This is a genomic window from Pseudomonas sp. LA5 (genome assembly GCF_028640825.1).
In the GTDB taxonomy this organism is placed as follows: Bacteria; Pseudomonadota; Gammaproteobacteria; order Pseudomonadales; family Pseudomonadaceae; genus Chryseomonas; species Chryseomonas aestiva.
The window spans coordinates 110,409-223,852 of record NZ_JAQYZY010000019.1 but is presented as its reverse complement, the minus strand read 5'-3'; the positions used below and the strand labels follow the sequence as shown (position 1 = coordinate 223,852).

Sequence of the window (113,444 nt, the reverse complement as noted above, 5' to 3'; positions counted from 1 at the left end):
GTCCAGGCGCCCGCCGCCGGGCAGCCAGCCGAGGTGCCCGTAGAACAGCACGATCAGCCCCAGGCCCAGCCAGAAGGCCGGGGTGGAGATGCCGGCCACCGCCAGGGTACGGCTGATGTGATCGATCCAGCGGTTGTTGTAGACCGCCGAGAGCACGCCCAGGGGCACGCCAATGAGGATCGACAGCAGCAGCGCGGCCAGGGCCAGCTCCAGGGTGGCCGGGAAGAACAGCTGCAGGTCTTCCAGCACCGGGCGATGGGTGCGGATCGACTGGCCCAGATCGCCCTGCAGCAGGTCTCCCATGTAGCGGAAGTATTGCTGGTACAACGGCAGGTCCAGGCCCAGCTGCTGACGGATGCCGGCGACGATTTCATCGCTGGCACGCTCGCCGGCGATCAGCCGTGCCGGATCGCCGGGGATCAGGTGGGAGATGACGAAGGTGATCAGGGACACCCCGATCACCACGATGAGGATATCGGTCAGCTGCTTGCGCAGCAGATGGAAGAAGGCCATGGCATACCTCGCGAGGCGGGTGCCGGAGCGCGCCGGCACCCGTCGCCCTTACTTGGACATCGCAACGAAATCGAAGACCTGTTCGAGCATGGGGTTGAACACGTACCCCTTGACCGCGGCGCGCATCGGCACCGTGTAGGCCTTCTGGTAGAGGTAGGCGTAGGCAGCGTCGCCCACCACAATCTTCTGGGCCTCCTGGTACAGCGCCTTGCGCTGGGCCACGTCGCTGACGCTGGCGGCGTCGCGCAACAGCTGGTCCACCTTGGGATTGCCGTAGAAGGCACGGTTGCCCGCCAGTCCCGCATTGGTGCTGTCGAACCAGAAGTTCATGAACATGTAGGGATCGGCGAAGTCCGGACTCCAGTTGCCGATGGCGACGTCGAAGTCGCCCTTGCCCAGGCGCTCGCGGAAGGTGGCGTTGGCCAGCTTCTCCATCTTCAGGTTGACGCCCAGGGTGCCCAGGCCCGCCTGCAGGGTGAGGCCGATGGGCTCCCAGGCCGGGTCCTTGTCCGAGTAGAGGAATTGCAGCTCCCGCACCTTGGGCGCCTTGCCCAGGGCGGCCTGGGCCGCTTCCAGGTCCTGCCTGGGCATTGGCAGGCTCGGATCATGGCCCCACATGCCGTCCGGGATCGGGCCGTTCATGAGCTTGGCCTTGCCCATGGCGATGCCTTCGACGATGCCCTGGTAGTCGAGGGAGTCGACCACCGCCTTGCGCGCGTTGACATCGTTCAGGGGCGCGCGCCTGTTGTTGAGGTAGAGGTAGGTCACCCGCAGCGAGGGGTAGGCGGTGGTGACGAAGCCGGACTTCTGCGCCAGCGCCTTGACCTGGTCCTCGGGCAGGTCCTCGATGATGTCCAGATCACCCTGTTCCAGTTGCAGGCGCCGTACCGAAGGCTCGGCGATGATGCGGATCACCACCTGCTTGAGCGTGGGTGCCTGGCCGGCGTAGTGCGGGTTGGGTTCCAGGGTCAGCGACTGGCCCTTCTGCCAGGCGGCCAGGCGATAGGCGCCGGAGCCGGCGGTATGGCCGGCCAGCCAGGCGTCCACGTCCTTGCCGTGGGTGCTGGCCACCTTGGGGTTGATCACGCTGGCGCCGTCGTGGGCCAGGGCGAAGAGGAAGGGCGCGAAGGGCTTCTGCAGGGTGAATCTGATCGTCTGCGGATCCACCACGGTCACCGTCATGTCCGCCGGGAAGATGCTGGACGGGCCCTGCTTGAGCTTCATCAGGCGCTCGACCGAGAACTTGACCGCCTCGGCGGTGACCTCGCTGCCATCGTCGAACTTGTTGCCGGGCTTCAGGGTGAAGGTCCACAGCAGGTTGTCGGGGGATACGGTCCAGCCGCTGGCCAGGTCGCCCTCGACGTCGGTGCTGCCCTTGCCGTCTTCCACCTTGTAGCGCATCAGGCGCTGGTAGGCCGGGTAGGTCACGGTCCAGTCGTTGTTGTCGAAGGTCACGCCCGGATCGACGGTCTGCAGATCCGCAGGCTTGCCGATGACCAGGGTGTCGGTCGCGGTGGCGGCGCTGGCCGGTTGCCAGGCGCCGAGGCCCAGCAGGGAAACCAGGGCGAGCACGCGGGACGCCGATGAAACGTGGGTGCGCGAAGACGAGAACATGCCGGTACCTCGGATTGTTTGGGTTTATGGGTGTTTCGGCAGTGGGCAAGGCGGTCGAGCGAAGGGCTCGCGGCGCCGGATTCGAATGACCCGGTCGCCGGCAGGATCAGTTCAGCAGGGCGGCGAGCTCCTCCTGGCCGAGATGGTGGTAGTCGATCAGCGCATAACGACGGGCGTCGGGCAGTTCGAAGTGCCACCACTCGCTGGGGATGAAGGTGAAGCCGGCGCTCTGCATGATGCCCAGCAGCAGCAGGCGATTGCGCTGGGCGGCGGCGGGCAGCGCCGGATTGAACAGGTGCGACAGCTCGCGCATGTCGTCGAAGCCAGTACCCATGTCCAGCGGTTCACCGGCCTCGTCGAGCAGGGTCACGTCCACGGCCACGCCGCGGCTGTGGTGCGAACCCTGCGCCGGATCGCTCACGTACTGGGCGTCGGGCAGCACCCGCCACAGCAATTGCTGGGCATAGGGCGGGCGGTAGGCATCCAGCACCTGCAGGCGCAGACCGGCCTGTTGCGCCAGCGCGCTGGCGCGGTGCAGGCGAGCGGCGGCATCCCGGTGCAGCAGGCAGTGGGCGTCCTGGTAGAGCACCTTGCCGGCCAGGTTGTCGGCGGTCGCATAGACCAGGTGGATGGCTACGCCGTAGTGGTCGGCGTCGATCTCGACGAGTTCTGGATGGTTCACGGTGCGGAAGGCTTCCTTGGAGTGAAGAAGAGGGCCAGGGCTCATTCGAATTGCCCGAAGCGCTGCTGCAGGGCGCGGTTGCTGGCCAGCCGCTGTTCCAGGGCATCGCCCGAGCGATCCGCCACCGCCGACACCAGCAGGTTCAGCAGGCAGGCCAGCGGCGCCAGGGAGTCCCAGAACTGGTCGACTTCCAGACGCAGTTGCAGCAGGTCGGCGGGGTAATCCCGCGCCCAGGGGCAGTGGTAGTCGGTGATCAGCGCCATGGGCAGCCGGGCATCGCGAGCGCTCTCGCAGAGCTTGCGGGTCACGCTGGAATAGGCGCGAAAGTCGGCCACCACCAGGTAGGGCTGGGCGAAGCCGCTGTTGAAGATGTCGGCGTAGGTGCCCGACAGGCCGTCGACGTAGAAGGCCTTGGGCCGGATGTATTCCAGCAGGCTGTGAAAACTGCCGAGTACCCCGCGGGTGGTCTGGATACCGGCGATGAACACGGCATCGGCACCGGTCAGCTGCCGGACCACCTGTTCGAACACCGGTCCGCGGGCCAGCTGGTAGACGTCCTCGATGGCGGCGAGCTCGGCGGCCAGGGAGCGGTCCAGGGCGTCGCTGCGTCCGCTCTGCTGGCGAAAGGCACTGAAGCGATCGGTGATGCGCCAGGCTTCCAGACCTTCGTCTCTCAGGCTCTGTTTGACGTCGTCGAGGTTGCGATAGCCCAGCGAGCGCAGCAGCCGGCCCACGGAAATGCCGGTGGTGTTGGTGCGCTGGGCGATGCTGTCGGCGGTCTCGAAGGGCAGCTTCTCCGGATTGGCCAACAGGTAGCCCGCGACGCGTTTGCCGGTGGGCGTAAGGTCGGCGAAGGCGCCTTCGAGGGCCTGGAAGAACAGCGGCTTGGTCAAGGTGTAGATCCGCAATGTTATCGAGCTGTCATTAAAAGCTCTGTTGTTCGAAAGCTAACATTGGTTTTCCAGGCGTCGCAAGAGGCCGCACGCCGGTTGTCACCGAGGTGTCGCAAAGCGGGTTTGGGGGTCGTTAAGAGATAAGCCAATCGGGGCTGAATGGCCTGGAGGAAGGTAGCGGCGTCCCGGAAGAGACGCCGCGGTACAGCCGGAGGTCAGCCCAGCGGCGACTCCATGTGCGAGGTGCGCTCGACGGCGCCATAGTGATCGCCGACCGCATGGGCGCGTTCCAGCAGCACCTTCAGCTCGGCCAGGTCCTGGGCGATGCGGGTACCGGGGTCGCGACGCAGCAGGCGGGCGAACAGATGGCCGAGGCGCCCGGCTGGCGGCTCGTAGGCCATGACCGCGGTCACCTCGGTGCCGCCGGGCACGTCGGCGAAGCTGACCCAACCCAGGTTGTTCAGGCCGGCGTAACCGCAGGAGCGCCAGCCGATCAGCCGACCCGGCACGTCGTCGGTGACTTCGGCGTCCCATTCGAAGCGCCCCATGGGCGCCTTGACCACCCAGTGGGAATAGCGGTCGTTGAGCACGTCCACGCGTTCGATATGGCGCATGAAGATCGGCAGGTTGGAGAAGTCGCGCCAGAAGCGATAGAGCTCATCGCGGGGGCGGGCGATGACGATCCGGCGGGTCTGGGAGGCTGCCGAATGCCAGGCCAGCGAACGGCGGACGTCGCGCTCGAAACGCACCTTGGTCAGGGTGCTCTTGATCGAGCAGTGACCGCGCAGGCCGCGTTTCAGCAGCCAGGCGCCAGTGGCGCCGGTCAGCAGGCCGAGCAGACCGCCACGCGCCAGGCCGCGGCTGATCAGCAGGCCACCGCCGGCCACGGAGGCCAGGCGTTCGACGCCCTTGATGGCAGCGGCGTCGCGAGGCGGAGGAGCGAGAGTGGGAGTGGGGGCATCTAGGTGCATGGCAGATTCTCCTTTAGCTGTGGAAAAGACCTGCCCAGAGCCCCCGCCGTTCCCTAGCCGGTCAGGCCCAGTACCCGGAAGACGAAGGCGTATTCCAGGGCCACGTCGCGCAAGGCCTGGTAACGCCCGCTCATGCCGCCGTGGCCGGCGCCGAATTCGGTCTTGAGCAGGAGCAGGGGCGCCTGATCGGTCCGCCGCTCGCGCAGCCGCGCCACCCACTTGGCGGCTTCCCAGTACTGCACCCGGGTGTCGTGATAGCCGGCCACCGCCAGGATGGCCGGATAGGCCTGGGCCTTGACGTTTTCGTAGGGCGCGTAGCTGGCGATGCGCGCGCGCACCTCGGGCTCGTTCGGATCGCCCCACTCGTCGTACTCGGTCACGGTCAGCGGCAGGTCCGGCTTGAGCATGGTGTTGAGCACATCGACGAAGGGCACCTCGGCAATGGCGGCGGCATAGAGGTCCGGACGTTGGTTGAGCACCGCACCGATCAGCAGACCGCCGGCGCTGCCGCCGCTGATGACCACCTGTTGCGGTGTCGTCAGGCCCTGCTCCAGCAGATGCTCGGTGCAGGCGATGAAGTCGTCGAAGGTGTTCTGCTTGTGTTCCAGCTTGCCGCTGCGATACCAGGCTTCACCCAGCTCGCCGCCGCCGCGCACATGGGCGATGGCGAAGCGCACGCCACGATCCAGAAGGCTCAGGCGGGCATGGGAGAACCAGGGGTCGAGGCTGTGGCCATAGGCGCCGTAGCCATACAGATAGAGCGGGGCGCTTTGCGGCAGGTCGCGCCGACCGACCAGGCTGATGGGGATACGGGTGCCATCGGCGGCGGTGGCCCACAGGCGGCGGCTCTCGTAGGCATCGGCGTCAAACGGGCCTTCCACCGGGACCTGCTTGAGCACCCGCTGGGTACCGCTGGCCAGGTCCAGTTCGCGGATCTCGGCGGGGCGATTGAGCGCTTCGTAGCGCAGGCGCATGACCGGACTGTTGAATTCCAGCACGTCCATGGCATCGAGGCTGTAGACCTCGTCCGGCAGGTCGACCCGATAGGGCGCCTGGCCGTAGGGCCGCACCTCCAGAATCGGCAGGCCGGCGGTGCGCAGGCTCAACACCAGCGCCTGGGCGCCGAGACTGGCATCCTCCAGCATCACCTGCGGGTCATGGGGCACCACCGGCTGCCAGTGCGCGCGCGTGGGGCTGTCCTCGGGGGCCTGGTAGAGCGCGAAGTTGATGCCGTCCTGATTGCTGCGGATGTACCAGCCATCGACGCCATGATCGGGGAAGTACTCGTGACCTTCCTCGCGGGGCGCCAGGCAGACAAAGGCCTCGTCCGGCCGATCCGCGTCCAGCACCCAGGCTTCGCTGGTGGTCTTGCTGTGCGACAGCAGCAGCAGCTTGCGCTCGGAGCTCGAACGATAGCAGCCGAGGAAGAAGCGCCCGTCGGTCTCGTGGAAGACCAGTTGCGGCTCGGCATCGCCCAGGTGGTAGCGATAGAGCTTGTGCGGACGATGGGATTCGTCGCGCTCGCCAAAGAACAGGGTGCGGCTGTCGTTGGCCCAGGTCAGGCTGCCGTCGCACTCCTCGAAGGGCAGTTCGGTCACCAGGCCGGTGGCCAGCTCCTTCACATAGAGCCGGTAGGTCTCGTCGCCGACCTGGTCGAGGCTGTAGGCGAGGCGGGTCTGGTCCGGACTGATGGTGAACCGGCCGACCGAAAGAAAGCCGCCGTCGGCGATGGCATTGCCGTCGAACAGCAGCTCCTCGGTCGCCGGATCGGGCGTCAGGTCGCCATTGGCGGGGCGACGGCAGCGATAGTTGCGGCCGTATTCGTCACCGGCCTGGGTGCGCTGGTAGTAGAGATAGTCGCCGCGGGGGACGGGCAGCGACAGATCCGTCTCGCGAATGCGCGCGCGGATCTCTTCGAACAGCTGTTCGCGCAGGGCAGCCTCGGGTGCCAGCTCGGCTTCCAGGTAGGCGTTCTCGGCTTCCAGGTGCGCCAGCACCTCGGGGGCGTCGCGGCTCTCCAGCCAGGCGTAGGGATCGTCACCGGGGGCGCGGCGGGCAATGGGGGCTTGGGTCATGCGGGCTCCTTGGGCGCCGCGCAAGAGCACGCGGGCGGGGCAAAACCGCTATCATAGGCTTCTCCTTTCCGCTATCGCCATGGATCGCAATGACCGAGCAAGAGTACCTGATCGCCTGGGCCGTCTACGCCATCGCCGCGCTGCTGCTGTTGGTGGTGTCTTTCAAGGCCACCGGCTGGCTCTGGCGCTGGCTGCGCGAACCCATCCGGCTGGTGGTGGCCGTGCTGCTGGTGACGCCGGCCCTGGTGGATGCCGAGCATGGCCTCTACGCCCCGGCGATCGCCGTGACGGTGCTGGATCTGGTGTTCAAGGTGGGCAACAGCGCCTGGTCGGCCGTGGCCAACCTGGCGGCCGCCGGCACCATTGGCATAGTGCTCTATCTGATCTTCGTCCTCTGTCGCTGGCTGTACCGGCGCTCCCATCCGCGTCCGGCGCCGGTCGCCGCAGCGGCGCCGACGGATGATCCGCAACCGGAATCGCCGGTGGCCCCGCGGGCCCCGGCAGCCCCGGTCGAGCGCCGCGAACCCCGGGGACGTGGCGAGCGCGTCGAACCCCGCCTGTAATCCAGGCTTGCGCCCGGGACGTGACCCCTTCAGCATGCTGGCGAAGGGCAGCGGCTGCAGCCGCCGTTGAACCAGGCAGCCACCCCGGAGGGACGGACATGTGCGAATTGCTGGGCATGAGTGCCAACGTGCCCACGGATCTGGTCTTCAGTCTCCAGGGCCTCATGCAGCGCGGCGGCCGCACCGGTCCGCATCGGGATGGCTGGGGCGTGGCCTTCTACGAGGGCAGGGGACTGCACCTGTTCAAGGATGCCCTGCCAGGCGCCGATTCCGAGGTGGCCAAGCTGGTCCAGGGCTACCCGATCAAGAGCCATACGGTAATCGGCCATATCCGTCACGCCAACGTCGGGTCGGTCAATCTGGCCAACACCCATCCCTTCGTGCGGGAACTGGGTGGACGCTACTGGAGCTTTGCCCATAACGGCCAGCTGCAGGATTTCCATCCCGAGCCGCGCTTCTACCGGCCGGTGGGCGATACCGACAGCGAGACGGCCTTTTGCAGCCTGCTGGATCAGGTCCGCGAGCGCTTTCCCGAACCCGTCCCGGTGGAGATGCTGTTGCCGCAGCTGGTGAACGCCTGCGATGGCTTTCGCAAGAAGGGCGTCTTCAACTGCCTGCTCAGCGACGGCGACTGGCTGTTCAGCTTCTGCACCACCAAGCTGGCCCATATCACCCGCCGCGCCCCCTTCGGTCCGGCCCAGTTGCGCGATGCGGAAGTCCACATCGACTTCAAGGCCGAGACCACGCCCAATGACGTCGTCACCATCATCGCCACCGAGCCGCTGACCTCCGACGAGGTCTGGACCCTGCACCAGCCAGGGGAATGGCATCTCTGGTGGGATGGCGAGATCGTCTCCCAGGGCCGCGTCTAGACAGGAAGCCACGCCACGATGCTGCGCAGTTATATTCGTCTGCTGTTGTTTACCCTGGCCTTGCTGGTAGGGGTACAGATTCCCGGCTTCATGCTCGACTACGAACAGCGCGTGGATGCCCATCGCCTGGAGTCCGATCAGGCCCTGAGCGGCTTCAGGCAGACCGCGCAGCAGTACTTCGAGGGCAGTCTCGAGGGTCTGTTGGCGCATTACCAGGCCAGTGACGATCCAGTCTTTCGCAGCGATGCCGACAGCCTTGGCATCCTGATACGTCGTAATGCGCTGTTCAACGAAGAGTGGCAGGCGCTGCAGGGGCCCTGGTACCAGCGAGCCTGGCACATCCTGGTGTCGCCCAACAGCGAACTGCGCGACGAGACCCTGCGGCAGTATCGCTATCAGGTGGTGCTTACCCCCGAAGCCATCGGTTGGGGGATAGGGCTGGGACTGGCCTTGGCGGTGACGGTGGAAACCCTCGCGCTCTGGCTTTCAATCCTGCTCTATCCGCGGCGTCCAGCCCGCCGGGTGTCCTAGCCTTCTAAAAAATTTCACGTTTTCAGGCGTTTAGCTGAAAAAAGGGCTTGACGCTAAAGTCCCGCGCTGTAGAATGCGCACCCACAGCAGGCACGTAGCTCAGTTGGTTAGAGCACCACCTTGACATGGTGGGGGTCGTTGGTTCGAATCCAATCGTGCCTACCAAACAAAACCCGCACTGCTGGCGGGCAAGAAAAAAGGCGATCCGAAAGGGTCGCCTTTTTTCGTTTGGGGATGGATTGGAAAGGCCCCTGTAGGCAACGCTTCAGATCCATCCCGGCGACTGGGGCTCGATGAGCAATAGCGTGGCACCGCCATTCCACCGTCGCCAGCTGCCCTTGAGTAGCGGCCCGCCCCTCAAGGGCAGGCCGCTAGCACTGCTGCTCGGCATTCTTCTGACCCGAGTCATCCCGACGACCTGTTGTTCGGCCATGGTCCTTGCCCCAACGAAGGCGAAGAACTAGGCGTCTCGCTGCCGGGCGGTCATCGGCCATGTGAGCGCAACGAATGCCATCCCGCCACCCACCAGCAGCAGCGCGGCACTCAGGCTCCAATGCTGCGCGACGAAGCCGATGGCGGCCGGGCCAAAGAGAATGCCGGCGTAGCCGATTGTGGTGATCGCTGCAATGGCGTGGCTTGTGGGCATCCGGGTCTGCCTTCCGGCGGCACTGAAGAGCACGGGGACGATGTTGGAAGCTCCGAGGCCAACCAGCAGGAAGCCTGCGAAGGCAAGGGGCTGGCTAGGGGCCAGGACCGCCATCAGGAAGCCTGCCGCGGCGAGTAGACCGCCGCCTACGACCACTTTCAGGCCGCCCAGCGTCTTCACGATCCAGTCGCCGGTCAGGCGGCCGATGGTCATCGCCAGCGCGAATACCGTGTAACCGAAGCCGGCCTGCGCCGGCTCTACGCCATGCGCATCGATCAGGAACAGGGCGCTCCAGTCCAGGATCGCGCCTTCGCCGAGAAAAATCAGAAAACAGAGCAGGCCGATGAAGGCGACGATCCCGCGCGGCAGCGTAAATAGTGGGGTATGCCCGGCGTCATGATTGCCGTAGGGCAGCAGACCTTTGATTGAAGCGGCGAGTAGAACGATCAGCAGCGCGCTGAACACCAGGGTCGCAACCAGCGGTTGGATTCCAGCCCCCAGCAGAACGCTCATGCCGCCGGCGCCGACGATCCCGCCGACACTGAACAGGCCGTGGAAGCCGGACATCATGTTGCGCCCGCTGTCCTTCTCGACCATCACGGCCTGGATGTTGATTGCGACATCCAGAGCGCCAACGCTGGCCCCGAACAGGGCCAGGGCTATGGCCATGCCGAGAAGCGAATCGGCGACCGCAAGCAGCGGCAGCACCAGCGCCAGTGCCACCGAGCTGGTCGCGATCACTGCACGGCATCCGAAGCGGCTGGCGAGGATGCCGACGATGGGCATCGCGACAATGGATCCCAGGCCCAGGCAAAGCAGCAGGAGGCCAAGCGTCGAATCATCGGCGCCGATCCTCGCCTTGGCGACGGGCACCAGGGGTGCCCACGCGGCCATGGCCGAACCCGCAATGAGGAAGCCGGCGCGGGTCGCCCATTGCTCGATCGCTCCCGAAGGCTGTTGGGCAGCGAGTTGCACATGTTGCATTGGAGAGGCTCCGAAATAAGACGGCAGTAGGGGTAATCACACCTCATACCAGTGTTAGCTGATCATGCATGATTAAGCAAGATTACGCACAATCGTGCATTTCAGGACGATATGCGCAGAGCTGGATGACCATGTTTGATCCGAGCGTTGGCAGCCGCCTGGCGGGGAGGTATCGGCGGGGCCTGGTAGCTCTGCCTGCGGGGAGGTGAAGGCCTGTACGAACTTGTGGGCGAAGTGGAGCTGCAACGCGCCAACAGGCCTGGGTTTCATCTGCACATCGACTGCCTTTCCTGCAGCGGCAGCCCATGTCTGGCGCCTTGAAGTTTTAGGTGCCGGCGGCTGTGGACAGGTTTCGCCAAGGCTTATGCGGGGAGGGGTATGGGTTTGGGGTCAGCTGGACCTGACAAAACCAAATTCCCATCGGTGGCGGGTAATAGAAAGGGCGATCCGAGAGATCGCCCTTTTCGTGTTTGCCTGTGCTGTACGCCGTGATCGAGGCGGACTTGCCGGGCATGGAGTCGTTTAACCGGGCGACCTTGCAATCGCCCTGTTGTGCGTCCCAAGCCATCAACTGCTCGGGGTGACGGTCTCGGTGAAGGAGCCTGCCGGCTGCAGCCCGTGCCTGTTCGCCGTGAAGTCCAGCGCCGTCGAGGCATAGCGCACGCCATCCTGAACCTGCTTGAGCGTCAGGTTGGCCTCATAGAACTTGTCGCTGGCCAGTTGCTTGGCCGCCTGGTCGACGTCCGTCATGGTCTGCTTGAGCGGTGCCAGGGCAATGGCCGTATCGATATCCACATCGGCCAGGCGCAGGGTTTCCGCAGCACCCTTGGCGTCGCCATGCTTGAGTTTGTTATTTGCATCGGCCACTGCCTTAACCTTCTGCGGGCTGGCCATATAACTGTCCTGCACCACGGTATCGCCCCAGATAGGTAGCCAGGAGGTTACAGCGGTACTGGTATCGGCCTTGCCCTGATTGTCCTTGACCTGTAATTCACTCGCGGCTTTTTTCAGCGCGGTATTATCCGACTGCGCAAGTTTGAGTGCCTGCTGGGCGTCCTTGACATGGGACACTGCTTGCTTCGTTTGCCCCTGGAAGAGCTCCAGGCGTGCCGCGGAGATGTCGGTGAAGGCCCGTTGCCCCTGGGTGGACAGGGCCTGGAAGCTGCCCAGCTCGTTTGTCGAGGGGGCTTGGTTCGCGGCGATGGCCGCAGACGAGCAGGCGGCTACGATGGCGACGACCAGCATGCTCTTTGCCAGTTTATTCTTGACGTTCATTTGCTGCCTCCAGCGGATATGCAATTGAAGTAAGGCTATCGCTCAGGTACCAGAACCAGGTTCTGCAGTGCCTGGAATCGATACTCCGCCGTATCGCTTAACACTGGATTAATAAGGGTGGGGCTTTTCTTGAATAATTGCTGAACGAATTTGCGCGGCTAAATCTGGGTGATCTTGCCGTACTTGATACAGGTAAGAGTTTTATTGAGTCCGGCATAAGTTTGTTTTGCGCGGTAAAACTTTTCGGAAGTCCACGTCGATCTTCCGTGGATCATTCGAATAGGGGTGTGACCGCTTGCCTCGGTCGTGAGGCCCTGGGTTTTCACGTAGACTGACGGACGATTTTTCTTGGGCTTCGTTGCTTCGCCAGGCGCGAGCAGGGCCCGTTACCGCGAGGAGCGAGTGATGACGCAGGGTGGTGAAGGCCGGCAGATCGGCAAGGGTGGTTGCCTGGGATTGATCCTGCTGTCGATCCTGTTCGCGGTCGTGGTCTTCGGCTCCATCATCTACGTCTATCGCCACAATGCGACGCCGGTCAGCCGCGCCAACGAGCAGCAGGCCATCGACCAGTGCCTGGCGCGGGCCAACGCCGCGGACACCTCGCCGGCCGATCGCCAGGCGCTGATGGAAAACTGCCAGGAAATGCAGAAGCAGTTCCTCAAGAAGTACCCCGATGCGGCGCGCTAGGTAGATGACAGTCCCTTGCGAGGTTGCGCTAGGTCTCAGTTTCTGAAAGGATTTCCGTCCCAAACTTTCCAGTGATCCTTTCGCGTCGCCCGGAATGCCTTGCGGCCCTGCCACTGTGCGGCGGGATTTCCAGCGGTGCGGCTGCTTACTGGCCAATCCCACCATGTGGCCCTTGGTATGGGTCACCACTGAGTTGAGGAGGCGCCATGCCTGTCATTACTCTCCCTGACGGTAGCCAACGTCCATTCGACAAGCCCGTCACCGTAGCCGAAGTCGCCCAGTCCATTGGTGCCGGTCTTGCCAAGGCCACCATCGCCGGTCGCGTCGACGGCCAGCTGCGCGATGCCAGCGATCTCATCGAGCAGGATGCCAACCTGCAGATCATCACCGCCAAGGACGAGGACGGTCTGGAGATCATCCGCCACTCCTGCGCCCACCTGGTGGGTCATGCGGTCAAGCAGCTGTTCCCGACCGCCAGGATGGTCATTGGTCCGGTGATCGATGAGGGCTTCTACTACGACATCTCCTTCGAGCGTCCCTTCACCCTCGATGACCTCTCGGCCATCGAGACGCGGATGCGCGAGCTGATCGACAAGGACTACGACGTCATCAAGAAGATGACGCCGCGCGCCGAGGTCATCGAGGTGTTCAAGGCCCGGGGTGAGGAGTACAAGCTGCGCCTGATCGACGACATGCCCGAGGAGCAGGCCATGGGCCTGTACTACCACGAGGAATACGTCGACATGTGCCGGGGCCCCCACGTGCCCAACACCCGTTTCCTCAAGGCGTTCAAGCTGACCAAGCTGTCCGGCGCCTACTGGCGTGGCGACGCCAAGAACGAACAGCTGCAGCGCATCTATGGCACCGCCTGGGCGGACAAGAAGCAGCTGGCGGCCTATATCCAGCGCATCGAGGAAGCCGAGAAGCGCGACCATCGTCGCATCGGCAAGCAGCTCGACCTCTTCCACCTGCAGGAAGAAGCGCCCGGCATGGTGTTCTGGCACGCCAATGGCTGGACCGTCTACCAGGTGCTCGAGCAGTACATGCGCAAGGTCCAGCGCGACCACGGCTACCAGGAGATCAAGACGCCCCAGGTGGTCGATCGCGTTCTGTGGGAGCGTTCGGGTCACTGGTCCAACTACGCCGAAGGCATGTTCACCACGGCCTCGGAAAGTCGTGACTTCGCGATCAAGCCGATGAACTGCCCCTGCCATGTGCAGGTGTTCAACCAGGGCCTGAAGTCCTACCGCGACCTGCCGCTGCGCCTGGCCGAATTCGGTGCCTGCCACCGCAATGAGCCGTCCGGTGCCTTGCACGGCATCATGCGCGTGCGCGGCTTCACCCAGGATGACGCCCACATCTTCTGCACGGAAGAGCAGGTCAAGCAGGAAGCCGACAACTTCATCAAGCTGACCCTGCAGGTCTATGCCGACTTCGGTTTCACCGACGTGATCATGAAGCTCTCCACCCGGCCCGCCAAGCGCGTCGGTTCCGAAGAGCTGTGGGATCGCGCCGAGAAGGCCCTGGCCGATGCGCTGGATGCCTCGGGTCTGGACTGGGAATACCAGCCGGGCGAGGGCGCCTTCTACGGGCCGAAGATCGAATTCACCCTCAAGGACTGCCTGGGTCGTCAGTGGCAGTGTGGTACCCTGCAATACGATCCGAACCTCCCGGAGCGTCTCGATGCCAGCTACATCTCCGAGGACAACAGCCGTCAGCGTCCAGTGATGCTGCACCGCGCCATCCTCGGTTCCTTCGAGCGTTTCATCGGCATGCTCATCGAGCACTATGCCGGTCTGTTCCCGGCGTGGCTCGCCCCGACCCAGGCGGTAGTGCTCAATATCACCGACAAGCAGGCCGATTTTGCCCAGCAGGTCGTCGGCGAATTGAACGCTGAGGGCTTCCGAGCCAAAGCCGACTTGAGAAACGAGAAGATCGGCTTTAAAATCCGTGAGCATACTTTGCTCAAGGTTCCCTATCTCCTGGTTATTGGAGACCGGGAGGTTGAGACACGATCCGTTGCCGTGCGTACCCGCGAAGGCGTTGACCTGGGCTCCATGCCCGTCGAGCGTTTCCGCGAGCTGCTCACGCAAGCGGTTTCCCGGCGTGGCCGGCAAGATTCGGAGTAATCACTATCAAGCAGCGTGACATGAGACAAGACAAGCGAGCCGCACCCCGGGCACCGATCAACGAAAATATCACCGCCCGGGAAGTTCGCCTTATTGGCGCCGATGGTCAGCAAGTAGGCATCGTCTCCATCCAGGAGGCCCTGCAGGCTGCTGAAGACGCCAAGCTGGATCTGGTGGAAATCACCGCCGACGCCCTACCTCCGGTCTGCCGGATCATGGACTACGGCAAGCACGTCTTCGAGAAGAAGAAGCAAGTCGCGGCGGCGAAGAAGAACCAGAAGCAGGCTCAGGTCAAAGAAATCAAGTTTCGTCCAGGGACGGAAGAAGGGGATTACCAGGTAAAACTACGCAACCTGGTACGTTTCCTAACCGAGGGGGACAAAGCCAAGGTCTCGTTGAGATTCCGCGGCCGGGAGATGGCCCACCAGGAGCTGGGCATGGAGCTGTTGAAGCGGGTCGAAGCTGACCTCGTCGAACACGGCGCCGTTGAGCAGCATCCTAAGATGGAAGGACGCCAACTCATCATGGTCATCGCCCCCAAGAAGAAAAAGTAACTACCAGGGCACTGGCAGGCCTTGCTGTTATGCGTAATCACCCAATGCGGAGTATCCGAACATGCCAAAGATGAAAACCAAAAGCGGCGCTGCGAAGCGCTTCGTGAAAACTGCTGGTGGCATCAAGCACAAGCACGCTTTCAAGAGCCACATTCTGACCAAGATGACCACCAAGCGTAAGCGTCAGCTGCGCGGTACGTCGCTGATGCATGCATCCGACGTCCAAAAGGTCGAGCGCATGCTGCGCCTTCGTTAATCCTGGTTAAGAATTTAAAGGAAGTTACTCATGGCTCGTGTTAAGCGTGGCGTTATCGCTCGTCGCCGTCACAAGAAAATCCTGAAGCTCGCAAAAGGCTACTACGGTGCCCGTTCGCGCGTCTTCCGCGTCGCTAAGCAAGCGGTAATCAAGGCAGGCCAATACGCCTACCGTGACCGCCGTCAGAAGAAGCGTCAGTTCCGCGCTCTGTGGATCGCTCGTATCAACGCTGGTGCTCGTATCAACGGTCTGTCCTACAGCCGTCTGATCGCCGGCCTGAAGAAAGCGGCCATCGAGATCGACCGTAAGGTACTGGCCGATCTGGCCGTGAACGAAAAAGCGGCGTTTGCTGCGATTGTCGAGAAAGCTAAAGCTTCGCTGGCTTAAGCCCCCCGGCAATCTCGCGCCTCTGGCGCGAAGCAACGTTATCAATAGGGGAAGAGCCTCATAGCTCTTCCCCTATTTTGTATCTGGAGTCCCTAGATGGAAAACCTGGATGCGCTGGTCTCCCAAGCACTGGAGGCCGTGCGGCACACCGAAGACACCAATGCCCTGGAACAGCTCCGGGTCAATTACCTGGGCAAGAAGGGTGAACTGACCCAGATCATGAAGACCCTGGGCCACCTCACGGCGGAGGAGCGTCCCCAGGCCGGCGCGCTGATCAACGCCGCCAAGGAACGTGTCCAGGACGCAATCAACAGCCGCAAGGCGACGCTGGAGCAGGCCGCCCTGGCCGCTCGCCTCGCTGCGGAACGCATCGACGTGACCCTGCCCGGGCGTGGTCAGGCCTCGGGTGGCCTGCACCCGGTCACCCGCACCCTGGAGCGTATCGAGCGCCTGTTCGCCAACATCGGTTATGGCGTCGCCACCGGTCCCGAGATCGAAGACGACTACCACAACTTCGAAGCGCTCAACATCCCCGGCCACCACCCGGCGCGGGCGATGCACGACACCTTCTACTTCAACGCCAACATGCTGCTGCGCACCCACACCTCACCGGTGCAGATCCGCACCATGGAGAGCCAGCAGCCGCCGATCCGCATCATCTGCCCGGGTCGGGTTTATCGCTGCGACAGCGATCAGACTCACTCGCCCATGTTCCATCAGGTCGAAGGCCTGGTGATCGACGAGGAAGTCAGCTTCGCCGACCTCAAGAGCACCCTGGTGACCTTCCTGCGCGAGTTCTTCGAGGAAGAGCTGGAAGTACGCTTCCGTCCCTCCTACTTCCCCTTCACCGAGCCGTCGGCCGAGGTGGACATCCGCCGCCCAAGTCGCGATGGCGAACCAGCCTCGCGCTGGCTCGAGGTGCTGGGCTGCGGCATGGTCCATCCCAATGTCCTGCGCATGGCCGGCATCGATCCGGAGAAGTACCAGGGCTTCGCCTTCGGCATGGGCGCCGAGCGCCTGGCCATGTTGCGCTACGGGGTCAACGACCTGCGCCTCTTCTTCGACAACGATCTGCGCTTCCTGGCGCAATTCCGCTAGCTGCCAGACGGGAGTCCTATGAAATTCAGTGAACAATGGCTGCGTAGCTGGGTGAACCCTGCGGCTACGCACGAGGATCTGGTTGCCCGGCTGTCGATGGCCGGCCTGGAAGTGGACGGCGTCGAAGCGGCGGCCGGGCGTTTCCAGGGCGTCATCGTCGGCGAGGTGGTCTCCGTCGAGCGCCATCCCGATGCCGACAAGCTCAACGTCTGCCAGGTGAGCAACGGTCAGGAATCCTTCCAGGTGGTCTGCGGCGCGCCCAATGTGCGCGCGGGCCTGAAGGTGCCTTTCGCCACCGTCGGCGCCACGCTGCCGGGCGACTTCACCATCAAGAAGGCCAAGCTGCGCGGCGTGGAATCCCACGGCATGCTCTGCTCGGCCAGCGAACTGCAGATCAGTGACGACAACAGCGGCCTGCTGGAGCTGCCGGCCGGCGCGCCGGTGGGCGAGAGCATCCGCAGCTACCTGCAACTGGACGACGCCATCATCGACGTCGACCTGACCCCGAACCGCGGCGATTGCCTGTCCATCGCCGGTCTGGCGCGGGAAGTAGGTGCCCTGTACAACGCTACGGTCGAGCCCCTGCAGGTCGAGGCCGTAGCGGCTACGCACCAGGAGACCCGTCCGGTCGAGGTGCTGACACCCCAGGCCTGCCCGCGCTACCTGGGTCGTGTGGTCAAGAACGTCGACCTGTCCCGTCCCACGCCGGACTGGATGGTCGAGCGTCTGCGCCGCAGTGGCGTGCGCAGCATCGACGCCGCCGTCGACGTCACCAACTACGTGATGCTCGAACTGGGTCAGCCCATGCATGCCTTCGATCTGGACCAGATCAAGGGCGGCATCCGCGTGCGCCTGGCCGATGCCGGCGAGCGTCTGGTGCTGCTGGATGGCCAGGACATCGAACTGCGCAACGACACCCTGGTGATCGCCGACCATGAGCGCGCCCTGGCCATCGCCGGCGTCATGGGCGGCGAGCACAGCGGTGTGGCCGCCGGTAGCCGTGACCTGTTCCTGGAAAGCGCCTTCTTCGACACCATCGCCGTCGCCGGCAAGGCCCGTTCCTATGGCCTGCACACCGACTCCTCCCACCGCTTCGAGCGGGGCGTGGACTTCGAGCTGGCACGCAAGGCCATGGAGCGGGCGACCCGCCTGCTGCTGGACATCGTCGGCGGCGAACCGGGTCCGGTCATCGAGGCGGTGAGTGCCGAGCACCTGCCGCAGGTCGAACCGATCCTGCTGCGCGCCGAGCGCATCGAACGCGTCCTGGGGCTGACCCTGGATGACGCCCAGGTCGAGCGTCTGCTCAGCGGCCTGGGTCTGGCCGTAGCTCGCCTGGAAGCCGGTCGCTGGCAGGTAGGCGTACCCAGCCACAGATTCGATATCAGCATCGAGGTGGACCTGATCGAAGAACTGGCGCGCCTCTATGGCTACAACCAGCTGCCGATCCGCTTCCCCCAGGCCCGCCTGGCGCCGCAACCGCTGCCCGAGAGCAAGGGCGAGCTGAGCCAGCTGCGTCGCCTGCTGGTGGCCCGCGGTTACCAGGAAGCCATCACCTACAGCTTCATCGACGAAAAGACCTTCCGTCTGTTCGCCCCCGAGGCCCAGCCGGTGATGCTGGCGAATCCCATCTCCACCGACATGGTCGCCATGCGCTCGTCGCTGTGGCCGGGTCTGGTCAAGGCCGTGCAGTACAACCTCAACCGCCAGCAGGACCGCGTCCGGCTGTTCGAATCGGGGCTGAGATTTGTCGGTCAGCTGGAAGGCCTGGTGCAGGAAAGTGTCCTGGCTGGCGCGGTCTGTGGTTCGCGTCTGCCGGAGAGCTGGTCGTCCGGGCGTGAGGCGGTGGACTTCTTCGACGTCAAGGCCGATGTCGAGGCGCTGCTGGCGCAGTCCGGTGCGGGTACTGACTTCCGCTTCGTCGCAGGCGAGCATCCGGCGTTGCATCCGGGGCAGACCGCGCTGATTGAAAGGGCAGGGCAGCCGGTGGGCTACCTGGGCGCCCTGCATCCGGAAGTGGCGCGTGAGCTGGATGTGGATCGTCCGGTGTTCCTCTTTGAGCTGGTGCTGGATGCCCTCACTACCGGCAGTCTGCCGCGCTTTGGCGAGCTATCACGCTTCCCCGAAGTGCGGCGTGACCTGGCGCTGGTGGTGGACGAAACCGTAGCCGCAGGCGACCTCCTGACCGACATCCGCGAAAACGCCGGAGAAGGCCTCAAGGAGCTGCGTCTGTTCGACGTCTACCAAGGCAAAGGTATTGATCCACATAGAAAAAGCGTCGCCATCGGCTTGACCTTGCAACATCCATCGCGCACATTAACCGATGAAGAAGTCAACGAAACGACGCAGAAAATCCTCGTTTCTCTGGAAAGAAGGTTCAACGCCACCTTAAGGAAATAGTGCATGGGGGCCCTGACGAAAGCTGAGATGGCCGAACGTCTGTTTGAAGAGCTCGGTCTGAACAAACGTGAAGCCAAGGAATTGGTCGAACTGTTCTTCGAAGAAATTCGTCATGCGCTCGAAAGCAACGAGCAGGTCAAGTTGTCCGGTTTCGGCAACTTCGACCTGCGCGACAAGCGCCAGCGCCCCGGACGCAATCCCAAGACGGGGGAGGAGATACCCATCACGGCACGCCGTGTGGTGACCTTCCGCCCCGGGCAGAAACTGAAAGCCAGGGTCGAGGCCTATGCTGGAACCAAGTCATAACGACGAACTGCCGGTCATACCGGGCAAGCGCTACTTCACCATCGGTGAGGTGAGCGATCTCTGCCTGGTCAAACCGCACGTGCTGCGCTACTGGGAGCAGGAATTTCCCCAGCTGAACCCGGTGAAGCGCCGCGGCAACCGGCGCTACTACCAGCGCCACGACGTGCTGATGATCCGCCAGATCCGCTCCTTGCTGTACAACGAAGGCTTCACCATCGGCGGGGCGCGCCAGCGTCTCACCCAGGGCGACGAGACCCGCGACGAGGGTTCGCAGTACCACCAGCTCATCCGCCAGATGATCAGCGAACTCGAAGAAGTCCTCGTCGTACTGAAAAAGTGAAAAAAAGCTTCCACTAATCAAAGTGTTGCAGTAAGATGCACGCCGTTCCCTAGGGAACACAGTCGGGGCGTAGCGCAGCCTGGTAGCGCACTTGCATGGGGTGCAAGGGGTCGAGTGTTCGAATCACTCCGTCCCGACCAAATTAACGAAAAGGCTCAAGCACTTAGTTGCTTGGGCCTTTTTCGTTTCTAGGCTCCAATCAAAATCCGAGCAAAACCAGCTGGCTACCCTGCTTAGGTGCTACCAGCGTTCAGTTTTGATATTAGGCTGCCGGCTGGTAGCCAAGTCGACTCTATAGGCGCAACGAGTTCTGCTAAATCTTGACGGCCCGGACAGTGTAGAAAAGCCTCTGAGGCTTGGTGCTGCTGCATCTGCCGACACCTTGTTTCCTCTGCTACAGCCTAGTTCTATCGATGCCAAATCAGGACGTAGCCCTGAAATCCGTGCAGCTATCGACTTGTCGGTCATGTTCGATCAGTTTTTATTGCTAAATGAGCATGCCTGATGGAGAAGAGCCCAACGATAGCGTTGGGCTCTTCCGATCACTCAACGTCCTTTGCTACATCCGCCCCAGCGGACGTCAATTTTACGGGCGGCTTCAGAGAGCGCTGTCCTTGCGTGTCTACCGAAAGATGACCTTTTTGGATAAGTCCATGCTCTTGCAGGTCCTGAAGGACATCCATGACGGCCTCTTCGCCATGATGGTTGTCGAGAATTTCGTTACCCAGGCCTTCCGGATGCGAGTGATACAGGCGGCGCAAGATTTCAGCTTTGAGTTCTGCATTGATAGCCATGTGGTCTCCTCGTATGTGTGCAAAGGTTATGACCGTCATTGAGATGGCCAGTGCCTGCGAAGCAGCTGCCAAATATCTTTTTGAGCGTCCTTATGCGCGGATTGCGGGGCTTTGCAGTACTTCGATGTTCGAAACTGAAATGTATTGAGGGTCACGAGTTTTTCGTCACCCTTTTGACACCAGAGCTCTTTGCGCTCGCTGGTTCTGGTGTTATCGAGTCGATCGTTTATGAAGGGAACTAAAACCTCATCGTCGACCTGAGTCAGGGGCTGATCGCCTGATTGAGTGCTTTCTGAGCTCACTAACTTCTGGAGATTTGGTCGATGGGCCTGATCACATTCCTTCGATAAAGAGCGGCAATTGACTTTCGCGCTATGGTTTTTCTCCTTGGCGCTCGCTTTGGGTGACCTGCTCCCTGCTTTCAATACGCTGCTGAAATTAGCAGACTCCGTCTTTCGAACAGTCGACGGCAGTGAAAAAGCGTTTTACCCAGGAGCAGGTCTTCGACCTTCTTAAATAGGCAGAAGCCGGTAAGCTGGTGACGGAGCTTGGTTGGTGGCGCAGTCTCAGTAATGCCTCGTTTATGCTTAGCGCACTAAGTTTGGCGGTATGACTGTGCCGGACGCTAGCTAGATAGCTGAAAGATCTAGAGAACAGGCGGCTGAACACGCTGCTGGTCGAAGCATGCCTCGACATTGAACCTCTCAAAGTAGTCGCCCGTTAGGAAGGTAAGTTCGACAGCGCGGCGGAAAGTGTTGCAAGAGATGCAGCCGCGAACCGGCATCTTCAAGCACTGCGCCTGTAGGCTGATCGGGCTGTCTCACTCAGTGCTGCTACCGGCCTCGTACCAATGAGCAAAATAGCGAGCTACAAGCTTAACTGGTGGAGCTTGCCCTTGAGTGTCGCCGCTTTAGCTATCGGCGCCTATACATTCTACTGCGGCATGTCTGAGTGTCGGTCGGCCACAGCCGGATTTATCGCCTGTGCCGTGCTGCAGGCTTGAGCGTTAAGCGCCAGAGACGCCGCCACGGTGTTGAGGTAGAGCGCTAGCGCTTGCGCCTTGCTTAGTGCATCGGGCTGAGTCTGCAATGGACTTTGTCTTCGATGCGCTCAGCACAGGGCAACGGATCGAATGCCTGGCATTGGTTTTTGACTCTACTGAGAAGGCGGGTGACATCTTGGTGGGAGACGGGATAAGCGGCGTTCGTGTCACCCGGACACTGGACGAGATGGCGTATTTCCGAGGCTACCTAGGCGCAATCCGCACCAACCAAGGTCCAAAATTCACTGGAAAAGCGCTTTATAAATGGCCTGCCAACGTAATTACCCTATATTGGGTATGGGCGACCAGACTATATCGGGTACGTGCCACCACAGTGCTGATAGCTCGGAGACATCGCAGGATCGCTTTTGCGGATGGCTTCACCTCCGCACAAATTGTATGGCAGAGTGGTATCGGCAATTTGTAAAACTTGGAGTGCGAAACCGCAGATATGGATTCAACTGTGCGGGTGATGTTGCACGGGAGAGAGATCGACCGTATCGCCTCCGTTGTGCGGATGGAAGGGGGCGCGGCTGTTGTGGCTTATCGAAATTGCGAGTGGCATGTCGTCGATGGGTGCATCCACCTAGATAATGACCAAAGCGTCAATGAAGTAGATAGGGGCGAGTGGGCACTGCTTGTCACACGCCTGCTTCCTGATTCTCTACCCAGCCAAGTTGGCGCCTGTTCCGAACTAATCGAATCGAGGTTTAGGGGAGCCATTCCCGGCGGCATCATGGGGGCGATCTGCTCCCTCGTAGAGCTGCGTCTCGAGCAGCAGGCGAGGGCAGCGTTGGTCGACTTCCTTGCGGAGAAGCGTGACTCAGTCAGGCTTCGAAGACTCCTGAGCATGCAGCTACTTTTCATGGAGCGCACGAGGGCCGCGACCGAATCCGCGATCGTTGCAGGGCCTTCTGTCGAACAGTGTTTTCCCCAAGATTCGGCTGAGGTCGAGTTTGATTGGGAATGGGGGGCGGAGGCTGAGCCGGATATTCTTGTTGTGGACGACTATCCACTCAGGAATGCTGCAGCGCAGCTTCAGGAGAGTATTGGGGCCCACAGGTCGAAGGTGTCTGAGGAAAGTATTCCATGGCTCGGCGACGTGAGTGACATATCGTGGGTAGAGGAGGACATGCGTCCAGACGACCAAGTGCGGAGGGACTCGCAGGATCACAAGATTGTCGAAAGAACGTTGGAACTGGGGCCAATGGCGATTGAGCTGCTGAGATACTTCACGGACAATCCGGGCGACCGATCCTTCCATGCCGAGCAGGTACTTGGCTATTCAGCTTTGGAAATAAATAGGCTGCTCACGGGCAGTCTTAGTCAGCATGTGACGAGAGGCTCCACCGGCGGGTGGGAGTGTCAGTGCTGGGTTGCCGATGTGCTTGGTGCCATCGATGGCCGTTCTACATGACTTTATTCGTCCGGCATCCTTCGTGGTTGGGAAGACGATCGTCTCAATTTCTGCAAGAGATTTTGCAGAGCCGTTTCGGAGTCACGAAGCTCGCATTCCCAAACGATGAATACGATCCAGCCAGCGTTTCGCAGTGCTTCAATCGCCTGCCGATCCCGTTCGACATTGCCTTCAAGCTTGTCAGCCCAAAACTCCGCACGCGTCTTGGGAAGTACTGCATAGCGGCAGCCAGGATGCCGGTGCCAAAAACAGCCATGTACAAATATACAGCTTCTCAGGCGAGGCAGTACAATGTCTGGCTTTCCGGGAAGGTCCGCTCGATGAAGTCGAAAGCGGAATCCATGGGCATGCAGAAACCTGCGTACCAGCATTTCGGGCTTCGTGTCCTTCCCCCGTATGGTCGCCATCATGCGCGACCTGCGGGCAGGATCAACTATGTCCATTTCGCCCCTTTTTGATACAGCGTGGTTTCATGAGCCGTACTCTACCCATCCAGGTTGTAGATCTCTTTGCCGGCCCCGGCGGTCTTGGGGAAGGCTTTTCGTCACATGGCAGCGGTGAAACCTTCGAGATAAGGGTTTCCGCCGAGATGGAGACATCCGCACGGTCGACGCTGCGTCTGCGGGCATTCTACCGTCTGCTCAGGCGCGACAAGCCAGAGGCTCTGGACGACTATTACGAATTTTGCGAAACAGCAAACGTAAGTCAGCCCTATACGGCGAGATCGCGCGATGCTTGGATGCAGGCGGATCACGAGGCCCAGCAGCTCGAGCTTGGTACGGAAGAGGGCAACACCAGGCTCGACAGGATGCTGGAGTCGAGACTGGATGAAACCAAACCTTGGGTTCTGATCGGGGGGCCGCCGTGTCAGGCTTACTCAATTGTCGGCCGCGCAAGAAATCGCGGCAAGCTCGACTACCGGGCGGAGGACGACCGGCGCCATTTCCTCTACCGGGAGTATCTCCGGATCATTCAGCGCAAGCGACCGGCGGTCTTCGTGATGGAGAACGTTAAGGGCATTCTTTCGTCCCGCGTTGCGGGAGAGCAGATATTCCCCAAGATCCTTAAGGACCTATCGGATCCGGAAGCTGCGCTGGGACTGAGCACCAGCGGGCCTAAGTACCGGATATGTTCGCTAACTGCGGACTACGTGTATGAGAATGGTGCCGATGCGGACAGCATCGAGCCTGCTAACTTCACCATTCAGGCTGAGGACTACGGCGTTCCGCAGGCTCGACACCGGGTGATCCTGCTTGGAGTTTCCGAAGAGTATGTCGGCGCGCTCGGCGACCATCAGCTCGAGCCGTCTGCCGGTCCAACAATTGAACAGGTAATCGGCCGGCTCCCGCCGCTCAGAAGCACACTGACGCGCTTGAAGGACTCGCCGGACGCCTGGGCTGCGGTGATTCGCGACCATCTTTGCGAGCTACATAGAGAATGCCGACACCGTGTTTCGGAGATGCCCGAGCGAGTAAGGCTTGCATCGCGGCTTGGCATACTTGCGGGCAGCTATTCCTCGAACTCGATGTCCAGCGGCGCGCTTCGCGTTCTCAAGCAAGGGGACTACGACGGCATTACCGGAACGCGACTCGACGGGTGGCTGAGAGACGAGCGGTTGCGCTACTGGCTGAATCATGAGGCCCGAGGCCACATGAGTTCGGACCTGCGGCGCTACGTCTACGCAACGGCGTTTGCTGAAACCTACCAGTATTCGCCGAAGGGCCATCGCGACTTCGACCTTCCTGGTCTCGAGCCCGATCACAAGAACTGGAAAAGTGGAAAGTTCAGCGACCGTTTCCGTGTTCAGCGAAAGGGATATCCGTCGACCACGATCACGAGCCACATCGCGAAGGACGGTCACTATTTCATCCATTATGATCCCAGGCAGTGCCGAAGCCTCACTGTTCGCGAGGCCGCCAGGCTTCAGACGTTTCCGGACAACTACTTCTTCCTCGGGAACCGCACGCAGCAATTTCATCAGGTAGGCAACGCGGTGCCGCCCCTTCTGGCGCACCAGATTGCCGACGTGGTCGCACGCATTATTGATGCTGGGAAAGCACGCGCGATCGGCCCAGAATTATATGCAGACAGGGAGTCCAACCTTGCATTCAACCTTCAAGAGTCGCAGTGCGCCGCCCAAGGCTAGCGCCATGATCGAGGCGCTGCGCGGTTTGGGCTACAACACCCAAACCGCGCTGGCAGACATCATCGACAACAGCATTGCCGCCGGCGCAACGGAAGTTCGAATCGATTTCGTCTGGGCCGAGCGGGACAGTCGCGTTATGTGCCTCGACAACGGCTCGGGGATGTCCGCTGCCCAGCTGGATCGGGCAATGCGACTGGGTGAACGCAGCCCGCTCGAGGAAAGGGCGGAGAGCGATCTTGGCCGCTTCGGCCTGGGTCTCAAGACTGCATCTTTCTCCCAGTGCCGGCGTTTGACAGTTGCCGCAATGGGAACCGACGGACTGCAGTCGCTTCGCTGGGATTTGGATTACCTGGCAAGGAGTACCGATGATGGCTGGCATTTACTCGAAGGTCCCCACCCGGGGTCAGAAGACTATCTGGAAAGCCTTTCGAGCGGGACGAGCGGAACACTCGTGCTATGGGAGGATCTGGATAGGATAGTCGCGCCCGGAACGACTGTGCAGGACTTTCTCGACCTTGCGGACCGGGTCGAACAGCACCTTGGTATGGTATTTCACCGTTTCCTCGAGGGAATTCGCCCGCGGCTAAAAATTCTTCTGAATGGGACGCCTGTCCGGCCATGGGATCCGTTCATGACCGACCACCCTGGAAAGCCGTACAACCCTCCGGTATTCACACACCCAAGTCGTTCCGGGATCGAGGCAGAATGCCACGTGCTGCCGCACAAAGACATGCTAACAGCCGAGGCCTTTGAGCGTCTCACCGGTCCGGAGGGGTGGACCGCGCAACAGGGGTTTTACGTCTACCGAAATGAAAGACTCTTGGTTTCAGGTAGCTGGCTTGGGCTTGGTGCTGGCCGCGCTTGGACCAAGGACGAGGCTCATCGGCTCGCGAGAATACGTCTGGACATTCCGAACTCGGCAGATGCTGACTGGAAAATTGACATTCGCAAGTCGACTGCCAGGCCGCCGGTGTATCTGCGCCAGTGGCTGACCGGTCTGGCAGAGGTAACCCGCTCCCGTGCGCGTAGGGCATTTGCACATCGGGGGCGACCGACACTGATTGGTACCAGGCAGGTCATGGAGGTCTGGAAGATCGAAAGGCTCGCTGGCGGAATGCGATATCGGGTCGACCCCGAACATCCGGCCGTCAGGGCCGTACTCGACGAGGCCGGAGCCCTTCTTCCAATGATTCGCACCATGCTGCGCGTCATTGAAGAGTCCGTGCCGGTACAGCGAATCTGGATTGACACAGCCGAGAACCGAGATACCCCCCGTACGGGCTTTGATCAGAGTCCTCCAAATGAAGCTCGCGAGGTGCTGCTCGTCATGTACCGCAACATGATCGAACGAAAGGGATATTCCCCGGAAGCGGCCCGCGAACAGCTGAAGGCGACTGAGCCGTTCCATGCCTTCCCCGCACTGATTGATGCGTTGCCCGATAGCCTGAAGGAGTAGGACACAATGTCTGAAGACAACAAATGGAGCGTAGTGAAGTTCGTCCAGGAAATGCTTGCCGGCGAGACGGACAAGTCGGCGATCACGCCAACGCTGATTTCTGAAAAGATCGACATGGTTCTGGCTCTAATGCCGCAGTGGGGGGAGGACCTTGATCGTGCGGACGTGACCGAGGAGCTGATCCGACGGTTCAGCATCTGGGTCGGGGACGATACCTCGCTTGTCGACACGGCCGGGCATATCCCGTGGCTGACACCCGAGCGTAAGGTCGACTGGCGCTACTGGCGACGGTATAGGGAGTGGCAGGAGCAGAAGCTGTCTTGGGAGATTGCCGAGAAGCTCGATCGGAGCACCGACAGCATCCTTTCAAAGCTAGAAGACCCTCGCCGTGAGGGCCAATGGGATCGCCGGGGCATGGTGGTTGGGCACGTCCAGTCTGGCAAGACTGGCAGCTACACCGGCCTCATCTGCAAGGCTGCCGACGCTGGCTACAAGATCATTATCGTTCTTGCGGGGCTGCACAATAACTTGAGGGCCCAGACGCAGATGCGGCTGGATGAGGGATTTCTCGGCTATGAAAGCAGTCCGGTGGAAGGAGCCGGCAATGTCGCCATTGGTGTCGGGAAGATCGACTCGTCAGCCTCACTCCGCCCCCAGTACGTGACCAACCGCTCCGAAACGGGCGATTTCAACACAAGGTTTGTGAAGAATCTTGGCGTGTCTCCGGAGCAGAAGCCGTGGCTGTTCGTGGTCAAGAAGAACAAGACGATCCTGACCCGACTATTGACTTGGATTCACAAGCACGTCGCCGAAAGCACGGACCCGGAAACCGGCCGGCCGCTCGTTACCCATCTGCCCCTTTTGATAGTCGACGACGAGGCGGACCACGCATCGGTAGATACAGGCGAGAACGTGGTGGACGAGAACGGGGCTCCGGATTTGGATCACCAGCCGACCGCCATCAACAGTCTCATTCGTCAGATTCTTCACTCTTTCTCTCGCAAGGCCTACGTCGGCTATACAGCTACGCCATTTGCAAATATCTATATTCATGAGCATGGCGAGACGGTTAAGGAAGGTCCCGATCTGTTCCCGGCCGGTTTCATTACCAATCTCGCCGCGCCTTCCAGCTATGTCGGACCGGCCCGCGTCTTCGGGCTGGCCAGCGAAGAGGGGCGTTCCGGTGCGCTAGATCTGGTTCGCTACGTAAGGGACCAGTGCTTGGAAGACGGAAAAACCGGATGGATGCCGTTGGGCCATAAGAGTACGTACGTGCCCACTGTTGACGGATACGATCGGATACCCCATTCGCTCCAGGAAGCCATCAATGCATTCATCCTCTCGTGTGCAATTCGACAGCTTCGAGGGCAGGGCGGCGAGCACAGCTCGATGCTCATCCACGTCACGCGCTTCAACTTGGTCCAGCAGCATGTTCATAGGCAGGTCGGCGACTACGTCCTGCACCTCAGGCAGCGGTTGAGGCGTCGAATCGACCATGAGAATTGCCTGAGCGCCCTCCGCGACCTATGGAGCAGGGATTTTGTTTCGACTAGTGCCGGTATCGCAATGCAGAGCGGTCTGGACATCCAAAACTCGGCAGGCGACTGGGCGGCCATCGAGATGATACTGCCGGATGCGCTCGAGCAGATCGATGTCCGGATGATCAACGGAACTGCCAAGGATGCTCTCGACTATGCGGACAGTGCCACGGGACTGAAGGTCATAGCCATCGGCGGCGACAAGCTGGCGCGAGGGCTTACCCTAGAAGGGCTCTGTGTAAGCTATTTCCTTCGTGCATCGAAGATGTACGACACGCTTATGCAGATGGGGCGCTGGTTTGGCTATCGACCTGGCTACCTAGATCTGTGTCGGCTGTATACGACAAACGACTTGGTGCAGTGGTTCGAACACATCGCTGACGCAGCAGAGGAGCTCAGGGCCGAATTTGATTTCATGATTGAGAGCGGTCTGACGCCTCGTGACTATGGGCTGAAGGTCAAATCCCATCCGGTGCTGATGGTAACTTCTCCGCTGAAGATGCGAACGGCCAAGACGTTATACCTTTCGTTTAGCGGAGAAGTGGTTGAAACGGTGGCCTTCTTCACCGATCGCGAGAAGGTGACACGCAATCTGGCGTCTCTCTGGACCCTCGAGGCTGCCTTGGGGACGGCAGCGCCAATTCCCGACCAAGGACGAAACGGCAGGACCGATAGCTGGAGCGGTGCTTGCTGGTGCGGCGTATCTGCGCAGCCGGTAATTGAGTTCCTTCGTAGCTACGAGACGCATCCGGACTCCCGTAAGGTGCGAAGCGACCTGCTGGCCGACTTCGTTGAAGAAATGAGCCGTGCCGGAGAGCTGACCGAGTGGACCATAGCGGTTATCGGCGGCAGCGTGGCGAAGACTGAAGTCGTCGGAGGGCGGGAGGTCAGAAGGATGAAGCGACAGAACAGTGCGTCCGAACCAGAGAAATATTCGATCGGGCGTCTGCTTTCGCCAAGGGACGAGGCATTGGATCTGGATGAGTCGAGCTGGATCGCAGCGCTCGATCTGACTCGAAGAAACTGGAAGCCCGATACGGGGCGGTCGAGGGGCCGAACCCAGCCGGATAGCCCGAGTGGCCCGTATCTGAGGCGTATAAGGGGGCTTGGCGGGGAAGGCATACTCCCGCACCCGGAGCGGGGGCTGCTTCTGATCTCGCTACTGGATCCGGAAGCCTCCGGAGTCACAGATCTCGACCTGCCAGTGGTTGGCTTTGCCATCAGCTTTCCTTCCAGCAGCAAGGGGAAGTCCGTGCCCTATGTCGTCACCAACCTTCTTTGGGAGCAGCAGTATGGCGGCAGCGACTAGCGGAGAAATCGAGGCGGTCTGGCGCGCGTTGTCAGGGAACCAGTCGACATCGGGGTGGCACTCGATCGAGCTTTTCAATGCCGGCAACTGCCGCGTCAGGGGTGCTCGCCATTCTCCCGGTAACGAGGAAGCGATTCTCGTGGGCTTCTCTAAGACCAGAATCGCGCCGAGTTCACAGCTCCCTCAGGGACGAGGCTTTCGTATGGAGCGGGCTACGCTTGGCGATGTTGGAGGCGCATATCAGTGGCTTTCGATCACGCGGCAGCCCGCGGGAAGCCTCGAGCTTTTCGCGGCGGTCGCGGCCGACGTCTGTGGGCTAATCATCTCTCTCGCAAGTTCGGCGGAGGGCATTGTGTATCAGCGTCTGCTCGGGCGCGTGCGCGGCTGGCAGGAATTCATGCGCAGGGGGCCAGATGGTTTAAGTGCCGAAGCCGAGCTGGGGCTGGTCGGGGAAATCCATGTGTTGCGGGACCTCCTCGACGAGGGGATCCCTCTCTTCACTGCCGTGGATTGCTGGAAGGGTCCTCTGGATGGACTGCACGACTTTCGGTTTGGAAGCGGAGCCATCGAGATTAAGTCCACCCTGGCCGCCGAAGGATTCCCAATCCATATAGCCTCACTGGAGCAGCTTGATGACGCGCAGTGTGCCCCACTGCATTTGTGCGCGTTGCGTTTCGCACTAGATAACGCCGGTGCTTCGCTACCCGATCTGGTGACGCAGATGCGCGAGCGTCTGGACCCCGATCCGGCAGCGCTAGGGATGTTCGAGCAGGCGCTGAACCATGTCGGTTATTTGGACATGCATGGGGAAGGCTATACCCGACGCTTCTCTGTAGTCGAGGTTCGTTTCCATCTCGTGAACGGCGATTTTCCGCGCCTGACGCCATGCCATGTGCCGCTTGCGGTACGACGTGCAAGCTACGATATTGACCTCGGTCTTGTCCCGGCCGGCAAGGACAACCTTGTGGTCGTGCTGGCCCAACTTGGAGCAGTATGATGGAAATTCTAGACTTTCTTCTCGATACACAGGCGTCCATACGGGAAGAGGTCGCAAAGGAGCTTGTTCCCGGCGAGGGTCCGGTACCTGCGGAGGCGGTGTTTTCCTCGCACGTCATGACCCACATGGCCGATCAGGGCATTACGTTCGAGCCTACTTCGTGCCACTACGAGGCAAGGATTGGCAACAGCAAGGTAAAGGTCAGCGGTTACGCGGTTTCCGATACGACGGATGAGCGGGGCAACCCGGACAGGCTGGATCTGTTTGTAAGCCTCTACCGCGGAACTGAGACGCTTGAGCAGATCCCGGATGCAGAGGTCGGAAGAGCCGCCAAGCTTGGACTGCAGTTTCTTAAACTTTCGGCCTCTGGCAGGCTGTCGCGAGAGCTGGATGAAACCAATGACGTCTATCCGCTTGTGGTCGAGGTGGAGCGAATCTTCGAATCGCTGGACGACATCCGGATCTTCGTCATCACCGACGCGCTTGTGAAGACTAGAGCTTACGCTCCTCAGGAGGTTGAAGGAAAACAGGTCAGGCTAGAGATCATGGACCTGCAGCGGCTGTACAACCACTGGCAGCAGGGCCGGGCACGTGACGAACTGGTGGTGAACTTCCGTGATCTGTGCGGTACGCCTCTGCCGAGCGTGTGGGTGCCCGGGAGGGAAGGGGACGAGTACGATTATGCGCTGACCGCCATACCGGGCGAGGTGTTGCGTCATCTGTACGACAGGTATGGGCCTCGAATACTCGAGGCTAATGTTCGTTCGTTTCTGGGCGTCGGAAGCAAGGGAGTGAACAAGGGGATTCGGGATACCCTGCGTAATCATCCAGACCGGTTTATGGCCTACAACAACGGCATAGTCGTCGTAGCGGATGCTGCACAGCTGGATCGCGCGTCCGACGGATCTGTAGGTCTCCTCTGGCTGCAGGGGATGCAGATCGTAAACGGAGGCCAGACAACGGCGTCCATCTACTTTGCGAAAAAGAAGAACTCTGATATCGACCTAAGCAATGTACGCGTTCCTGCTAAGATCATCGTGCTGCGCGACGGGCAGGCCGATGACGAGGAGCTGATAGCCCACATCTCCCGATATGCCAACAGTCAGAACGTTGTCAGGCAGTCTGATCTGTCTGCAAACAAGCCATTCCACCGGGAGCTCGAGCGAATCTCCATGCGGACCTATTGCCCGGACGGCGTTGGGCGATGGTTCTATGAGCGGTCGGCGGGCAGTTACAAAGTCATGCTGGAAAAGGAAGCAGCGACGCCGGCACAGCGACGGAAGCTGCAGACCGCCATTCCACCCTATCGCCGGCTCACGAAGCCTGACTTGGCTAAGTATCTGGTTGCCTGGGAACAGAAACCCCATTTGGTCAGCCTTGGTAGCCAAAAGAATTTCCAGATATTTATGGATGCGCTTGCCGAGCGGGAGCTGGCCGGTGAAGAGGTGGTCCCAGATCAAGACGATTTTAAGCGGATAATTGCCAAGGCAATTCTCTTTAAGGCCGCCCACAAGGCGATTCGTCCGCTTTTTCCGGCATTTCAGGCGAACATCACTGCATATACGATCGCGATACTTGCCATGAAGGCCGAAGATCGTTTCGACTTTCGGTACGTCTGGCAGGAGCAGGCGATTTCGCCACAACTCCAGCGACAGATTGCCGTCTGGGCAGTCGAGGTTAACGAGGCTCTGCACAGTCGCTCTGAAGGCAGAATGATCTCGGAATGGTCAAAGAAGCCCGAGTGTTGGACCAAGACGAGGGATGCCGTCTACTCACCCTTGCAGCAGAATATCCCGGAGATTCTCGGTAGCTGAGCCTGTGTTAGGCCTAATAACGACAGGCCGGTGGGCCTGCGCCTAAGGCGTGCTACATGACAAGAGGGTAGGTGCGAGTGGACTTGAAAGGAGTACAGGACCTGTTCTAGCTGATCCGCGGCGATAGCATATTAAAACGATCCGCATCAACTCCGACGGTGTTATGCCGATGTGATTTATCTGAAGCTCAAGCGACGGCCTAGGCAATAAAACCAATATCGAAAGCTAGGTACGCCGCTGATTTGTGATGTCTTTGCTGACCGGGCGCCACTCGGACTCGCCGGAATCGTACTTCGATAAAGACATCAATGCCGTACACGTCCGTCCATATGCCGATGTCTTGGCGGAAATCGAAGCGGCCGAGCTGTCAGACATCATCTGCCACATCGGCCTGCCTCAGGCATTGAACACGTCTTCAGTGAACGCCTTGGCCATCAAGGTGTTTTGGGTCTCCCAAGCCAATCGGGGCGACAAGGTTTCCTGTCCAAGGATATCACCGTGCGGACATGCTTACGCAATACGGCGATATTGACCACATCTGCTTGAAAATTTTTTTCAAGCACCGAGGGTTGGCCAGAAACAGGCACAGCAAATTGGAAAGCTTTGTGTTTGTGCAGAAGGAGTTAAATATCAAAATTAGTAATAAATCTTCAGCAACTTACATGGTAAACGTGGTTGTCCAGTGTAGTTCGGGCAGGGCATGCTGCGGGGCCATTACGCGTTTAGACGATCCAAAATATAATCTTGTCGGCAACTGCCTACCGACTCGAACGGTTTGAAGAGTATCTGGCTGACTGTCGTAAGCTGATGGCGCAGAAGGTCATGCAGTATTACTGCGCGCTGTAAGGTTCTGCGGTAATGCGTCGTCTCTCTATTCTTTTAGGTACTCTATGTGGAGCTGCAATTGGTCCCACTGTTCCCACACGTCTGCTGTAACTTCGCGCGAACGCTGGCCTTTTCCGCGGGGTTGCGAGAAAAATGCTAGGCCATCTTGAATGGAAACCCCGTCGCAAGCTTCGCCGCTATGTCCAACCGTAGCCGTAGGGCTGAAGCTACTGACAGCTTCAGCTAACTGCTCGGAGATTAAGTCTCTGCTTTCAAAGGCATCGCTGCCCGCTAGTAGCATCCCGTGAATGATTGATAGGTCGATTTGAGTGCTCTTAAACCAGTAAGCGGCGCACCGGTACGCTGCTATCCATGCGATGTTCGAATCTTGGATCATGTTGTTTATGGTCCCGCTCAAGGACCGCTTCTGCGTACCCGCTGAAAAACATGAGCCAAGTACGACGCCGGTAATATTGGCTTTCCGAGATCCCAAGTTGCATTTCACAAGAATGTCTACCACCTTGGCTCCAGAGACGCGACTGCCGTCGCCATGGCCGGCTACATATACGATTGCATTATCGTACTGATGGGAGGCCATCTCATCGAATGCGGCCCTGAAGCTGCAGGTCGTAATAGCGTGAATGAACGATGTCCACACTGCTGAACTGCTTAGCCATGCCCTCGAAAAATGGCAGCACAGTAGAGCGATTTCGATCGCTGTCGTCAAGATTCCACGGCCCCTCTAATATCAATACCGCGCTTCTGTTGCTCATGCTCAATCCTAAATTGGTTTTGTTTGTCATGTTTCGCATGTCTGCATGTCCAGCGTCTGTTTTAGGCGATGAATCATTGCCCTTGATTTGCCGGAGCGTCCATGCGGATCGATCTTGCATGCGGCAGAGTCCGCACGCGAAGCTCTCGGGTATCGAGCAATGTGGCTCGCAGTGGCACTATTTTAATAGTCGTTAAGGTCATGTCGCTGGAAATCGGCGCTTCACGAACCAATTACGCCAGCCCTTCCGGAACCCAAGCTTCAATCGTTATCGGCACTGTTTTGCCTAACTGAATGGCACCCGTCTCGATACAGTGCTACAGGTTGAAATCAGATGGTCGATTCGAGGACCTATCGAAAGCCCTCGCAGCAAGGAACCGATGCAAGACGCAATCCATCGCGCTATCGCCGGTGACCTCGGTATTTATCGTTCTGGTGGCCATGGTTGTTAACGACAGGTTCTTGCAGATGAGTAGTTTTTTGCCGAGCTTGGTAACCCGGCAGATCGACGACTACTTGGCCAAGGTCGGGCTGGACAAGACGCGCATCCTCAGCGCCCAGGTGTGGCTGTCGGACATCCAGGCCAACTTCGCCGGCATGAACGAGGTGTGGGACGCCTGGGCACCCGAAGGGCAGGCACCTGCACGGGCCACGGTGGAGTCCAGGCTGGCGGCGCCGGAGTTGCTGGTCGAGATTGCCATCGTCGCTGCGGCGGAGTGAAGACAGGGCGCATCGACTCGCGTGAGGCGGTGCGCCGATCCGTTATCACCCGCGGTTGGCGACGCCGGGGGCAGGTCGCTCAGGACACAACTTCAACCCTTACCAGCCCCTGCTGCCGGAACGGCGCCAAAACCTCGGTCGCCGTGGCATCGGTAATCAGGGTCCAGTCCGTCTTGAGCGGCGTCCAGTGTTGCTGGCGATCACGCCCCAGCTTGGTCGAGTCGGCGAGCACAAAGACCTCGGCGGCCTGCTGGATCATCAGCTCCTTGAGGTAGGCCTGCTCGGTACTGGCCTCGCAGAGGCCACGGCCGGCCACCACGCCATCGGCGCTGAGAAAGACCTTGTCGGCCGACAGCCGCTCCAGCATGGTGAAGGCCGCTGGGCCAAAGGTGGACATGCTGCCGGGGCGCAGGTCGCCGCCGAGCAGGGTGACGTGGCCTTCAGGCAGATCACGGAGCAGCGGCACCGCCAGCAGGTTGTTGGTGATGACGTGCAGGCCGCGTCTTTCGTTGAGCAGCTTGGCCAGGGCGGCGGTGGTGGTGCCGCCGTCCAGCACCAGGGTGTCGTGGTCGTTGATATGAGCCAGGGCGGCGCGGGCGAGCAGGGCCTTTTCCGGACCGGACTGGTTGCTGCGTTGCTCCAGCGACGGCTCCGGCTCACGGGTGCCGATATGGGTCGCCCCACCGTAGGTGCGCAGGATCTGGCCTTCTTCCGCAAGGGCGGTCAGGTCGCGGCGGACCGTGGCTTCCGACACTTCCAGATGCCGGCACAGGGTTTCGACATTGGTGTGACCGGCCAGAACCAGTTCGAGGATGGCCTGGCGACGTTTGGCGACCTTCATGGGGAATCCATCGGGAAAGACCGCGCTACTCTAGCGCAGTCGTGCTTCCCCCACATCACAGCGAGGCGCCGCCGCAGACCGTCAGCGTCTGGCCGGTGAGGGCGCCGGCATCCGGGCCGAGCAGGAAGGCGGTCAGGCCCGCGACCTCTTCAGGCTGCACATAGCGGCCCAGCGGCGGCAGCCGCGGCGGCGTGCCGGCACGACCCGGATCACGCAGCATGGGCGTCTCGGTCGCCCCAGGCGCCACCAGGTTCACGGTGATGCCACGCGCCGCCAGCTCCAGCGCCCAGGAGCGCACCAGACCCACCAGTGCCGCCTTGGTGGCGGCGTACTGGCTGCGTCCAGCGGCACCCTGCATGGTACGGCTGCCGATCAGCACGATACGACCGCCTGCGGCGAGGCGCTCGATCAGGCGGTCCACCAGTCGGCTGGCCACGGCGACGTGCAGGTGCCACATGGCAGCGCCATCGGCCGGGTCCAGGGCGCCCAGCGGCGCGGTGCGCATGAAGCCGGCCGCATGGACTATGGCGTCCAGCGGGCCGATGTCGGCCAGCACGGCATCCAGCGCCTGGGCATCGGCCAGGTCGACGCCGATCCAGGTCAGCGCCGGATGTTTGTGCTCGGGCGGGCGGCGGCTGAGGCCAGTCACCCGCCAGCCCTCGGCGAGCAGGCGCTGGGCGATGGCGGCGCCGATGCCGGAGCTGACGCCGGTCATCAGGGCATGAGGCTGAGTTGTCATCGCCGTCTCCTCTAACGCAGCGCTGCCAGCGGCAGGCGGATGTGCTTGATGCGCTGACGAAAGTAGGTGAAAGCCAGGTGCACATCCCCGTCGGCCGCCTGCACCAGGCTCGGATAGGAATACTCGCGATTGAGCTTCTCGGTGGAGTTGTTGGTCAGGCAGTAGCCATCGCCGGCCTCGACGTCCAGACGCCGCCAGCTCTGACCCTCGTCCGTGGAGACGGCCAGGCTCATGGGACCGCGTGGCACGCCCCAGACAGCGCTGCGTTCACCGTCCTTCGCCACCGGATCGACGCGGCTGTCGCCATCGTCGATCTCGTCATAGAGCGAGGCGCGGCGCTCGCTGTAGTCGGCGGCGCTGGTGGGGTTGTAGGCCACCACCAGTTCGCCGCTGGTGAGGCGAACGAACTGGATGGATGAGTTGTTGTTGGGCAGGGCCGTCGGGGTAGGTGCGCTCCAGCTGCGACCGCCATCCTGGGAGCGGCTGGCATGGATGAAGTCGGCCCAGCGACTGCGGAACAGCGCCAGCAGGCTGCCGTCACCCAGCAGCTGGATATTCATGTGCACGCAGCCGCTGCTCTCGGGCACCGCATGTTCGGTCCAGCTGCGACCCTGATCGTTTGAAATCAGCACGGCACTGGTGTCATGGCTGCCCACCCACTTCTCGCCGGGGCGGGCGATGCAGTGGAAGATCGGCAGCAGCCAGTCGCCGTTGTCCAGCACCACTGGCGGCTGGCGGACGAAGGTCCCGGGGGTGTCGATCAGCGTCTCGATCGGGCCCCAGCTGTGGCCGCCATCGGTGGACAGCCGACGCCGGACAATGGCGGTGTCCTGGTTGCCGGCCAGCTGGGCCGTCCAGAGCAGCCACAGCGGACCGTTCGGCGCCTGGAACAGGATGGGATTCTGCTCGGAGCGAGTCGGGTCGTCCGACAGCTGTACGGGATCGCTCCAGGTACCTGTGACCGGATCGCGGCGGCTCAGCAGCACCGAGATGTCGGCCTTGCCTTCCTGGGTGCCGGCGAACCAGGTGCACAGCAGGGTGCCGTCCGGCTGAGCCAGCAGGTTGGCGGCGTGGTTCTGCGGATAGGGCGTCGGCAGGAAGCTGTCCTGGCGACCAGCGATGGCGATTTCAGTGATGGACATGGGGGACCTCAGCAGGGGCGGCTTTGGCGGCGGACTGGGGGAAGAGCCGTTCGATGACCACGACGATGGCGGGCGTCGCCAGGGCAACGTACATGTTGTCGATGCCATAGGGGTTGCCCAGCAGATACCAGACGCTGGTGGTGATGGTCGAGGCCAGCAGGCCCAGGGTCGCGCCGCGATTGGTGGCGAACAGCGGCAGGTAGATGGCGATCATGGCGATCACCGCGATGGACAGGCGCAGCGCCCGGGTAAAGAACGACAGGTTCAGGATCTCGGGCACGAAGAACACGAAGAACAGCGGCACGAAGCCGATGATCAGGGAGATCACCCGGGTGGCCTTGAATTCACGCTCGGGCGTCGGCTTGCGCAGCGGCACGTAGAAGTCCCGTACCACCAGTGAGGCGATGGCGAGGGCCACGGTGCTGACGCTGACGAAGATGGAGGCGACCAGGGAAATGGTCACCACGCCGGCCAGCACCGGGTGCATCGACTGCAGGAAGACCGGCAGGGCGTAGAGGCTGCTCATTTCCGGATGCAGGTACCTGGACGCGACCCCGATGAAGCCCAGCGCCAGGGAGATGGGGATGCACAGCAGCGAGGCATGGAAGGTGGAGCGTTGCGCGGCGCGTGCATCCTTGGTCGAGGAGATCGCCTGGATGATGAACTGGGTGGAGAAGATCGCGCCGACGGTACCGATGATCCAGGCGAAGATCTTGCTGCCGCCGATGGCGCCGTCCCAGGTGAAGTAGTGCTCCGGCATGTTCTGCATGACCGGGGTGAAGCCACCGGTCATGTGCAGGGCCACGCCCGTGACGATGAGCACGCCCACGTACTTGACCGCGGTGTGCAGGATGCTGACGTAGGCCACGCTCTTCAGCCCGCCGAACGCGTAGTACAGGGTACTGACGATGGCGGTGATGAAGGCCGCGGTGGGCAGGTTGATCTTGAGCACCGTGGCGATGGCCGCGGCGCCGCTGACGTAGTTGCCCACGTTCACCAGCAGGAGGGCGTAGATCATGATGATCGACACCATCAGCTTGGTGGACAGGCCGTACTTCTGGGCGATGAAACCGGAGATGGTGAATTCGCCGGAGGCGTAGAGCTTGCGCGCCATCAGCAGGCCGAACAGTGGAAAGCCGATGGCCGCGGCGATCACCGACCAGGAGGCGGCGAAACCACTCTCGAAGGCGGCCTGGGCGGTGCCCACCGTGGACTTGGCGCCGATGAATTCCGACATCATCAGGATGCCCACCACGAAGGCCGGCATGCTGCGCGCGGCCACCATGAATTCGCCGCTGGTGCGGCTGCGCAGGCGGATGCTGAGCCAGGTGGTGAAGAGGGTGTAGACCACCACCATCCCGATGATGATGGCGGTGCTTTGCACGTCGAACGTCTGCATGGAAATCGCTCCGTGTTGTTGTTGTACGAGCTTTTTCACAGGGCGCCGACAGGCCGCCGGCGCCCTGAACGAGGAACGTCAGTGGCTGGGTTGGCCGGCGCCCAGCAGGTCCGCCTCCGGGTCGTCGTCGGTGACGATGGGTTCCACCCGGCCGAGCAGGAACAGGTAGTTGAGGATGGCCGCCACGATCAGCGCCGCCGAGAACAGCAGGGCGATGTTGAAGGAGCCGGTGGTGGCGACGATGAAGCCGGTGACGATGGGGCCGACCACGCCGCCCATGTTGGAAACCGAGTTCTGCAGGCCGGCCAGCATCGAAGTCATGCCGCGCGGGGCGATATCCCCGGGCATGGCCCACACCTGGGTGGCGGCCACGGTGGTGCCGGACTTGGCGATGCACAGCAGCACGATGGCGATCCAGGCCGACTCGGCGAAGGCGGCCAGGCCGATGCAGGAGGCCATCAGCAGGCCGACGATCAGGAAGGTCTTGCGGATGGTGGTCAGCGAATAGCGGCCACTGCGGTAGATGCGGTCCGACAGCCAGCCGGCGAAGACTTCCACCACCATGGCGATCAGCAGCGGCAGCGCCGCCATGAAGCCCATGGAGATGAGGTCCATGCCCTTTTCCTTGACCAGGTAGGTGGGCAGCCAGGTGATGAAGAAGTAGGAGTTGTAGTTGATGAAGAAGAAGCCCAGGCACATGGCCCAGACGTTGCGATAGCGCAGCAGCTCGTACCAGCGCATGGCCGGCTTCTCGCCATTGCCTTCGCGGCGCCGCTGGCCTTCGCGGATGTAGCGCAGCTCGGCCTCGTTGATGCGCGGGTGGTCTTCCGGATCGTTGCGGTAGAAGGCGAACCAGGCCAGGGCCCAGAGGATGCCGAGGGCGCCGCTGATGACGAAGGTCAGCTTCCAGCCGAACAGTGCGATCAGGCCGACGATCAGCGGCATGGCCACCGCGCCGCCGAACTTGGAACCGCTGTCGAAGATGCCCGAGACGGTGGCGCGCTCCTTGTCGGGAAACCAGCGCGAGGTGATGCCGGCGTTGCTCGGGTAGGCCGCCGCCTCGCCGATGCCCAGGCCGATGCGCAAGGCGAACAGCGACTTGAAGCCCGTGGCGAGGCCGGTCAGGGCAGTCGCCAGCGACCACCAGAGCACCGCGCCGCCCAGGGTGGCCTTCTGACCGAAGCGGTCGGCCAGCCAGCCGGCGGGCAACTGCAGCAGGGCGTACGACCAGAAGAAGGCCGACATGATCAGCCCCATCTCGGTCGCGTTGAGGGCGAATTCCTTGCTGATGAAGGGCGCGGCGGCGGAGAGCACCACCCGGTCGATATAGTTGATGGCGATCGCTGTCCACATCAGTCCGGCGATGATCCAGCGAATCCTGGTGGCCTTGTTGTTGTTATCCATGATCAGGTTCCGAAAGGGGTAGGGGGGGCAGGGGGCGACGACGACGGACTCCAGGGTGGTGCTGCCGGTAAGGGCGGCGACCACGTTGCGGGCGCAGGTGAGGCTGAGGATGTCCAGCGCGCCCGGGGTGTAGCCGGCGATGTGCGGTGACACCACCACGGTGGGCAGCCCGTACAGCGGGTGCTGGTTGGCCGGCTCGTCCTCGAACACGTCCAGAGCTGCGCCGCCCAGGTGGCCACTGTGCAGTGCCTGGTAGAGCGCCTCTTCATCGACGATGCCGCCGCGGGCGGCGTTGATCAGGTGGGCGCCCGGCTTCATCAGGCCCAGTCGCCGTGCGTCCAGCAGGTGGCGAGTGGCGTCGGACAGGCCGATGTGCAGGGTGACGAAATCGGCTTCGGCGAGGAGCTCGTCGAGGGCGCGAAACTCGATGCGTTCGCGGTCGGCGAAGGCCTGATCTGGATAGGGGTCATGGGCGATGACGCGCATGGCGAAGCCACTGGCGCGCCGCGCGACTTCCTTGCCGATGCTGCCCAGGCCGACGATGCCCAGGGTCTTGCCATGGACATCCGCGCCAAACAGCCGTGGCCACTCGCCGGCGCGGGTTTCGCGGTCGGCGCGGGCCACCTGGCGGGCCGAGGCCAGCAGCAGGGCGAAGGTGTAGTCGGCCACCGCATGGCGGTTGGAGTTGGGCACGTTGCAGACGGTCACGCCATGGGCGCGGGCCGCGTCCAGGTCGATGTTGTCGACCCCGACGCCGTGCTTGCACACCAGGCGCAGCTGCGGCAGGGCCGCGAAGGTGGCGGCGTCGAAGACGTTGAAGGCGGTGATGGCCGCCTGGCAATCGGCGGCCGCGGCGATGAAATCCTCGGCATCGATGTCGGCGGGCAGGGTCACCACGTCGATGCCGTGGCGGGCCAGCAGCTCGAGCGGTTCCCGGGAGTACTTGGCGAAGGACGGCGAGGTGCAGACGACTTTCATGGTCAGGCTCCTCAGGCGGCCTGGCTGGCGCGGTGCCGGCTGGCGAGTTCGGTGGCCTGGCGCAGCGCCTCGATGAGGCTGCGCTCGTCGGCGATGCCCTTACCGGCGATGTCGAAGGCGGTGCCGTGGTCCACCGAGGTGCGGATCACCGGCAGGCCGACGGTGACATTGACGCCCGCTTCCAGGCCCATGACCTTGACCGGGCCGTGGCCCTGGTCGTGATACATGGCCACCACGCAGTCGAAATCGCCGCGACCGGCGCGGAAGAACAGGGTGTCCGCAGGCAGCGGGCCTTCCACGCGCCAGCCACGGGCGCGCAGTTCGTCGATGGCCGGCTGGATCTTGGTTTCTTCTTCGCCGTAGCCGAACAGGCCGTTCTCGCCGGCATGCGGGTTGATGCCGCAGACGGCGATCAGGGGATCCTGGATGCCGGCCCGCTGCAGGGTGGCGTGGGCGCGTTCGATGGTGCGCTTGACCAGGCCCGGCTCGATGCGTGCGATGGCGTCGATGATGCCGATATGGGTGGTGACGTGGATGACCTTGAGGATTGGCGTCATCAGCATCATCGACACCTCCTCGGTGCCGGTGAGGTGCGCCAGCAGCTCGGTATGGCCCGGGAAGATATGGCCGCCCGCGTGCAGGGCTTCCTTGTTCAGCGGGGCGGTGCAGATGGCATCGAGTTCACCGGCGGAGGTGAGCTGCACGGTGCGTTCGATGTAGCGATAGGCGGCGTCGCCGGCCAGGGCGGACAGCTTGCCGTAGGGCAGGTCGGCGGGAATCATCCCGAGGTCGATGCAATCCACCACGCCGGGTTGGAAGCGCGCCTGATCGGGCCGCTCGATGGCGTTGATCTGCAGGCGACCGCCGACGATGCGATTGGCATCCTCCAGGCGACCCGCGTCGCCGATGACCAGCGGCCGGCAACTGTCGTAGACCGAGGCGTGGGCCAGGGACTTCATGATGATTTCGGGACCGACGCCGGTGGCGTCACCCATGGTGATGCCGATGACGGGACGTTCAGACATGGTGGGCTTCCTTCTGCAGGCAGGCCGTGGCGGCCTGTGCGGGTAGGCTGGCGCGCAGGTGGCGCCAGGCGTCGAGGAGGGTGTCGGGTTGGCCAAAGCCGCCGGCCTTGGTCACTACCCGCAGGGCGCGACCACGCCAGCGGGTGCTGGCCAGGGCCACGCCCGGTGCGAGGGCGCCGTGCAGGTCCAGCGCGGTGATGCCGGCCTGGGCGAGCAGGGCGCGAGCGGTTTCGCCGCCGGTGGCCATGAGGGCGGCGGCCTCCTGCAGGGCGGGCTGCAGCAGTTCGGCCAGGGCCTGGCTCAGGGCCACGGCCTGGCGCGGGTCGCGGGCCTGCTGGTCAAGACTCACCAGGACGTCTTCGCCGCGGGCGAGCTGCCGAGCGAGGGCCGTGGCCAGCGCGGTACGCTCGGCGGCGCGCTGCGGATCCAGCAGCCAGGCAGGGGCCAGCCGCTGCCAGTGTTGGCCGCTCCCCGCCACCAGACGCTCGGCCTGGGCCTGGGAGTGACGCGACATGCTGCCCACCACCGTGAGGATCGGGCCGTCGCTCGGGGGACGGAGGGCGGTGTGGCCGGTCAGGCCCAGGGCAGCGGGCAGCGCCTCGGCCAGGCCTGCGGAGCCGACCCAGAACAGCTGCTGCGCCACGGGCGCGGAAGCCCGGGCCAGTGCCTTCAGGTCCGTTTGCCGCTCGGCGTCGCAGACCAGCGCGGGCAGACCACTGTCCAGCGCGCGGCGCAGGGCGGCGGCCAGGGCCACCGGCTGACGGAGGGTGGCGAGATCCAGCCGCGCACAGCTGACGCCGTGGTCGGTCAGTTGAGCAACCAGATCGGCACTGCCGGTCAGGCCTTCGTTGCGCCAGACATCGGTCTGGTCGACCGGTACGCCGTCCAGGTACTGGATACCCCCCAGGGTGGTGCGGCCCAGTGCCGGGTAGGCGGGCGCGACCAGGGCCAGGCCGCGCGGGGTGAGGGCCGCCACCTCGGCGGCGACATTGCCACGCAGGGTGGAGTCGATCTTCTTGTAGAGCGCGGCGCCCGCCAACGCCGGGTGCCCGAGCAGCGCGGCGTGGCGTGCGGCCGCCGCACGCGCATCCAGTCGACGGCTGTCCAGATCCAGTGCCGTCACCGGCGCCTGGGCGTCCAGGGCCTCGGCGTCGAGCAGCACCCGGGTCGCTTGGGCCTTGGCAAAGCCCAGGGCGCAGTCGGCGGCGCCGCTGAGGTCGTCGGCTAGGATCAGCAGGCGGGTCATGGCAGCAGGCGCCGGTACAGCGCCTGGATGTCGTCCAGGCTCAGCGGCTTGGGATTGTTGACCATCAGCCGAGTGACCTTGGAGGCCGCCACGGCCATCTCCGGCAGATGCTCCTCGCGCACGCCAAAGGCGGCCAGGTCCTGGGGGATTTCCAGGGTGGCGGTCCAGGCGGCGATCTGCTCGATCAGCTGGTGCGCGGCGGCTTCGTCGCTGTCTTCCGCGCGGGCCAGGCCGCAGACCATGGCGGCGCGCTTCAGGCGCGGCGCGCAACTGTCCAGGTTGAAGGCCATGACATGGGGCAGCAGCATGGCGTTGGCCACCCCGTGGGTGACGTGGAACTTGCCACCGAGGGGATAGGCCAGCGCATGGACCGCGGCCGTACCGGCGGCGGTCAGGGCCACGCCGCCGTAGGTGGAGCCGAGCAGCATGTCGCTGCGGGCGCGCACCGAGTCCGGCTGCTGATAGGCCTCGACGATACTGCCGGCGATCAGGCGCATGGACTCCAGGGCAAAGGTATCGCTGACCGGGTTGGCCTTGTTGGAGATGAAGGACTCCAGCGAATGGGTGAATGCATCCATCCCGGTAGCCGCGGTGATGGCCTTGGGCAGGCTCAGCGTCAGCAGCGGATCGAGCAGCACCAGCGCGGGCAGCAGGTGGCGGCTGACCACGCCCACTTTCAACTCTTCGTCGGGCAGGGTGACGATGGCATTGGGCGTGACTTCCGAGCCGGTGCCGGCGGTGGTCGGGACCAGCACGGTGGGCAGCCCGGCGCGGGCGACCTGGTCGATGCCGAGCATGGATCTGAGCGACTGCTCGTTGGTGAGCATGACCGCGAACAGCTTGGCGGCATCCAGCACCGAGCCGCCGCCGATGGCGAGCAGGGCGTCCGGTTGGCGCGGCGAGACCTGTTCGCGAAAGACCTGCTCGATGTTCTCGAGGGTCGGCTCGATCTCGACGTTGTCGATGACGGCCACGTCGATGTCGCGGGCGGCCAGTTGCGCCTTGACGCGCTCGGTCACGCCCAGGCCATGCATGGCGTTCTGGGTGACCAGCACCACGCGGCGCAGCGGGACATCGAGGAGGGCGAGCTTGTCGCCGAGCTGATCCAGGGCGCCGGCGCCGTGGACCAGGTGTTTGACGGTCTGGAAATGATAGAGGGACATGGGCGCTCCGGGTCAGTCGCGATAGATGGCCAGCAGGCCTTCGAGCTTGTGCACCGTGGCTTCGTCCAGCGGCGCGACCGGAGCGCGGCAGGGGCCGACCGGGACGTTGAGCAGGTCGGCGGCCTTCTTCAGTACCGATGGCATGGTGCCCAGGGCGAAGGCATCGCGCAGCGGCCGCAGCTTTTCCTGGGCGGCGCGGGCTGTGGCGTGATCGCCGGCCTGGAAGGCGTTCCAGATGGTCATGACGACCTGAGGTACCGCGTTGGCCGTGGCGGCCACCGCGCCATCGCCGCCGGCCAGCAGGTTCCAGTAGATGAGGGAGTCGGTACCGGCGAAGACGGCGAAGTCATCGCTGCGGTACTTCATCATCTGCACCAGGGCGTCGAAGTTGCCCGCGCTGTCCTTGATCCCCTTGATCTGCGGATGCTGGCTCAAGGTGGCCACGGCGCCGATGCCGATCGACATGCCGGTCTTGGCCGGAATGTTGTAGAGCATGAGCGGCAGTGGGGAGGCGTCGCCAATGGCTTCGTAATGAGTGATCAGCTCTTTCTGGCTGACAGCATTGAAGTAGGGCGTGATCACCGACAGGGCATCGACGCCGCGATCCGCCATCTTTTTGTTCAGTTCAATCACTTCGTGCGTCGCGAAGGCACCGGTACCGGCTACGACCGGGACCCGGCCGCCCGCGGCGTCCACCGTGAGCTCGGCGATACGCAGCTTTTCGGCTTCGGAGAGGGCGAAGAACTCGCCGTTGGTGCCCAATACGAACAGGCCGTGGACGCCGGCGCCAATCAGGTTTTCGATCAAACCGCGCAAAGCGTTTTCATCGACACGTTGTTGGGCGTCAAAGGGGGTAACGAGGGCGGGAACGATGCCGCGGAATTTCATGGTCATGCCTACCTTGTGATTGTTCTGATCACAATAAAGCATGTTTTGATCTAATCGATCAATAGCGACCCGATGGTTTTACGTGGTCGATGAGCGTGCGCACCTCTGGAAAGCAACGGCCCTTCGTGAGGCCACTGTCGACTCGGGTCGCTGGCAATAGAGAGGGATCAAGGCAACGGGAGCCTCGGCGCGTTACCCACTCGCCGCGAGGCAGGAATGTTAACGCTGCGGGCGAGGGGTGACGCTGTCGGGTCGGGACAGCTATCTCGCTGATCCTTCTGACAAAACTGTCATTCTGCAGTACCCGTTCCTGACCGAGTGATCAGGATAGGTTGGCGGGGTCATCTCCTGGACCTCGAATCATGTCGCGCTTTCTTTCCTCTCTCACCCTCGCGCTGCTGGGCGCTGCCGCCCTCGGTCAGGCGCAGGCGGCGCTGCCGCAGCACCCTGATCTCGACCTCGCGGCCGCGCAGCGACTGGCGCAGGCCGCGCCCTGCAGCGCCGCGCTGGCGGTGCTCGACCGCAGCGGTCAGTTGATCCTCCTGCAACGCGATACCCGCGTCGGACCGCACAACGCCGAGGCGGCGCGGCGCAAGGCCTTTACCGCCCTGTCCACCCGCACCCCGTCGCAGGCGCTGGCCGAGCGCGCCCGGCAGAACCCGGATGCGGCCAACCTAATCACCCTGCCCGAATTGCTGCTGCTCGGCGGTGGCATCCCCCTCTACGAAGGCGACCAGCTGGTCGGCGCCCTGGGCATCGCCGGTGCCGGCGGTGGCGGGGCGGACGAGCGCTGTGCGCTGGCGGCCGCTGGACACCTCAACCTCACCTCTCATCCTTGAAGGAAATCTCCATGAAGACGTTCGTGCTGTTGTGTGGCCTGGCCCTGTCCGGCTTCGCGGTCGCCGCGCCCAATCCCCTGAGTGTCCACGTGCTCAACCTGGAGGACGGCAAGCCGTCGGCGGGGGTGCACGTGACCCTGGAGCGCCAGGTAGGGCAGGGCTGGCAGCCGCTGGCGGAGGAGGTCACCAACGAGCAGGGCCGGGTGCCGGCGCTGTTCCCCAAGGAAAGGACCTTCGAGAAGGGCGAGTACCGGGTGGTCTTCAAGACCGGCGACTACTATCGCCAGCAGGGCCGCAGCGCCTTTTTCCCTGAGATCCCGGTGGTGTTCGACGTCACCCAGCCAGAGCAGCACTACCATATCCCGCTGTTGCTCAGCCCCTACGGCTTCAGCACCTACCGCGGTTCCTAGCGGCAAGGCCTCCCAGGCTGGCCAGAGTATCCAGCCTGGGAGGCGCCAAGGCAGCAGCGGTCACGACTCAACGCCGGACTTTGTAAGGATCCGGATACAAGGTGGCGACGGACTTTTACCTGGGGTAGAAATCCAGCAGTGGCAGGTTCACGCACAATGGGCGACGGGGCCGCAGCGCTGTCCGGTGCTGGGCCCTGTCACGTGGCGCGTTCGCTAGTGGTCGATCGGCGCGCCAGGTCTGGTCATCGTCACTCCGAGGAGTCGTACCTTGTACCTTTCACCCCTCTCGTTCCGCCCGACCGAAGCTGTGAGTTCGAGCGCTGGCGCCTTCGCCGCCTGGCGCAATGCCTACCGCGGCCCCGTGCTGCTGCTGGCCTCGGGGCCGTCGGCGGGCAGGCTCAACCTGCCGGTCTGGCGGGACATTCCGGTCATCACCATGAATGGCGCCATCGCCAAGTTGCTGGGCAGTCCCCTGAGTCCGCTGTTCTACGTCTGCAGCGATCTCAGTTTCGCGCAGCAGCAACCCGAGCTCTATCGACAGGGACTGGAGCGGGCCACCCGGCTGGCACTCTGGCCGAAAGCCATCCAGGCCCTGCCCGCGGAACTGGCCGCCAAGGCGCATCCGCTGCACCGCGCGCCAGCCACACGCCTGGAGCACCACCTGGGCGCCGAACAGGAACAGGCGCAACGGCTGCCTGCCTGGTTCAGTCGTCGCGCCCGGGATATCGGCTTCAGCTGCAACCTGGATTACGGCATCTTCGATGTCCGCACGGTGGCCTTCATCGCCCTGCAACTGGCCTATCACCTGGGATTCACCGAGATCTATCTTGCCGGCGTCGATCTCGACAGCGACCGTCCGCGGTTCTACGAGGATGGCCGCTCGCCGGCGTCGCCCTGCGGCCTCGACGAGCACCTGCACAGTCGCATCCTGCCCGGCCTGCAGGTCATGCAGACCGCGATGCGCGCCGCGGGTCGCCAGGTGTTCAACCTGTCGAACTGCAGTCGTATTCCCGCTGACCTGATTCCGCTTGCCGATCTCGCCGCCGTGGAAACGCGCTGGTTGTGGCGCCGCCGGCGTCAGCTTGGTTAGCGAACGATAGCCAGGCCGACTCAGCGCCAACCCAGGGCAAGACCCCAGACCACGGTGTAGCGCGTGGCCTTGGCCAGGGTCACCACCAGTAGAAAGCGCCACAGCGGTTCGCGCATCACCCCGGCCACCAGGGTCAGGGGATCGCCGATCACGGGCATCCAGCTGAGCAGCAGCGACCACCAGCCCCAGCGCTGGTAGGCCGCCTGGATACGGGCAAGACGTTGCGGCGACAGCGGAAACCAGCGGCGTTGGCGAAAGCGTTCGAGGTGGGTGCCCAGCCACCAGTTCAGCGTCGAGCCGGCGACATTGCCCAGCGTCGCGGCCAGCAGCAGGAGCGCCGTGGCATAGCGCTCGGTGAGCAGCAGCCCGGCCAGGGCCGCTTCCGATTGCAGGGGCAACAGGGTGGCCGCGCCGAAGGCGAGGGCGGCCAGGCCCAGGTAGACGCTCAGGGCTTCCAGGATGAGGCTCCAGCGGGCAGGGCCATCAAGGGTCTGTCTCGGGTCGGGACGGGGCCGCCGAGCATAGCGCGAGTGGTCAGGCTACGCCGCCTCTCGACCCTGGGCCTGCTGCTCAACCCAGTCGAGCGAGCCAGTCCGCGACCGAATCCCCGCTGCTGATATCGGGCTGCACCAGGCCATCGATCATGAAGGTCGGCGAGACATGGATACCGTTCTGCCGGGCGTACTTGCAGTGCCACTTGATGGCGTGCTGCAGGTCCGGATTGGCGAAGGCGTCGGCCAGGGCCAGGCCGCTGTAGCCTTCCAGGCGCGCGATGATGTCGTTGGGCGTGGCGTCGCGGTTGGGTCCGGTGGCGTGATCCTTGAACTCGAATTCCTCGCGATGGGCCGCCACCGAGGCCAGCACCGCCTTGGCGCTTTCCCTGCCGCCGTCGAGGGTGGCGGCGGCCAGCACGCAGCGCACCACCACCCCGGAGAACAGGTGCCAGGGTTGGGATTGCAGGCGGATCTTCAGGGTGATCCGCTCGGGGCCGGCCTGGGTCAGCAGGTCGTCGAGCTTGTTGAAGGCCTTGACCGAAAAGGGGCAGGTGGGCTCGAGAAAGACTTCGAAGGTGCGGGGGCCATGGCCCCAGGTGAGGGTGTCGGCGTACAAGGTAGGACTCCAATGGCGAGACGTTGGGGTTGAGACCGCATGTCGTCCCGGGCGTTTTGCCTCTATCGGGACGGTGCGGGATGCCTCAGGGAATCAGTCGCCGCCGACGCATGTCCTCCAGGTGCGCGAGCAGGACCTCGTCCGATCTCAGGACCATCTGCCCGAAGCCGGCCTGCCGCGCCTTGGTCACATCGAAGATGGCGTCCTTCTCGACATGGAAGATGAAGTCGCCGAAGGCCCCGGGCGCAATCCGCTCGGGATTGGCCTCGGCCAGTCCTTCCCCTTGCGCCAGCGTCTGCCAGAGCGGCTTCAGCGCGGTCAGGCGCTGGGCCAGGGAGATGGGTTGCGGCTCGCCCACGTCCAGCCCGAACCAGTCGGCCAGCTGTGGCCAGACGTGACTCCAGCGAAAGACATCGCCGTTGGTGAGGTTGAAGGCGCCATCGTGCTGCTCTTCGGCGGCCCAGACCGCGGCTTCGCCCAGCAGCGGCGCGGCCGTGACGTTGACCAGGGCGCCGCGATAGGCCTGCTCGGTTCCGGGGAATTGCATGGCGGTGCCGGTCGCCTTGCACAGGGCGCCGTAGAGACCGATCAGGTTGCCCAGGTTCATGGCCGAGCCCAGTGAGTGACCGATGACGATGTCGGGGCGCAGGGCGGTCCAGCGGATGCCGTCGGCCTCCAGGCTGCGCACGAAGTCTTCATGGCGGAAATAGAGGTTGGGCGGGAAGTGGCGGCTGTCATCCTCGCGGGCTGGGGTCTTGTACACCCCCAGGTGGGCGCCGTAGATCTTGCCGCCCTGGACGAAGGTGATGCGGGCCAGGGGGGCGCCGGCATCCCGTACCGCGGCGACCAGGTTCTCCAGCATGGCGGCGTTTTCGTCCGCCTCGACGCCCGGGTCGGGGTTGGGCTTGAGGGCGCTGTAGAAGAGATGGGTCACGCCGGCGAGATCGGCCTTGGCCGCGGCCAGGCTGGCCGGGTCCAGCAGGTCGGCGGTCAGATGAGGAAAGCGACTGGGTGCCTGTCGCGAGCGGCCGACGGTGGTGATGGACCAGCCGGCCTTGGCGAAGGCGTCCAGCACGGCCTGGCCGATGATGCCGCTGGCGCCGGCGATGAGGAGTTGTCGTGCGGTCATGGGGTCTCCCGATAGCGTGGGTGGGCTGATGAAGGGGAGACCCAGGCAGAGGGCGATTTGTCCCCGTGTCGGGCTGGACGGTAGACGGACGAACGCCGGTGTCCTGCTCGCGCAGGCAGGGCTACTGTGAGAGCACTGCCTGCTGCCGCGGAGGACCTTGCCTTGACCCACCCGTCCCGTACGCCTGCCGTCTTTCAATCCCTGCTCGACGAACTCGTCACCGCCCTGGATCTGTCTGCCGCCCAGGCGGCAACCCTGCAGGTCCGGGGCAACGACAGCCTGGCCTCCTGCTTTCCGGTCAGCGACCTCGCCACGGCGGCGATCGGGGTCGCCGGCCTGGCCGCCGCCGATCTGCTGGCCGAAGGGGCACCCGGATTGCCGGTGCAGGTGGACCGGCACCTGGCCGCGGCCTGGTTCAAGACCTCCCTGCGTTCCCTGGGCTGGGAATTGCCCGCCGTCTGGGATGCGATCACCGGCGACTACCGTACCCGCGACGGCTGGCTACGGTTGCACGCCAATGCGCCTCATCACCGGGAGCGTGCCCTCGCAGTGCTGGGCTGTGGCAATAGCCAGGCTGCCGTCGCCGAGGCCATGGCCGACTGGCCTGGCGAAGCCCTGGAGACGGCCATTGTCGCGGCGGGTGGCTGCGCGGCCAGGCTGCGCACCCAGGCGGAGTGGCAAGCGCATCCCCAGGGGCAAGCGGTGCGCGCCGAATCCCTGATCGCCCAGGAATGGACAGCCATTGCCATCGCGCGCGACTGGCGCCCCGATCCACAACGCCCCTTGCAGGGCATTCGCATCCTCGACCTGACCCGCATCCTCGCCGGACCCATCGCCACCCGCCTGCTGGCCGGGCTGGGCGCCGAGGTGCTGCGGATCGATCCCCCCGACTGGGACGAACCGGCCCAGGCACCCGAGGTGACGCTGGGCAAGCGCTGCGCGCGACTGGACCTGCGCCGGCCGGCCGACCGTCGGGTGTTCGAAGCCTTGCTGGAGGAGGCGGATGTCCTGGTGCACGGCTATCGCGCCGACGCTCTAGAGCGGCTCGGCTATGGTGCCGCCCAGCGCCGGGCATTGCAGCCGGCGCTGATCGACGTGTCCCTGTGCGCCTACGGCTGGACCGGGCCCTGGGCCCTGCGGCGCGGCTACGACAGCCTGGTGCAGCTGTCCTGCGGCATCGCCGCGGCCGGGCGCGACTGGCAGCAGGCGCAGCAGCCGGTGCCTTTGCCGGTTCAGGCCCTCGACCACGCCACCGGTTACCTGATGGCGGCCGCGGTCATCCGCGGCCTCACCGGTCGCCTGCGCGAGGGCCGTGTGCTGAGCGCGCGCCTGTCGCTGGCGCGTACCGCCTGCCTGCTGACCAAGCATCCCGCCGTGGCCTGCGCGCCCCTTTATACCGGCGTGCAGGACGCCGACTACGATGCCACCCCCGAGCGCACCGCCTGGGGGCCGGCGCAGCGGTTGCGCCCGCCGCTGCAGATCGGCGACCTGCGCCTGCACTGGCAGCGGCCGGCTACGCGGCTGGGATCGGCGAGTGCGGCCTGGTCGAGCGCAGGCTGAGCGGGTCAAGTCTCCACGCAATAGCCCACGCCATAGATGGAGCGGATCAGCTCGCAGTCCGGGTCGAGGCGGTGCAGCTTGCGGCGGACGTTGCGCACGTGGCTGTCGACGGTGCGGTCGGTGAGGATGCGGTAGTCGGTGTGCAAGTGGTTGAGCAACTGGTCGCGCGAAAGCACCTTGCCGGGGTGCTGGGCCAGGGTCGCCAGCAGGCGGAATTCCACCGGGGTCAGCTCCAGCGGCCGCCCGTTGAAGCTGGCCTGGTAGGTCTCGGTGTCCAGCTGCAGGCCGCTGGGCGCGGGCCGGCCGTCCGGCACGCTGCTGCGGCGCAGCACGGCCTTGACCCGGGCCACCACCTCGCGCGGGCTGAAGGGTTTGCAGATGTAGTCGTCGGCGCCCAGTTCCAGGCCGAGCAGGCGGTCGATCTCGTCGACCCGGGCGGTGACCATGATGATCGGCAGGGCGCTGAAGGTGCGTACCGCGCGGCAGATCTCCAGGCCGTCGAGGCCGGGCAGCATCAGGTCGAGCAGCAGCAGGTCGGGTGGTGTGGCGCGGAGGGCGGCCAGGGCCTGTTCGCCGTCGGCGTACCAGTCGCAGGTGAAGCCGGCGGCCTTGAGGTAGTCACCCAGCAGGGCGGCGAGCTTGGGTTCGTCTTCCACCAGCAGGATGGTCTGGCTCATGCCGGGCTCCGGTCAGCGAGGGCGGGCAACCGCAGTTCGAGCCAGAGGCCGCCAAGCGGTGATTCCTTGGCCTGCAGCTGACCGCCATGCACCTCGGCGATGCCGCGACAGATGGCCAGGCCCAGGCCGGCGCCGCCGCTGCGGCGGCTGCGCGAGCCTTCGACGCGGTAGAACCGCTCGAACAGCCGTTCGCGGTCGGCCGCGGGAACGCCGGGCGCGGAGTCCTGCAGATCGACCTGCAGCCGGTTGCCGACCTGGCGCGCGGAAAGGTGCACCTGACCAGGGGCTTCGGTGTACCTCAGGCTGTTCTCCAGCAGGTTGTAGAACAGCTGGCCCAGGCGCGCCTCATCGCCGCGGATCAGCAGCGGGGTATCCGGCAGCTCCAGCCGCAGTTCCAGGCCGGCCTGGCGATAGCGCGGGCGCCAGGCATCGGCGGTCAGCGCCAGCAGGGTCGCCAGGTCCAGCGCTTCGTGGCGGTAGGTGGGGCCGCCGACTTCGGCCAGCGACAATTCGAATAGATCGTCCACCAGCTTGTTCAGCGAGCCGACCTCGGTCTGCAGCGACTTCAGCCCGCTCACATCCAGCGGGCGGATCCCGTCCTCCATGGCTTCCAGTTCACCCCTGAGCACCGCCAGGGGCGTCCGCAATTCGTGGGAGATGTCGGCCATGAAGGCGCGGCGCTGCAGCTCGTTGCTGGCCAGGACGCGGGCCAGGCGGTTGAAGTCCTGGGCCAGCTGGCCGGCCTCGTCGGCGGAGCGGATGGGCAGCTGGATGCCGTAGTCGCCGGCCGCCAGGCGATGGGTGGCGCCGGCCACGGTGCGGATCGGGCGCAGCAGGGTGCGGGCGATCCACCAGGCCAGGGCGGCGGCCAGCAACAGGCAGACGAAGGCGATCACCAGGCTGGAGCGGATCTGGCTCTGCTGGAAGCGGCGGTCGCCGTCGCTGATGACCGCCTCGAAGGGCGTCAGCGCCAGCCAGCCGACCACCCGGCCCTGCCAGTGGATGGCCCGCAACAGCGGGACGGGCGGCAGGTCGCGAAAGCCGATCAGGTAGCGATGCTCGGCATCCAGCAGCGAGAAGCGCAGAAAGGCGCCGGTGAGATCCGACACCGGCGGGGAGGGGCGGACGCTGGTATTGGCGGGCAATTCCGGGCGCAGCAGCTGGATCCAGGCCTCGGGCGGGTGCTGGTTGAGCAGGAAATTCCAGTCGCCATGCTCGGCGTAGGCGTGCTCGAAGCGCGGTACCAGGGCATCCAGCCGCTGTTCGGCCTGGCCGTTGAGATAGCCGAGGAAATCCCGCGAGAAACTCAGGTAGGAGGCCCAGGCCATGCCCAGCACGGCGAAGGCGCAGAGCGCCAGGGCGGCGAGAAAGACCTTGGCGGAAAGGGACAGACGCAGCAGGCCCATGCGGATCTCGACGGCGGAAGGTAAGGGCACGCTAGCAGCTCCACGGGTGGCTGTCAGAACCTATTCTTGATCTGCTGCGCGTCGGCCAAACGGCGTTGAAAATGGCTTCGGAATGCTCATTTACCACTCGTAAACTCGAACGCGAGTGCGATCCGCTTCCTCAGCTATTTTCGTGGGGCCGCCTAGGCCTTGTTTGTCTCTAGCTCGCGAGATCGAGAACAGGTTCTCAGGGGGCGTCGGCCAGACGCGCGGCCTGCCAGTCGCCACCCAGCGCCATCTGCAGCTGGACGCTGGTTACCAGCTGGCTGGATTCCAGTTGCAGCAGGCTCTGCTCCTGGCTCAGCTGGGTCGCCTGGGTGGTGGCCACGTCCAGGTAGTCGATGATGCCGGCTTCGTACTGGTCGCGGGTCACGCTGGCCGAATCGCGGGCGGCGGCCACGGCGCGGCGCTGGGCGGCGAGTTCGGGGCCGAGCACCTGCAGCGCCACCAGGTCGTCTTCCACCTCGCCCAGGGCGGTGAGCACCGTCTGCCGGTAGCTCGCCACCTTGGCGTCGTAGGCCGCGCGCGCCTGGTCGACGCTCGCGCGGGTGGCACCGAAATCGAACAGGGTACCGGAGAGGGTCGGTCCCAGTGACCAGAAGCGGCTCGGCGTCTTGAGCAGCTCGCCGAGCAGGCTGCTCTGGTAGCCGCCGCTGGCGCTCAGGGTCAGGTCGGGGTAGTAGGCGGCGGTGGCCACGCCGATGGCGGCATTGGCGGCGGCCACCTGGCGCTCGGCCTGGGCGATGTCCGGGCGGCGCTCCAGCAGGGCAGTGGGCAGGCCGGCAGGAATGTCCGGCAGCCGGGCCTGCCACCGGGGATCGGCGGCCAGGGCGAAGTCCGCGGGCGGCTTGCCCAGCAGCAGGGCGATGGCGTGTTCCAGCTGGGCGCGCTGGGTGGTCAGGGCCAGCCGATTGGCGTCGGCGCTCTCCAGCTGGGTCCGTGCCTGGGCGAGATCGGCACGGGAGGCGAGCTGTTCGTCGTACTTGTTCTGGATCACCGCGAGATAGCGTCGGTAATCGGCCAGGGTCTGCTCATAGAGCGCCAGACGCCGATCCAGCACGCGCAGCTGGAAGTAGTCCTGGGCCAGTTCCGCCTGGGCGCTGAGGGTGGCGTTGGCCAGCTCGGCGGCGCTGGCCTGGGCACTGGCGCGGTCTTCTTCCAGGGTGCGGCGCAGCCGGCCCCAGAGGTCCAGGTCCCAGCTCAGGCCGAGGCTGAGGCTGTCGGCGTTCCTGACCGTGGCGCCGCCGGCACTGGCACTGCCGCTGTCGCTGCTGCTGGCGTTCTCGCTGCGGGTGGTCTTGGCGTCCAGGGTGGCGCTGGGCAGGGTCTCGGCGCGGCTTTCGCGGACCAGGGCGCGTGCCTGGCGATAGAGCGCCTGGTACTGGGCGACGTTCTGGTTGGAGACCGCCACCTGGGTCAGCAGGGCGCTGAGCTGGGGATCGTCGTAGCGTTGCCACCAGGCGCCCTTGGCCTGGTCGTCGCGCGGATGGGCGGCCTTCCAGCCGGCCGCCTCCTTGAATTGCGTCGACAGCGGGGCGCTGGGCCTTTGGTAGTCGGGCCCCACGGTGCAGCCGGCAAGCAGGGTCAGCAGGAGCAGCGGGGGCAGGAGGCGCGGGAGCGGCATGGTCGTTACCTTCAGGCCGCGGCGCGGCGCAGATGCTGGCGCCAGAACCGGCGGCTGGCGCGGCTCAGGCGGTCGAGACAGAGGAATACCACCGGGGTGGTGAAGAGGGTCAGCACCTGGCTCAGCGCCAGGCCGCCAGCGATGGCCAGCCCCAGGGGCTGGCGCAGGGCGTCGTCGCCGCCGCTGCCCAGCGCCAGCGGCAGGGCGCCGAAGAAGGCCGCCAGGGTGGTCATCAGGATCGGCCGGAATCTTAGCCGGCAGGCCTCGCGGATGGCGGCCTCGGGCGAGAGGCCGCGGTCGCGCTCGGCGACCAGGGCGAAGTCCACCAGCAGGATGGCGTTCTTCTTGACGATGCCGATCAGCAGCAGGATGCCGATCAGGGCGATGAGGGTCAGCTGGGTGCCGGTCGCCAGCAGCAACAACAGGGCACCGACCCCGGCCGAGGGCAGGGTGGAGAGAATGGTCAGCGGATGGATGTAGCTCTCGTAGAGCATGCCCAGCACCAGGTAGATGGCCGCCAGGGCCGCGGCCACCAGCCAGGGAATCTGCGCGACCAGGGTGGCGAAGGCCTGGGCGGTGCCCTGGAAGCCGGACTGGATCTCCCGCGGCAGGCCGACCTTGACCAGCGCCGCCTGGATCGCCGCCTGGGCCTGCTCCAGGGAGACCCCGTCGGCCAGGTTGAAGGCCAGGGTGCTGGTGGCCATCTGGCCCTGGTGCGCCACTGCCAGGGGCGCGTTGCCGCCGGTGAAGCGGGCAAAGGCGGCCAGTGGGACCTGGGCACCGCTGCCGGTCACCACGTACAGCTGCTTGAGCACCTCGGGGTCCTGGGTGTAGGCCGGCGCCAGCCCCAGCACCACGTGGTACTGGTTGAGGGTGTGATAGAGGGTGGCCACCTGGCGCTGGCTGAAGGCGTTGTCCAGCAGGGTGTCGAGGTCCTTGACGCTCACTCCCAGGCGACTCGCCGCGGCGCGGTCGATCTCCAGGCGCACCTCCTGGCCACCGTTCTGCGCATCGGAATCCACCCCGGTGAGTTCCGGCAGGGTCTTGAAGGCGGCTTCCACCTTGGGTGTCCAGCGGCGCAGTTCGTCGAGGTCGTCGGCCTGCAGGCTGAATTGATAGGTGGCGTTGGCGCTGCGCCCGCCGACCCGCAGATCCTGGGCCGGCATGAGGAACAGCTGGATGCCGGCATGGCGGCTGCCAAGCTGGCTGAGGCGATTGGCGATCCGCTGGGCGCTGTCCTTGCGCTCGCTGTAGTCCTTGAGGCGGATGAAGAATTGCGCCGAGTTGCGCGAGCCGAACATGCCGCCGCCCGTGGAGGCCATCACCGCCGCCACGTCGGGATCGTCGCGCAAGCGGGCGGCGATCTCCTTCACATGGGGCGCCAGGGCCTGGTAGGAGATGCTCTGGTCGGCACGAATGGCGCCGAGCACCACCCCGGTGTCCTGATCCGGAAAGAAGCCCTTGGGCACCACCACATAGAGGTAGACGTTGAGCCCCACGGTCAGCGCCAGGCTCGCAAGAGTCAGCAGCGGGTGCCGCAGCACCCAGTCCAGGCCGTGCAGATAGCCGCCTTGCAGGCGCGCCAGGCCGTGCTCGATCCACCGATAGAGCGCCGGCACCGGTGCTTCGGGTGAGCCCTCGCGCAGTACCCGCGCGCAGAGCATGGGGGTGAGGGTCAGCGACAGCAGCATGGAGATGACCAGGGCCACGCTGAGGGTCACGGCGAATTCGCGGAACAGCCGGCCGACGATGCCACCCATGAGCAGCAGCGGGATGAACACGGCGATCAGCGACAGCGTCATGGACAGCACGGTGAAGGCCACCTCGCGGCCGCCGATCAGTGCTGCGCGCAGCGGACCGCGACCCAGCTCGCGGTGGCGGGTGACGTTCTCCAGCACCACGATGGCGTCGTCCACCACGAAGCCGGTGGCGATGATCAGCGCCATCAGCGACAGGTTGTCCAGGCTGTAGTCCAGCAGGTACATGACCGCGCAGGTGCCGATCAGCGACAGCGGCAGGACCACGGCGGGTACCAGGGTGGCCCGCAGGTCGCGCAGGAAGACGAACACCACCGCGATCACCAGCAGCATCGCCACCAGCAGGGTCTCCTCGGTGGAGTGCAGCGAGGCGCGGATGCTGGCGGAGCGGTCGATCACCGGCACCAGGTCCACGTCACCCGGCACCAGGGCCTGCAGGACCGGCAGCTGGGCCTTGATGGCGTCCAGGGTCTGCAGCATGTTGGCGCCGGCCTGGCGGGTGACGCCCAGGGTCACCGAGGGCTGGCCGTTCAGCGAGCCGCTGACGTAGACGTCCTCGACCGTGGCGTAGACCCGCGCCACGTCGCTCAGCCGCAGCGCGGCGCCCTGCTGGTAGCCGACGATCAGCTGCGCATAGTCCGCCGCCTGCTCCAGCTGGCCGTTGCTCTCGATGGACCAGGTCTGGCCCTCGGCATGCAGCACGCCCTTGGCGCCATGGGTGGTGGCGTTGGCGATGGCCGCGCGCACGCTGTCCAGGGCGATGCCGGCATGGGCCAGTTGCTGGGGCTGCAGGTCGATGCGGATCGCCGGCAGCGAACTGCCGCGGATCGATACCTGGCCGACGCCCTGCACCTGGGCGATCTTCTGCTGCAGGATGCTCGACGCCAGGTCATAGAGTTCGCCCGGGCTGCGCGTCTTGGAGGTCAGCGCCAGCATCAGGATCGGCGATTCCGTGGGATTGGCCTTGCGATAGGTGGGCAGGCTGGGCATGCCGCTGGGCAGCAGGCTACGGGCGGCATTGATGCCGGCCTGGACGTCGCGGGCGGCGCCGTCGATGTTGCGCGACAGGTCGAATTGCAGGATCAGGGTGGTGGCGCCCTGGCTGCTACTGGAGGTCAGCTCGGTGATTCCGGCGATCTGGCCGAGGCTGCGCTCCAGCGGCGTGGCCACGGTGGCGGCCATGGTCTCGGGGCTGGCGCCCGGCAGGCTGGCGGTGACCACGATGGTGGGGAAGTCCACCTTGGGCAGCGGCGCCACCGGCAAGCGGGCGTAGCCGAGCAGGCCGAGCAACAGCACCGCCAGACTCAGCAACAGGGTGGCGACCGGCTTGAGCACGAACAGGCGGATGGGATTCATCGTCCGCCGCTCCGCTGCCAGCGCCGCCCCAGTCGTTCGCCGAGTCTATCGAAGACCAGGTAGATCACCGGCGTGGTGTAGAGCGTCAGCACCTGGCTGACCAGCAGCCCGCCGACGATCACCAGCCCCAGCGGCCGGCGCAGTTCGGCGCCGGAGCCACTGGCGAACATCAGCGGCAGGGCGCCGAGCAGGGCGGCCAGGGTGGTCATCAGGATGGGTCTCAGGCGCAGCAGGCAGGCGCGGTGAATGGCCTCCCGCGGCGCCAGGTGCAGCTGCTGGCGTCCCTCCAGGGCGAAGTCCACCATCATGATGGCGTTCTTCTTGACGATGCCGATCAGCAGCACCACGCCGATCAGGGCGATCAGGGAGAACTCGGTGCCCGTCAGTAGCAGGAGCAGCAGGGCGCCGATGGCCGCCGAGGGCAGGGTGGAGAGGATGGTCACCGGGTGGATGAAGCTCTCGTAGAGCACCCCCAGCACGATGTACATCACCACCACCGCGGCCAGGATCAGCCACAGGGTATTGCCCGCCGCCTGCTGGAAGGCCTGGGCCGCGCCCTGGTACCTCAGGGTGACGCTACTCGGTGCCTGGGCCTCGGCCATGCTCTGGGCGATGGCCTGCTGCGCCTGCTCCAGGGAGTAGCCGTCGGCCAGGTTGAAGGACAGCGTCACCGCCGGGAATTGCCCCAGGCGCGTCAGGGACAGGGGGCCCGGGCGCTGCTCGATGCGGGCGATGTCGGTGAGGCGTACCAGGCCCTTGGGGGTGCTGGTGGTCGTTGTCGTACTGCTGCTGGTGCCACTGGCCGTGGCGGTGGTCGCCGGCGCCAGGTAGATGTCGCCGAAGGCCGCCGGCGTCGCCCGGAAGGCACCGGGCACCTGCAGCACCACCCGGTACTGGTTGGCCTGGGTGAAGATGGTGGAGATCAGCCGTTGGCCGAAGGCGTTGTAGAGCGCGGTGTCCACGTCGGCGGCGGTGATGCCGAAACGGGCGGCGGCGGCGCGGTCCAGCTCCACCTGGGCGGTGAGGCCCTGGTCTTCCAGGTTGTCGAGCACGTCGCGCAATTCCGGCCGGGCCTGTAGACGCGGCATCAGCCGCGGCAGCAGGGCGGCCAGCCGGGTGCCGTCGGCATCGTCCAGGGTGAACTGGTACTGGCTGGGCGTGAGCTGGTCGTCCACCGTCAGCTCCTGGTTGGCTACCAGGTCCAGGCGAATACCGGCGACGCCCGCGGCGCCCTGCTTGAGGCGCTGGATGATGGCCGGCGCCCGCTCGCTGCGCTCGTCGAAGGGCTTGAGCTGGATCTGCAGGCGGCCCTGGTTGAGGGTGGCGTTGCTGCCGTCGACGCCGAGGGTCGAGGTGACCGTCGCCACCGCCGGATCGGCCAGCACCTGCTCGACCAGCGCCTGCTGGCGGCGGGCCATGGCGTCGAAGGAGACATCCTGGGAGGCGCGGGTGAAACCGACGATCAGTCCGGTGTCTTCGCCGGGAAAGAAGCCCTTGGGCACCAGCACATAGAGCAGGGCGGTCAGCGCCACGGTGGCCACGGCCACCAGCAGGGTCAGCCGCTGATGGTCCAGCACCACGCTCAGGGTGCGGTCGTAACCCGCTACCAGGCGTTCGAATTGCCGCTCGCCCCAGCGCGCGAAGCGGCTCTGGCGCTCCGGCGGCACGTGCTGCAGCAGCCGGCCGCAGAGCATCGGCGTGAGCGTCAGGGAGACGAACATGGAGACCAGGATGGCCACCGCCAGGGTGATGGCGAATTCGCGGAACAGCCGACCCACCACGTCGCCCATGAACAGCAGCGGGATCAGCACGGCGATCAGCGAGAAGGTCAGCGAAATGATGGTGAAGCCGATCTCCCGCGAACCGCGCAGCGCCGCCTGCAGCGGCGGCTCGCCCTCTTCCAGATGGCGGGCGATGTTTTCCACCACCACGATGGCGTCGTCGATGACGAAGCCGGTGGCGATGGTCAGGGCCATCAGCGTCAGGTTGTTCAGCGAGAAGCCCGCGAGATACATGATCCCGAAGGTGCCCACCAGCGACAGCGGCACCGCCAGGCTGGGAATCAGGGTCGCGGTGAGGTTGCGCAGGAAGAGGAAGGTCACCATCACCACCAGGGCGATGGACAGCAGCAACTCGAACTGCACGTCGGCAAGCGAGGCGCGGATGGTCTGGGTGCGATCGGCCAGCACCGTTAGCTGGACATTGTCGGGCAGGGCGGCCCGGAGCTTGGGCAACTGTTTCTGGATGGCGTCGACCACGCCGATGACGTTCGCCCCCGGTTGGCGCTGGATGTTGATGACGATGGCCGGACGACCGTTGGCGGTGGCCTGCAGATAGGCGTTTTCCGGTGCCTCCTCGACCGTGGCCACGTCCTCGAGGTGCAGGGCGGCGCCGTGCGCGTAGCTGAGCACCAGCTCGCCGTACTCGGCGGCGCTGCGCAACTGGTCGTTGGCGTCGATGGTGATGGAGTGGTCGGGGCCGTCGAAGCCGCCCTTGGAGCCGTTGACGTTGGCGGCATTGACCACCGTGTAGACGTCTTCCAGGGTCAGGCCGTAGGCGGCCAGGGCCTTGGGGTCGATATCGATGCGCACCGCTGGCTGCTGGCCGCCGGCCAGGCTCACCAGGCCGACCCCGGAGATCTGCGACAGCTTCAGCGCCAGGCGGGTGTTGACCAGGTCCTGCACCCGGGTCAGTGGCAGGCTGTCGGAAATGGCGGCCAGGGTCAGCACCGGGGCGTCGGCGGGATTGACCTTCTTGTAGGTGGGCGGATTGGGCAGGTCGTCCGGCAGATAGCTGTTGGCGGCGTTGATCGCGGCCTGCACCTCCTGCTCGGCGACGTCCAGCGACAGGCTGAGGTCGAACTTCAGGGTAATGACCGAGGCGCCGGCCGAGCTGGTGGAGTACTGCTGCGCCAGGCCGGCCATCTGTCCCAGCTGGCGTTCCAGCGGCGCCGTCACTGCGGTGGCCAGCACCTTGGCGCTGGCGCCGGGGTAGAGGGTGGTCACCTGGATGATGGGATAGTCCACCTCCGGCAGCGCCGAGATGGGCAGCAGGCGATAGCCGAGCAGGCCGGCGAACAGCACCGCCACCATCAGCAGCACCGTGGCCACCGGTCGCTGGATGAACAGCCGTGACGGATTCATCGGCGGGCATCCGCCGCCGGCGCGCCTTCCACGCGGACCTGGGCGCCGTCGCGCAGGTGGTCGATGCCGCGAATGACCACCCGCTCATCGCCCGCGAGTCCCTGGGTGATGGCCAGCCGCTCGCCCAGTGCCGGCCCGGCGGTCACGCTGCGTCTTTGCACCCTGTCATCGGCGCCCACCACATAGACGAAGCTGCCGTCGCTGCCCAGCTGCACCGCGGCGGCGGGGACCACCACGGCGTTCTTCAGGGTGTCGGTCTGCAGGCGCACGTTGACGAACTGGTTGGGGTAGAGCTTCTCTTCCGGGTTGGCGAACACTGCCTTGAGCTTGAGGCTGCCGGTGCTGGTGTCGATCTCGTTGCTGATGAACTTCAACGCGCCATCGGCCAGCGTCGTACCGTCCAGCTGGCCAAGCGCGGTGACCGGCAGCGCCTGGCCCTGGCGGACCTTGGGCAGCAGGCTGGCAAGCGTCGCCTGGGGCAGGCTGAAGGTCACGGCGATGGGATCGGTCTGGGTGATACTGACGAGGCCGGTGGTGTCGCCGGCCGCGAGGTAGTTGCCCGGGTCCACCAGGCGCAGGCCGACATAGCCTTCCAGCGGCGCCATGATGCGGGCGTACTGCAGATTCAACTGGGCGGCGGCGATCTGCGCCTGGTCCGCCTGCACCGCGCCCTGGTACTGGCCCACAGTGGCGACCTGGGTGTCCAGCTCCTGTTTGGCCAGGGAATCCTTGGCCACCAGCCGGCGATAGCGTTCCAGGGTCAGCTGGGCACTCTTGAGTTGCGCTTGGTTCTGCACCAGGTCACCGCGATACTGATCCAGGGTGGCCTGGTAGGGCCGCGGATCGATCTGCGCCAGGAGCTGGCCCTTCTTCACCCGCTGACCTTCGGTGAAGAATACCTGCTCCAGCTGACCGGCCACCCGGGTGGTCACCGTGACGCTGGCGTTGGCCACCACGGTGCCCAGGGCGGTGAGGGTGACCGGCACATCCGCATGCCCGGCCTGGCCCACTGCCACGGTGATCGCCTGGCCCTGTCCCGCGGCCGCGCCCCAGGCCCGGCCACCCTGGCTGCCATGCGCAGCGCTGCCGGCATTGGTCGAACGCCCGTGCAGCACCAGCCCCAGCGCCACGGCGGCACCGACCAAGACAACGACGACGAGAATGCGGGTTTTCCTGCTCATGCCTGCCAGACCTGACTGAGATGGAAGTCAGGCTGCTGGGCAAATGTGCAGGAAATATGGAAAGGCGCTCAGCGCCTGCTAATGGGGTAGTCCAGACGCTCGCGCAGGAGTTGGCGAGCGCTTTGGGTCCGGTTCGGTATCTAGAGCTGGCCAGGGGCCGCGCAGGGCTATGGCGGCTTCAGCTCCGGTCACTCGCGATCAGGTTCCGCGCCAGTGGCAAATAGGTTGCGGCCGAGCACTGCAGTAGCGTGGAAAACGGCGCAGCCTTTTCCACTGGGCCTGGTGGCGAGAGGGCTTTTCGAGCAGGCGCTCATCTCCATCACCCTGGCAAAAAATCGGGATCAACTGTCGCCCCTTTCGTAGCAGCAACTGTCTTTATCGCGGCCATGGCGGTCCGCCGATGCGGCCGCTCCTACGGAAACATCAAGCCTCTGTAATAGCGGCCCATGGCCGCGATCAGCGAACCCAACGGCTCCGCTGACGTCTACCTCGCGTCAATCCAGGTCGGCCGCCGAATGCCGCTCGGCCAGTTGCTCGCCCGGCTCGCCCCAGGTGCGATTGACCCGCCGACCGCGCTGCACCGCCGGCCGTGCGGCGATGGCCTGGGCCCAGCGCTGCACGTGGGTATAGTCCTGCACCGCGAGGAATTCCGCGGCGTTGTACAGCTGGCCCAGCACCAGGTTGCCGTACCAGCTCCAGATGGCGATGTCGGCGATGCCGTAGTCCTCGCCGGTCACGTAGCTGCGATCGGCCAGCAGGCGGTCGAGCACATCGAGTTGGCGCTTGGCTTCCATGGCGTAGCGGTTGATGGGGTATTCGAGCTTTTCCGGCGCATAGGCATAGAAATGCCCGAAGCCGCCGCCGAGGAAGGGCGCCGAGCCCATCTGCCAGAACAGCCAGTTCAAGGTCTCGGTGCGACCGGCGTGATCCTTCGGGATGAAGGCGCCAAAGCTGTCGGCGAGATAGAGCAGGATGGCGCCGGACTCGAAGACGCGCAGCGGCTCGGCGCCGCGACGATCCACCAGCGCCGGGATCTTGGAATTCGGATTGATCTCGACGAAGCCGCTGGAAAATTGCTCGCCCTCGCTGATGCGGATCAGCCAGGCATCGTATTCGGCGTCGCCATGTCCGGCCGCCAGCAGCTCTTCCAGCAGGATGGTCACCTTCATGCCGTTGGGCGTGCCTAGCGAATACAGCTGGAAGGGATGCTCGCCGACCGGCAGCTCCTTGTCGTGGGTCGGCCCGGCGATGGGGCGATTGATGCTGGCGAAGTTGCCGCCGGAGGTGGTGGGGGTCCAGACGCGTGGGGGCGTGTAGGGTTCGCTCATGGTGGCTTTATCCTCGGTCGGCACGGATGGGTAGTTCGATCATAACCGAACTTTGCGCCAGGTCTGTTCAATGGCTCTCACGCTGGCAACAAACCGGATCAACGAAAGCCGCTCAGGCGTTCTGTTCGGTCAGGCGCTGCACCGTCAGGCTGCGGTACTGGCGCGGGGTCATGCCCTTGAGCTGGTGGAAGCGTCGATTGAAGTTGGAGATGTTGTTGAAGCCGGCCTCGAAGCAGATGTCGGTGACCGGCATGCTGCTGTGGGAGAGCATCTCGCAGGCCTTGCTGATGCGCAGGCTGTTGACGAATTCGACGAAGGTGCGCCCGGTGGCCTGGCGGAAGAAACGCGAGAAATAGGTGGGCGTCATGCCCAGGTGCTCGGCCACTTCTTCCTGGGTGAAATCACGCTGGTAGTGATCGAAGATGAAATTCAGCGCCCGGTTGGTGCGATCCACGGCCTGCTCGCTGGCCGTGGCCGGCTCGACGCTGCCCGACAGCAGCTGATAGCGCTCCGAGGTGGCCAGTGCCTCCATCAGCACCAGGAAGTGGCCGAGGCGGGTGGCGCCGCCGCTCTCCGAAATCTGTTGCAGCAACGCCTCGGCGCGGGCGATCAGCTGCGGATCCTGGAATTCGATGCCGTAGCGGGCGCGCTCCAGCAGCGGCGCCAGGCCGCTGAGTTCGGGAAACACCGACGTGGCGTTGTCCACCGTCTCGTTGGTGAAGTTGACCAGCATGTCGCGCTTGGCCACCACCTCGCCCTCGGCGACGCGGCTGATCCAGTTGTGCGGCAGATGCGGACCGGTAAGGAAAAGGCTGCCCGGATAGAAGTTGCCGATGTAGTCGCCGATGAAGGCGGTCCCCGAACTGGCCACGATCAGGTGCAGCTCGTATTCCTTGTGGAAATGCCAGCGCACCAGCGGGCAGGGAAAGCCATGCTCCCGATAGATCACCGAGTGACCGCTCAGGTCCTCCATCAATTCGTAGGAGGGATTGCGCTTGCGCAAGGACTGACTCATCGACCGCCCCGTGATTCTTGTTGGCCTTGATCCTGGCCCTGTTGGACATCCTGCGCAACCTAGGCTTTGTCCGAAAAGTGCCTGCGCATCGATGATGCCGCGTTAAGAATCAGCTCGGAATGCTCATTTACCACTCGTAAACTCCGCTTCCTCGCCGATTTTTGCCTTGCCTCATCTTCGCTCGGCGACTTTTCAGACAAGCCTCAGGGTTCAGCCTGTGCGCAGGATCACCGCCGCGCGCAGCTTGCCGCGGCCGAAGCGACTCATCTTGTCGAACTCGGCGTGGGACACGGGGATGTGCTGGCAGTCCAGTTCGCGGCGATGCTGGCTGTGGTCGACGTCGGGATCGTGCAGGTAGACGAAGTCCTCGTCGCAGTCGGTGACCAGCACCCAGTGCGGCCCCTTGGCCTTGGTCAGCCGGAAGGAGCTGATCAGCACCAGCGGAAAGGCGCCCTGGTTGACCCAGTGGGCGATGTCCAGGCGCGTCCGGTAGAGGCGCTCGATGGGCGATTGCTTGATCTCGGCGCTGAAGTCCTCGTGCACCAGGCGCATGACCTCCTTCTTTTCTTCGCTGCGTACGCCGTCGAGGAACAGGGGGCCCCGGGTATTGACCTGCAGCGTGACCCTGAAGCCCCGGCGCAGCGCGGCCAGGGCCAGGCCATGGGGGCCGCAGCCGCCGTGCCCGGCGGTCATGTAGATGGTGGTGGCTTCGCGCCACAGCCGCAGTTCCTCGCGGCGCTCCAGCGGGCGACCAGGCTGCAGGGCGCCCATGGCCATCAGCAGGCTGGCCGGGCCGCAGGTGAAATCGGTGGTCTGGCGATAGAAGGGCACCGGGCGCGCCTGGCCTTCGCGCGGCTGGCGGATGCGCTTCTCGAAGCGCAGGGCCTGGCTATGGTCCTCGTAGTAGTCCTCCACCGTGGCGAAGGGCAGGTAGCCGTTGCGCTCATAGAGAGCGATGGCGGCGGCGTTGTCCGGCCGGACCTCAAGGCGCAGGTAGGCGCAATCGCGCTCCACCGCCTCGGCTTCGGCAGCCTCCAGCAGCCGCTGGCCCAGGCGATGGCCGCGCGCCGCGGGGTCGACGGCGATGGAATAGAGCCGCGCCAGCGAGGTGTTCTGGTGGAACAGCACCAGGGCGTAGCCCGCCACCTGGCGGTCGTTTTCCGCCAGGATCAGCACGGCGTTCGCCCGGGTGAGCATGTAGTGGAAATTGCGCCGGGAAAGGCGGTCATAGCTGAAGCAGCGCGCTTCCAGATCGACCAGCGCCGCCAGATCATCCAGCCCGGCGGGCCTGAGTGTGAAACTCATCGCGAAGGATTCTCCTGGAGCAGAGCGGGCAGCCTGGCATGGTTAAGCAACGGTTAATAGCACCCGCGTTACAACAGTTGGAGTGGTCCGGCGGCATCCGGGTTTCCGCCGGGACCACGCCCCGCAACCAGGAGGTCCAGTGAGCAAGCTGTATATCGTCGTGGAACGCAAGGAAGACTGGTCGTCCTACTATCCCAGCGAAGACGTCATCACCGCCCAGGAATACCTGGAACAATCCAACGAACAGGACAATGGCAAACGCGTGCAGGTGATCAACCTCTGCCGCAGCCAGAAGTACCTCGGCCACGGCTACTACTGCTCGCTGCTCGCCGAAGCCCGGGGGCACAAGGTCATCCCCTCGGTGCGTACCATCAGCGAACTGGCGCGCAAGTCGCTCTATGGCCTGGCGCTGGAGGACCTGGACAAGCTGCTGACCAAGGCACTGGCCGGCCATCCCTATGGCAGCGCCGACGGCTTCACCCTCACGCTCTATTTCGGCAACACCGACATCGCGCCCCTGCAGGATCTGGCGCGCCAGGTGTTCGAGGCCTTTCCCTGTCCACTGCTGCTGGTGGAATTCCGCCGCGATCGCGCCGGCTGGCACATCGGCGGCCTCAAGCTGGGCAGCATCCACAAGTTGCACGAACAGCAGGAAGATCAATTCGCCAACGCCCTCGACGGCTTCAGTCGCCGCGTCTGGCTCAAGCCGGGGCGGCGCGAAAAATACCGTTTCGACCTGGCCATCCTGCACGACCCCAAGGAAGCCTTTCCGCCGTCAGATGCCAAGGCGCTGAAGAATTTTGTGCGCGTCGGCAAGCACCTGGGGCTGGACGTGGAGCTGATCGAAAAGAAGGATTACGCACGGCTGGGTGAATTCGACGCCCTGTTCATCCGCGAGACCACCGTCATCGACCACCACACCTATCGCTTCGCCAAGAAGGCCGAAAGCGAGGGCCTGGTGGTGATGGACGATCCACGTTCCATCCTGAGATGCACCAACAAGGTCTATCTGGCCGACCTGCTGCGCGCCCACAAGCTGGACATGCCGGCGACCGAGATCCTCTATAAGGACAATCCCGGTCAACTCGAAGACCTCGGCGAGCGCCTGGGCTTTCCGCTGGTGCTGAAGATCCCCGACGGCTCCTTTTCCCGCGGCGTCATCAAGGTCGAGGACGCGGCGCAGCTGCGCAAGGCCAGCGCCGAACTGTTCGAACGCTCGGTGCTGCTGCTGGCCCAGGAGTTCTTCTACACCGAATACGACTGGCGCATCGGCGTGCTGAACCAGGAGCCGATCTTCGCCTGCCAGTACTTCATGTCCAAGGGGCACTGGCAGATCTACGACCACAGCGCCAGCGCCACCGAGGTCAGTGGCGATTTCCGTACCCTGGCAGTGCAGGACGCGCCCCATGCGGTGGTCGAGCTGGCGGTACGCACCGCCAACCTGATCGGCGATGGTCTCTATGGCGTGGATCTCAAGCAGGCGGGCGACAAGCTGGCGGTGATCGAGGTCAACGACAATCCCAACATCGATTGCGGGGTCGAGGACCTGGTGCTCAAGGACGATCTCTACGCCCTGGTGCTGGAGGAATTCATCCGGCGGCTGGAGTCGCAACGCGGCGGACAGCCCTGGTAACACGCCAGGGTCGCGGAGCGGGTGAGGGCAGGGCCTCACCCGTCGCTCAAGGCGCGATCAGGCGCCGTGGCACTTCTTGAATTTCTTCTCGCTGCCGCACGGGCAGGGATCGTTGCGACCCACTTCCTTCAGCGGATTGCGCACCGGCTCCTGGGCCGGGCCATGGTTGCAGTGCGGGCCGTGCACATGGTGGGCATGGCCGTGATCGTGGTCATGGTCGTGATTACAATCGGGACCGTGGACGTGTTGGTTCATCTCATAACTCCGGGATGTAGGCGCCAGGCACGAACTGCCCCTGGCGAGAAAAATGGACGCTGCGCCCGAACAGCCAGCCGGTCTTCACCCGACCGCGCAGCCGATAGTTGATCGGCTGGTTGGGGTCTTCCAGCATGCGACCGACGTCCTTCACATAGCGCCATAGATTGGTCTGCACCGGCACTGAGAAGCTGCGCTGACCGTTGGCCGGCACCGACGAATGCAGGTTGGCGGTGCCCTGGGACAGCAGCAGATCGTTCAGGTAGACGGTATAGGCCAGGCTGCGCACGGGCAGGGTGCTGTCGTTGGGATTCTGGACGCGGAAGTGCAGCACGAAGTCCTGGCTCCACAGCCGTGCGCGGATCAGCTCCACGCCGGTCAGTTCGACCTGGGGCTCCTCATAGTTGCGCCCGATGTAGGTACAACCGCCAAGGCTGCTCAGCAGGACGCCGAGCAGGGTGATGAACAAGGCCTGGCGAAGCATGCGGCACTCCCGTTTTCTGCGCAGTTTAACAAGCACCGATTGCTGCACAAGTCGGGGCCGCTTCGGCACAGGCTAACAAAAAAACGCCTGGGCCAGGCGACCGTGCGGACTGGACCCCTCCGGCGCGACGTTGCATCCTGCAGCTCTTGCCGTGACCGAGGAGGTCGTCATGTCCGCCGTGCTCTATGAAATCGCCTTCCAGGGCGAGCTGGTCGCTGGCGCCGATGCGCAGCAGACCCGACAGAATCTGATGCGGCTGTTTCAGGCGGATGAACAGCGCATCGCCGTGCTCTTCTCCGGTCGCCGCATGATCATCAAGAATCGTCTCGACGCCGCCACCGCCGAGCGCTATCGCGCCACCCTGGCCCAGGCCGGGGCGCGGGTCGAGGTGGCGCCCATGGCCGAGACGGGCGAGCCGGCTGCGGCACCCGTCGAGACCCAAGAGCCAGCCGCCACCGCACCTACCGCCGCGTCTGCCGCCGAGCGCGGGTCGCTGTCGGTCGCGCCACGGGATGCTGTGATGGCGGCCTTCGTCGATGTCCAGGCACCGGATTTCGGCCTGGCTCCGGTGGGCGCCGATCTCCAGGACGAGGCCGCACCGGTAGCACCGTCGCGGGTCGATCTGTCGCACCTGAGTCTGGCGCCTATGGGCAGCGACCTGGGCCCGGCCTCCGAGCCACTGCCCGTGGCGGTCCCGGATACCGATCACCTGACGCTGGTCAGGGAATAGGCGCGGTCAGCGCTACAGGAAGCCGGCGCAGCACTTCTTGAACTTGGCGCCGCTGCCGCACAGGCAGGCGTCGTTGCGGCCTGGCAGGGGTCTGGCGGTCGGATCGAGAAAGTACCAGCGGCCTTCACGTTGGACGAAACCCGAGCGCTCTTCATGGCGATGGGCGCCGCGCCCATCCTCCCAGCGCGCCACGAAGCTGACGCGCGCATGGTCAGGATCGCCGGGCTCGGGGCGATGCTCCAGCACCTGCAGACCCTGCCAGCGACTGCCCAGACTCCAGGCCGTCAGCGCTTCCCTGTCCAGCAGTGCCTGCTGCGCGGGGGCCGTGGTGGCCACCAGGTAGTCGATCAGTCCCAGCGCATAGGCGCTGTAACGCGAACGCATCAGGCGCTCGGCATCGGGCGCCGGAGTGCCGGCATGAAAGGCGCCGCAACAGTCGCCAAGCGACAGGTCCGAGCCACAGGGGCAGGGGGCCATGGAATGCATCTCACCACCAGTACTTGCCGAAATTCTGCGGATTGGCCCAGAACCGGGCATTGAGCCAGTCCGGGACCTGCTTGTAGTCGTGCAGATCATAGCTGAACAGGGTGACTACCTGGCCGTCCCGGGCGAAGCGCTCGCTGGCCTGCAGGGCCAGGGCGTAGAAATCCGTCAGCTGCCATTCGCTGGCGGCCAGGTCCACCAGCACGGCCAGCCGCGAGGTGTTGAGGTTGCGCAGGCCGCCGAGCAATTCGCGGCCCGTTCGCAGCGGCAGATGTTCCAGGCAATCGGCGAGGATCACCAGATCGTAGCGTTCGGCCAGTAGGCTCGGCTCGTCCAGGGGGACCGCGGCCTGCACCAGCTGGCAGTGGGGATGGGCCTCGGCATAGGCCTGCAGCGCCGGTAGCGGCTCACGCGCGACGCAGAGCAGACGTGCCGGGCGATGATGGTCGAGCAGGCTTGCCAGAGCCTGTTGCGGGGTACGGGACGAGAATATGTTTGCCATTAAGGGAACCCTAATCAAATCGCGATTGACTAAGCAACCAGCGTTGTCAAGATGTGTACGCCACCATTAGTCTGACAGCGCACTACAACGAAAGACGAGCCTAACTCGCGGTACCTGGTCTATAGGAGACCCTTCATGAGCAAGAGCATCGCAAGGACAGCTTTACCCCTCATCCTGGCAAGCACCGTGCTGGCCGGTTGCGCGGGCGGCGTACAGAAATCCGATTGGCCGGTGTGCGCTGCGGTCGGCGCCCTGGTCGGCGGTGCGGCCGGCGCTACCCAGAGCGGTAACGTCGCCGGCATGGCGGCCCTGGGCATAGGTACCACCGCTGGCGCCTATTGCTGGGTGCACGGCAAGGGCAACGAGCAGGTCGCCCGCATGGAGCCCGCTCCGGCCCCGGCTCCGGCGCCCGCACCGGCTCCCGCGCCGGCACCGCTGCCGAAGCAGGAAGTGATCACCGCGCGTGATCTGCACTTCGCCTTCGATTCCGCCGAAGTCAGTCCGCAGGATCGTGCTCAGCTCGACGGTATCGCCGGTCGTCTGCGTGGCGAAGCCGCCAGCACTCGTCTGTCGATCACCGGCCATACCGACAGCAAGGGTACCGACGCCTACAACCAGCGTCTGTCCGAGCGTCGCGCCAAGTCGGTCAGCAACTACCTGGTCCAGGCCGGTGTGCCGGCAGCCAGCATCGTCTCCGTGAAAGGCATGGGCGAGCGTCAGCCGATCGCCACCAACGAGACCGCTGAAGGCCGTGCCACCAACCGCCGCGTCGAAATCCAGATCGACCGCGAGTGATGCATCGGCGGCGGACCTAGGTCCGCCGCCTTTACTTTTTCCGGCTCCAGGCGTTATGGTCCGATCCATCTCGTCCTCCTGCTGGAATCCATGAAAACCCTGTCCCTCACCGGCAAAGTCCTCCTCCTGCTGTTCTGGCTCGCCGCAGCCGCCGCTGTCGCCCTGCCTCTCGCTCGCCCGTTCCCCCAATTGCTCGCCCTGGTCGCCCTGGCCCTGCTGCTGCTGCACCTGGGTGAAGTCTTCGCCAGCCGTCGTGCCCTGCGCCTGCGCCGCCATCCCTGGCTCGATCGTCTGAGCCTGCTGATCTTCGGCGCCTTTCATCGGCTGCCGCCCCAGCTGCCGGGCGCCTGAGCGGCCTGCGACCTCAACGTCGGGCGCATCCTGACGACAGGCGCGTTATCATAGCGCCCAAGATCCATTACTGTAGATGCATACAGCGCTCGTCCGCCGGACGGGGCGCTGCTTTGCCATCGCCCGGAACCAGGCATGCTCAGCACCGAACTCAAGACCCAGATCCAGGGCGCCTACACGCGTTTCCTCGAAGCCAAGTCGCTCAAGCCACGCTATGGCCAGCGCCTGATGATCGCGGAGACCGCCAAGGGCCTGGGTGGCATCGCCCAGGACGAGGAGGGCCATCGCGAAGGCGAGCCCGCCGTGGTGGCGGTGGAGGCGGGTACCGGTACCGGCAAGACCGTGGCCTATGCCCTGGCCGCCATTCCCGTGGCCAAGGCGGCCGGCAAGCGGCTGGTGATCGCCACGGCGACGGTGGCGCTGCAGGAGCAGATCGTGCACAAGGACCTGCCGGACATCCTGCGCAACAGCGGACTGTCCTTCAGCTTCGCGCTGGCCAAGGGCCGGGGGCGTTACCTGTGCCTGTCCAAGCTGGACATGCTGCTGCAGGAGGGTCAGGCGCAGAACGCCACCGCCCAGCTGTTCGCCGAGGATGGCTTCAAGATCGATGTGGACGAGGCGTCCAACGAACTGTTCGGCAAGATGATCGAGCGCCTGGCCGGCAATCGCTGGGACGGTGATCGTGACAGCTGGCCGGAGGCCATCGAGGACGTCCAGTGGTCGCGCATCACCACCGACCATAGCCAGTGCACCAATCGTCACTGCCCGAATTTCCAGCAGTGCGCCTTCTACCGGGCGCGCGAAGGCATGACCAAGGTCGATGTCATCGTCACCAACCATGACCTGGTACTGGCCGACCTGGCCCTGGGTGGCGGCGCCATCCTGCCCGATCCCCGCGACACCCTTTATGTGTTCGACGAAGGCCACCACCTGCCGGACAAGGCCATCGGCCACTTTGCCCATTTCACCCGGCTGAGATCCACCGCCGAGTGGCTGGAGCAGATCGCCAAGAATCTCACCAAGCTGCTGGCCCAGCATCCGTTGCCGGGTGATCTCGGTCGCCTGGTCGAGCAGGTGCCGGAGCTGGCGCGGGAGATCCGCACCCAGCAGCAGTTCATGTTCACTGCCTGCGAAGCCCTGGCGGATTTTCGCGCGGGCGAGGATATGGAAGGCCGCGAGCGGCCGCGGCACAGATTCGTTGGCGGGGTGATCCCCGAAGACCTGCGCGAGATGGGCATCGAACTCAAGAAAGGCTTCGCCAAGCTTACCGACCTCTTCACCCGCCTGACCGAGATGCTCAAGCAGGCCATGGACGGCGAATCCAGCATTGGCCTCGCCAGCTACCAGGCCGAGGAGTGGTATCCGCTGTTCGGTAGTCTGCTGGCGCGCGCCCAGGGCAACTGGGAGTTGTGGACGGCCTTTACCTGCGAAGACCCGGAAGACAGCCCGCCCATGGCACGCTGGATGACCCTAGCCGAAACGGGTTCGCTGTACGACATCGAGGTCAATGCCAGCCCCATCCTCGCCGCCGAGATGCTGCGCCGTCACCTGTGGAATGTCGCCTTCGGCGCCCTGGTGACTTCGGCGACCCTGACCGCCCTGGGCACCTTCGACCGCTTTCGCATGAGATCCGGCCTGCCGCGCTCGGCGGCCACCGCCGTGGTGCCCAGTCCGTTCCGTCACGCCGAGGCCGGGGTGCTGCGGGTACCGGATCTCAAGGCCGATCCGCGCAACGCCGCCGAGCACACCGCGGCTATCGTCCGCGAATTGCCGGCGATGCTCGAAGGCGCGCGTGGCGCCCTGGTGCTGTTTTCCTCGCGGCGGCAGATGCAGGACGTCTTCGACGGCCTGGAACGGGACTGGCGCAAGCGGGTGCTCATCCAGGGCAACCTGTCCAAGCAGGAGACCCTGAACAAGCACAGGAAGCGTGTCGACGATGCCGAGGCCAGCGTGCTGTTCGGCCTGGCCAGCTTCGCCGAGGGGGTCGACCTGCCCGGCGCCTATTGTGAGCACGTGGTCATCGCCAAGATTCCCTTCGCCGTGCCCGACGATCCGGTGGAGGCCGCCCTGGCCGAGTGGATCGAGGCGCGCGGCGGCAACCCCTTTATGGAGATCGCCGTGCCCGACGCTTCCTTGCGGCTGATCCAGGCCTGCGGTCGGCTGCTGCGCACCGAGCAGGACAGCGGCACCATCTCGCTGCTGGATCGCCGTCTGGTGACCCAGCGCTACGGCAAGGCCATCCTCAATGCGCTGCCGCCGTTTCGGCGGGAGATTCAATAAGAGGTGGCCCTGGCTGCGACAAGCCGTAGGTTGGGCTGAGACGGCTCTATCGTCGAAGCCCAACAGATCCGGCCCCGAGGCAACAGCTGTTGGGCTTCGCTACGCTCAACCCAACCTACCGCGACCTTTGGCAGTGGCCGTATCAGCGGACCGTCTGACCCACGGCGCCAGCGCATCACCCGTAAGGAAAACCCATGACCGTCCACGGCTATCACGACCTGAGATTCGAATCCGTCCGCGAGGCCTTCGCCGAGTTGTTGGCCGCCGGCCAGACCCGCGGGGCGGCGCTGTGCGTCCAGGTCGGCAGTGAAACGGTGCTGGATCTCTGGGGCGGCCTGGCCGACAAGGACGGTCAGACGCCCTGGCACACCGATACCCTGCTCAATCTGTTCTCCTGCACCAAGGCCTTCACCGCGGTGGCGGCGCTGCAGCTGGTGGAGGAGGGCAAGCTGGCCCTCGATGCCCCGGTTGCCGAACGCTGGCCGGAATTCGCCGCCGCCGGCAAGGCCGACATTACGCTGCGACAGCTGCTCAGCCACAGATCCGGCGTCTCCGCCTTGCGCGAACGTCTGGCGGGTGACGCCCTGTACGACTGGGACATTATGACCGCCGCGGTTGCCGCCGAGGCACCCTGGTGGACGCCCGGCACCGCCCATGGCTATGCCCCCATCACCTTTGGCTGGCTGCTGGGCGAACTGATCCGTCGCGCCGACGGCCGTGGCCCGGGCGACGCCATCGTGGCGCGGACCGCCGGGCGCCTGGATCTGGATTTTCACATCGGCCTGCCGGCCAGCGAAGACGAGCGCGTCGCCCATATCGTGCGGGGCAAGGGCGTGCTGGGCGATGCCGCCGCGCAGCGCCTGCTCAAGACCACCCTGAGCGACCCCGTGGCCCTGCCGACCCTGGCCTTTGGCAATCCGTCCGGGGTGCTCACCAGCACCAACAAGGCCGAATGGCGCCGCTTCCAGCAGCCGGCGGCCAACGGCCACGGCCATGCACGCAGCCTGGCAGGCTTCTATGCCGGCCTGCTGGCCGGCGATTTGCTGGAATGGGAGACCTTGAGCGAGGCTCTGGTGGAGCACAGTCAGGGCGAGGACCGGACCTTGCTCACGCCGACCCGCTTCGGCCTGGGCTTCATGCTCGACCAGCCGGACCAGGCCAACGCTACCTATGGCCTCGGCCCCCAGGCCTTCGGTCATCCGGGGGCGGGTGGCTCGACCGGCTTCGCCGATCCGGAACGCGAGGTGGCCTTCGGCTTCGTCACCAATACCCTGGGGCCCTACGTGCTGATGGACCCGCGCGCCCAGGCCTTGGCGCGGGCGGTGGGGGAGTGCCTCTAGGGCGGTCGGCTAGCGGGCGATGGCCGCCTCGATGTCCTTGAATTCGATCACCCGGACATAGGGCGCGATCTCGCCGCTGATGGAGAAGTGCGCGCCGATCACCGTGACCTCGACCCCTTCGTTTTCCACCAGGTACTGCACCACCTCGTGGAAATCGCCGTCGCCCGCCACCAGGTAGAGCTTCTTCCAGCCGCGCTTGGCATGGGAGCGCATCAGATTGAAGGCCAGGCCGACGTCGACACCCTTCTGGCTCTTGGTGGTGTACTGCTCGCCGGTCACCGGATGCAGGATCGGTCCGCCACCCACGGAGGCAGGCCATTCGTGGGCCTTGCTTTGCAGCCAGTACAGCTTGACCCTCAGACCGGCGCCCTTGGGTGGGGCCGAGCTCAAGAACTTGTTGAAGCCGGTCTGGGCGATGGTGGGTGGGTCGCTATCGCAATTGAAGTAGTAGGCGTCGCCTATCGGTTCGCCCGCATCCTCTTCAATGAAGAGCCGTAGCTTGAGATAGTCGAATTTCGCGCCGTAGACCGAACCATTCCAGGCGCTCAGGGCATAGGCACCGTCGACAAACCAGGCGACGCCCGTTCGAGTTGTAGTTGCCATCGTATTGCTGGGACCAGGTTTTTTTACCGTTGATGGGCGCACACCCGCACGCGGGATACGCGGCGCCTATTGTGGGCTTAATTCCCGGTTTGCGCCTCAGGTAACGAGAGGGGATTGCAAACGCCGCGATCTAGAGCGTCCGCCCGGGCGCGAAAGTGCTCCTGGACAGCGAAGGCGGACCGGCTGATCGACCCCTGCCAGGTCGCAGGCGCTGGAGGCCGGTGGTCAGGTCGCCGCGGCTTCACGCCCGTCATTGGCATGGGGGGCATCGATGATCAGGGCGCTCTGCAGCAGGCGAATGCGCGGCGCCACGTGGTAGGCGCCATCGTCATCATGCCGCAGGTAAAGACGCTCGCAGCCCAGACACCGCCATACCGTGCTCTGGTTGTAGGGATAGAAGCGGGGCGCGATGGGGGCGTCAGCTGACCAGTAGTGAGTACCCGCCGGGTGGTACTCCGCGATGATGGCATCTTCGGGTGCGTGACGCGCCAGGGTGCCGATCTGCACGAAATCCGTTTCCCGGTAGCCCACCGGCCAGGCCGCCCATCCCGCCAGATCCCGCCGCAGACAGCGACAATCCCGGGTAATGGCAGCGGCGCTGGCGGCCATACGCTCCAGGGTCGCGACATCGATGAGTCCTTCCATGCGCTAGCCTCCTGGCGGGTAGCCATGCCTTCAACTGAACCTTCGCTCGCCGCCAACCCGTCAGCAGCGCCCTGGCGGCGATTCGCCTGGATTTTCCTTCGCTCGCTGCCCGTGGCACTGCCACTGGTCGGCACGGACGCAAATTTCGTGACTCCACCGCTTTGCCCGGCGTAGGTTTGCGGCCACAATCTCGAAACTACTTTAAGTTCACTCATGCCGCCGGCTCTGGCCGGGGCATTGATTCACTCTGTCCTCCGGCTCGCCGATGGGAAACTTTGCATGAAGCTGATCAAATCCACCACCCTCATTCTCTGCATGGGCGTATCCGCCTGCAGCTCCTTCCAGGGCACTGGCGACCAGGCCGCCGCGCCTGCCAAGCCGGGCAATGCCCAGGCCAGCACCGCCGCCAGCGGCAGCCACTGGTGGTGGCCGTTCGGTGGTGGCGACCAGGCGGCCGAGTCGGCCAAGCCGGTAGCCAAGGCGGCCGAGCCCAAGGCCGAAGCCAAGGTCACGGCGAAGGCGCCCGCCGCCAAGTCCGAACAGGCCGCTGCGGCAGGCGAGAAGGGCAGTCGCTGGTGGTGGCCCTTCGGCAGCGAAGACGTGAAGCCCCTGGCCAAGGCGGAAGTGCTCAAGCCGGTACCGGTCAAGGTCAGCAAGGCCTGGCTGGATGAACACGAGCAGAAGCTGCGCGTCGCCGTGGCCGGCAGCAACGTCAAGGTCGAGCGTCGCGACGACGCCCTGGTACTGATCACGCCGGTGGACAGCTCCTTCAACCCGGATCGCGCCGAGATGCTGCTGCCGGTGATGCTCGGCCCGCTGTCCCGCTCGGCCAAGTCGGTGAGCGTGGATGAAGACAGCGCCGTCATCGTGCTCGGCTTCAGCGACAGCACCGGCGCCGCCGCGCTCAACGACAAGATCAGCCTGCAACGCGCCCAGGCCGTGGCGGCGATCTTCCGTCTCAGCGGCTACAGCGGCAATCGCCTGATCGTGCGCGGTCTGGCCGCCGCCCATCCGCGTGCCGACAACACCACCGCCGCCGGTCGTGCCGTCAACCGCCGCGTCGAGGTATTGATCCAGCCGCGCGCCACCGTGCTGGCCAGCCTGCAGTCGCTGGCGGCGCGCTAGCTACAAAGCTTGTCCTGAAGCAGGCGAGCCGGGCGGGACTTGGTTAAGCTAGGTCGATACCGACCTAGCAGGAGACTTCCATGTCACCGTCCCTCGCCGATATGCGTCGCGACTACACCCGCGACGGCCTGACCGAAGCCCAGGCGCCCGCCGATCCCTATGCCCTGTTCGGGCAGTGGTTCGAAGAGGCGGTGCGTACCGAGCAGCCTCCGGTCGAAGCCAATGCCTGCTGGCTGGCCACCGTCGATGACGAAGGCCAGCCCCACTGCCGCGTGCTGTTGCTCAAGGGCGTCGATGCCCAGGGCTTCGTCTTCTATACCAATTACGACAGCGCCAAGGGGCAGCAGATGGCCGCGCAACCGCGGGCGGCCATGACCTTCTTCTGGCCGGCACTGGAGCGCCAGGTTCGGATCGAGGGCCGGGTGGAACAGGTGTCCGCCGAGGAATCCGATGCCTACTACCGGGTCCGTCCACTGGGCAGTCGCCTGGGTGCCTGGGCCTCGCCGCAGAGCCAGGCCATCGCCGATCGTCACGAGCTGGAGCAGCGTCTGGCCGAGGTGCAGCAGCGCTTCGCCGACGGTGATCCCAGCCGGCCGCCGTTCTGGGGTGGCTATCGCCTCAAGCCCCAGCGCATCGAATTCTGGCAGGGGCGTTCCAGCCGCCTCCACGATCGGCTGGATTACCAGCGCGTAGAGGGTGGCTGGCAGCGCCAGCGCCTGGCTCCTTAAGGCGTTCGCAAGGTGCCGAGATTACAGTCGCCGGAAACCTCCCCGGACGCCCTGGGTCAAGGATAATAGCGATCTGCGCCCGTACCGCTGCCCGGTACGACCAGTGTCTTTCAACTGCCCCTGGAGTTGCCCCATGAACAGAGTCCTTCAGCTCGCCGCTTCCCTGACCGCCGTCGCCCTGCTGGCCGGCTGCGCCTCCGATCAGTCCGGCGACGTCTATTCGCGTGATGAGGCCCGGCAGGTGCAGACGGTCCGTACCGGTACCATCACCGCCCTGCGTCCGGTCACCATCGAGGGCACCAAATCGCCCGTCGGCGCCGGTGCCGGTGCTGTGGTCGGTGGCATTGGCGGTAGCGCCATTGGCGGCGGGCGTGGCAGCTTCGTCACCGCCATCATCGGCGCGGTAGCCGGCGGCCTGCTGGGTGCGGCCACCGAAGAAGGCTTCACCAAGGCCAGCGGTGTCGAGATCACCGTGAAGGAAGACGACGGCGGCTCCCGCGCCTATGTGCAGGCGGTCAACAAGGGCGAGATGTTCCGCGTCGGCGAGCGGGTGCGCATCATGACTGTCAACGGCACCAGCCGCGTCGCGCCCAACTGATCTTTCGGACGTACCCGAAGGTACGTCCTTGCCCTTCCAGAGCGGGTGTCCGAATCGCTAGACTGCGAGTCGGACGCCCGTTTGCGTTTTCGCCCGTAAATAGTTGTCGCCTGGGCGCAATGCCGCGCCTGGAGGTCGTCCTACAATCCCCCTCAGTCACCGCCGTGATCGGCAGGAGAAATCCCGATGTCCGCTTCTCAACCCAATGTGCAACGCGCCGCCTTCGATGAGGTGATGGTCCCGACCTACGCCCCCGCCGCGTTCATTCCGGTGCGAGGAGAGGGTTCCCGCGTCTGGGATCAGGCCGATCGCGAATACGTCGACTTCGCCGGCGGCATCGCCGTCAGTGCCCTGGGCCATGGCCATCCCGCGCTGATCAAGGCCCTGACCGAGCAGGCCGGCAAGCTCTGGCATGTATCCAACATCTACACCAACGAGCCCGCGCTGCGCCTGGCACGCAAGCTGGTGGACCATACCTTCGCCGACCGGGTGTTCTTCGCCAACTCCGGCGCCGAAGCCAACGAGGCGGCCTGCAAGCTGGCCCGTCGCTATGGTCACGACGTCAGCGGCGGCAGTCGCTACGAGATCGTCGCCGCCACCAACAGCTTCCACGGCCGGACCCTGTTCACCGTCAGTGTCGGCGGGCAGCCGAAGTATTCCGATGGCTTCGGTCCCAAGATCGAAGGCATCCGCCACGTGCCCTACAACGACCTGGCCGCCCTCGAAGCCGTGGTTTCAGACAAGACCTGCGCGGTCATCCTCGAACCCATCCAGGGCGAGGGCGGCGTGCTGCCGGCCGACCAGGCCTACCTGGAAGGCGCCCGTCGCCTGTGCGACGCCCATGGCGCCCTGCTGATCTTCGACGAGGTGCAGAGCGGGGTCGGTCGCAGCGGTCATCTCTACGCCTACCAGCACTATGGCGTGGTGCCGGACATCCTCACCACCGCCAAGAGCATCGGCGGCGGTTTCCCGCTGGCAGCCATGCTGACCACCGAGAAGGTCGCCCAGCACTTCAGCGCCGGCGTGCACGGCAGCACCTATGGTGGCAACCCGCTGGGCTGCGCCATCGGCGCCGCGCTGCTGGACATCGTCGCCACCCCGGAAACCCTGGACGGTGTCGCCGCGCGCCATCAGCGCTTTGTCGCCGGTCTGGAGCAGCTCAACGCCCGCTACCACCTGTTCCAGCAGATCCGCGGTCTGGGCCTGCTGATCGGCGCGGTGCTCAACGACAGCTGGAAGGGGCGCGCCAAGGACATCGTCACCGCCGCCAACGAGGAAGGCCTGATGATCCTGCAGGCCGGCCCGGACGTGCTGCGCATGGCGCCAAGCCTGATCATCGCCGAGACCGATATCGACGAAGGCCTGGCCCGCCTGGATCGCGCCCTGGCGCGACTCACCCAAGGCTAATCTCCGGACGCGGGACGCGTACCGCTGGCATCCAGGGATGGATCCGTACACAAGGAGTTCTCATGCTGGTAATGCGCCCTGCGCGCGCGGCGGATCTGCCCCTGGTCCAGCGGCTCGCCGCGGATAGCCCGGTTGGCGTCACCTCGCTGCCCGACAACCCCGAGCGGTTGCGCGACAAGATCCGCACCTCGGAGTCGTCGCTGGCGGCCGAGGTGGGCTTTCATGGCGAGGAGAGCTATTTCTTCGTGCTCGAAGACACCCGCAGCGGCGAGTTGCTGGGCTGTTCGGCCATCGTTGCCTCGGCCGGATTCTCCGAGCCCTTCTACAGCTTTCGCAACGAGACTTTCATCCACGCCTCGCGCGAGCTGAAGATCCACAACAAGGTCCATGTGCTGTCGCTCTGTCACGACCTGACCGGCAACAGCGTGCTGAGCAGCTTCTACATCCAGCGTCCGCTGCTCGACACCCCTCACGCCGAACTTAACTCCCGCGCCCGCCTGCTGTTCATGGCCGCCCACCCGGCGCGCTTCGCCGAGACGGTGGTGGTGGAAATCGTCGGGCTGGCGGACGACGACGGCGAATCGCCGTTCTGGAACGGGGTAGGGCGCAATTTCTTCGACATGGACTACGCCGCCGCCGAGCGCCTGTCCGGGCAGAAGAGTCGTACCTTTCTGGCCGAACTGATGCCGACCTATCCGCTCTATGTGCCCCTGCTGCCCGACAGCGCCCAGGAAGCCATGGGCCAGGTGCATCCCCGTGCCCAGATCACCTTCGACATCCTCAGCCGTGAAGGCTTCGAGACCGACAACTACATCGACATCTTCGATGGCGGTCCGACCCTGCACGCCCGCACCACGGCCATCCGCTCCATCGCCGAGAGCCGCCTGGCGCCGGTGAGCGGAGGTACCCCGGCCGGCGATGAGGCACCCTGGTTCCTGGTCGCCAATGACGGCCTGGAAAATTTCCGGGCGCTGGCCACGCCGCTGCGCTGGACGCCTGGCGAAGCCGTCGTCCTTTCCCCCGAGCAGATCGCCACCCTGGAGATCGCCGAAGGCGACCGGGTTCGTCTGGTAGCGCTGTAGCCGACCCTAGCGTCTTTGGAGGTCCGATGATCGTCCGTCCCGTCACCCGTGCCGATGTGCCCGCGCTGCTGCAGCTGGCGCAGGCAGCCGGCGCCGGTCTCACCACCCTGCCGGCCAGTGAAGAACGCCTGGCGCAGCGGGTGGAAAATGCCGAGCGCAGCTTTCTGCGTCAGGTCGAATCCGCCGATGCGGACTACCTGTTCGTCCTGGAAGAGGACGACGAAGTCATCGGCATCGCCGGGATCGCCGCCGCCCTGGGCCTGCGCGAGCCCTGGTACAACTACCGGGTCGGCCTGACGGTGAGCGCCTCGCGCGAACTGGACATCCACCGGCAGATCCCCACGCTGTTCCTGGCCAACGACATGACCGGCAGCTCCGAACTCTGCTCGCTGTTCCTGCGCGCCGATCGGCGCGGTGGCGCGTCCGGGCGCCTGCTGTCCAAGTCCCGCTTCCTGTTCATCGCCGAATTCCGCGAGTTGTTCGCCGAGCGCATCATCGCCGAATTGCGCGGCATGTCCGATGACCAGGGCCGGTCACCCTTCTGGGAAGCCCTGGGCCGGCACTTCTTCAAGATGGAATTCTCCCAGGCGGACTACCTCACCGGCATCGGCAATCGCGGCTTCATCGCCGAGCTGATGCCACGCTTTCCGCTGTACACCTGCTTCCTGTCGCCGGAAGCGCGCCAGGTGATCGGTCGGGTGCACCCGGATACCGAGGCCGCGCGCCGCCTGCTGGAGGCCGAGGGCTTCAACTACCAGGGCTATGTCGACATCTTCGATGCGGGTCCGACCGTCGAGGCCGAGACCGCCAAGGTGCGCGCGATCCGCGACAGCCAGCGCCTGGTACTGGCGGTGGGCACACCGGGCGACGATGCCGAGGTCTATCTGATCCACAACCGCAAATGCCAGGACTGCCGCATTACCAGTGCCCGCGCGCGCCTGGCGTCCGGCACCCTGGTGGTCGATCTGGCCACCGCCCGCGAACTGCGGCTGATGGCCGGCGCCCAGGTGCGCGCCGTGCGCCTGATGCCCTGAGGAGCGCTCATGGATAGCCTCTATATTGCTGGTCAGTGGCGCCCCGGGCGCGGCGCGACCTTCACCTCGCTCGCCCCCTACGCCGGTACCGCGCTGTGGCAGGGCGCGGCCGCGGACGCAGCGGACGTCGACCAGGCGATCGCCGCGGCACGCCAGGCCTTTCCCGCCTGGGAAAGGCGCGGCCAGGCCGCGCGCCTGGAGATCCTGCAGGCCTTCGCCCAGGCGCTGCAGCAACGCCGCTCCGAGCTGACCCGGGCCTTGGCCGAGGAAACCGGCAAGCCGCTGTGGGAGGCCGATACCGAGCTCGGCAGCATGATCGCCAAGGTGGCCATCTCGGCCCAGGCCGAAGCGGCCCGTAGTGGCGAGCGTTCGGCTAGCGTGGCGGACGCCCGCAGCGTCACGCGCCATCGACCGCACGGCGTCCTGGCGGTCTTCGGTCCCTACAATTTCCCCGGCCATCTGCCCAATGGCCATATCGTCCCGGCGCTGCTGGCTGGCAACACGGTGGTGTTCAAGCCCAGCGAGCTGACGCCGCGTTTCGCCGCCCTGACCCTGGAATGCTGGATCGCCGCCGGGCTGCCGGCCGGGGTGCTCAATCTCGTGCAGGGCGGTCGGACCACCGGCGAGGCCCTGGCCGCGCATCCGGGCCTGGACGGCATCCTCTTCACCGGCTCCAGCGCCACCGGTGCGGCGCTGCATCGTCTCAACGCGGACCGTCCGCAGCGACTGCTGGCGCTGGAGATGGGCGGCAACAATCCCCTGGTGGTGGCGCCGGTGGCCGATCTGGACGCCGCCGTGGTGACCATCGTCCAGTCGGCCTTCCTCTCCGCCGGGCAGCGCTGCACCTGCGCCCGCCGCCTGCTGGTACCCCAGGGGGCCTGGGGCGATGCCCTGCTGGCGCGCCTGGTGAGTGTCAGTGCCGGGCTCAGCACCGGTCCCTTCGACGCCGATCCGGCGCCCTTCATGGGCACCGTCATCTCTCTTGCCGCTGCCCAGGCCCTGCTGCAGACCCAGGCCCAGCGCCTGGCGCAGGGTGGCCGGGCACTGCTGGAGTTGCGGCAGCCGGAGCCCCAGCGAGCGCTGCTCACGCCGGGGATCATCGAGGTGTCGGGGATCGCCGACCTGCCCGATGAAGAGGTCTTCGGGCCGCTGTTGCAGGTCCAGCGCTATGGCGACTTCGACGAGGCGCTGGCGCTTGCCAATGCCACTCGCTTTGGCCTGGCGGCCGGCCTGCTGGCCGACGATCCGGCCCTTTACGAACGCTTCTGGCAAGGGGTGCGCGCCGGCATCGTCAACTGGAACCGGCCCTTGACCGGGGCGGCCAGTGCCGCCCCCTTCGGCGGCGTCGGTGCCTCGGGCAATCATCGACCCAGCGCCTATTACGCCGCGGACTACTGCGCCTTCCCGGTCGCCTCGCTGGAAAGCGACGCCCTGACCCTGCCTAGCCAACTGCCTCCAGGACTACAGCTATGAGTCAACTCGCCCCAGCTGCGCGGGAGGTCAATTTCGACGGCCTAGTCGGTCCGACCCACAACTATGCCGGCCTGTCCTACGGCAACGTGGCCTCCCAGGCCAGCAAGCAGCAGTGCTCGAATCCACGCGAGGCCGCGCGCCAGGGCCTGGCCAAGATGCAGGCGCTGATGGAGCTGGGTTTCGAGCAGGGTGTGCTGGCCCCTCACGAAAGACCCGACATCGCCTCGCTGCGCCGCCTGGGGTTCGCCGGCAGCGATGCCCAGGTGCTGGAGGGTGCGGCGCGCGAAGCCTTGCCGCTGCTGCTCTCCGCCAGTTCCGCCTCGGCCATGTGGACGGCCAATGCCGCCACCGTCAGCCCCAGCGCCGACACCCGCGACGGCCGCGTGCATTTCACCCCGGCCAACCTGGCCTGCAAGTTCCACCGCAGCCTCGAACCCAGCACCACGGCGCGCATCCTCCAGGCGATGTTTCGCGATCCCGCGCATTTCCAGCACCATGCGCCGCTGCCCTCGGTGGCCCAGTTCGGCGACGAGGGCGCGGCCAACCACACCCGCTTCAGTCGCGACCACGGCGCCCCGGGCGTGGAATTCTTCGTCTTCGGTCGCAGCGCCTTCGATCCGCGCTATCCCGAGCCCCATCGCTATCCGGCCCGGCAGACCCTGGAAGCCTCCCAGGCCATCGCCCGCCTGCATGGCCTGAGCGAGGAGGGCGTGGTGTTCGCCCAGCAGAATCCGGCGGTGGTGGACCAGGGCGTCTTCCACAACGACGTCATCTCGGTGGGCAATGCCCAGGTGCTGTTCCATCATGAAGACGCCTTCCTCGACAGCGACCACGTACTCGACGAATTGCAAGCCAAGCTCGCCCGACGCGGCGCCACCTTGCAGCGCCTCTGCGTGCGGCGCAGCGAGATCAGCGTCGGTGACGCCGTGCGCTCCTATCTGTTCAACAGCCAGCTGCTGGATCGACCAGGGCAGGGCGCATTGCTGGTGGTGCCCGACGAGTGCCGACAGAATCCGCTGGTCTGGGACTATCTGCAGGCCCAGGTCGGCGGCGCAGGCCCGCTGGATGAGGTCAAGGTCTTCGATCTCAAGCAGAGCATGCAGAACGGCGGTGGCCCCGCCTGCCTGCGCCTGCGCGTGGCGCTCACCGCGGACGAGCTGGTCGCGGTGAATCCGGGGGTGCGCTTTACCCCGGCGCTGCATGCCCAACTGCTCGACTGGGTGGATCGCCACTACCGCGACCGCCTGACACCTGCGGATCTCGCCGATCCCCAGTTGCTGGGCGAAGTCCGCACCGCCCTCGACGAGTTGACCCAGTTGCTGGGTCTCGGCTCGGTCTATCCCTTTCAATTGCCCTGACCTCCGGAGCCCCCATGAGCCACCTTCTCGATCTCATCCTCGAACCCACCGCCGACGAGCAGCAGACGCTGCAGGTCCAGCGCCTGGCCATCCGCCTGGCCGGTCGCGACCTCTGGCTGGAAGCCGATGGCAGCGGCGGTCTCAACATCTTCGCCGACTCCCAGGATGATGAGGAGCAGACCCCGGTCCTGGTGCTGCGCCCCCAGGCCCTCAATGCCCTGGGCCTGTCCATTGCCCTGGAGACCTTCGCCGACGAAGGCGATGAGAATCATGTGCATGACGCCGATTGCGGTTGCGGCCACGATCATTGAGTATCTAGCCCGACGACACGTCGCTCAGCGGAGTAGAGCATGGCTGCATCTGAACGTTATCGGTTGGCGCTTGGCCGCCTGCTGGACCTGACCCTGGCCGGCCGCGAGCCGACCGAGAAGATTCAACTGACTGCCGACGGCACCCGTCTCCACTGGCTGACCGAAGGCGTGCTGGAAGTCACCCCGCCGGTGGCGCGCGACAACCGCATGGACCTGCTGCTCTCCGCGGGTATCCATGGCAACGAGACGGCGCCCATGGAGCTGCTCGACGCGTTGCTCAGTGGCATCGCCAGCGGCGCCCTGCGCCCCGCCTGCCGTCTGCTGTTCATGTACGGCAATCCCGACGCCATGCGTCGAGGCACCCGCTATGTCGAGCAGGATCTGAATCGCCTCTTCAATGGCCGCCATGCCCAGGCCGAAGGCTCCGAGGCGCAACGCGCCAACGACCTGGAACGCCTGTCCGCACAGTTCTTCAGCAAGCCCGATCGGGCGCGCCTGCATTACGACCTGCACACCGCGCTGCGCGCCTCGGCGCTGCCGCGTTTCGCCCTCTATCCCTGGAGCGCCGGGCGCGAGCATTCGGAAGCCGAGCTGCAGCGCCTCGAAGTGGCTGGCATCGAGGCCGTGCTGCTCTACGACAAGCCGGGCATCACCTTCAGCGCCTACACCTACGCCGAATGCCAGGCCGAGGCCCTGACCCTGGAACTGGGCCAGGCACGGCCCTTCGGTGAGAACAGCGAACTCGACCTGAGTCGCCTGCGCCTGCTGCTGGAAGCCCTGGTCGAAGGCCGCGAAGCCGAGCTGCCGCCAGCGGATTCCTCGTTGCTGAGATTCCGTGTGGCGCGCCAGGTGTACAAGTCCAGTCCGCGCTTCCAGTTGCACCTGGCCGACGACGTGGCCAACTTCTCGCCGCTGCGCCAGGGTTCGCTGCTGGCCGAAGACGGCAGCGAGCGCTGGATCGTCGACGAAGCCGAGGCGCGCATCATCTTCCCCAATCCCAAGGTCGCCGTCGGCCTGCGGGCCGGACTCATCGTGGTCCCCGCATAAGGAGCGAACGCTTGATCGATCTGCGCAGCGACACCGTCACCCAGCCCACGCCGGCCATGCGCCAGGCCATGCTGGCCGCCGAACTCGGCGATGACGTCTACGGCGAAGACCCCACGGTCACCCGCCTGGAGCAACGTCTGGCAAGCGATCTCGGTCTGGAAGCAGGACTCTTCGTGCCCAGCGGTACCATGAGCAACCTGCTCGGCCTGCTGGCGCACTGCGAGCGGGGCGACGAATACCTGGTCGGCCAGCAGGCCCATACCTACAAGTACGAGGGCGGCGGCGCCGCCGTGCTCGGTTCCATCCAGCCGCAGCCCATCGAGATGGCCGCCGACGGCAGTCTCGACCTCGACCTGGTGCGCAGCTACATCAAGGCCGATGACTTCCATTTCGCCCGCACCCGGCTGCTGGCGCTGGAAAACACCATGCACGGCAAGGTCCTGCCACTGGCCTATCTGGCGGCGGCGCGGGCCTTCACCCGGGAGCACGGCCTGGCCCTGCACCTGGATGGCGCGCGGCTGTACAACGCCGCGGTCAAGCTCGGCGTACCGGTGCGCGAGATCAGCCAGCATTTCGACTCGGTGTCGGTCTGCCTGTCCAAGGGCCTCGGCGCCCCGGTGGGTTCGGTGCTCTGCGGCGAGGCCGCGCTCATCGCCAAGGCGCGGCGCTGGCGCAAGGTGGTGGGCGGTGGCATGCGCCAGGCCGGCATCCTCGCGGCCGCCGGCCTGCATGTCCTCGATCACCAGGTCGAGCGGCTGGCCGAGGACCACGCCCACGCGGCGCAACTCGGCACCGCCCTGGCCGAGCTCGGCTATCAGGTGGAGCCGGTGCAGACCAACATGGTCTATCTCGCCCTGGGCGACGAGGCGCCCGCGCTGCATGCCTTCCTGGCCGAGCGTGGCATCCGCATCAGTCCGGCAGCACGCCTGCGGCTGGTCACCCATCTGGACGTCAGCGCCGCCGATATCGAGACGGTTATCGCCGCTTTCTCCGCCTACCGCCGCCGCTAAGTCTTCCGACGACGTTTTTCCTGCGCAACCGGGGCGACACCGGGGCGCGGGCGTCGATATACTCCCAGACATGCGTGTCCGTTTTCCGCACGTGCCGCGTCTGCGGCGCCCGCTCCGTTCGTCTCGTCTGCGATCCAGTCGGATGCCCGTCACGCGCGTCGAAAAGCCCATTGTCTGGAATGAATATGAAAAGCGCCGAAATCCGCGAAGCCTTCCTCCGCTTCTTCGAAGAGAAGGGGCACACCCGGGTCGCCTCCAGTTCGCTGATCCCCGCGAACGATCCGACCCTGCTGTTCACCAACGCCGGGATGAATCAGTTCAAGGACTGCTTCCTCGGCATGGAAAAGCGCAGCTACACCCGCGCCGCCACCAGCCAGAAGTGCGTGCGCGCGGGCGGCAAGCACAACGACCTGGAGAACGTCGGCTACACGGCGCGTCACCACACCTTCTTCGAGATGCTGGGCAACTTCAGCTTCGGCGACTATTTCAAGCGCGACGCCATCACCTTCGCCTGGGAATTCCTCACCTCGCCCCAGTGGCTGGGTCTGCCCCGGGAAAAGCTCTGGGTCACCGTCTATGCCACCGATGACGAGGCCTACGACATCTGGACCAAGGAAGTCGGGGTGCCCGAGGCGCAGATGGTGCGCATCGGCGACAACAAGGGCGCCCCCTATGCCTCGGACAACTTCTGGACCATGGGCGACACCGGTCCCTGCGGCCCCTGCACCGAAATCTTCTTCGACCATGGCGCCGAGATCTGGGGTGGCCCGCCCGGCTCCCCGGAAGAAGACGGCGATCGCTACATCGAGATCTGGAACAACGTCTTCATGCAGTTCAACCGCACCGCCGATGGCGTCCTGCATCCGCTGCCGGCGCCCAGCGTCGACACCGGCATGGGCCTGGAGCGGGTCAGCGCGGTGCTGCAGCACGTGCATTCGAACTACGAGATCGACCTGTTCCAGCAACTCCTGGCGGCTTCGGCCGAGGCCATCGGCTGCGCCAATGACGATGCCCCGTCGCTCAAGGTGGTGGCCGACCACATCCGCTCCTGCAGCTTCCTGATCGCCGACGGCGTGCTGCCGTCCAATGAAGGCCGCGGCTACGTGCTGCGGCGCATCATTCGTCGCGCCTGCCGTCATGGCAACAAGCTGGGCGCCAAGGGCACCTTCTTCCACAGGATCGTCGCCGCCCTGGTGGCCGAGATGGGCCAGGCCTATCCCGAGCTGGTCCAGCAGCAGGCGCACATCGAGCGCGTGCTGCGCACCGAGGAAGAGCAGTTCGCCAAGACCCTGGAGCAGGGTCTGAAGATCCTCGAGCAGGATCTGGCGCAACTGCAGGGCGACACCATCCCCGGTGACGTGGTGTTCAAGCTCTATGACACCTACGGCTTCCCGGTCGACCTGACCAACGACATCGCCCGCGAGCGCAACCTCAACCTCGACGAGGCCGGTTTCGAGCGCGAGATGGAAGCCCAGCGCGAGCGCGCCCGTTCCGCCAGTGCCTTTGGCGTGGATTACAACAGCCTGGTCAAGGTCGAGGGCGAAACCCGCTTCCTCGGCTACGACACCACCAGCGCCTCGGGCACCATCGTCGCCCTGTACCGTGCCGGTCAGCCGGTGGACAGCCTGGCCGAAGGCGAGGAGGGCGTGGTCATCCTCGACCAGACGCCGTTCTACGGTGAATCCGGTGGCCAGGTCGGTGATACCGGTACCCTGGAAAGCGCCGGCGTCGGCTTTGCCGTGCGCGACACCACCAAGACCCAGGGCGCCTTCCTGCACCATGGCGTGGTGACCAGGGGCAGCCTCAACGTCGGCACCGCGCTCATGGCCCAGGTCGACGCCAGCCGTCGCCAGGGCATCGCCCTGAACCACTCCGGTACCCACCTGCTGCACGCCGCGCTGCGCCAGGTGCTGGGCGATCATGTCCATCAGAAGGGCTCCCTGGTCAACGACCAGCGCCTGAGATTCGACTTCAGCCACTTCGAGGCCATCAAGCCCGAGGAGCTCAAGCGCATCGAGACCATCGTCAACGAAGAGATCCGCAAGAACAGCGCGGTGACCACCGAGGTCATGGCCATCGACGAAGCCAAGGCCCGCGGCGCCATGGCGCTGTTCGGCGAGAAGTACGGCGACGTGGTGCGCGTGGTCGGCATGGGCGGTGAGTTCTCCGTCGAGCTGTGCGGCGGCACCCACGTGGCCCAGACCGGCGACATCGGCCTGCTCAAGCTGGTCAGCGAAGGCGGCGTGGCCTCCGGCGTGCGCCGCGTGGAGGCCATCACCGGCACCGCGGCCCTGGCCTACCTCAATGGCGCCGAGGAGCAGCTGCGCGAAGCCGCCAGCCTGCTCAAGGGCAGTCGCGACAACGTGCTGGACAAGCTGGCCGCGCTGGTCGAGCGCAATCGTCAGCTGGAAAAGGAAATCGAGCAGCTCAAGGCCAAGGCCGCCAGTGCCTCGGCCGGTGACCTGGTGGACCAGGCGCAGGACGTCAAGGGCGCCAAGGTGCTCACCGCGCGCCTCGACGGTCTCGACGGCAAGGCGCTGCTGGCGCTGGTCGACCAGCTCAAGAACAAGCTCGGCAGCGGCATGATCCTGCTGGGTGGCGAAGCCGACGGCAAGGTGGTGCTGGTGGCCGGCGTCACCGCCGACCTGACCGCCAGGCTCAAGGCCGGCGAGCTGATGAAGCGCGCCGCGGCCGTGGTCGGTGGCAAGGGCGGCGGTCGTCCGGACATGGCCCAGGGCGGCGGCACCGATGCCAGCCAGCTCGAAGCGGCCCTGGCCTGTGCCGGCCAGTACGCCGAGGAAAGCCTATAGGAGCCATAATCTCGCGAGCTAGAGCCAAACAAGGCGGAAGTGCTTGAGGAAGCGGATCGGACTCGCGTTCGAGTTTACGAATGGTAAATGAGCATTCCGAAAGCAATCCCAACGCCGTTTGGCCGACGCGCAGCAGATTATGAACGGGCTCGGGTCGCCGGGGAGGGCGGCCCGCTTCCTCCCTCAACAACTTGAATCAGATTTTTCTGCGGACGGGCAGCAAGCAATGGCATTGATCGTACAGAAATTCGGCGGTACCTCGGTGGGTACGGTGGAGCGTATCGAGCAGGTCGCCGACAAGGTGAAACGCTTCCATGAGGCAGGCGACCAGATCGTGGTGGTGGTGTCGGCCATGAGCGGCGAGACCAATCGCCTGATCGGCCTCGCCAAGCAGATCATGGAGCAACCCGATCCGCGCGAGCTGGATGTCATGGTTTCCACCGGCGAGCAGGTCACCATCGGCCTGCTGACCATGGCGCTGCTCAAGCGCGGCGTCCAGGCGGTTTCCTACACGGGCAGCCAGGTGCGCATCCTTACCGACAGCGCGCACACCAAGGCACGCATCCAGCAGATCGACGACGCCCGCATCCGCGCCGACCTCAAGGCGCGCAAGGTCGTGGTCGTGGCCGGCTTCCAGGGCGTCGACGAGCAGGGCAACATCACCACCCTGGGCCGTGGTGGCTCCGACACCACCGGCGTGGCCCTGGCGGCCGCGCTGAAGGCCGATGAGTGCCAGATCTACACCGACGTCGACGGCGTCTACACCACCGATCCGCGCGTGGTGCCCCAGGCCCAGCGCCTGGACAAGATCACCTTCGAGGAAATGCTGGAAATGGCCAGCCTCGGCTCCAAGGTGCTGCAGATCCGCTCGGTGGAATTCGCCGGTAAATACAACGTGCCGCTGCGCGTGCTGCACAGCTTTCAGGAGGGTCCGGGCACCCTCATTACCCTTGATGAAGAGGAATCCATGGAACAGCCGATCATCTCCGGCATCGCCTTCAACCGTGACGAAGCCAAGCTGACCATTCGCGGTGTGCCGGATACCCCCGGCGTGGCCTTCAAGATCCTCGGCCCGATCAGTGCGGCCAACATCGAAGTCGACATGATCGTGCAGAACGTCGCGCACGATAACACCACCGACTTCACCTTCACCGTGCACCGCAACGACTACCAGGCGGCCCTGGAGATCCTCAAGCGCACCGGCGTCGAGATCGGTGCCCGGGAGTCCGTCGGCGACACCAAGATCGCCAAGGTCTCCATCGTTGGCGTGGGCATGAGATCCCATGCCGGTGTGGCCAGCCAGATGTTCGAAGCCCTCGCCAAGGAGAGCATCAACATCCAGATGATCTCCACCTCCGAGATCAAGGTATCGGTGGTCATCGAGGAGAAATACCTCGAACTGGCCGTCCGTGCCCTGCATACCGCTTTCGAGCTCGACGCCCCCGCACGCGGCGCCGAGTGACCGGTCAGATGAGGTCCCTGCCACAGGGACCTCATCTGACGCGGGTTCTACGGAACTTTACTTGCATGGACAGAGGTCAATAGCGACTAGAACGTCCATTCAGGGATCGTTTCGGTTCATACGTGCAGACTGAGTTAAAAGCTTAAGGAGAATGGAATGCTTATTTTGACTCGTCGGGTTGGTGAGACCCTGATGGTGGGTGATGAAGTCACCGTGACGGTACTGGGAGTCAAGGGCAACCAGGTCCGTATCGGCGTCAATGCACCCAAGGAAGTCGCGGTTCATCGCGAGGAAATCTATCAGCGCATCCAGAAGGAAAAGGACCAAGAACCAAACCACTGATTTTTTTTGAATTTTTCTCTTTGCAAACGGGCAAACCTTCGATATAGTTTCGCCCCGTTGCGGTGAGGTGGCCGAGTGGCCGAAGGCGCTCCCCTGCTAAGGGAGTACACCTCAAAAGGGTGTCGAGGGTTCGAATCCCTCCCTCACCGCCATTTGCTTCAAACTGGCTCCGCTGTACTGACCGATTGGTAAGTACCTGATAAACAAGCAAATTTGCTTGACACGTCAGAAACGGAAGCTAGAATACGCAGCTTCAACGCACTCGTAGCTCAGCTGGATAGAGTACTCGGCTACGAACCGAGCGGTCGGAGGTTCGAATCCTCCCGAGTGCGCCAAATCGACGAAGCCTCTGGCTTCAGCAGTACCAGCGGTGTTCTGGTTAAACTCACCGAAACGCACTCGTAGCTCAGCTGGATAGAGTACTCGGCTACGAACCGAGCGGTCGGAGGTTCGAATCCTCCCGAGTGCGCCAAATCGACGAAGCCTCTGGCTTCAGCAGTACCAGCGGTGTTCTGGTTAAACTCACCGAAACGCACTCGTAGCTCAGCTGGATAGAGTACTCGGCTACGAACCGAGCGGTCGGAGGTTCGAATCCTCCCGAGTGCGCCAAATCGACGAAGCCTCTGGCTTCAGCAGTACCAGCGGTGTTCTGGTTAAACTCACCGAAACGCACTCGTAGCTCAGCTGGATAGAGTACTCGGCTACGAACCGAGCGGTCGGAGGTTCGAATCCTCCCGAGTGCGCCAAACATGAAGAAGGGCCTGCAGCGATGCAGGCCCTTTTTTATTGTCCGTGGATTCGTGCCAGTATCCGCGACCGATGACCTGGCCAGGTTCGTATCCGGTCCGGCTTCCCGTCTTCCGACCTTGCCCGCGAGAGGGTCTCTTCATGCAGTGGGACAGACCGACTCCCCATCTCCTGCCGCTGCGCATCGGCGCCGAGCACATCGACGGCCTGGGCCATGCCAACAACGCCGTCTACGTCAGCTGGCTCGAACAGTGCGCCTGGCAGCACTCGGCGGCCCTGGGTCTGGATCTGGCCACCTTCCAGCGCCTGGATCGCGCCATGGCCGTGGTACGCCACGAGATCGACTACCTCAGCAGTGGCTATCGGGACGATGAGCTGGTGCTGGGCACCTGGCTGGTGGACTGGGATCGCCGTCTGCGCATGACCCGGCAATTCCAGTTGCAGCGGCCCGCCGATGGCGTGACCCTGCTGCGCGCCCGGACGACCTTCGTCTGCATCGAGCTGTCTTCCGGCAAGCCCAGGCGCATGCCACCCGAATTCCTGGTTGGCTATGGCCAGGCGCTCCCTGGCGAGGACCTCTGAGCATGGAGATCGCCCTGGCGCCCATGGAGGGTCTCGTCGACGACATCCTGCGCGAACTGCTGACCGAGGTGGGTGGACTCGACTGGTGCGTGAGCGAATTCATCCGCGTCTGTGATCGGCTGCTGCCGGCGGCGGCCTTCGCCAAGCTGGCACCGGAGCTGGAGGAGGGCGCGCGCACGCCATCCGGTACGCCCATGCGGGTGCAACTGCTGGGCTCGGATCCGGCCTGCCTGGCGGACAACGCGGCCTTTGCCTGCACCCTGGGCGCGCCAGTGATCGATCTCAACTTCGGCTGCCCGGCCAAGACCGTCAACAAGTCCCGCGGCGGAGCGGTGCTGCTCAAGGAGCCGGAGCTGCTCAACCGCATTGTCGAGAGCGTGCGCCAGGCCGTTCCGGCGCACATTCCGGTCACCGCCAAGATGCGCCTGGGCTATGACAGCCCGAACGGCGCCCTGGCCTGCGCCGAGGCGCTGGCGGAGGGGGGCGCGGCGCAACTGGTGGTCCATGCGCGGACCAAGGTCGAGGGTTATCGTCCGCCGGCGCACTGGGAGTGGGTGGCGCGGGTGGCTGACCGGGTGTCCGTGCCGGTGCTGGCCAATGGCGAGATCTGGACCCTGGACGACTACTGGCGCTGTCGCAGCGTCAGCGGCCAGGCCTCGGTGATGCTGGGGCGCGGTCTGGTCTCGCGACCGGACCTGGCGCTGCAGATCGCCGCTGCCGTACGCGGAGAAGAAGCCGTCCCGCAGAGCTGGGCCGAGATCCTGCCGCGGGTGCAGCGCTTCTGGAGCATGGCGCAACGCAAGCTGGCACCGCGCTATGCCCCGGGACGCCTCAAGCAGTGGCTTGGCATGCTGACGCGCAGCTATCCCGAGGCTGCGGCCCTGTTCGCCCAGGTGCGGCGCGAATCCGATTGCGCCCTGATCGACCGCCTGCTTGGCATGACCGGACAAAACCCGGCAAACCTTGATCTCGATCAAGAGCGGCGGCTGCAACTCGGCTAGTCTGCAGGGAGTGGTGACGACGGAGCGTCGTCGCTCGAGCACGCAAGGCACTTCAGGCGACCCCGGGTCGCCTTTTTTTCGTCCGGCATAACCGCTGGAACTTCGCCTGGGCCGCGCGGCCTATGCTGGATCCCCCGCAATCCAAGAGCCGACGTGCGTCTACCCTGGACGGTCTTTCTCGCTCCCACGCCGACGGCGCTCCTCTTTGCCGGCAAGACCCTGTTCGCCGCCGGACTGGCGCTCTGGCTGGCCTTTCGCTTCAGTCTCGAACAACCGGTCTGGGCCTGCATGACAGTGATGATCGTCTCCCAGCCGCTGTCCGGCATGGTGCTGGCCAAGGGATTGTTCCGCCTGCTCGGCACCCTCGTCGGCACCTGCATGGCGGTGGTGCTGATGGGCTTCTTCGCCCAGACGCCCTGGCTGTTCCTGCTCGCGCTGGCCGGCTGGATGGCGCTGTGCACGGCGGCCTCGACCCTGCTGCGCAATCACGTCGCCTATGGCTTCGTGCTGGCCGGCTATACGGTCGCCATCATCGGCCTGCCCGCCATCGCCCATCCGCTGACGGTGTTCGATCAGGCGGTGGCCCGCTGTACCGAGATCTGCCTGGGTATCGTCGTGGCCTCGGCGGTGAGTGCGCTGTTCTGGCCGCAACGGGTGGAGCAGAATCTAGCTGTCCAGGCACGCCGCACCTGGGAACAGGGCGTGGCTGCCGCCCGGGCGGAGCTGGCCGAGGCCCAGGATGCAACCCAGGGACTGCTGGCCATGCTCGGTCAGGTGGTGGCGGTGGATGCCCAGCGCGATCACGCCTGGTTCGAAGGCCAGCGCGGCCGGCAGCGCGCCAGGGCGTTGCGGCTGCTGTCGCGGGACCTGCTCAGCCTGTTGCGGACCGCTCGCGGCGCCATGCGCCAGTGGCGTGGCCTGGACGAGCCGCGGAGGGCCGTCCTGCAGCCCTGGCGCGACGAACTGCTTACGACCCTGGCCGACCCCCAGGCTCCGGCCCTGGAAGCCCTCCTGCAGCGTCTGCGAGAGGCTGCCGGCACCTCGCCGCAACTCGACAACGACCAGCGCTACCTGCTGGCCCGTTTCGCCATCCTGCTGGACAAGATCCTGCTCGCCGGTCGCGCTCTGGACAGCGTCCATACGGCCCGGCTCAGCGCCGTGGCGCCCTCGGCGCTAGCCCGCCATCGCGATGTCCAAACGGCGCTGCTCTATGGCCTGCGCAGCGCCTGTGCGTTGCTGGCCGTGGGGGTGTTCTGGCTGGCCAGTGCCTGGCCGTCCGCGCCAGGCGCCATGCTGATGGCCGGCGTCATCTGCAGCCTGTTCGCCAATCGCGACAACGCCGCCGCCATCGGCCTCGGTTTCCTGCGGGGCATTCTCTATGCGGCGCCGGTCGCCATCCTGATCAGCCAGGTGCTGCTGCCGCAGATCAGCGGCTATCCGCTGCTGTGCCTGGTGCTGGGGGTGCCGCTGTTTTTTGCCGCCCTGGGGATGGCCGGGCCTCCCAGCGTGGTGGGGACAGCGACGGCCTTCGCCATCCATCTGCTGGTGCTGGTCTCGCCCAACAACCACGGCCAGGTGGAGATGGGTGCCTTGCTCAACCAGCTGCAGAGTCTGCTGATCGGCGTCGGTTCGGCCGTGCTCATGTTCCGGCTGATCAGTCTGCGCACGCCGCGGCGCACCAGTCGCCGGATCCTCGAGGCCACCACCCACGACCTGCAGCGGCTGACCACGGTCCCCCTGGCCAATGCCGAGACCTGGTTCGGCGGGCGGATGGCGGATCGCCTGCTGCTGCTGGCGCGGCATATCGAGCAGTTGTCGGCCAGCGAACGCGGCCGCTGGGAGCGGGGCCTGCTGGCGCTCGATCTGGGCAACGAGCTGCTGCACCTGCGCGCCTGCCTGGCAGGTGCCCGGGGCGAAGTGGCACGGGCGCGGGATGCCTTTCTCGGGCGCTTCGCCGAGCAACTGGCGGTCGGCTTCGATGACCTGCAGCCGGACGCGCTGGACACGGCGGCCCAGCGCCTGCGCGTGGCGCTGGGCCAGGCCCCCGACGATGAGCCGCATCGCCTGGCGCGCGGCGCCATCGGCCAGCTCCAGCAGACCTGGCGTGGCTGTTGTCTGAAAGCGGTAGCGGAGGAGGGCGCGGATGAATCTGCATGAATGGGCCATCGGCGGGGTCTATCTGGGGCCGCTGTTCGTCTATGGCGTCCTGGCGCTGCTGCTGACGGCGCTGTCGCTGTGGCTGCTGCAGCGCAGCGGCCTCGGCCGCCATCTGTGGCACAGCGCCCTGTTCGGCTGTGCGCTGTTCGTGCTCTGGCTGGCCGGCCTCGTCGCCGTCCTGGCCACCTGAGCCCCCTGACAAGAGGATCCCCAAGGCGATGCACAAGACCCTGCGTGTGGCGATAACCCTGAGCGTGGTACTGCTCGCCATCCTGGCCGGCACCTGGCTGTGGCATTTCTATCTCTACACCCCCTGGACCCGCGATGCGCGGGTACGGGCGGACGTGGTGGTGGTGGCGCCCGACGTGTCGGGCTGGGTGACGCGCCTGGCAGTGGTGGACAACCAGCTGGTAAAGCGCGGCGATCTGCTCCTGCAGATCGACCAGCAGCGCTATCAGGCCAATCTCGACCATGCCAAGGCGGTGGCCGATACGCGCCAGCAGCAACTGCGTCTGCGCGAAAGCGAGGCGGCCCGGCGCCAACGTCTGGGTACCAGTGCCATCAGCGCGGAGGACCGCGAGACCGCCCAGGTCAATGTCGCCGTCGCCCGCAGCCAGTACCAGGAAGCCCTGAGCGACGTGAACCTGGCCCAGATCAACCTGGATCGCAGCCGGGTGCTGGCGCCGCGGGAGGGGCGGATCACCAACCTCAGATTCGCCGAGGGCAACTATGTGCAGACCGGCCAGGCGGTGATGGCGCTGGTGGATACCCGTTCCTTCTACGTCATGGCCTATTTCGAGGAAACCAAGATCCCCCATATCCACCCCGGCGCTGCGGTACGGGTGCGCCTGATGAACCAGGCAGCGCCGCTGCAGGGACGGGTGGCGAGCATCAGCAGCGGCATCACCGATCGCAATGCGGCCAATGATGCCCAGTTGCTGGCCAACGTCGAGCCGACCTTCAACTGGGTACGCCTGGCGCAGCGCATTCCGGTGCGCATCGAACTGCTCGACGTACCGGCGGATATCCACCTCAGTGCGGGGATGACAGCGAGCGTTTCAGTGCTCGATGGCGAGGGTCACCACCCGTTGCAGGGCTGGCGTCGCCTCTGGGATTACTGAGGTCTGGAGGGGTACGACTAAAGTCGTCTGGAAGCCTTACCGGGCGGGCCTAGAGTAGAGCTCGACGCTCCCGTCATGCTGTAAGGAACAACAATAATGAATGACAGCACCTACCGGCGGATTGAAGCCAGTCCGCGTTTCCAGGAGCTGGTGGCGAAACGCGGGCGATTCGCCTGGACGCTTTCGGCCATCATGCTCGGACTCTATTCCGCCTTCATCCTCCTGATCGCCTTCGCCCCCAAGGTCCTCGGCACCCGTATCCATGCGGAGACCGCCATGACCTGGGGCATTCCCCTGGGCGTCGGTCTGATCCTTTCGGCCTTCGTCCTGACCGGTATCTATGTACGCCGGGCCAATGGCGAATTCGATCGGCTCAACGCGGAAATCCTCCGGGAGGTGCAGCCATGAAACGTCTTTCCCTGACCGCCGCGCTGCTGGCCCTCTCGCCTTCGCTCTGGGCCGCCGATGCCATCAGCGGCGCGGTCCAGCGCCAACCCCTGAACGTCTCCGCCATCCTGATGTTCGTGGCCTTCGTCGGGGCCACCCTGGGCATCACTTACTGGGCCTCGAAACGCAATCGCTCTGCCGCGGACTACTACGCCGCCGGTGGACGCATCACCGGTTTCCAGAACGGCCTGGCGATCGCCGGTGACTACATGTCGGCCGCCTCCTTCCTGGGCATTTCCGCCCTGGTGTTCACCTCCGGCTACGACGGCCTGATCTACTCCATCGGCTTCCTGGTGGGCTGGCCGATCATCCTGTTCCTGATCGCCGAGCGCCTGCGCAACCTGGGCAAGTACACCTTCGCCGACGTGGCCTCCTATCGCCTCAAGCAGAAGGACATCCGTACCCTGTCCGCCTGCGGGTCGCTGGTGGTGGTCGCCCTCTACCTGATCGCCCAGATGGTCGGTGCCGGCAAGCTGATCCAGCTGCTGTTCGGCCTGGACTACAGCATCGCCGTGGTGCTGGTGGGTATCCTGATGGTGCTCTATGTGCTCTTCGGCGGCATGCTGGCCACCACCTGGGTACAGATCATCAAGGCGGTGCTGCTGCTCTCCGGTGCCAGTTTCATGGCCTTCATGGTGATGAAGCACGTCGGCTTCGACTTCAACCGCCTGTTCGCCGAAGCCATCGCCGTGCATCCGAAGGGCGAAGCCATCATGAGTCCCGGCGGTCTGGTGAAGGATCCGATCTCGGCCTTCTCCCTGGGTCTGGCGCTGATGTTCGGCACCGCCGGCCTGCCGCACATCCTGATGCGCTTCTTCACCGTCAGTGACGCCAAGGAAGCCCGCAAGAGCGTGTTCTACGCTACCGGCTTCATCGGTTATTTCTACATCCTGACCTTCATCATCGGCTTTGGCGCCATCCTGCTGGTCAGCACCAACCCGGCCTTCAAGGACGCCGCCGGCGCCCTGCTGGGTGGCAACAACATGGCCGCGGTACACCTGGCCAACGCCGTGGGTGGCAGCATCTTCCTGGGCTTCATCTCGGCGGTGGCCTTTGCCACCATCCTGGCGGTGGTCGCCGGTCTGACCCTGGCCGGTGCTTCGGCGGTCTCCCATGACCTCTACGCCAGCGTGATCAAGCAGGGCAAGGCCAACGAGAAGGACGAGATCCGCGTCTCCAAGATGACCACCGTGGCGCTGGGCGTCGTCGCCATCGCCCTTGGCATCCTCTTCGAGAAGCAGAACATCGCCTTCATGGTGGGCCTGGCGTTCTCCATCGCCGCCAGCTGCAACTTCCCCATCCTGCTGCTTTCGATGTACTGGAAGCGGCTGACCACTCGTGGCGCCATGATCGGTGGCTGGCTCGGCCTGATCACCGCAGTGGCCCTGATGGTGCTCGGCCCGACCATCTGGGTGACCATCCTCGGTCATGCCAAGCCGATCTACCCCTATGAATACCCGGCGCTGTTCTCCATTGCCGTGGCCTTCATCGGTATCTGGTTCTTCTCCATCACCGACAAGTCGGCGGCTGGCGAAGAAGAGCGTGCGCGCTTCTATCCGCAGTTCGTCAGATCCCAGACCGGTCTGGGTGCCAGCGGCGCCGTCTCGCACTGACAGATATCTGCGACAAGACCAAGCCCGGATCTCTGATCCGGGCTTTCTTTTGGGCGTGAAAACACCGACTTGGCATGGGCAGCCGGAGTTACCTGACGACGTCGGGATTTTCCGTCGCTGGCGCGGGTCCATGGAATAGGCCCGTTGCTTCGTATCAAGCTGTTACGGCGACGGTCGACCCCTGGCCTTCATGGAGAATGGCAGATGACTCTCTCGACCATCCTGGTTCTGGTGCTGCTGGTCCTGCTCATCGGCGGACTTCCGGTATTCCCGCATTCGCGCAGCTGGGGCTATGGCCCGTCCGGTATCGTGGGCGCCATCCTGGTCGTCCTGCTGGTACTGCTCTTGCTCGGCATGATCTAGCCCGTCAAAGGCCTGAAAATGCCCCACAAGGGTGCGTGGGACAAAGTTCTTGCCCAATGCGGTGCAGCGCGGTAACGTCGGCTTTCCGGCCTGCCTTGCCGAGTGTGGTAAACAAAACCGGCGTCTGTGCAAGCAGACGCCGGTTTTGTTTTGCGCGTCAGTTGGCGACCGCGCCATCCTGGCGGCTGCGCTGATAGAGGTCCAGCACCACCTCGTCCAGGATCGACGAAGCTCCCCAGGGGCGGCTGCTGTTGAGAATGGCGACCACCACCCAGTTGCGCGCGTTGGCGTCCCGGACGAAGCCCGCCAGGGCCCGTACATTGTTCAGGGTGCCGGTCTTCATGTGGGCCTGGCCGGTCAGCGGTGAATTCTTCATGCGCTTGCGCAGGGTGCCGTCCATGCCGGCCAGCGGCAGTGAAGAGATGAACTCCGGGCCGTAGGGACTCTGCCAGGCGGCGCGCAGGATCTCCGCCATCTCCCGGGCACTGACCCGCTCGGTCCGGGACAGGCCGGAGCCGTTCTCCATGATCAGGTGACTGGCATTGATGCCCTTGCGCGCCAGCCACGAGCGGATGACCCGCAGCGCCGCCTTGCTGTCGTCGGCATCCGCCGAGGTGCGGAATTGCGCCCCGATGGAGAGGAACAGCTGCTGGGCCATGGTGTTGTTGCTGTACTTGTTTATGTCGCGAATGATCTCCACCACATCGGGCGAGAAGGCCCGGGCGAGCAGCTCGGCATTGCGCGGCACGCTGCCCTCGCGGGTACGGCCCTTGATGCTGCCACCCAGTTCCTGCCAGATGGCCCGGACCGCGCCGGCGGTATAGGCAGGGTGATCGAGCAGCGACAGATAGCTCTGGGCGTTGCAACCGTCCGGCAACTGGCCGCTGACGATGAGGCTGGTACTGCCATCGGCCTGAGGCACCGGATTGAAGCGCACTTCGGGCCAGGCCGGGCAACCGCTCTTGCCGGTGGCGCGCATCTGGTTGTCGATGTTGACGTTGGTCAGCGGCGGATCCATGGAGACGCTGACCCGGCCATCGGCCGAGCGGACCACCATGCGCACCGACTTGAGATTGACCAGCAGCGAGTCCGGACCGACCAGGAAGGTCTTGTTCTCGTCTTCGCCATCGTCGTTGAAGGCCGGCAGATTGGGTTTCACGAAGCGACCGCGATCCAGCACCAGGTCACCGGTGACTTCCAGCACGCCATTGGCGCGCAGATCACGCATGAGCAGCCACAGCCGCTCCATGTTCAGCTTGGGATCGCCGCCACCCTTGAGGTAGAGATTGCCGTTGAGGTTGCCGTCCTTGAGCGTACCGTCGGTATAGAACTCGGTCTTCCACTGATAGGTGGGACCCAGCAGTTCCAGGGCGGCAAAGGTGGTGATCAGCTTCATGGTCGAAGCCGGATTCACCGAGACGTCGGCATTGTAGTAGTCGTTCTCGCCCGGGCCATCGAGGGGCAGCATCACCAGCGACAGGTCGCTGCCGGGAATCTTGTTGGTCTGCATCGCCTTTTCGATTCGCGGCGGCAGGTAGGAGGTATCGGCATTGACGGGCAGGGAAAAGCCCAGGGCGCAGCAGCTCAGCAGCAGGCCCAGAGATCGGAAGGTCTTTCGCATCGGGACACACACCTTGGCAGGGTATCGGCCTAGTTGAAGAGAAAAGGGGCCGATAGACGTCGGAGTGTGGGCATTATGCAGTAAGGAGGGAGGGGCGAGCCAACCCCAAGGGGCAGGGCGCGGATAAAGAAACGACCGCCGCAGCGGTCGTTTCCGGAAAGGCGGGATCAGTTGTAGCCGGTGGCGTCCTTGGTACGGTCCGGACTGTTGGGCGAAGGCGGATCGCGCCCGTCGTCGGTCTTGGCGTGCTCGGTGCGCAGGGGCTTTTCGTCCTTGGGCAGTTCGCGTTCGTCGGCTTTGCGCTTTTCTTCGGCCATGGGATCCTCGTCTACGTGATTGCCGGTCAAGGTATGACCGGCGCAGGCGTTTCGCCGTTCCCCTGGGGCGAGGAGTGGTCAGCGAACACGCCGGCGTTCTGCAGCTGGCGCAGGGCTTCGTTGACCTGGCGGGCGAAGGATTCCTCGATGGCGGTCCCGGCCTGATGGCTGGCGGCCAGGGGCAGGAACCACACCCCCATCCAGGTGCGCACCGAGCTGGCGTTGCGCACGCGGGTGGACGGTCCGCTTCCCGGCGCGATCCATTCGGCGGTCAGCACATAGTCGTCCCTGGCGGTTCCCGGGACGAGAAAGAAGGTTGCGCCGGTGATCAGGCCACTGGCGATGGCGGCGGCGTAGGAGGTGCTGTTGTAGAGCTTGAGGCGCAGCAGGGCGTCGTCGGGTCTGCCGAGTTCCGGCACCAGGGTGATGCGGTCGAACAGCCCGGAGCCTGCCAGGATCTCGCGCAACCGGGGCTTCAGGCCTTCACGGGCGACGGCGATCGATGTCGCGTCCTTGGCGTCCTCGACAGTGCCACGATAGAAATTGAATTCCACCAGCACATTGGGCCGCTGTGGTGGCGCGCTCAGGGACGTGCGGAATGGCTGGGAAGAGAGTTCGTCACCGGGAAAGGCGGCGCAACCGGCGAGCAGAAGCAGGCAGAGCAGGGCAGCGAGAGTCTTCATGAAACGCACCTCATCCCTAGGTGGCGATAGCGAAAGCTGGCAGGGGCCAACGTCCGCGCAAAAAAAAGCCCAACCGGGGGTTGGGCTTTTTCGATAAGGCGGGTGATTAGATCACCTGCACCTCATCGGCCTGCAGGCCTTTCTGGCCTTGCACGACCAGGAAGGAAACAGCCTGGCCTTCTTGCAGGCTCTTGAAGCCGTTACCCTGAATGGAACGGTAGTGAACGAACACGTCCGGACCGCTCTGGGGAGTGATGAAGCCGAAGCCTTTCTCGTCGTTGAACCACTTGACGGTGCCAGTTTGGCGAGTAGACATGGATTTCTCCTTGAATAAGATGACGTTGTTGTCCAAAGGACGACAGTTTTGAAACGAGGAGAAACCCATGCCGCGAAAGCTGGCCCTGATGTACTCCAGGTTCTCGACAGGTGAGCCGCTTTGTAGAGACAGCCTCACCTGACAGCGATGGATGGTCTCAGACTGGCTTGCGCAAAACAAGACCTTTGAGCTGCCCGATGTTGACTTTACCGACCATGGTCGAAGCGGTAGCTGGAGCAGGTAAACGGCTGTTGGCGGAGGGAGCGCCGAGCGCTGTCCTGGGCCTGGTCACGTCGACTGCGAGCAGCGATCCGTGCTGAATCGTTTCCTGAACGGAGGGTACCGGGGAGCGAGACGCAGGGCAGTACGTCGAGTTCGGCAAGCCGTATTGCGCACCTGATGGTTCTGCAGGTTTTTCAGGAGCCTATGCGCCCCCTGCAGGCTCCTTTGAACGTCGTTGCAGGTCGGCACCCTGGTCCTGCGCGCCGAGATGTCGCCAGTTGGCGTCCAGGCAGAGCTATTCCGTGGCCGGCCTGAGCCATGCACAGCCGTTGCGGGCGAGGGCTTAGCCTGGCGTGGCGGATCTCATAGGCCAGTGGTGTCGAAACGGTGATGACCTGCTCAATTCGGGTGGTGGCTAGGTGCTATTATTTCGTTCGAATTATTACCCCGGACCGCAAGGGTCCAAGGATCTACTGTGAAAAACGGACTGGAAAGCGCAGGACGCGCACTGGGCCATGGCCTCGCCGGATACCGCGTCGAGCTTCGTCGCCTGAACCTCAACGAGATACTGATAGCGGTTTACCACGCCCACCAGGCGATCAAGCTGACCCAGCGCATAGTGACCAACGAGCAGGCTACCAATCCGTTCCTGTTGAATACGGTCGTGGCGGCGATGCGCGTCGAGGCTGATACGGTCGGTCTCTTCATAGAGATTCCACTCGCAGCTGACTGCCTGACTGCCTGACTGCCTGACTGCCTGACTGCCTGACTGCCTGAGTCAGGCGGTCACTGGATTCGACGTGGAGCAGTGGGCGCGCTCCTCGCGCGTGGGCTGCTTCCCTTCAGCTTGCGGTTCCAAGCCGCAAGCAGCCGCCAATAACATGATGCTCCGGCCCTACGGATGTGCCTTCGGCAACTCATGGCGCCGAGCTATGCGGGGATGGAGTCAGGTCAGGTCGAGGTTCGTCACACGAGCACTGCCTTGCCGCCATCAGCGTTGCGCATGCCGCCGAGCGACCTTTTCGACGATGCAGGCTAGCGATCGAGCAGTGGCCTTGATGATCGCGGTAAAATGGACCGCTTTCTACAGGAGTCTCCATTCATGGCCTTGCTGGGTCGCTTCAACAGCTTGCAGATTTTGCGCAACACCCCCATCGGTCTGTTCCTGGATGCCGGCAACGACGGCGAGGTGCTGCTGCCGCGTCGTTATGCGCCGCGTGACGAACCCTGCGCCGAAGGCGACTGGCTCAACGTCTTCCTTTATCTGGACAGCGAAGACCGCCTGATCGCCACCACCGATAAGCCGAAGGTGCAGGTCGGCGGCTTTGCCAGTCTGCGGGTGGTGGAGGTCGGCCGGGTAGGGATCTTCCTCGACTGGGGCCTGCCCAAGGACCTGCTGCTGCCGCATTCGGAAGAGAAGCGTCCGCTGCAGGTGGGCGACCATTGCGTGGTGCACGTGCATCTGGACGCCCGCACCCGGCGGATCGTCGCCACCGCACGCCTGGATCGCTATCTGGACCGCGACCCGCCGCGCTACAAGGTCGGCCAGCCGGTGCCGTTGCTGGTGGTCGAGCAGACCGACCTCGGCTACAAGGTGATCGTCGACAACAAGCACTGGGGCTTGGTGCATCGCAATGAGGCCTTCAAGCCGCTGCGCCTGGGTCAGCGCGAGCGCGGCTTCATTCGCGAGATCCGAGCGGACGGCAAGATCAGCCTGACCCTGCAGGCCCAGGGAGCCGCGGCGGGCGCCGATCTCGCCGAGCAGATCATCGCCCTGGCCAAGGCGCGCGGCGGGGTGCTGGAGCTCAGCGACAGCAGTCCGCCAGCCCTGATCCACCAGCTGTTCGGCGTCAGCAAGGGCAATTTCAAGAAGGCCATCGGCCATCTCTATCGCCAGGGCCGGATCGTTATCGAGGACGACCGGATTTCTGTACGCGAGGACGCCGCGCAGTAGCGCCACGGCGGGGCGTCAGATCGCTGTCATGGCTGGGTTGCACCAGGGATTCGGGATCGAAGGCGCGTGCTCGCTCGTCGGGCCCGGCTTCGCGTTCCAGATCGCCGACCAGGCGGGTGATGCGGTCGGCCAGCTTTTCCGAACTCAGACTCTCGCGCAAGCGCTCGACCATGAGGGGCAGCGCGAAGGGCGAGGGATGGTCCAGGTTCACCAGGCGCAGGGGCAGGGCGCCGGTCCGGGTCAGGGTCTGCTGCAGGCGATCGGCATCGAGTTCCTGGCGCAGGACTTCGGTCTGGGCTTGGCCGAGCAGCAGGTTGTCCGGGTCGTACTGGCGAAAGACCTGGTAGAAGAGACTGCTGCTGGCCTGCAGCTGGCGGTTGCTCTTGTGCGCCCCCGGATAGCCGGAAAAGATCAGCCCCGAGATGCGGGCGATCTCGCGAAACCGGCGCTGGGCGAGTTCGGCGGCGTTGAGACTGGCGAGGGTATCGCTGACCAGGTTGTCGGTAGTGAAGAGGCTGGCATCGAGTAGCTCCTGCCAGTCCAGGCTGACCGGTGAGACCAGTTCCAGGCCGTAGTCGTTGACGGCGATGGAAAAGGTGCAGGGTCTCCTCTGCGCCAGGCGCCAGGCCAGCAGGCTGGCCAGCCCCAGATGGGCATGCCGGCCGGCGAAGGGATAGAGGAACAGGTGCGAGCCTTCGCGGGATTCCAGGGTCTCGGCGAGCAGGTAATGGGCGCTGGGCAGTGCCGACCACTGCCGCTGTACATCCAGCAGCGGTTGCAGCAGGCGCATTTCCGGGCTTTCGTAACGCTGGGCCTCGGCGTCTTCGAGCAGGGCCAGCACGTGCCGGGCGAGGGTGTCCGAGAGCGGCATGCGACTGCCGCTCCAGCGCGGGATGGCGGCCTTGCGCCCGCTGGCACGGCGCACGTACACCGTCATGTTTTCCACCCGTACCAGTTCCAGGGTACGACCGGCGAAGAGAAAGTGGTCGCCGGGCCGCAGCCGGGCGATGAAGCCTTCCTCGATATTGCCCAGGCGATTGCCACCGCCGCCCTTGGACCAGAACTGCACATTGAGGCTGGTCTCGCTGACGATGGTGCCGATGCCCAGCCGATGCCGCTTGGCCAGTTGCTTGTCAGGCACCCGCCAGATGCCTTCGGCATCGGGCTCGGCACGGCGATAGTCCGGATAGGCCGACAGCGAGGCGCCCCCGTTGCGAACGAAGGCCAGCGCCCAGATCCATTCGCCTTCGCTGAGGTGGCGATAGGCCCAGGCGCTGCGGATCTCCGGTAGCAGGTCGTCCGGTTCGAAGCCGCCGCCCAGGGCGACGGTCACCAGATGCTGCACCAGGACGTCCAGGGGCTTGACCGGGGCGGTGCGCGCCTCGATCTCGCCCGCGGTGATGGCACGGCGAGTGGCCGCCGCATCCAGCAGGTCGAGGCTGTAGGTGGGTACCAGGGTCGCCCGCGAGGCCCGGCCCGGGGCGTGACCACTGCGGCCGGCGCGTTGCAGCAGGCGGGCGATGCTCTTGGGCGAGCCGATCTGCAGCACCCGCTCCACCGGCAGGAAATCCACCCCGAGGTCGAGGCTGGAGGTACAGATCACCGCCTTGAGCTGGCCATTCTTGAGACCGGCCTCCACCCATTCGCGGGCCTGCTTCTCGATGGAGCCATGGTGCAGGGCGATCAGACCGGCCCAGTCCGGGCGCGCCTGCAACAGGGCCTGGTACCAGAGTTCGGTCTGGGCGCGGGTGTTGGTGAAGACCAGGGTGGTGGGGCTGTCTTCCAGTTCGCGGATCACCTGCTGCAGCAGCCGCATGCCCAGGTGCCCGGCCCAGGCGAAGCGTTCGACGCCGCCTTCGGGCAGCAGGGTGTCCACCTGCAGGCGCTTGTCCTGACGACCCTGGACGAGCTGGCCCGGGGCACCGGCCAGCAGCACGTCCAGCGCATGGGCCTGATTGCCGAGGGTGGCCGACAGGCCCCAGGTCTGCAGCCCGGGATTCCAGCGCCGCAGGCGGGCCAGGGCGAGTTGCGTCTGGGTGCCGCGCTTGTTGCCGAGCAATTCGTGCCATTCGTCGATGACCACCAGGCGAACCTGGCCCAGGGCTTCCTGGGCGTCCTCGCGGGAGAGCAACAGCGACAGGCTCTCCGGCGTGGTGACCAGGGCCGTCGGCAGGCGGCGATTCTGCCGGGCGCGCTCGCTGCTGCCGGTATCGCCGGTGCGCAGGCCCAGAGTCCATTCCAGTTCTTCGTCGAGCACCGGCCGCTCCAGGGCGCGCAGGGTGTCCGCCGCCAGGGCGCGCATGGGCGTCAGCCAGAGCACGGTGAGCGGCGGTGGCGCCTGTTTGCGCTTGCTGGGCAGGCCCTTGGCGGTGATCGGCCTGGGCGCGACGAAGGCATCCAGGGCGGCCAGCCAGACCGCGTAGGTCTTACCCGAGCCGGTAGTGGCGTGCAGCAGACCGGATTCGCCGGCGGCGATGGCCTTGGCCACCTCGCGCTGAAAGGGAAAGGCCTTCCAGCCTTGGGCGGCCAGCCAGCGACTGCCAGGGCCCTTGCGCGTACGGGGTACGGTGGCCATCGTGGCGCTCCTTAGACCGGGTTGGAACGCCCGGTCATCTCGGCCGCCATGGCGGTGGCGTAGCTGTCGGTCATGCCGGCGATGAAATCGATCACCCGCATGAAGGCCTGGTGCAGGGTCCAGGAAGGATCGGGCGCGCTGTTGCCCAGCAGGTCGAGGATGCGGCGGCTCTTGAACGACGGCTCGCGCCCGCGGTGCTGCTCCAGGGCGGCGCCACAGAAGGCGTTGAGCAGGATCTCCAGGGTGGTGTAGGCGCCGATCTCGTGCAGGGTCTTGCGCTTGTCGTGGAAGATCTTTTCCCGGGCCAGCGCCTTGGCGCGCTGCACGCAGAGCTTGGCCGGGCCGGCCATGTGTTCGACCAGGTCATCGCCCAGGGTGCCGGCGAGCAGGGCATCCTGCTGGTCGACGAAGGCGCGGGCGGTGGCGTTGGTGAGGTGTTCGATGGCCTTGCCGCGCAGAATGGCCAGCTTGCGCCGCCGCGAATCCTTGGGGCCGAGTTGCCGATAGGTTTCCGGTAGGTCGTCGCCGACCAGGCCCAGCAGCAGCGCCTCGACCTCGGCATAGTCCAGCAGCTCCATCTCCAGGCCGTCTTCCAGATCGATCAGCCCGTAGCAGATGTCATCGGCGGCCTCCATGAGGTAGACCAGGGGATGCCGTGCCCAGCGCTCCGGGCCCAGCAGCGGCAGTTCGAGTTTCTCGGCGATCTGCTCCAGCAGCGGCAGCTCGCTCTGGTAGCAGCCGAACTTGTGCTTCTTGTACCCGGGCGCCGCAGCATAGCGCGAGGTCCAGGGATACTTGAGATAGGTGCCGAGGGTGGCGTAGGTCAGGCGGGTGCCGCCGTCGAACTGGTGGTATTCAAGCTGGGTCAGCACCCGGAAGCCCTGGGCGTTGCCTTCGAAATGCAGGAAGTCCTGGCGCTCCGCCTCGCTCATGTCGTCCAGCCAGCCGCGGCCGGCGGCCTGGGTGAACCAGTAGCGGATGGCGTCTTCGCCGGAATGGCCGAAGGGCGGATTGCCGATGTCGTGGGCGAGGCAGGCCGACTGCACCACCATGCCGAGATCGCTTGGATCGCACCAGTCGGGCAGCGCCCCCCTCAGGCTCTCGCCCACGCGCATGCCCAGCGAGCGCCCGACGCAGCTGACTTCCAGGCTGTGGGTCAGGCGGGTGTGGATGTGATCGTTGCTGGTGACGGGGTGAACCTGGGTCTTGCGCCCCAGCCGGCGGAAGGCACCGGAAAAGATGATGCGGTCGTGGTCCTTGTGAAAGGGGCTGCGCCCCAGTTCATCCGGGCTGTGCAGGGGTTTGCCCAGCCGTTCGCGGATAAGAAGTGTCTGCCAGTCCAAGGCCGTCCTCGAGCTATCACCGATAAGGGGAGCGCCGGCGGTTGCCGTGCGGCGCTTCTGCGTTCTGACCTCGGCAACATACGATCATCACCGCTTACTTGGCAAAGCCTGGCAATTGACTGGCGTCCAGGTCGATCAGCAGCAGGCGCTGACCGCTTTCCAGGAACTGGCTGGCGGTCAGGCAGTACTGGTTGGTGGTGGCGTCGCGGTAGACCGTCGAAAGCGCCAGGCGGCGCTCGTTCCAGCCTTCGGCCAGCAGGGCGTAGAAGTAGGGGCGCCAGGACCAGTTGTGATTGAGGTAGCGGCGATTCTCGCGCCAGAACATGCCGTTCCATTCCAGATTCGGGGTGATCTGGGTACCGGCGCGGTCGCACTGGTAGATGCGCAGCAGTCCGGGAAAGGCCTGGGGATCGGGCAGCGCGCTCAGGGGGCCGCCGTGTTCCGCCCAGGGTCTGAGCCGGGTGACGAATTCGGCGAGTTGCTGGCGCAATTCCAGTAACCGGGTCTGCTGGGCCAGCTTGCCATCGACGAAGCGGCTGCGCAGGGCAGCGAAGCGTTGCTGATGGCTGTCGCTCGCGCCCAGTTCGGCGGTGGCCTCGGCGAAGAGAAAGCCCTGCACGTAGCGGGCGCCGCATTCCAGGGCGAAGTCGAGTTCGGTCTCGGTCTCGACGCCCTCGGCGATCAGCCAGCAGCCGGTCTTTTCGGCCATCTGCGCCAGTGCCTTGACCGCGTCGCCCCGGGGGCCACCTCGCGCGGCGGCCTGGAACAGCCGCATGTCTAGCTTGAGGATATCCGGCTGCAGGTCCAGCACCCGATCCAGTTGCGAATAGCCGGAACCGAAATCGTCGATGGCGATGCGGATGCCGAGTTCGCGGTAGCGGGCGACGGCCTGGGTCAGGCTCGGCAGATCGCCGGCCGCCTCGGTGATCTCGTAGACGATCCGCGTCGGGTCGATACCGGAACGCTGCAATTGCGCCAGGCTGGGCAGGGCGACGCCATCGTCCAGCTGGCTGATCCAGCGTGGCGAGAGGTTGAGGCTGAGAAACCAGTCCTCCGGCGCGCCGGCGAAGCGCCGCAGCGCATCGTCCCTGAGGGTGCGGTCGAGCTGCAGCAGCTCCGCGGTCGGGGTATCGGGATTGGCGAACAGGGGGCCGACGGAGGCGTGGCGGCCATCGGCCTGACGCAGACGGCCCAGGGCTTCGACGCCGGCGATACGCCCGGTCGCGGTGTCGATGAAGGGTTGGAAGAAGGCAGTGGGCTGGCCAGAAAACACAGGGCTATCCTTATCGTGGGCGGAGCGTTCAGCTTAGCCATGCGATAAGGGTGCCAGATGACAGAATGGCTCCCGAGGGAGCCATTCTTCATAACACCGCTAGCGGGGCGGCGGCAGCGGCTGGTCAGCCTGCTCGCGATGGCGATTCTGCAAGCGGTTGACGATCGGGTAGAGCGCCAGGCCGATGCGGGCCAGCCGACCCACCGCGCCCAGGCGTTTGCCGAACAGCGACAGGAACACCGTGGCACCCAGCATCAACGGCTTCTTCGCCGAGCTGGCCACCTTGTCCCGGTTCGGTCGCACCAGGTCACCGATGAGACTGATGGGGTTATGCAGGGGCTGAGCGTTGTAGATCAGCTGCTGGCGATACATCTCCATGCGCAACCGGACCAGTTCCTTGCGCTTTGCCTGGCTGGTGGCAGAGGTAAGCGGCTGGTTCATGGCAGTAGGCGCTCCCGGTTGCGGTTGAGTTCTTCCAGGGTGGCATGGAAGGGCGCCGCACCCTTGACCAGGCTCAGGGCCCGCAGGATGCAGATCACCAGTGCCACCGCATAGAAGGCGCACAGGCCCAGCGTTGCAGCCATGCGGTAGGTATCCCAGAAGGCGATGATGACCGCTGCCGAGACGCCGACCAGTACCAGCAAGCCGAAGATCAGGCTCAGGCCGGTAAAGAGAAACAGCTGGAAGGTACGGACCTTCTCTTCCTGAACCTCGATGCCCAGCAGTTCCAGGTGACTCTGCAGCAGGCCGACCACTGCGCCGGCGAGGCGCTTGACCGATGGCTTGGGCGCCTCGTCAGGCAGCTCCCGTGGAGGAGAGGAGGTGTCCATGGCAGTCCCCCAGGCTTAGCGGCGCGAGGCCAGCAGGCCAATCAGGAAGCCGACGCCAGCAGCGATGCCAAGGGCCTTGAAGGGATTGTCGACCACGTATTCCTCGGTGGTTTCCTTGGCCGCGACGCCCTGGCGATAGAGATCGTCCTGCTTGGACTTGAGCACATCGCGGGAGCGTTCCAGGCTGGAGCTCAACTTGGCACGCAGTTCGTCTGCCTGCTCACCGGCCATGCTGGCGGTGTGCTTGAGCAGCTGCTCGGCATCTGCCAGCAGGGTGTGGAATTCGTCGGTCAGTGCCTGCTCGGCCTCGCCCAGATGACGACGGACCCGGTCAGCGTTCTGCTTGTGTGCCTGCTCATCGATGTCAGCGGCAAGCTCGTCTTTGATCACGGGAGGGATTTTGTCGTTCATGGCGCGCTCCTGATAGGCGATGGGTATCCGTTTCAGCCCTTTCGAGTGAGCGCTGGAAGCAAAGGTTCCACCGATCAGGACCGCCATGGCGCTCTACCGGCGCCTTTATAAGGTCGGGAGGCAAGATGCCCAACGACCGGCAAGGCGGACGAATGGTCATACCTTATCGATTTTGCTCTGCTGAAAGTTCCGCAGCAAAACCCGATTAGCAGAGCTGGCTCACAAAATCGGGCACTAGCGCCATTGCGGGTCTTATTCAAGTAGAGCGCAAGAACTTTGCTGTTTCTATCACTGTCAGTTGCGTCGTATTTGATCGTCCATGCACTTCTAGACAAATAAGAGGGGGAAGAATGGAAAACGCCATAGATAGACTGACTGCCGCTTTCAGTACTTATAAATGCTCGGTCACGGCGCCTCGCCCTGATGGCAGTATTGTGCTGACGGTGCAGGATCAGCAGTGTGACGATGCGCGGGTGAACCGGGTGGTCAGCGCCCGGCAACTGGGCGAGAGCCAGCTGCTGAAAACGGTAATCGACGAGGTTCGCAAGGACGTATCGCTGCGGGCCGGCGCGCTGGCGCCGCAATCCATGGCGGTGCTGCGGGCCACGGGCGCCAACATGCTGAGATATTCCGAGTAACGACTCGGCGAAGAAAGCTTCAGCGCGAGACTTGCAGTACGGATGCCCTGGCATTCGTTGGTCTCGAACGTTGAAGATTCAAAGATGCTAAAAAAGATACTAAACAAGTAGTTAGCGTCAGAGTTTTAGCCGTAACGCTTCTCTCAGCTCTTGCACTTCAGCAGCCGGCATCCCGCACAGGGCAGTTGGGTGACAGGCAGCTCATACATGGGGCAGGCGACGTCCACTACACCCCAGGACGGAAAGCCCTGTCCGGCTTGCACGGCAGCCAGCCGCGCACTGGCGATCACACCATTGAGCAGTTCCTCTTCCCGATACAGCGCCTGACGCAAGGTCGGCGAGCGGTAGAGGATGCGTCCGCAGCGGTCCAGCAAGGTAAAGGAAAAGCGCCCGGTCCGGTCCGGCAGCGTTGGCCAGACCTTGAGTGGCGCCAGTTGCTCGTCGAGACGGGCGCAGGTGAGCTGGTACAGCGAGGCGCGTGGGGTATGCAGCGCAGCTGCCGTCTCCAGGCCATCGAGCAGGGTGACCGGGCTAGGGCCCGGTAGCAGGCCGTCGCTGATGCCTTCCATGGTGTGCATAGTGCTGCTTCCTGCTCAGTTCGCTACGGTCAGACGATTCACGGTGCCACTGCCGCCGGCCAGCAAGGCCGTGACGCCATGACCTTCATCGATGGCGATACCCAGGCGGATGCTGTCGATCAATCGCGCGAGGCGGGTGTGGTCATGCAATTGCTGCTTGCTGATCAACCGCTTGACCTTGACGCCGCTGTCGTCGGACAGCGTCAGGCTGACGCTGCCGTCGAGGCGCTCGATGCGGAAATTGACCCGGAAGTCATGCTCGAAAGCCGCGGCGATGAGTTGGAAAGGGTTGTCCATGACGTACCTGACTGGCGTGAGCGGGGTCAGTGCCATTGACTTCGAGAGGCTGGGGTAGTTCTCGAGCAGA

Annotated in this window: 103 protein-coding genes, 7 tRNA genes and 2 pseudogenes (1 of these 112 only partly in view); 62 read left to right on the top strand and 50 right to left on the bottom strand. The window is 64.7% G+C overall.

Translation table 11 applies throughout. From position 1 onward, the window contains the following. From PVZ72_RS03205 to PVZ72_RS03180, 6 genes are all read right to left on the bottom strand, one after another. On the bottom strand, nt 1-513 hold the 5' portion of the coding sequence (locus PVZ72_RS03205; protein ID WP_133859634.1) for an ABC transporter permease. It extends 504 nt beyond the left edge of the window; 513 of the gene's 1,017 nt are visible here — the first part of the coding sequence; it begins with the start codon at nt 511-513; its stop codon lies off the left edge, out of view. Between the two features lie 48 nt (nt 514-561). After that, nucleotides 562-2,127 (bottom strand): ABC transporter substrate-binding protein, encoded by a 1,566-nt coding sequence (locus tag PVZ72_RS03200; RefSeq protein ID WP_273861204.1) that lies wholly within the window; start codon nt 2,125-2,127, stop codon nt 562-564. Between the two features lie 106 nt (nt 2,128-2,233). Beyond that, nucleotides 2,234-2,809 carry a D-alanyl-D-alanine dipeptidase gene (ddpX, locus tag PVZ72_RS03195; RefSeq protein ID WP_273861203.1) on the bottom strand — a complete coding sequence of 192 codons (576 nt, stop codon included), beginning with the start codon at nt 2,807-2,809 and terminating at the stop codon, nt 2,234-2,236. A 41-nt stretch (nt 2,810-2,850) separates the two neighbouring features. Continuing rightward, a complete protein-coding gene (locus tag PVZ72_RS03190) occupies nt 2,851-3,702 on the bottom strand; it encodes a MurR/RpiR family transcriptional regulator (protein ID WP_133859631.1) in 852 nt (283 codons plus the stop codon). A 215-nt stretch (nt 3,703-3,917) separates the two neighbouring features. After that, nucleotides 3,918-4,673, bottom strand: coding sequence for an SRPBCC family protein (locus tag PVZ72_RS03185; protein WP_273861202.1), 756 nt, complete (start codon nt 4,671-4,673; stop codon nt 3,918-3,920). 53 nt (nt 4,674-4,726) lie between these two features. Beyond that, complete coding sequence (locus tag PVZ72_RS03180; RefSeq protein ID WP_273861201.1) at nt 4,727-6,748, bottom strand: S9 family peptidase; 2,022 nt, start codon at nt 6,746-6,748, stop codon at nt 4,727-4,729. 89 nt (nt 6,749-6,837) lie between these two features. Between PVZ72_RS03180 and PVZ72_RS03175 the strand changes: the two genes are divergently transcribed. From PVZ72_RS03175 to PVZ72_RS03160, 4 genes are all read left to right on the top strand, one after another. Continuing rightward, the gene (locus PVZ72_RS03175) at nt 6,838-7,311 is read left to right on the top strand and encodes an MFS transporter (RefSeq protein ID WP_187978830.1); all 474 of its coding nucleotides are present in this window, start codon (nt 6,838-6,840) and stop codon (nt 7,309-7,311) included. Nucleotides 7,312-7,409: 98 nt separating this feature from the next. Further along, nucleotides 7,410-8,183 (top strand): class II glutamine amidotransferase, encoded by a 774-nt coding sequence (locus tag PVZ72_RS03170; RefSeq protein ID WP_027596905.1) that lies wholly within the window; start codon nt 7,410-7,412, stop codon nt 8,181-8,183. Nucleotides 8,184-8,201: 18 nt separating this feature from the next. After that, nucleotides 8,202-8,714, top strand: a complete 513-nt coding sequence (locus tag PVZ72_RS03165; protein ID WP_263258971.1) for a DUF2937 family protein — start codon at nt 8,202-8,204, stop codon at nt 8,712-8,714. An 88-nt stretch (nt 8,715-8,802) separates the two neighbouring features. Next, nucleotides 8,803-8,879, top strand: a tRNA-Val gene (locus PVZ72_RS03160). A 295-nt stretch (nt 8,880-9,174) separates the two neighbouring features. On the opposite strand, the gene PVZ72_RS03155 is transcribed toward PVZ72_RS03160, so the two are convergent. Together PVZ72_RS03155 and PVZ72_RS03150 are read right to left on the bottom strand one after the other, a co-directional pair. After that, on the bottom strand, nt 9,175-10,344 hold the full coding sequence (locus tag PVZ72_RS03155) for an MFS transporter (protein WP_273861200.1): 1,170 nt from the start codon (nt 10,342-10,344) through the stop codon (nt 9,175-9,177). 567 nt (nt 10,345-10,911) lie between these two features. Continuing rightward, a complete protein-coding gene (locus PVZ72_RS03150; protein WP_273861199.1) occupies nt 10,912-11,619 on the bottom strand; it encodes a YfdX family protein in 708 nt (235 codons plus the stop codon). A 405-nt stretch (nt 11,620-12,024) separates the two neighbouring features. On the opposite strand from PVZ72_RS03150, the gene PVZ72_RS03145 reads away from it, so the two are divergent. From PVZ72_RS03145 to PVZ72_RS03100, 10 genes are all read left to right on the top strand, one after another. Beyond that, a complete protein-coding gene (locus PVZ72_RS03145) occupies nt 12,025-12,306 on the top strand; it encodes a hypothetical protein (protein ID WP_158891983.1) in 282 nt (93 codons plus the stop codon). Nucleotides 12,307-12,512: 206 nt separating this feature from the next. After that, entirely contained in the window at nt 12,513-14,435 is a 1,923-nt protein-coding gene (gene thrS, locus PVZ72_RS03140) for a threonine--tRNA ligase (RefSeq protein WP_273861198.1), read from the top strand. A 20-nt stretch (nt 14,436-14,455) separates the two neighbouring features. Next, nucleotides 14,456-14,989: a translation initiation factor IF-3 gene (gene infC, locus PVZ72_RS03135; protein ID WP_158891979.1), complete on the top strand. Its 534-nt coding sequence runs from the start codon at nt 14,456-14,458 to the stop codon at nt 14,987-14,989. Between the two features lie 61 nt (nt 14,990-15,050). After that, nucleotides 15,051-15,245, top strand: coding sequence for a 50S ribosomal protein L35 (rpmI, locus tag PVZ72_RS03130; protein ID WP_007159200.1), 195 nt, complete (start codon nt 15,051-15,053; stop codon nt 15,243-15,245). A gap of 30 nt (nt 15,246-15,275) precedes the next feature. Next, nucleotides 15,276-15,632 carry a 50S ribosomal protein L20 gene (rplT, locus tag PVZ72_RS03125; RefSeq protein ID WP_007159199.1) on the top strand — a complete coding sequence of 119 codons (357 nt, stop codon included), beginning with the start codon at nt 15,276-15,278 and terminating at the stop codon, nt 15,630-15,632. 96 nt (nt 15,633-15,728) lie between these two features. Beyond that, nucleotides 15,729-16,730, top strand: coding sequence for a phenylalanine--tRNA ligase subunit alpha (gene pheS / locus PVZ72_RS03120; protein WP_017638834.1), 1,002 nt, complete (start codon nt 15,729-15,731; stop codon nt 16,728-16,730). Between the two features lie 18 nt (nt 16,731-16,748). Then, nucleotides 16,749-19,127 carry a phenylalanine--tRNA ligase subunit beta gene (gene pheT, locus PVZ72_RS03115; RefSeq protein ID WP_273861197.1) on the top strand — a complete coding sequence of 793 codons (2,379 nt, stop codon included), beginning with the start codon at nt 16,749-16,751 and terminating at the stop codon, nt 19,125-19,127. 3 nt (nt 19,128-19,130) lie between these two features. Beyond that, nucleotides 19,131-19,433 carry an integration host factor subunit alpha gene (gene ihfA, locus PVZ72_RS03110; RefSeq protein WP_007159196.1) on the top strand — a complete coding sequence of 101 codons (303 nt, stop codon included), beginning with the start codon at nt 19,131-19,133 and terminating at the stop codon, nt 19,431-19,433. Next, nucleotides 19,414-19,773: a MerR family transcriptional regulator gene (locus PVZ72_RS03105; RefSeq protein WP_007159195.1), complete on the top strand. Its 360-nt coding sequence runs from the start codon at nt 19,414-19,416 to the stop codon at nt 19,771-19,773. Before ihfA ends, PVZ72_RS03105 begins: the two co-directional genes overlap by 20 nt. A 63-nt stretch (nt 19,774-19,836) precedes the next feature. Then, a tRNA-Pro gene (locus tag PVZ72_RS03100) sits at nt 19,837-19,913 on the top strand. 402 nt (nt 19,914-20,315) lie between these two features. Here the strand turns inward: PVZ72_RS03100 and PVZ72_RS03095 are convergent. After that, the gene (locus PVZ72_RS03095) at nt 20,316-20,567 is read right to left on the bottom strand and encodes a hypothetical protein (protein ID WP_273861196.1); all 252 of its coding nucleotides are present in this window, start codon (nt 20,565-20,567) and stop codon (nt 20,316-20,318) included. A gap of 472 nt (nt 20,568-21,039) precedes the next feature. Between PVZ72_RS03095 and PVZ72_RS03090 the strand changes: the two are divergent. Both PVZ72_RS03090 and PVZ72_RS03085 read left to right on the top strand, forming a co-directional pair. Then, nucleotides 21,040-21,877: pseudogene (locus tag PVZ72_RS03090) on the top strand (IS3 family transposase); the annotation flags it as partial. A 183-nt stretch (nt 21,878-22,060) separates the two neighbouring features. Further along, nucleotides 22,061-23,026, top strand: coding sequence for a hypothetical protein (locus tag PVZ72_RS03085; protein WP_273861195.1), 966 nt, complete (start codon nt 22,061-22,063; stop codon nt 23,024-23,026). 2 nt (nt 23,027-23,028) lie between these two features. Here PVZ72_RS03085 and PVZ72_RS03080 read toward each other — a convergent pair whose 3' ends face one another. Next, nucleotides 23,029-23,469 carry a very short patch repair endonuclease gene (locus tag PVZ72_RS03080; protein ID WP_273861194.1) on the bottom strand — a complete coding sequence of 147 codons (441 nt, stop codon included), beginning with the start codon at nt 23,467-23,469 and terminating at the stop codon, nt 23,029-23,031. Nucleotides 23,470-23,498: 29 nt separating this feature from the next. Between PVZ72_RS03080 and PVZ72_RS03075 the strand changes: the two genes are divergently transcribed. The 5 genes from PVZ72_RS03075 to PVZ72_RS03055 are packed head-to-tail and all read left to right on the top strand — an operon-like array spanning nt 23,499 to nt 32,286. Next, nucleotides 23,499-25,172: a DNA cytosine methyltransferase gene (locus tag PVZ72_RS03075; protein WP_273861193.1), complete on the top strand. Its 1,674-nt coding sequence runs from the start codon at nt 23,499-23,501 to the stop codon at nt 25,170-25,172. A gap of 4 nt (nt 25,173-25,176) precedes the next feature. Then, nucleotides 25,177-26,628 (top strand): ATP-binding protein, encoded by a 1,452-nt coding sequence (locus PVZ72_RS03070; RefSeq protein WP_273861192.1) that lies wholly within the window; start codon nt 25,177-25,179, stop codon nt 26,626-26,628. A gap of 6 nt (nt 26,629-26,634) precedes the next feature. Further along, nucleotides 26,635-29,475 (top strand): Z1 domain-containing protein, encoded by a 2,841-nt coding sequence (locus PVZ72_RS03065; RefSeq protein ID WP_273861191.1) that lies wholly within the window; start codon nt 26,635-26,637, stop codon nt 29,473-29,475. Continuing rightward, complete coding sequence (locus PVZ72_RS03060; RefSeq protein WP_273861190.1) at nt 29,459-30,472, top strand: PD-(D/E)XK motif protein; 1,014 nt, start codon at nt 29,459-29,461, stop codon at nt 30,470-30,472. The genes PVZ72_RS03065 and PVZ72_RS03060 overlap by 17 nt, the downstream gene beginning before the upstream one ends. After that, nucleotides 30,472-32,286 (top strand): AIPR family protein, encoded by a 1,815-nt coding sequence (locus PVZ72_RS03055; protein WP_273861189.1) that lies wholly within the window; start codon nt 30,472-30,474, stop codon nt 32,284-32,286. Before PVZ72_RS03060 ends, PVZ72_RS03055 begins: the two co-directional genes overlap by 1 nt. Nucleotides 32,287-33,710: 1,424 nt before the next feature. On the opposite strand, the gene PVZ72_RS03050 is transcribed toward PVZ72_RS03055, so the two are convergent. Beyond that, the gene (locus PVZ72_RS03050) at nt 33,711-34,004 is read right to left on the bottom strand and encodes a hypothetical protein (protein ID WP_273861188.1); all 294 of its coding nucleotides are present in this window, start codon (nt 34,002-34,004) and stop codon (nt 33,711-33,713) included. A 383-nt stretch (nt 34,005-34,387) separates the two neighbouring features. Between PVZ72_RS03050 and PVZ72_RS03045 the strand changes: the two are divergent. Further along, nucleotides 34,388-34,603: pseudogene (locus tag PVZ72_RS03045) on the top strand (Rid family hydrolase); the annotation flags it as partial. A gap of 79 nt (nt 34,604-34,682) precedes the next feature. On the opposite strand, the gene PVZ72_RS03040 reads toward PVZ72_RS03045, so the two are convergent. The 9 genes from PVZ72_RS03040 to dapA form a co-directional block, all read right to left on the bottom strand. Continuing rightward, nucleotides 34,683-35,444 carry a DeoR/GlpR family DNA-binding transcription regulator gene (locus PVZ72_RS03040; protein WP_273861187.1) on the bottom strand — a complete coding sequence of 254 codons (762 nt, stop codon included), beginning with the start codon at nt 35,442-35,444 and terminating at the stop codon, nt 34,683-34,685. Nucleotides 35,445-35,499: 55 nt separating this feature from the next. Next, a complete protein-coding gene (locus tag PVZ72_RS03035; RefSeq protein ID WP_273861186.1) occupies nt 35,500-36,183 on the bottom strand; it encodes an SDR family NAD(P)-dependent oxidoreductase in 684 nt (227 codons plus the stop codon). 11 nt (nt 36,184-36,194) lie between these two features. Beyond that, nucleotides 36,195-37,325: a sialidase family protein gene (locus PVZ72_RS03030; protein ID WP_273861185.1), complete on the bottom strand. Its 1,131-nt coding sequence runs from the start codon at nt 37,323-37,325 to the stop codon at nt 36,195-36,197. Beyond that, nucleotides 37,312-38,724 carry a sodium:solute symporter family protein gene (locus PVZ72_RS03025; RefSeq protein ID WP_273861184.1) on the bottom strand — a complete coding sequence of 471 codons (1,413 nt, stop codon included), beginning with the start codon at nt 38,722-38,724 and terminating at the stop codon, nt 37,312-37,314. The genes PVZ72_RS03030 and PVZ72_RS03025 overlap by 14 nt, the downstream gene beginning before the upstream one ends. A gap of 78 nt (nt 38,725-38,802) precedes the next feature. Continuing rightward, a complete protein-coding gene (locus tag PVZ72_RS03020; protein WP_273861183.1) occupies nt 38,803-41,106 on the bottom strand; it encodes an MFS transporter in 2,304 nt (767 codons plus the stop codon). A gap of 11 nt (nt 41,107-41,117) precedes the next feature. After that, a complete protein-coding gene (pdxA, locus tag PVZ72_RS03015) occupies nt 41,118-42,131 on the bottom strand; it encodes a 4-hydroxythreonine-4-phosphate dehydrogenase PdxA (protein WP_273861182.1) in 1,014 nt (337 codons plus the stop codon). Beyond that, entirely contained in the window at nt 42,124-43,377 is a 1,254-nt protein-coding gene (locus PVZ72_RS03010; RefSeq protein ID WP_273861181.1) for a four-carbon acid sugar kinase family protein, read from the bottom strand. The genes pdxA and PVZ72_RS03010 overlap by 8 nt, the downstream gene beginning before the upstream one ends. Then, nucleotides 43,374-44,540 (bottom strand): iron-containing alcohol dehydrogenase, encoded by a 1,167-nt coding sequence (locus PVZ72_RS03005; RefSeq protein ID WP_187978854.1) that lies wholly within the window; start codon nt 44,538-44,540, stop codon nt 43,374-43,376. Before PVZ72_RS03005 ends, PVZ72_RS03010 begins: the two co-directional genes overlap by 4 nt. Before the next feature lie 12 nt (nt 44,541-44,552). Then, complete coding sequence (gene dapA, locus PVZ72_RS03000) at nt 44,553-45,428, bottom strand: 4-hydroxy-tetrahydrodipicolinate synthase (protein ID WP_150340685.1); 876 nt, start codon at nt 45,426-45,428, stop codon at nt 44,553-44,555. Between the two features lie 362 nt (nt 45,429-45,790). Here dapA and PVZ72_RS02995 point away from each other — a divergent pair, with 362 nt between their 5' ends. The 3 genes from PVZ72_RS02995 to PVZ72_RS02985 all read left to right on the top strand — a co-directional run bounded on the left by PVZ72_RS02995 (nt 45,791) and on the right by PVZ72_RS02985 (nt 47,767). Beyond that, complete coding sequence (locus PVZ72_RS02995) at nt 45,791-46,267, top strand: GlcG/HbpS family heme-binding protein (RefSeq protein WP_273861179.1); 477 nt, start codon at nt 45,791-45,793, stop codon at nt 46,265-46,267. Nucleotides 46,268-46,278: 11 nt separating this feature from the next. Continuing rightward, nucleotides 46,279-46,677: a hydroxyisourate hydrolase gene (gene uraH / locus PVZ72_RS02990; protein ID WP_273861178.1), complete on the top strand. Its 399-nt coding sequence runs from the start codon at nt 46,279-46,281 to the stop codon at nt 46,675-46,677. A 268-nt stretch (nt 46,678-46,945) separates the two neighbouring features. Next, on the top strand, nt 46,946-47,767 hold the full coding sequence (locus tag PVZ72_RS02985; protein WP_273861177.1) for a lipopolysaccharide biosynthesis protein: 822 nt from the start codon (nt 46,946-46,948) through the stop codon (nt 47,765-47,767). A 20-nt stretch (nt 47,768-47,787) separates the two neighbouring features. On the opposite strand, the gene PVZ72_RS02980 is transcribed toward PVZ72_RS02985, so the two are convergent. From PVZ72_RS02980 to PVZ72_RS02970, 3 genes are all read right to left on the bottom strand, one after another. Further along, nucleotides 47,788-48,225, bottom strand: coding sequence for a YqaA family protein (locus PVZ72_RS02980; protein WP_273861259.1), 438 nt, complete (start codon nt 48,223-48,225; stop codon nt 47,788-47,790). A gap of 112 nt (nt 48,226-48,337) precedes the next feature. Next, on the bottom strand, nt 48,338-48,877 hold the full coding sequence (locus tag PVZ72_RS02975) for a DsbA family protein (protein ID WP_273861176.1): 540 nt from the start codon (nt 48,875-48,877) through the stop codon (nt 48,338-48,340). Nucleotides 48,878-48,962: 85 nt separating this feature from the next. Further along, nucleotides 48,963-50,006: an SDR family oxidoreductase gene (locus PVZ72_RS02970; protein WP_273861175.1), complete on the bottom strand. Its 1,044-nt coding sequence runs from the start codon at nt 50,004-50,006 to the stop codon at nt 48,963-48,965. A gap of 162 nt (nt 50,007-50,168) precedes the next feature. Between PVZ72_RS02970 and PVZ72_RS02965 the strand changes: the two genes are divergently transcribed. After that, the gene (locus PVZ72_RS02965) at nt 50,169-51,566 is read left to right on the top strand and encodes a CoA transferase (protein WP_273861174.1); all 1,398 of its coding nucleotides are present in this window, start codon (nt 50,169-50,171) and stop codon (nt 51,564-51,566) included. A 5-nt stretch (nt 51,567-51,571) separates the two neighbouring features. Here the strand turns inward: PVZ72_RS02965 and PVZ72_RS02960 are convergent, their stop codons facing one another. The 9 genes from PVZ72_RS02960 to PVZ72_RS02920 all read right to left on the bottom strand — a co-directional run bounded on the left by PVZ72_RS02960 (nt 51,572) and on the right by PVZ72_RS02920 (nt 66,397). Continuing rightward, nucleotides 51,572-52,243 (bottom strand): response regulator, encoded by a 672-nt coding sequence (locus PVZ72_RS02960; RefSeq protein ID WP_273861173.1) that lies wholly within the window; start codon nt 52,241-52,243, stop codon nt 51,572-51,574. Next, nucleotides 52,240-53,640 carry an ATP-binding protein gene (locus PVZ72_RS02955; protein ID WP_273861258.1) on the bottom strand — a complete coding sequence of 467 codons (1,401 nt, stop codon included), beginning with the start codon at nt 53,638-53,640 and terminating at the stop codon, nt 52,240-52,242. The genes PVZ72_RS02960 and PVZ72_RS02955 overlap by 4 nt, the downstream gene beginning before the upstream one ends. A 235-nt stretch (nt 53,641-53,875) precedes the next feature. Then, nucleotides 53,876-55,312 carry an efflux transporter outer membrane subunit gene (locus PVZ72_RS02950; protein ID WP_208694636.1) on the bottom strand — a complete coding sequence of 479 codons (1,437 nt, stop codon included), beginning with the start codon at nt 55,310-55,312 and terminating at the stop codon, nt 53,876-53,878. Between the two features lie 11 nt (nt 55,313-55,323). Beyond that, a complete protein-coding gene (locus PVZ72_RS02945; protein WP_273861172.1) occupies nt 55,324-58,425 on the bottom strand; it encodes an efflux RND transporter permease subunit in 3,102 nt (1,033 codons plus the stop codon). Next, complete coding sequence (locus PVZ72_RS02940; RefSeq protein WP_273861171.1) at nt 58,422-61,568, bottom strand: efflux RND transporter permease subunit; 3,147 nt, start codon at nt 61,566-61,568, stop codon at nt 58,422-58,424. The genes PVZ72_RS02945 and PVZ72_RS02940 overlap by 4 nt, the downstream gene beginning before the upstream one ends. Beyond that, entirely contained in the window at nt 61,565-62,749 is a 1,185-nt protein-coding gene (locus PVZ72_RS02935) for an efflux RND transporter periplasmic adaptor subunit (RefSeq protein ID WP_273861170.1), read from the bottom strand. Before PVZ72_RS02935 ends, PVZ72_RS02940 begins: the two co-directional genes overlap by 4 nt. A gap of 494 nt (nt 62,750-63,243) precedes the next feature. Then, nucleotides 63,244-64,077, bottom strand: coding sequence for a glutathione-dependent disulfide-bond oxidoreductase (gene yghU, locus PVZ72_RS02930; RefSeq protein ID WP_273861169.1), 834 nt, complete (start codon nt 64,075-64,077; stop codon nt 63,244-63,246). A gap of 112 nt (nt 64,078-64,189) precedes the next feature. Further along, nucleotides 64,190-65,092: an AraC family transcriptional regulator gene (locus PVZ72_RS02925; protein ID WP_273861168.1), complete on the bottom strand. Its 903-nt coding sequence runs from the start codon at nt 65,090-65,092 to the stop codon at nt 64,190-64,192. Nucleotides 65,093-65,302: 210 nt separating this feature from the next. After that, complete coding sequence (locus PVZ72_RS02920) at nt 65,303-66,397, bottom strand: GNAT family N-acetyltransferase/peptidase C39 family protein (RefSeq protein ID WP_263259060.1); 1,095 nt, start codon at nt 66,395-66,397, stop codon at nt 65,303-65,305. A 139-nt stretch (nt 66,398-66,536) separates the two neighbouring features. Between PVZ72_RS02920 and PVZ72_RS02915 the strand changes: the two genes are divergently transcribed. Then, on the top strand, nt 66,537-68,030 hold the full coding sequence (locus tag PVZ72_RS02915; protein WP_273861167.1) for a RimK family protein: 1,494 nt from the start codon (nt 66,537-66,539) through the stop codon (nt 68,028-68,030). A 57-nt stretch (nt 68,031-68,087) separates the two neighbouring features. Here the strand turns inward: PVZ72_RS02915 and PVZ72_RS02910 are convergent, their stop codons facing one another. Further along, a complete protein-coding gene (locus tag PVZ72_RS02910) occupies nt 68,088-68,285 on the bottom strand; it encodes an SEC-C metal-binding domain-containing protein (RefSeq protein WP_007159125.1) in 198 nt (65 codons plus the stop codon). Nucleotide 68,286: 1 nt separating this feature from the next. Continuing rightward, on the bottom strand, nt 68,287-68,769 hold the full coding sequence (locus PVZ72_RS02905; RefSeq protein WP_187978865.1) for an LEA type 2 family protein: 483 nt from the start codon (nt 68,767-68,769) through the stop codon (nt 68,287-68,289). 169 nt (nt 68,770-68,938) lie between these two features. On the opposite strand from PVZ72_RS02905, the gene PVZ72_RS02900 reads away from it, so the two are divergent. Then, complete coding sequence (locus tag PVZ72_RS02900) at nt 68,939-69,499, top strand: hypothetical protein (protein WP_273861166.1); 561 nt, start codon at nt 68,939-68,941, stop codon at nt 69,497-69,499. A 12-nt stretch (nt 69,500-69,511) separates the two neighbouring features. On the opposite strand, the gene PVZ72_RS02895 is transcribed toward PVZ72_RS02900, so the two are convergent. Continuing rightward, nucleotides 69,512-69,985: a YchJ family protein gene (locus tag PVZ72_RS02895; RefSeq protein ID WP_187978867.1), complete on the bottom strand. Its 474-nt coding sequence runs from the start codon at nt 69,983-69,985 to the stop codon at nt 69,512-69,514. A 1-nt stretch (nt 69,986) separates the two neighbouring features. After that, nucleotides 69,987-70,484, bottom strand: a complete 498-nt coding sequence (locus tag PVZ72_RS02890; RefSeq protein WP_187978868.1) for a DUF6231 family protein — start codon at nt 70,482-70,484, stop codon at nt 69,987-69,989. Between the two features lie 135 nt (nt 70,485-70,619). Between PVZ72_RS02890 and PVZ72_RS02885 the strand changes: the two genes are divergently transcribed. The 4 genes from PVZ72_RS02885 (at nt 70,620) to PVZ72_RS02870 (ending at nt 75,250) form a co-directional block, all read left to right on the top strand. Continuing rightward, nucleotides 70,620-71,279 carry an OmpA family protein gene (locus PVZ72_RS02885; protein ID WP_187978869.1) on the top strand — a complete coding sequence of 220 codons (660 nt, stop codon included), beginning with the start codon at nt 70,620-70,622 and terminating at the stop codon, nt 71,277-71,279. A 90-nt stretch (nt 71,280-71,369) separates the two neighbouring features. After that, a complete protein-coding gene (locus PVZ72_RS02880) occupies nt 71,370-71,630 on the top strand; it encodes a DUF1145 domain-containing protein (protein WP_133859564.1) in 261 nt (86 codons plus the stop codon). Between the two features lie 135 nt (nt 71,631-71,765). Next, nucleotides 71,766-73,910 carry an ATP-dependent DNA helicase DinG gene (gene dinG, locus PVZ72_RS02875; RefSeq protein WP_273861165.1) on the top strand — a complete coding sequence of 715 codons (2,145 nt, stop codon included), beginning with the start codon at nt 71,766-71,768 and terminating at the stop codon, nt 73,908-73,910. A gap of 194 nt (nt 73,911-74,104) precedes the next feature. Further along, nucleotides 74,105-75,250 carry a serine hydrolase domain-containing protein gene (locus tag PVZ72_RS02870; RefSeq protein ID WP_273861164.1) on the top strand — a complete coding sequence of 382 codons (1,146 nt, stop codon included), beginning with the start codon at nt 74,105-74,107 and terminating at the stop codon, nt 75,248-75,250. 9 nt (nt 75,251-75,259) lie between these two features. Here the strand turns inward: PVZ72_RS02870 and PVZ72_RS02865 are convergent, their stop codons facing one another. Both PVZ72_RS02865 and PVZ72_RS02860 read right to left on the bottom strand, forming a co-directional pair. Then, nucleotides 75,260-75,853 (bottom strand): NYN domain-containing protein, encoded by a 594-nt coding sequence (locus PVZ72_RS02865; protein WP_133859562.1) that lies wholly within the window; start codon nt 75,851-75,853, stop codon nt 75,260-75,262. Nucleotides 75,854-76,078: 225 nt separating this feature from the next. After that, a complete protein-coding gene (locus tag PVZ72_RS02860) occupies nt 76,079-76,498 on the bottom strand; it encodes a hypothetical protein (protein ID WP_273861163.1) in 420 nt (139 codons plus the stop codon). 279 nt (nt 76,499-76,777) lie between these two features. Between PVZ72_RS02860 and PVZ72_RS02855 the strand changes: the two genes are divergently transcribed. The 27 genes from PVZ72_RS02855 (at nt 76,778) to PVZ72_RS02725 (ending at nt 100,316) form a co-directional block, all read left to right on the top strand. Next, nucleotides 76,778-77,623, top strand: coding sequence for an OmpA family protein (locus PVZ72_RS02855; RefSeq protein WP_273861162.1), 846 nt, complete (start codon nt 76,778-76,780; stop codon nt 77,621-77,623). Nucleotides 77,624-77,703: 80 nt separating this feature from the next. Further along, the gene (pdxH, locus tag PVZ72_RS02850) at nt 77,704-78,351 is read left to right on the top strand and encodes a pyridoxamine 5'-phosphate oxidase (protein WP_133859559.1); all 648 of its coding nucleotides are present in this window, start codon (nt 77,704-77,706) and stop codon (nt 78,349-78,351) included. A 133-nt stretch (nt 78,352-78,484) separates the two neighbouring features. Continuing rightward, nucleotides 78,485-78,949: a hypothetical protein gene (locus PVZ72_RS02845; RefSeq protein WP_133859558.1), complete on the top strand. Its 465-nt coding sequence runs from the start codon at nt 78,485-78,487 to the stop codon at nt 78,947-78,949. A gap of 186 nt (nt 78,950-79,135) precedes the next feature. Continuing rightward, a complete protein-coding gene (locus PVZ72_RS02840; RefSeq protein WP_273861161.1) occupies nt 79,136-80,356 on the top strand; it encodes an aspartate aminotransferase family protein in 1,221 nt (406 codons plus the stop codon). A gap of 62 nt (nt 80,357-80,418) precedes the next feature. After that, a complete protein-coding gene (aruF, locus tag PVZ72_RS02835; RefSeq protein WP_273861160.1) occupies nt 80,419-81,438 on the top strand; it encodes an arginine/ornithine succinyltransferase subunit alpha in 1,020 nt (339 codons plus the stop codon). Between the two features lie 26 nt (nt 81,439-81,464). Next, nucleotides 81,465-82,472: an arginine N-succinyltransferase gene (astA, locus tag PVZ72_RS02830; RefSeq protein ID WP_273861159.1), complete on the top strand. Its 1,008-nt coding sequence runs from the start codon at nt 81,465-81,467 to the stop codon at nt 82,470-82,472. Nucleotides 82,473-82,481: 9 nt separating this feature from the next. After that, a complete protein-coding gene (astD, locus tag PVZ72_RS02825; protein WP_273861158.1) occupies nt 82,482-83,945 on the top strand; it encodes a succinylglutamate-semialdehyde dehydrogenase in 1,464 nt (487 codons plus the stop codon). Next, nucleotides 83,942-85,303, top strand: coding sequence for an N-succinylarginine dihydrolase (gene astB, locus PVZ72_RS02820; protein WP_273861157.1), 1,362 nt, complete (start codon nt 83,942-83,944; stop codon nt 85,301-85,303). The genes astD and astB overlap by 4 nt, the downstream gene beginning before the upstream one ends. Nucleotides 85,304-85,317: 14 nt before the next feature. After that, entirely contained in the window at nt 85,318-85,614 is a 297-nt protein-coding gene (locus PVZ72_RS02815) for a GTPase (protein ID WP_133859552.1), read from the top strand. 39 nt (nt 85,615-85,653) lie between these two features. After that, nucleotides 85,654-86,661: a succinylglutamate desuccinylase gene (gene astE / locus PVZ72_RS02810; protein ID WP_273861156.1), complete on the top strand. Its 1,008-nt coding sequence runs from the start codon at nt 85,654-85,656 to the stop codon at nt 86,659-86,661. Nucleotides 86,662-86,672: 11 nt separating this feature from the next. Then, on the top strand, nt 86,673-87,671 hold the full coding sequence (gene ltaE / locus PVZ72_RS02805; protein ID WP_273861155.1) for a low-specificity L-threonine aldolase: 999 nt from the start codon (nt 86,673-86,675) through the stop codon (nt 87,669-87,671). 185 nt (nt 87,672-87,856) lie between these two features. Then, nucleotides 87,857-90,481, top strand: coding sequence for an alanine--tRNA ligase (gene alaS, locus PVZ72_RS02800; RefSeq protein ID WP_273861154.1), 2,625 nt, complete (start codon nt 87,857-87,859; stop codon nt 90,479-90,481). A 226-nt stretch (nt 90,482-90,707) separates the two neighbouring features. Further along, on the top strand, nt 90,708-91,943 hold the full coding sequence (locus PVZ72_RS02795) for an aspartate kinase (RefSeq protein ID WP_133859548.1): 1,236 nt from the start codon (nt 90,708-90,710) through the stop codon (nt 91,941-91,943). Nucleotides 91,944-92,099: 156 nt separating this feature from the next. Beyond that, on the top strand, nt 92,100-92,285 hold the full coding sequence (gene csrA, locus PVZ72_RS02790; RefSeq protein WP_007159101.1) for a carbon storage regulator CsrA: 186 nt from the start codon (nt 92,100-92,102) through the stop codon (nt 92,283-92,285). Nucleotides 92,286-92,346: 61 nt separating this feature from the next. Further along, nucleotides 92,347-92,437: transfer RNA gene (locus PVZ72_RS02785), tRNA-Ser, on the top strand. Nucleotides 92,438-92,543: 106 nt separating this feature from the next. Next, a tRNA-Arg gene (locus PVZ72_RS02780) sits at nt 92,544-92,620 on the top strand. Nucleotides 92,621-92,680: 60 nt separating this feature from the next. Then, nucleotides 92,681-92,757, top strand: a tRNA-Arg gene (locus PVZ72_RS02775). Nucleotides 92,758-92,817: 60 nt separating this feature from the next. Then, nucleotides 92,818-92,894: transfer RNA gene (locus tag PVZ72_RS02770), tRNA-Arg, on the top strand. Between the two features lie 60 nt (nt 92,895-92,954). Beyond that, a tRNA-Arg gene (locus PVZ72_RS02765) sits at nt 92,955-93,031 on the top strand. Nucleotides 93,032-93,173: 142 nt separating this feature from the next. Continuing rightward, entirely contained in the window at nt 93,174-93,614 is a 441-nt protein-coding gene (locus PVZ72_RS02760) for an acyl-CoA thioesterase (RefSeq protein WP_187978882.1), read from the top strand. Nucleotides 93,615-93,616: 2 nt separating this feature from the next. Next, a complete protein-coding gene (locus PVZ72_RS02755; RefSeq protein WP_187978883.1) occupies nt 93,617-94,615 on the top strand; it encodes a tRNA dihydrouridine synthase in 999 nt (332 codons plus the stop codon). 153 nt (nt 94,616-94,768) lie between these two features. After that, nucleotides 94,769-96,772 (top strand): FUSC family protein, encoded by a 2,004-nt coding sequence (locus PVZ72_RS02750; protein ID WP_187978884.1) that lies wholly within the window; start codon nt 94,769-94,771, stop codon nt 96,770-96,772. Next, nucleotides 96,759-96,962, top strand: coding sequence for a DUF1656 domain-containing protein (locus PVZ72_RS02745; RefSeq protein WP_042135685.1), 204 nt, complete (start codon nt 96,759-96,761; stop codon nt 96,960-96,962). The genes PVZ72_RS02750 and PVZ72_RS02745 overlap by 14 nt, the downstream gene beginning before the upstream one ends. A 28-nt stretch (nt 96,963-96,990) precedes the next feature. Beyond that, entirely contained in the window at nt 96,991-97,893 is a 903-nt protein-coding gene (locus PVZ72_RS02740) for an efflux RND transporter periplasmic adaptor subunit (RefSeq protein WP_187978885.1), read from the top strand. Nucleotides 97,894-97,989: 96 nt separating this feature from the next. Next, the gene (locus PVZ72_RS02735; protein ID WP_133859542.1) at nt 97,990-98,301 is read left to right on the top strand and encodes a DUF485 domain-containing protein; all 312 of its coding nucleotides are present in this window, start codon (nt 97,990-97,992) and stop codon (nt 98,299-98,301) included. Continuing rightward, complete coding sequence (locus tag PVZ72_RS02730; protein WP_187978886.1) at nt 98,298-99,953, top strand: cation acetate symporter; 1,656 nt, start codon at nt 98,298-98,300, stop codon at nt 99,951-99,953. Before PVZ72_RS02735 ends, PVZ72_RS02730 begins: the two co-directional genes overlap by 4 nt. Nucleotides 99,954-100,157: 204 nt before the next feature. Further along, on the top strand, nt 100,158-100,316 hold the full coding sequence (locus PVZ72_RS02725; RefSeq protein ID WP_007159093.1) for a DUF3309 family protein: 159 nt from the start codon (nt 100,158-100,160) through the stop codon (nt 100,314-100,316). Between the two features lie 157 nt (nt 100,317-100,473). Here PVZ72_RS02725 and dacB read toward each other — a convergent pair whose 3' ends face one another. The 4 genes from dacB to PVZ72_RS02705 all read right to left on the bottom strand — a co-directional run bounded on the left by dacB (nt 100,474) and on the right by PVZ72_RS02705 (nt 103,253). Next, on the bottom strand, nt 100,474-101,937 hold the full coding sequence (gene dacB, locus PVZ72_RS02720) for a D-alanyl-D-alanine carboxypeptidase/D-alanyl-D-alanine endopeptidase (protein ID WP_273861153.1): 1,464 nt from the start codon (nt 101,935-101,937) through the stop codon (nt 100,474-100,476). Between the two features lie 167 nt (nt 101,938-102,104). Continuing rightward, nucleotides 102,105-102,254 carry a hypothetical protein gene (locus tag PVZ72_RS02715; RefSeq protein ID WP_017639713.1) on the bottom strand — a complete coding sequence of 50 codons (150 nt, stop codon included), beginning with the start codon at nt 102,252-102,254 and terminating at the stop codon, nt 102,105-102,107. 26 nt (nt 102,255-102,280) lie between these two features. Further along, entirely contained in the window at nt 102,281-102,937 is a 657-nt protein-coding gene (locus tag PVZ72_RS02710) for a hypothetical protein (RefSeq protein ID WP_273861152.1), read from the bottom strand. A 106-nt stretch (nt 102,938-103,043) separates the two neighbouring features. Next, nucleotides 103,044-103,253: a cold-shock protein gene (locus PVZ72_RS02705; protein ID WP_007159089.1), complete on the bottom strand. Its 210-nt coding sequence runs from the start codon at nt 103,251-103,253 to the stop codon at nt 103,044-103,046. Nucleotides 103,254-103,950: 697 nt separating this feature from the next. Between PVZ72_RS02705 and PVZ72_RS02700 the strand changes: the two genes are divergently transcribed. After that, complete coding sequence (locus tag PVZ72_RS02700) at nt 103,951-104,220, top strand: hypothetical protein (RefSeq protein WP_252977097.1); 270 nt, start codon at nt 103,951-103,953, stop codon at nt 104,218-104,220. Nucleotides 104,221-104,577: 357 nt separating this feature from the next. Beyond that, on the top strand, nt 104,578-105,429 hold the full coding sequence (locus PVZ72_RS02695) for a CvfB family protein (protein WP_187978888.1): 852 nt from the start codon (nt 104,578-104,580) through the stop codon (nt 105,427-105,429). Here PVZ72_RS02695 and PVZ72_RS02690 read toward each other — a convergent pair. The 6 genes from PVZ72_RS02690 to PVZ72_RS02665 all read right to left on the bottom strand — a co-directional run bounded on the left by PVZ72_RS02690 (nt 105,383) and on the right by PVZ72_RS02665 (nt 111,861). Further along, a complete protein-coding gene (locus PVZ72_RS02690) occupies nt 105,383-108,004 on the bottom strand; it encodes a ligase-associated DNA damage response DEXH box helicase (protein ID WP_273861151.1) in 2,622 nt (873 codons plus the stop codon). The genes PVZ72_RS02695 and PVZ72_RS02690 overlap by 47 nt on opposite strands. 11 nt (nt 108,005-108,015) lie before the next feature. Next, nucleotides 108,016-109,347: a deoxyguanosinetriphosphate triphosphohydrolase gene (locus PVZ72_RS02685; RefSeq protein ID WP_007159085.1), complete on the bottom strand. Its 1,332-nt coding sequence runs from the start codon at nt 109,345-109,347 to the stop codon at nt 108,016-108,018. Between the two features lie 94 nt (nt 109,348-109,441). Further along, nucleotides 109,442-110,620, bottom strand: a complete 1,179-nt coding sequence (locus tag PVZ72_RS02680; protein WP_133859536.1) for an EAL domain-containing protein — start codon at nt 110,618-110,620, stop codon at nt 109,442-109,444. Nucleotides 110,621-110,719: 99 nt separating this feature from the next. Next, a complete protein-coding gene (locus tag PVZ72_RS02675; RefSeq protein WP_187978890.1) occupies nt 110,720-111,061 on the bottom strand; it encodes a hypothetical protein in 342 nt (113 codons plus the stop codon). Continuing rightward, entirely contained in the window at nt 111,058-111,450 is a 393-nt protein-coding gene (locus PVZ72_RS02670; RefSeq protein ID WP_133859534.1) for a phage holin family protein, read from the bottom strand. Before PVZ72_RS02670 ends, PVZ72_RS02675 begins: the two co-directional genes overlap by 4 nt. Nucleotides 111,451-111,465: 15 nt before the next feature. Beyond that, on the bottom strand, nt 111,466-111,861 hold the full coding sequence (locus tag PVZ72_RS02665) for a DUF883 family protein (RefSeq protein ID WP_187978891.1): 396 nt from the start codon (nt 111,859-111,861) through the stop codon (nt 111,466-111,468). 350 nt (nt 111,862-112,211) lie between these two features. On the opposite strand from PVZ72_RS02665, the gene PVZ72_RS02660 reads away from it, so the two are divergent. Then, entirely contained in the window at nt 112,212-112,499 is a 288-nt protein-coding gene (locus tag PVZ72_RS02660) for a DUF3509 domain-containing protein (protein WP_007159080.1), read from the top strand. Between the two features lie 143 nt (nt 112,500-112,642). On the opposite strand, the gene PVZ72_RS02655 is transcribed toward PVZ72_RS02660, so the two are convergent. Beyond that, nucleotides 112,643-113,077: a hypothetical protein gene (locus tag PVZ72_RS02655; RefSeq protein WP_187978892.1), complete on the bottom strand. Its 435-nt coding sequence runs from the start codon at nt 113,075-113,077 to the stop codon at nt 112,643-112,645. Nucleotides 113,078-113,092: 15 nt separating this feature from the next. Beyond that, entirely contained in the window at nt 113,093-113,374 is a 282-nt protein-coding gene (locus PVZ72_RS02650; protein ID WP_064306571.1) for a DUF3509 domain-containing protein, read from the bottom strand. Nucleotides 113,375-113,444: the final 70 nt, after the last annotated feature.

Coding starts and splice junctions, on each gene's coding strand:
- pdxA (WP_273861182.1), bottom strand. CDS start 42,131: ATGTCTGAACGTCCCGTCATCGGCATCACCATGGGTGACGCCACCGGC.
- PVZ72_RS02715 (WP_017639713.1), bottom strand. CDS start 102,254: ATGGCCGAAGAAAAGCGCAAAGCCGACGAACGCGAACTGCCCAAGGAC.
- yghU (WP_273861169.1), bottom strand. CDS start 64,077: ATGAGCGAACCCTACACGCCCCCACGCGTCTGGACCCCCACCACCTCC.
- PVZ72_RS03170 (WP_027596905.1), top strand. CDS start 7,410: ATGTGCGAATTGCTGGGCATGAGTGCCAACGTGCCCACGGATCTGGTC.
- PVZ72_RS02910 (WP_007159125.1), bottom strand. CDS start 68,285: ATGAACCAACACGTCCACGGTCCCGATTGTAATCACGACCATGACCAC.
- PVZ72_RS02760 (WP_187978882.1), top strand. CDS start 93,174: ATGCAGTGGGACAGACCGACTCCCCATCTCCTGCCGCTGCGCATCGGC.
- dapA (WP_150340685.1), bottom strand. CDS start 45,428: ATGAAATTCCGCGGCATCGTTCCCGCCCTCGTTACCCCCTTTGACGCC.
- PVZ72_RS03180 (WP_273861201.1), bottom strand. CDS start 6,748: ATGACCCAAGCCCCCATTGCCCGCCGCGCCCCCGGTGACGATCCCTAC.
- PVZ72_RS03035 (WP_273861186.1), bottom strand. CDS start 36,183: ATGACAACTCAGCCTCATGCCCTGATGACCGGCGTCAGCTCCGGCATC.
- rplT (WP_007159199.1), top strand. CDS start 15,276: ATGGCTCGTGTTAAGCGTGGCGTTATCGCTCGTCGCCGTCACAAGAAA.
- pheT (WP_273861197.1), top strand. CDS start 16,749: ATGAAATTCAGTGAACAATGGCTGCGTAGCTGGGTGAACCCTGCGGCT.
- PVZ72_RS02710 (WP_273861152.1), bottom strand. CDS start 102,937: ATGAAGACTCTCGCTGCCCTGCTCTGCCTGCTTCTGCTCGCCGGTTGC.
- PVZ72_RS02840 (WP_273861161.1), top strand. CDS start 79,136: ATGTCCGCTTCTCAACCCAATGTGCAACGCGCCGCCTTCGATGAGGTG.
- PVZ72_RS03105 (WP_007159195.1), top strand. CDS start 19,414: ATGCTGGAACCAAGTCATAACGACGAACTGCCGGTCATACCGGGCAAG.
- astE (WP_273861156.1), top strand. CDS start 85,654: ATGGCTGCATCTGAACGTTATCGGTTGGCGCTTGGCCGCCTGCTGGAC.
- pdxH (WP_133859559.1), top strand. CDS start 77,704: ATGTCACCGTCCCTCGCCGATATGCGTCGCGACTACACCCGCGACGGC.
- PVZ72_RS03080 (WP_273861194.1), bottom strand. CDS start 23,469: ATGGACATAGTTGATCCTGCCCGCAGGTCGCGCATGATGGCGACCATA.
- PVZ72_RS02855 (WP_273861162.1), top strand. CDS start 76,778: ATGAAGCTGATCAAATCCACCACCCTCATTCTCTGCATGGGCGTATCC.
- PVZ72_RS02890 (WP_187978868.1), bottom strand. CDS start 70,484: ATGGCAAACATATTCTCGTCCCGTACCCCGCAACAGGCTCTGGCAAGC.
- PVZ72_RS02920 (WP_263259060.1), bottom strand. CDS start 66,397: ATGAGTTTCACACTCAGGCCCGCCGGGCTGGATGATCTGGCGGCGCTG.
- PVZ72_RS02970 (WP_273861175.1), bottom strand. CDS start 50,006: ATGACCGCACGACAACTCCTCATCGCCGGCGCCAGCGGCATCATCGGC.
- PVZ72_RS02860 (WP_273861163.1), bottom strand. CDS start 76,498: ATGGAAGGACTCATCGATGTCGCGACCCTGGAGCGTATGGCCGCCAGC.
- PVZ72_RS02865 (WP_133859562.1), bottom strand. CDS start 75,853: ATGGCAACTACAACTCGAACGGGCGTCGCCTGGTTTGTCGACGGTGCC.
- astA (WP_273861159.1), top strand. CDS start 81,465: ATGATCGTCCGTCCCGTCACCCGTGCCGATGTGCCCGCGCTGCTGCAG.
- PVZ72_RS02815 (WP_133859552.1), top strand. CDS start 85,318: ATGAGCCACCTTCTCGATCTCATCCTCGAACCCACCGCCGACGAGCAG.
- PVZ72_RS03175 (WP_187978830.1), top strand. CDS start 6,838: ATGACCGAGCAAGAGTACCTGATCGCCTGGGCCGTCTACGCCATCGCC.
- PVZ72_RS03010 (WP_273861181.1), bottom strand. CDS start 43,377: ATGACCCGCCTGCTGATCCTAGCCGACGACCTCAGCGGCGCCGCCGAC.
- thrS (WP_273861198.1), top strand. CDS start 12,513: ATGCCTGTCATTACTCTCCCTGACGGTAGCCAACGTCCATTCGACAAG.
- PVZ72_RS02935 (WP_273861170.1), bottom strand. CDS start 62,749: ATGAGCAGGAAAACCCGCATTCTCGTCGTCGTTGTCTTGGTCGGTGCC.
- PVZ72_RS03145 (WP_158891983.1), top strand. CDS start 12,025: ATGACGCAGGGTGGTGAAGGCCGGCAGATCGGCAAGGGTGGTTGCCTG.
- PVZ72_RS02925 (WP_273861168.1), bottom strand. CDS start 65,092: ATGAGTCAGTCCTTGCGCAAGCGCAATCCCTCCTACGAATTGATGGAG.
- PVZ72_RS03150 (WP_273861199.1), bottom strand. CDS start 11,619: ATGAACGTCAAGAATAAACTGGCAAAGAGCATGCTGGTCGTCGCCATC.
- PVZ72_RS02880 (WP_133859564.1), top strand. CDS start 71,370: ATGAAAACCCTGTCCCTCACCGGCAAAGTCCTCCTCCTGCTGTTCTGG.
- PVZ72_RS02650 (WP_064306571.1), bottom strand. CDS start 113,374: ATGGACAACCCTTTCCAACTCATCGCCGCGGCTTTCGAGCATGACTTC.
- PVZ72_RS03070 (WP_273861192.1), top strand. CDS start 25,177: ATGATCGAGGCGCTGCGCGGTTTGGGCTACAACACCCAAACCGCGCTG.
- PVZ72_RS02725 (WP_007159093.1), top strand. CDS start 100,158: ATGACTCTCTCGACCATCCTGGTTCTGGTGCTGCTGGTCCTGCTCATC.
- PVZ72_RS02675 (WP_187978890.1), bottom strand. CDS start 111,061: ATGAACCAGCCGCTTACCTCTGCCACCAGCCAGGCAAAGCGCAAGGAA.
- PVZ72_RS02660 (WP_007159080.1), top strand. CDS start 112,212: ATGGAAAACGCCATAGATAGACTGACTGCCGCTTTCAGTACTTATAAA.
- PVZ72_RS02870 (WP_273861164.1), top strand. CDS start 74,105: ATGACCGTCCACGGCTATCACGACCTGAGATTCGAATCCGTCCGCGAG.
- csrA (WP_007159101.1), top strand. CDS start 92,100: ATGCTTATTTTGACTCGTCGGGTTGGTGAGACCCTGATGGTGGGTGAT.
- PVZ72_RS02885 (WP_187978869.1), top strand. CDS start 70,620: ATGAGCAAGAGCATCGCAAGGACAGCTTTACCCCTCATCCTGGCAAGC.
- PVZ72_RS02895 (WP_187978867.1), bottom strand. CDS start 69,985: ATGCATTCCATGGCCCCCTGCCCCTGTGGCTCGGACCTGTCGCTTGGC.
- astB (WP_273861157.1), top strand. CDS start 83,942: ATGAGTCAACTCGCCCCAGCTGCGCGGGAGGTCAATTTCGACGGCCTA.
- PVZ72_RS03055 (WP_273861189.1), top strand. CDS start 30,472: ATGGAAATTCTAGACTTTCTTCTCGATACACAGGCGTCCATACGGGAA.
- PVZ72_RS03185 (WP_273861202.1), bottom strand. CDS start 4,673: ATGCACCTAGATGCCCCCACTCCCACTCTCGCTCCTCCGCCTCGCGAC.
- PVZ72_RS03085 (WP_273861195.1), top strand. CDS start 22,061: ATGGATTCAACTGTGCGGGTGATGTTGCACGGGAGAGAGATCGACCGT.
- PVZ72_RS03165 (WP_263258971.1), top strand. CDS start 8,202: ATGCTGCGCAGTTATATTCGTCTGCTGTTGTTTACCCTGGCCTTGCTG.
- dacB (WP_273861153.1), bottom strand. CDS start 101,937: ATGCGAAAGACCTTCCGATCTCTGGGCCTGCTGCTGAGCTGCTGCGCC.
- PVZ72_RS02655 (WP_187978892.1), bottom strand. CDS start 113,077: ATGCACACCATGGAAGGCATCAGCGACGGCCTGCTACCGGGCCCTAGC.
- PVZ72_RS02905 (WP_187978865.1), bottom strand. CDS start 68,769: ATGCTTCGCCAGGCCTTGTTCATCACCCTGCTCGGCGTCCTGCTGAGC.
- PVZ72_RS03005 (WP_187978854.1), bottom strand. CDS start 44,540: ATGTCCCTCTATCATTTCCAGACCGTCAAACACCTGGTCCACGGCGCC.
- PVZ72_RS02940 (WP_273861171.1), bottom strand. CDS start 61,568: ATGAATCCGTCACGGCTGTTCATCCAGCGACCGGTGGCCACGGTGCTG.
- PVZ72_RS03040 (WP_273861187.1), bottom strand. CDS start 35,444: ATGAAGGTCGCCAAACGTCGCCAGGCCATCCTCGAACTGGTTCTGGCC.
- PVZ72_RS02670 (WP_133859534.1), bottom strand. CDS start 111,450: ATGGACACCTCCTCTCCTCCACGGGAGCTGCCTGACGAGGCGCCCAAG.
- PVZ72_RS02690 (WP_273861151.1), bottom strand. CDS start 108,004: ATGGCCACCGTACCCCGTACGCGCAAGGGCCCTGGCAGTCGCTGGCTG.
- PVZ72_RS03025 (WP_273861184.1), bottom strand. CDS start 38,724: ATGCAGACGTTCGACGTGCAAAGCACCGCCATCATCATCGGGATGGTG.
- infC (WP_158891979.1), top strand. CDS start 14,456: ATGAGACAAGACAAGCGAGCCGCACCCCGGGCACCGATCAACGAAAAT.
- PVZ72_RS03060 (WP_273861190.1), top strand. CDS start 29,459: ATGGCGGCAGCGACTAGCGGAGAAATCGAGGCGGTCTGGCGCGCGTTG.
- PVZ72_RS03155 (WP_273861200.1), bottom strand. CDS start 10,344: ATGCAACATGTGCAACTCGCTGCCCAACAGCCTTCGGGAGCGATCGAG.
- rpmI (WP_007159200.1), top strand. CDS start 15,051: ATGCCAAAGATGAAAACCAAAAGCGGCGCTGCGAAGCGCTTCGTGAAA.
- PVZ72_RS03200 (WP_273861204.1), bottom strand. CDS start 2,127: ATGTTCTCGTCTTCGCGCACCCACGTTTCATCGGCGTCCCGCGTGCTC.
- PVZ72_RS02740 (WP_187978885.1), top strand. CDS start 96,991: ATGCACAAGACCCTGCGTGTGGCGATAACCCTGAGCGTGGTACTGCTC.
- PVZ72_RS03050 (WP_273861188.1), bottom strand. CDS start 34,004: ATGCAAGATCGATCCGCATGGACGCTCCGGCAAATCAAGGGCAATGAT.
- uraH (WP_273861178.1), top strand. CDS start 46,279: ATGAAGACGTTCGTGCTGTTGTGTGGCCTGGCCCTGTCCGGCTTCGCG.
- astD (WP_273861158.1), top strand. CDS start 82,482: ATGGATAGCCTCTATATTGCTGGTCAGTGGCGCCCCGGGCGCGGCGCG.
- PVZ72_RS02950 (WP_208694636.1), bottom strand. CDS start 55,312: ATGCCGCTCCCGCGCCTCCTGCCCCCGCTGCTCCTGCTGACCCTGCTT.
- PVZ72_RS02745 (WP_042135685.1), top strand. CDS start 96,759: ATGAATCTGCATGAATGGGCCATCGGCGGGGTCTATCTGGGGCCGCTG.
- PVZ72_RS02845 (WP_133859558.1), top strand. CDS start 78,485: ATGAACAGAGTCCTTCAGCTCGCCGCTTCCCTGACCGCCGTCGCCCTG.
- PVZ72_RS03075 (WP_273861193.1), top strand. CDS start 23,499: ATGAGCCGTACTCTACCCATCCAGGTTGTAGATCTCTTTGCCGGCCCC.
- pheS (WP_017638834.1), top strand. CDS start 15,729: ATGGAAAACCTGGATGCGCTGGTCTCCCAAGCACTGGAGGCCGTGCGG.
- ihfA (WP_007159196.1), top strand. CDS start 19,131: ATGGGGGCCCTGACGAAAGCTGAGATGGCCGAACGTCTGTTTGAAGAG.
- aruF (WP_273861160.1), top strand. CDS start 80,419: ATGCTGGTAATGCGCCCTGCGCGCGCGGCGGATCTGCCCCTGGTCCAG.
- PVZ72_RS03020 (WP_273861183.1), bottom strand. CDS start 41,106: ATGAAAGTCGTCTGCACCTCGCCGTCCTTCGCCAAGTACTCCCGGGAA.
- PVZ72_RS02960 (WP_273861173.1), bottom strand. CDS start 52,243: ATGAGCCAGACCATCCTGCTGGTGGAAGACGAACCCAAGCTCGCCGCC.
- PVZ72_RS02995 (WP_273861179.1), top strand. CDS start 45,791: ATGTCGCGCTTTCTTTCCTCTCTCACCCTCGCGCTGCTGGGCGCTGCC.
- PVZ72_RS02735 (WP_133859542.1), top strand. CDS start 97,990: ATGAATGACAGCACCTACCGGCGGATTGAAGCCAGTCCGCGTTTCCAG.
- PVZ72_RS03065 (WP_273861191.1), top strand. CDS start 26,635: ATGTCTGAAGACAACAAATGGAGCGTAGTGAAGTTCGTCCAGGAAATG.
- PVZ72_RS02705 (WP_007159089.1), bottom strand. CDS start 103,253: ATGTCTACTCGCCAAACTGGCACCGTCAAGTGGTTCAACGACGAGAAA.
- PVZ72_RS02695 (WP_187978888.1), top strand. CDS start 104,578: ATGGCCTTGCTGGGTCGCTTCAACAGCTTGCAGATTTTGCGCAACACC.
- alaS (WP_273861154.1), top strand. CDS start 87,857: ATGAAAAGCGCCGAAATCCGCGAAGCCTTCCTCCGCTTCTTCGAAGAG.
- dinG (WP_273861165.1), top strand. CDS start 71,766: ATGCTCAGCACCGAACTCAAGACCCAGATCCAGGGCGCCTACACGCGT.
- PVZ72_RS02665 (WP_187978891.1), bottom strand. CDS start 111,861: ATGAACGACAAAATCCCTCCCGTGATCAAAGACGAGCTTGCCGCTGAC.
- PVZ72_RS02755 (WP_187978883.1), top strand. CDS start 93,617: ATGGAGATCGCCCTGGCGCCCATGGAGGGTCTCGTCGACGACATCCTG.
- PVZ72_RS02945 (WP_273861172.1), bottom strand. CDS start 58,425: ATGAATCCCATCCGCCTGTTCGTGCTCAAGCCGGTCGCCACCCTGTTG.
- PVZ72_RS02795 (WP_133859548.1), top strand. CDS start 90,708: ATGGCATTGATCGTACAGAAATTCGGCGGTACCTCGGTGGGTACGGTG.
- PVZ72_RS02900 (WP_273861166.1), top strand. CDS start 68,939: ATGTCCGCCGTGCTCTATGAAATCGCCTTCCAGGGCGAGCTGGTCGCT.
- PVZ72_RS02730 (WP_187978886.1), top strand. CDS start 98,298: ATGAAACGTCTTTCCCTGACCGCCGCGCTGCTGGCCCTCTCGCCTTCG.
- PVZ72_RS03030 (WP_273861185.1), bottom strand. CDS start 37,325: ATGTCCATCACTGAAATCGCCATCGCTGGTCGCCAGGACAGCTTCCTG.
- PVZ72_RS03095 (WP_273861196.1), bottom strand. CDS start 20,567: ATGGCTATCAATGCAGAACTCAAAGCTGAAATCTTGCGCCGCCTGTAT.